At 68.7% G+C, this 115,343-nt stretch carries 100 protein-coding genes, 6 tRNA genes and 2 pseudogenes (2 of these 108 cut by a window edge); 76 read left to right on the top strand and 32 right to left on the bottom strand.

What is annotated here, in order from left to right; translation table 11 throughout:
• Both AC1RIF_RS06280 and AC1RIF_RS06275 read right to left on the bottom strand, forming a co-directional pair.
• Positions 1-75 carry the start of a sugar porter family MFS transporter gene (locus AC1RIF_RS06280; protein WP_492600504.1) on the bottom strand. It extends 1,362 nt beyond the left edge of the window, so only the first 75 of its 1,437 coding nucleotides appear in the window; it begins with the start codon at positions 73-75; its stop codon lies beyond the left edge, outside the window.
• 136 nt (positions 76-211) lie between these two features.
• On the bottom strand, positions 212-1,597 hold the full coding sequence (locus AC1RIF_RS06275; RefSeq protein ID WP_492600503.1) for a sulfatase-like hydrolase/transferase: 1,386 nt from the start codon (positions 1,595-1,597) through the stop codon (positions 212-214).
• Positions 1,598-2,213: 616 nt separating this feature from the next.
• Here AC1RIF_RS06275 and AC1RIF_RS06270 point away from each other — a divergent pair.
• Positions 2,214-3,497 (top strand): hypothetical protein, encoded by a 1,284-nt coding sequence (locus AC1RIF_RS06270; protein WP_492600502.1) that lies wholly within the window; start codon positions 2,214-2,216, stop codon positions 3,495-3,497.
• Positions 3,497-4,918 (top strand): lipase family protein, encoded by a 1,422-nt coding sequence (locus tag AC1RIF_RS06265; RefSeq protein WP_492600501.1) that lies wholly within the window; start codon positions 3,497-3,499, stop codon positions 4,916-4,918. Before AC1RIF_RS06270 ends, AC1RIF_RS06265 begins: the two co-directional genes overlap by 1 nt.
• A gap of 245 nt (positions 4,919-5,163) precedes the next feature.
• Here the strand turns inward: AC1RIF_RS06265 and AC1RIF_RS06260 are convergent, their stop codons facing one another.
• On the bottom strand, positions 5,164-6,180 hold the full coding sequence (locus tag AC1RIF_RS06260) for an iron-siderophore ABC transporter substrate-binding protein (protein ID WP_492600500.1): 1,017 nt from the start codon (positions 6,178-6,180) through the stop codon (positions 5,164-5,166).
• A 230-nt stretch (positions 6,181-6,410) separates the two neighbouring features.
• On the opposite strand from AC1RIF_RS06260, the pseudogene AC1RIF_RS06255 reads away from it, so the two are divergent.
• Positions 6,411-8,606 (top strand): annotated as a pseudogene (locus AC1RIF_RS06255) (MMPL family transporter); the annotation flags it as partial.
• Positions 8,607-8,696: 90 nt separating this feature from the next.
• On the opposite strand, the gene AC1RIF_RS06250 reads toward AC1RIF_RS06255, so the two are convergent.
• The 3 genes from AC1RIF_RS06250 to AC1RIF_RS06240 form a co-directional block, all read right to left on the bottom strand.
• Positions 8,697-10,835: a 3-hydroxyacyl-CoA dehydrogenase NAD-binding domain-containing protein gene (locus AC1RIF_RS06250; RefSeq protein WP_492600499.1), complete on the bottom strand. Its 2,139-nt coding sequence runs from the start codon at positions 10,833-10,835 to the stop codon at positions 8,697-8,699.
• Complete coding sequence (locus tag AC1RIF_RS06245; RefSeq protein WP_492600498.1) at positions 10,836-12,062, bottom strand: thiolase family protein; 1,227 nt, start codon at positions 12,060-12,062, stop codon at positions 10,836-10,838.
• Between the two features lie 120 nt (positions 12,063-12,182).
• Entirely contained in the window at positions 12,183-13,415 is a 1,233-nt protein-coding gene (locus AC1RIF_RS06240) for an HRDC domain-containing protein (protein ID WP_492600497.1), read from the bottom strand.
• Positions 13,416-13,680: 265 nt separating this feature from the next.
• On the opposite strand from AC1RIF_RS06240, the gene AC1RIF_RS06235 reads away from it, so the two are divergent.
• Positions 13,681-14,532 (top strand): alpha/beta fold hydrolase, encoded by an 852-nt coding sequence (locus AC1RIF_RS06235; protein WP_492600496.1) that lies wholly within the window; start codon positions 13,681-13,683, stop codon positions 14,530-14,532.
• On the opposite strand, the gene AC1RIF_RS06230 is transcribed toward AC1RIF_RS06235, so the two are convergent.
• Positions 14,477-15,904 (bottom strand): WS/DGAT/MGAT family O-acyltransferase, encoded by a 1,428-nt coding sequence (locus tag AC1RIF_RS06230; protein WP_492600495.1) that lies wholly within the window; start codon positions 15,902-15,904, stop codon positions 14,477-14,479. The genes AC1RIF_RS06235 and AC1RIF_RS06230 overlap by 56 nt on opposite strands.
• 102 nt (positions 15,905-16,006) lie before the next feature.
• Between AC1RIF_RS06230 and AC1RIF_RS06225 the strand changes: the two genes are divergently transcribed.
• Positions 16,007-17,278, top strand: a complete 1,272-nt coding sequence (locus AC1RIF_RS06225) for an alpha/beta hydrolase fold domain-containing protein (protein WP_492600494.1) — start codon at positions 16,007-16,009, stop codon at positions 17,276-17,278.
• Positions 17,279-17,315: 37 nt separating this feature from the next.
• Here AC1RIF_RS06225 and AC1RIF_RS06220 read toward each other — a convergent pair whose 3' ends face one another.
• Positions 17,316-17,903, bottom strand: coding sequence for a DUF3000 domain-containing protein (locus AC1RIF_RS06220; RefSeq protein WP_492600493.1), 588 nt, complete (start codon positions 17,901-17,903; stop codon positions 17,316-17,318).
• A gap of 118 nt (positions 17,904-18,021) precedes the next feature.
• Between AC1RIF_RS06220 and hemE the strand changes: the two genes are divergently transcribed.
• The 7 genes from hemE (at position 18,022) to AC1RIF_RS06185 (ending at position 25,383) form a co-directional block, all read left to right on the top strand.
• Complete coding sequence (hemE, locus tag AC1RIF_RS06215; protein WP_492600788.1) at positions 18,022-19,089, top strand: uroporphyrinogen decarboxylase; 1,068 nt, start codon at positions 18,022-18,024, stop codon at positions 19,087-19,089.
• The gene (locus AC1RIF_RS06210) at positions 19,086-20,450 is read left to right on the top strand and encodes a protoporphyrinogen oxidase (RefSeq protein WP_492600492.1); all 1,365 of its coding nucleotides are present in this window, start codon (positions 19,086-19,088) and stop codon (positions 20,448-20,450) included. The genes hemE and AC1RIF_RS06210 overlap by 4 nt, the downstream gene beginning before the upstream one ends.
• Before the next feature lie 5 nt (positions 20,451-20,455).
• Complete coding sequence (gene hemQ / locus AC1RIF_RS06205; RefSeq protein ID WP_492600491.1) at positions 20,456-21,151, top strand: hydrogen peroxide-dependent heme synthase; 696 nt, start codon at positions 20,456-20,458, stop codon at positions 21,149-21,151.
• A gap of 118 nt (positions 21,152-21,269) precedes the next feature.
• Complete coding sequence (locus AC1RIF_RS06200) at positions 21,270-21,686, top strand: hypothetical protein (RefSeq protein WP_492600490.1); 417 nt, start codon at positions 21,270-21,272, stop codon at positions 21,684-21,686.
• 50 nt (positions 21,687-21,736) lie between these two features.
• Positions 21,737-24,007 carry a molybdopterin guanine dinucleotide-containing S/N-oxide reductase gene (locus AC1RIF_RS06195; RefSeq protein ID WP_492600787.1) on the top strand — a complete coding sequence of 757 codons (2,271 nt, stop codon included), beginning with the start codon at positions 21,737-21,739 and terminating at the stop codon, positions 24,005-24,007.
• A 36-nt stretch (positions 24,008-24,043) separates the two neighbouring features.
• On the top strand, positions 24,044-24,394 hold the full coding sequence (locus AC1RIF_RS06190; RefSeq protein WP_492600489.1) for a GntR family transcriptional regulator: 351 nt from the start codon (positions 24,044-24,046) through the stop codon (positions 24,392-24,394).
• Positions 24,391-25,383 carry an SdpI family protein gene (locus tag AC1RIF_RS06185; protein WP_492600488.1) on the top strand — a complete coding sequence of 331 codons (993 nt, stop codon included), beginning with the start codon at positions 24,391-24,393 and terminating at the stop codon, positions 25,381-25,383. Before AC1RIF_RS06190 ends, AC1RIF_RS06185 begins: the two co-directional genes overlap by 4 nt.
• 54 nt (positions 25,384-25,437) lie before the next feature.
• Here AC1RIF_RS06185 and msrB read toward each other — a convergent pair whose 3' ends face one another.
• Genes msrB through AC1RIF_RS06165 form a run of 4 tightly spaced genes read right to left on the bottom strand, consistent with a single transcriptional unit; the run spans position 25,438 to position 29,598 of the window.
• On the bottom strand, positions 25,438-25,875 hold the full coding sequence (gene msrB / locus AC1RIF_RS06180) for a peptide-methionine (R)-S-oxide reductase MsrB (RefSeq protein ID WP_492600487.1): 438 nt from the start codon (positions 25,873-25,875) through the stop codon (positions 25,438-25,440).
• Positions 25,876-25,909: 34 nt separating this feature from the next.
• On the bottom strand, positions 25,910-27,160 hold the full coding sequence (locus AC1RIF_RS06175) for a glycosyltransferase family 87 protein (RefSeq protein WP_492600486.1): 1,251 nt from the start codon (positions 27,158-27,160) through the stop codon (positions 25,910-25,912).
• A gap of 52 nt (positions 27,161-27,212) precedes the next feature.
• Positions 27,213-28,778: an alpha/beta fold hydrolase gene (locus AC1RIF_RS06170; RefSeq protein ID WP_492600485.1), complete on the bottom strand. Its 1,566-nt coding sequence runs from the start codon at positions 28,776-28,778 to the stop codon at positions 27,213-27,215.
• Positions 28,779-28,800: 22 nt separating this feature from the next.
• Positions 28,801-29,598, bottom strand: coding sequence for a pyrimidine reductase family protein (locus tag AC1RIF_RS06165; protein WP_492600484.1), 798 nt, complete (start codon positions 29,596-29,598; stop codon positions 28,801-28,803).
• Positions 29,599-29,620: 22 nt separating this feature from the next.
• Here AC1RIF_RS06165 and zapE point away from each other — a divergent pair, with 22 nt between their 5' ends.
• Positions 29,621-30,634 (top strand): cell division protein ZapE, encoded by a 1,014-nt coding sequence (gene zapE, locus AC1RIF_RS06160; RefSeq protein WP_492600483.1) that lies wholly within the window; start codon positions 29,621-29,623, stop codon positions 30,632-30,634.
• Between the two features lie 27 nt (positions 30,635-30,661).
• Here zapE and AC1RIF_RS06155 read toward each other — a convergent pair whose 3' ends face one another.
• Entirely contained in the window at positions 30,662-31,192 is a 531-nt protein-coding gene (locus tag AC1RIF_RS06155) for a GNAT family N-acetyltransferase (protein WP_492600482.1), read from the bottom strand.
• Between the two features lie 112 nt (positions 31,193-31,304).
• Positions 31,305-32,507 carry an MFS transporter gene (locus AC1RIF_RS06150; protein WP_492600481.1) on the bottom strand — a complete coding sequence of 401 codons (1,203 nt, stop codon included), beginning with the start codon at positions 32,505-32,507 and terminating at the stop codon, positions 31,305-31,307.
• A 58-nt stretch (positions 32,508-32,565) separates the two neighbouring features.
• Between AC1RIF_RS06150 and AC1RIF_RS06145 the strand changes: the two genes are divergently transcribed.
• Complete coding sequence (locus AC1RIF_RS06145) at positions 32,566-33,951, top strand: GH1 family beta-glucosidase (RefSeq protein ID WP_492600786.1); 1,386 nt, start codon at positions 32,566-32,568, stop codon at positions 33,949-33,951.
• Between the two features lie 216 nt (positions 33,952-34,167).
• On the opposite strand, the gene AC1RIF_RS06140 is transcribed toward AC1RIF_RS06145, so the two are convergent.
• The 5 genes from AC1RIF_RS06140 to AC1RIF_RS06120 form a co-directional block, all read right to left on the bottom strand.
• Positions 34,168-34,242: transfer RNA gene (locus tag AC1RIF_RS06140), tRNA-Val, on the bottom strand.
• 59 nt (positions 34,243-34,301) lie between these two features.
• Positions 34,302-34,377, bottom strand: a tRNA-Gly gene (locus tag AC1RIF_RS06135).
• A gap of 53 nt (positions 34,378-34,430) precedes the next feature.
• Positions 34,431-34,505: transfer RNA gene (locus AC1RIF_RS06130), tRNA-Val, on the bottom strand.
• A 1-nt stretch (position 34,506) separates the two neighbouring features.
• Positions 34,507-34,577 (bottom strand) — tRNA-Cys (locus AC1RIF_RS06125).
• A gap of 25 nt (positions 34,578-34,602) precedes the next feature.
• Positions 34,603-34,675 (bottom strand) — tRNA-Gly (locus tag AC1RIF_RS06120).
• Positions 34,676-35,154: 479 nt separating this feature from the next.
• On the opposite strand from AC1RIF_RS06120, the gene AC1RIF_RS06115 reads away from it, so the two are divergent.
• Positions 35,155-35,226, top strand: a tRNA-Val gene (locus AC1RIF_RS06115).
• 76 nt (positions 35,227-35,302) lie between these two features.
• Here the strand turns inward: AC1RIF_RS06115 and AC1RIF_RS06110 are convergent.
• Positions 35,303-36,043, bottom strand: a complete 741-nt coding sequence (locus tag AC1RIF_RS06110) for an SIMPL domain-containing protein (RefSeq protein WP_492600480.1) — start codon at positions 36,041-36,043, stop codon at positions 35,303-35,305.
• 238 nt (positions 36,044-36,281) lie between these two features.
• Between AC1RIF_RS06110 and AC1RIF_RS06105 the strand changes: the two genes are divergently transcribed.
• From AC1RIF_RS06105 to pdxT, 10 genes are all read left to right on the top strand, one after another.
• On the top strand, positions 36,282-36,692 hold the full coding sequence (locus tag AC1RIF_RS06105; RefSeq protein ID WP_492600785.1) for a TIGR02611 family protein: 411 nt from the start codon (positions 36,282-36,284) through the stop codon (positions 36,690-36,692).
• A gap of 110 nt (positions 36,693-36,802) precedes the next feature.
• Complete coding sequence (gene thrS, locus AC1RIF_RS06100) at positions 36,803-38,854, top strand: threonine--tRNA ligase (RefSeq protein ID WP_492600479.1); 2,052 nt, start codon at positions 36,803-36,805, stop codon at positions 38,852-38,854.
• A complete protein-coding gene (locus AC1RIF_RS06095) occupies positions 38,851-39,411 on the top strand; it encodes an ATP adenylyltransferase (RefSeq protein ID WP_492600478.1) in 561 nt (186 codons plus the stop codon). The genes thrS and AC1RIF_RS06095 overlap by 4 nt, the downstream gene beginning before the upstream one ends.
• A gap of 103 nt (positions 39,412-39,514) precedes the next feature.
• Positions 39,515-40,207, top strand: a complete 693-nt coding sequence (pgsA, locus tag AC1RIF_RS06090) for a phosphatidylinositol phosphate synthase (protein WP_492600477.1) — start codon at positions 39,515-39,517, stop codon at positions 40,205-40,207.
• Positions 40,204-41,109, top strand: coding sequence for a phosphatidylinositol mannoside acyltransferase (locus tag AC1RIF_RS06085; protein WP_492600476.1), 906 nt, complete (start codon positions 40,204-40,206; stop codon positions 41,107-41,109). Before pgsA ends, AC1RIF_RS06085 begins: the two co-directional genes overlap by 4 nt.
• Positions 41,106-42,233 (top strand): glycosyltransferase family 4 protein, encoded by a 1,128-nt coding sequence (locus AC1RIF_RS06080; protein ID WP_492600475.1) that lies wholly within the window; start codon positions 41,106-41,108, stop codon positions 42,231-42,233. Before AC1RIF_RS06085 ends, AC1RIF_RS06080 begins: the two co-directional genes overlap by 4 nt.
• On the top strand, positions 42,230-43,246 hold the full coding sequence (locus tag AC1RIF_RS06075; protein ID WP_492600474.1) for an NUDIX hydrolase: 1,017 nt from the start codon (positions 42,230-42,232) through the stop codon (positions 43,244-43,246). The genes AC1RIF_RS06080 and AC1RIF_RS06075 overlap by 4 nt, the downstream gene beginning before the upstream one ends.
• A gap of 160 nt (positions 43,247-43,406) precedes the next feature.
• Complete coding sequence (gene pdxS, locus AC1RIF_RS06070) at positions 43,407-44,309, top strand: pyridoxal 5'-phosphate synthase lyase subunit PdxS (protein WP_174909860.1); 903 nt, start codon at positions 43,407-43,409, stop codon at positions 44,307-44,309.
• 108 nt (positions 44,310-44,417) lie between these two features.
• A complete protein-coding gene (locus tag AC1RIF_RS06065) occupies positions 44,418-45,239 on the top strand; it encodes an acyl-CoA thioesterase (RefSeq protein WP_492600473.1) in 822 nt (273 codons plus the stop codon).
• Positions 45,240-45,330: 91 nt separating this feature from the next.
• Positions 45,331-45,936, top strand: coding sequence for a pyridoxal 5'-phosphate synthase glutaminase subunit PdxT (gene pdxT, locus AC1RIF_RS06060; RefSeq protein WP_492600472.1), 606 nt, complete (start codon positions 45,331-45,333; stop codon positions 45,934-45,936).
• Positions 45,937-45,966: 30 nt separating this feature from the next.
• Here pdxT and AC1RIF_RS06055 read toward each other — a convergent pair whose 3' ends face one another.
• On the bottom strand, positions 45,967-47,001 hold the full coding sequence (locus AC1RIF_RS06055; protein ID WP_492600471.1) for an alpha/beta hydrolase: 1,035 nt from the start codon (positions 46,999-47,001) through the stop codon (positions 45,967-45,969).
• A 292-nt stretch (positions 47,002-47,293) separates the two neighbouring features.
• Between AC1RIF_RS06055 and AC1RIF_RS06050 the strand changes: the two genes are divergently transcribed.
• From AC1RIF_RS06050 to AC1RIF_RS06005, 10 genes are all read left to right on the top strand, one after another.
• Positions 47,294-48,046 (top strand): YebC/PmpR family DNA-binding transcriptional regulator, encoded by a 753-nt coding sequence (locus tag AC1RIF_RS06050; protein WP_492600470.1) that lies wholly within the window; start codon positions 47,294-47,296, stop codon positions 48,044-48,046.
• A 112-nt stretch (positions 48,047-48,158) separates the two neighbouring features.
• Positions 48,159-48,734 carry a crossover junction endodeoxyribonuclease RuvC gene (gene ruvC, locus AC1RIF_RS06045; protein ID WP_492600469.1) on the top strand — a complete coding sequence of 192 codons (576 nt, stop codon included), beginning with the start codon at positions 48,159-48,161 and terminating at the stop codon, positions 48,732-48,734.
• The gene (gene ruvA / locus AC1RIF_RS06040; protein ID WP_492600468.1) at positions 48,731-49,336 is read left to right on the top strand and encodes a Holliday junction branch migration protein RuvA; all 606 of its coding nucleotides are present in this window, start codon (positions 48,731-48,733) and stop codon (positions 49,334-49,336) included. The genes ruvC and ruvA overlap by 4 nt, the downstream gene beginning before the upstream one ends.
• Positions 49,333-50,472: a Holliday junction branch migration DNA helicase RuvB gene (ruvB, locus tag AC1RIF_RS06035; RefSeq protein ID WP_492600467.1), complete on the top strand. Its 1,140-nt coding sequence runs from the start codon at positions 49,333-49,335 to the stop codon at positions 50,470-50,472. Before ruvA ends, ruvB begins: the two co-directional genes overlap by 4 nt.
• Before the next feature lie 166 nt (positions 50,473-50,638).
• Entirely contained in the window at positions 50,639-50,977 is a 339-nt protein-coding gene (gene yajC, locus AC1RIF_RS06030; RefSeq protein ID WP_492600466.1) for a preprotein translocase subunit YajC, read from the top strand.
• A 140-nt stretch (positions 50,978-51,117) separates the two neighbouring features.
• A complete protein-coding gene (secD, locus tag AC1RIF_RS06025) occupies positions 51,118-52,824 on the top strand; it encodes a protein translocase subunit SecD (RefSeq protein WP_492600465.1) in 1,707 nt (568 codons plus the stop codon).
• Between the two features lie 4 nt (positions 52,825-52,828).
• Positions 52,829-54,010 carry a protein translocase subunit SecF gene (gene secF / locus AC1RIF_RS06020; RefSeq protein WP_492600464.1) on the top strand — a complete coding sequence of 394 codons (1,182 nt, stop codon included), beginning with the start codon at positions 52,829-52,831 and terminating at the stop codon, positions 54,008-54,010.
• A gap of 1 nt (position 54,011) precedes the next feature.
• Positions 54,012-55,766 (top strand): ABC transporter substrate-binding protein, encoded by a 1,755-nt coding sequence (locus tag AC1RIF_RS06015; protein ID WP_492600463.1) that lies wholly within the window; start codon positions 54,012-54,014, stop codon positions 55,764-55,766.
• A gap of 8 nt (positions 55,767-55,774) precedes the next feature.
• Entirely contained in the window at positions 55,775-56,341 is a 567-nt protein-coding gene (locus AC1RIF_RS06010) for an adenine phosphoribosyltransferase (protein WP_492600462.1), read from the top strand.
• Positions 56,342-56,423: 82 nt separating this feature from the next.
• Positions 56,424-58,766: a RelA/SpoT family protein gene (locus AC1RIF_RS06005; protein ID WP_492600461.1), complete on the top strand. Its 2,343-nt coding sequence runs from the start codon at positions 56,424-56,426 to the stop codon at positions 58,764-58,766.
• Positions 58,767-58,887: 121 nt separating this feature from the next.
• Here the strand turns inward: AC1RIF_RS06005 and AC1RIF_RS06000 are convergent, their stop codons facing one another.
• Positions 58,888-59,676, bottom strand: coding sequence for a peptidylprolyl isomerase (locus AC1RIF_RS06000; RefSeq protein WP_492600460.1), 789 nt, complete (start codon positions 59,674-59,676; stop codon positions 58,888-58,890).
• A complete protein-coding gene (locus tag AC1RIF_RS05995; RefSeq protein ID WP_492600459.1) occupies positions 59,676-60,545 on the bottom strand; it encodes a peptidylprolyl isomerase in 870 nt (289 codons plus the stop codon). The genes AC1RIF_RS06000 and AC1RIF_RS05995 overlap by 1 nt, the downstream gene beginning before the upstream one ends.
• Before the next feature lie 185 nt (positions 60,546-60,730).
• Here AC1RIF_RS05995 and AC1RIF_RS05990 point away from each other — a divergent pair, with 185 nt between their 5' ends.
• The 5 genes from AC1RIF_RS05990 to AC1RIF_RS05970 all read left to right on the top strand — a co-directional run bounded on the left by AC1RIF_RS05990 (position 60,731) and on the right by AC1RIF_RS05970 (position 67,141).
• Positions 60,731-61,411, top strand: coding sequence for an MBL fold metallo-hydrolase (locus AC1RIF_RS05990; protein WP_492600458.1), 681 nt, complete (start codon positions 60,731-60,733; stop codon positions 61,409-61,411).
• A 15-nt stretch (positions 61,412-61,426) separates the two neighbouring features.
• Positions 61,427-62,701, top strand: a complete 1,275-nt coding sequence (gene hisS / locus AC1RIF_RS05985) for a histidine--tRNA ligase (protein ID WP_492600457.1) — start codon at positions 61,427-61,429, stop codon at positions 62,699-62,701.
• 46 nt (positions 62,702-62,747) lie between these two features.
• Positions 62,748-63,329: a hypothetical protein gene (locus AC1RIF_RS05980; RefSeq protein WP_492600784.1), complete on the top strand. Its 582-nt coding sequence runs from the start codon at positions 62,748-62,750 to the stop codon at positions 63,327-63,329.
• Positions 63,330-63,428: 99 nt separating this feature from the next.
• Positions 63,429-66,032 carry a helix-turn-helix transcriptional regulator gene (locus AC1RIF_RS05975; RefSeq protein WP_492600456.1) on the top strand — a complete coding sequence of 868 codons (2,604 nt, stop codon included), beginning with the start codon at positions 63,429-63,431 and terminating at the stop codon, positions 66,030-66,032.
• 104 nt (positions 66,033-66,136) lie between these two features.
• The gene (locus AC1RIF_RS05970) at positions 66,137-67,141 is read left to right on the top strand and encodes a malate dehydrogenase (RefSeq protein ID WP_492600455.1); all 1,005 of its coding nucleotides are present in this window, start codon (positions 66,137-66,139) and stop codon (positions 67,139-67,141) included.
• Between the two features lie 26 nt (positions 67,142-67,167).
• Here AC1RIF_RS05970 and AC1RIF_RS05965 read toward each other — a convergent pair whose 3' ends face one another.
• The 3 genes from AC1RIF_RS05965 to AC1RIF_RS05955 all read right to left on the bottom strand — a co-directional run bounded on the left by AC1RIF_RS05965 (position 67,168) and on the right by AC1RIF_RS05955 (position 69,628).
• On the bottom strand, positions 67,168-68,526 hold the full coding sequence (locus AC1RIF_RS05965) for a hypothetical protein (RefSeq protein WP_492600454.1): 1,359 nt from the start codon (positions 68,524-68,526) through the stop codon (positions 67,168-67,170).
• Positions 68,523-68,852 carry a type VII secretion target gene (locus AC1RIF_RS05960; protein WP_492600453.1) on the bottom strand — a complete coding sequence of 110 codons (330 nt, stop codon included), beginning with the start codon at positions 68,850-68,852 and terminating at the stop codon, positions 68,523-68,525. The genes AC1RIF_RS05965 and AC1RIF_RS05960 overlap by 4 nt, the downstream gene beginning before the upstream one ends.
• 95 nt (positions 68,853-68,947) lie before the next feature.
• Positions 68,948-69,628 (bottom strand): TetR/AcrR family transcriptional regulator, encoded by a 681-nt coding sequence (locus tag AC1RIF_RS05955; RefSeq protein WP_492600452.1) that lies wholly within the window; start codon positions 69,626-69,628, stop codon positions 68,948-68,950.
• Positions 69,629-69,890: 262 nt separating this feature from the next.
• On the opposite strand from AC1RIF_RS05955, the gene AC1RIF_RS05950 reads away from it, so the two are divergent.
• The 7 genes and pseudogenes from AC1RIF_RS05950 to AC1RIF_RS05920 form a co-directional block, all read left to right on the top strand.
• Positions 69,891-70,751 (top strand): urea amidolyase associated protein UAAP1, encoded by an 861-nt coding sequence (locus tag AC1RIF_RS05950; RefSeq protein WP_492600451.1) that lies wholly within the window; start codon positions 69,891-69,893, stop codon positions 70,749-70,751.
• Positions 70,748-71,413 (top strand): urea amidolyase associated protein UAAP2, encoded by a 666-nt coding sequence (locus AC1RIF_RS05945; RefSeq protein WP_492600450.1) that lies wholly within the window; start codon positions 70,748-70,750, stop codon positions 71,411-71,413. The genes AC1RIF_RS05950 and AC1RIF_RS05945 overlap by 4 nt, the downstream gene beginning before the upstream one ends.
• Positions 71,410-73,392, top strand: a complete 1,983-nt coding sequence (locus tag AC1RIF_RS05940) for a 5-oxoprolinase/urea amidolyase family protein (RefSeq protein ID WP_492600449.1) — start codon at positions 71,410-71,412, stop codon at positions 73,390-73,392. Before AC1RIF_RS05945 ends, AC1RIF_RS05940 begins: the two co-directional genes overlap by 4 nt.
• Positions 73,393-73,502: 110 nt before the next feature.
• Entirely contained in the window at positions 73,503-74,987 is a 1,485-nt protein-coding gene (locus tag AC1RIF_RS05935; protein ID WP_492600448.1) for an MFS transporter, read from the top strand.
• 14 nt (positions 74,988-75,001) lie between these two features.
• On the top strand, positions 75,002-75,559 hold the full coding sequence (locus tag AC1RIF_RS05930) for a TetR/AcrR family transcriptional regulator (protein WP_492600447.1): 558 nt from the start codon (positions 75,002-75,004) through the stop codon (positions 75,557-75,559).
• Between the two features lie 214 nt (positions 75,560-75,773).
• The gene (locus AC1RIF_RS05925; protein WP_492600446.1) at positions 75,774-76,820 is read left to right on the top strand and encodes an alpha/beta hydrolase; all 1,047 of its coding nucleotides are present in this window, start codon (positions 75,774-75,776) and stop codon (positions 76,818-76,820) included.
• 515 nt (positions 76,821-77,335) lie between these two features.
• Positions 77,336-77,743 (top strand): annotated as a pseudogene (locus AC1RIF_RS05920) (M23 family metallopeptidase); the annotation flags it as partial.
• 103 nt (positions 77,744-77,846) lie between these two features.
• Here the strand turns inward: AC1RIF_RS05920 and AC1RIF_RS05915 are convergent.
• On the bottom strand, positions 77,847-78,212 hold the full coding sequence (locus tag AC1RIF_RS05915; protein WP_492600445.1) for a RidA family protein: 366 nt from the start codon (positions 78,210-78,212) through the stop codon (positions 77,847-77,849).
• A 120-nt stretch (positions 78,213-78,332) separates the two neighbouring features.
• Here AC1RIF_RS05915 and AC1RIF_RS05910 point away from each other — a divergent pair, with 120 nt between their 5' ends.
• Entirely contained in the window at positions 78,333-79,358 is a 1,026-nt protein-coding gene (locus AC1RIF_RS05910; RefSeq protein WP_492600444.1) for an Rv2578c family radical SAM protein, read from the top strand.
• Positions 79,359-79,399: 41 nt separating this feature from the next.
• On the opposite strand, the gene AC1RIF_RS05905 is transcribed toward AC1RIF_RS05910, so the two are convergent.
• From AC1RIF_RS05905 to ypfJ, 3 genes are all read right to left on the bottom strand, one after another.
• Positions 79,400-80,551, bottom strand: coding sequence for an acetyl-CoA C-acetyltransferase (locus tag AC1RIF_RS05905; protein WP_492600443.1), 1,152 nt, complete (start codon positions 80,549-80,551; stop codon positions 79,400-79,402).
• Between the two features lie 112 nt (positions 80,552-80,663).
• Positions 80,664-82,202 (bottom strand): AMP-binding protein, encoded by a 1,539-nt coding sequence (locus AC1RIF_RS05900; protein WP_492600442.1) that lies wholly within the window; start codon positions 82,200-82,202, stop codon positions 80,664-80,666.
• Positions 82,203-82,260: 58 nt separating this feature from the next.
• On the bottom strand, positions 82,261-83,202 hold the full coding sequence (ypfJ, locus tag AC1RIF_RS05895; RefSeq protein ID WP_492600441.1) for a KPN_02809 family neutral zinc metallopeptidase: 942 nt from the start codon (positions 83,200-83,202) through the stop codon (positions 82,261-82,263).
• Positions 83,203-83,369: 167 nt separating this feature from the next.
• Between ypfJ and aspS the strand changes: the two genes are divergently transcribed.
• Both aspS and AC1RIF_RS05885 read left to right on the top strand, forming a co-directional pair.
• Complete coding sequence (aspS, locus tag AC1RIF_RS05890) at positions 83,370-85,151, top strand: aspartate--tRNA ligase (protein ID WP_492600440.1); 1,782 nt, start codon at positions 83,370-83,372, stop codon at positions 85,149-85,151.
• 193 nt (positions 85,152-85,344) lie between these two features.
• Entirely contained in the window at positions 85,345-86,523 is a 1,179-nt protein-coding gene (locus tag AC1RIF_RS05885; protein ID WP_492600439.1) for a kinase, read from the top strand.
• Positions 86,524-86,529: 6 nt separating this feature from the next.
• On the opposite strand, the gene AC1RIF_RS05880 is transcribed toward AC1RIF_RS05885, so the two are convergent.
• Positions 86,530-87,291 (bottom strand): TetR/AcrR family transcriptional regulator, encoded by a 762-nt coding sequence (locus AC1RIF_RS05880; protein ID WP_492600438.1) that lies wholly within the window; start codon positions 87,289-87,291, stop codon positions 86,530-86,532.
• 195 nt (positions 87,292-87,486) lie between these two features.
• On the opposite strand from AC1RIF_RS05880, the gene AC1RIF_RS05875 reads away from it, so the two are divergent.
• The 11 genes from AC1RIF_RS05875 to aroQ all read left to right on the top strand — a co-directional run bounded on the left by AC1RIF_RS05875 (position 87,487) and on the right by aroQ (position 98,915).
• Complete coding sequence (locus AC1RIF_RS05875) at positions 87,487-87,645, top strand: DUF8730 family Cys-rich protein (RefSeq protein WP_492600437.1); 159 nt, start codon at positions 87,487-87,489, stop codon at positions 87,643-87,645.
• Positions 87,646-87,698: 53 nt separating this feature from the next.
• Positions 87,699-89,114 (top strand): replication-associated recombination protein A, encoded by a 1,416-nt coding sequence (locus tag AC1RIF_RS05870; protein WP_492600436.1) that lies wholly within the window; start codon positions 87,699-87,701, stop codon positions 89,112-89,114.
• 203 nt (positions 89,115-89,317) lie between these two features.
• Positions 89,318-92,002 (top strand): alanine--tRNA ligase, encoded by a 2,685-nt coding sequence (gene alaS, locus AC1RIF_RS05865; RefSeq protein ID WP_492600435.1) that lies wholly within the window; start codon positions 89,318-89,320, stop codon positions 92,000-92,002.
• A gap of 2 nt (positions 92,003-92,004) precedes the next feature.
• On the top strand, positions 92,005-92,565 hold the full coding sequence (ruvX, locus tag AC1RIF_RS05860) for a Holliday junction resolvase RuvX (RefSeq protein ID WP_492600434.1): 561 nt from the start codon (positions 92,005-92,007) through the stop codon (positions 92,563-92,565).
• Entirely contained in the window at positions 92,562-94,040 is a 1,479-nt protein-coding gene (mltG, locus tag AC1RIF_RS05855; RefSeq protein WP_492600433.1) for an endolytic transglycosylase MltG, read from the top strand. Before ruvX ends, mltG begins: the two co-directional genes overlap by 4 nt.
• A gap of 5 nt (positions 94,041-94,045) precedes the next feature.
• Positions 94,046-94,861: a shikimate dehydrogenase gene (locus AC1RIF_RS05850; protein WP_492600432.1), complete on the top strand. Its 816-nt coding sequence runs from the start codon at positions 94,046-94,048 to the stop codon at positions 94,859-94,861.
• Positions 94,862-94,972: 111 nt separating this feature from the next.
• Entirely contained in the window at positions 94,973-95,554 is a 582-nt protein-coding gene (locus AC1RIF_RS05845; RefSeq protein WP_492600431.1) for a prepilin peptidase, read from the top strand.
• Positions 95,555-95,614: 60 nt separating this feature from the next.
• Positions 95,615-96,802 carry a chorismate synthase gene (gene aroC / locus AC1RIF_RS05840; protein ID WP_492600783.1) on the top strand — a complete coding sequence of 396 codons (1,188 nt, stop codon included), beginning with the start codon at positions 95,615-95,617 and terminating at the stop codon, positions 96,800-96,802.
• A gap of 4 nt (positions 96,803-96,806) precedes the next feature.
• A complete protein-coding gene (locus AC1RIF_RS05835; protein WP_492600430.1) occupies positions 96,807-97,376 on the top strand; it encodes a shikimate kinase in 570 nt (189 codons plus the stop codon).
• A 4-nt stretch (positions 97,377-97,380) separates the two neighbouring features.
• Positions 97,381-98,490 carry a 3-dehydroquinate synthase gene (aroB, locus tag AC1RIF_RS05830; RefSeq protein WP_492600429.1) on the top strand — a complete coding sequence of 370 codons (1,110 nt, stop codon included), beginning with the start codon at positions 97,381-97,383 and terminating at the stop codon, positions 98,488-98,490.
• A complete protein-coding gene (aroQ, locus tag AC1RIF_RS05825; RefSeq protein ID WP_492600428.1) occupies positions 98,487-98,915 on the top strand; it encodes a type II 3-dehydroquinate dehydratase in 429 nt (142 codons plus the stop codon). The genes aroB and aroQ overlap by 4 nt, the downstream gene beginning before the upstream one ends.
• A 104-nt stretch (positions 98,916-99,019) precedes the next feature.
• Here aroQ and AC1RIF_RS05820 read toward each other — a convergent pair whose 3' ends face one another.
• The gene (locus AC1RIF_RS05820; RefSeq protein ID WP_492600427.1) at positions 99,020-99,715 is read right to left on the bottom strand and encodes a B-4DMT family transporter; all 696 of its coding nucleotides are present in this window, start codon (positions 99,713-99,715) and stop codon (positions 99,020-99,022) included.
• 123 nt (positions 99,716-99,838) lie between these two features.
• On the opposite strand from AC1RIF_RS05820, the gene AC1RIF_RS05815 reads away from it, so the two are divergent.
• From AC1RIF_RS05815 to metK, 15 genes are all read left to right on the top strand, one after another.
• The gene (locus tag AC1RIF_RS05815) at positions 99,839-100,957 is read left to right on the top strand and encodes a M24 family metallopeptidase (RefSeq protein WP_492600426.1); all 1,119 of its coding nucleotides are present in this window, start codon (positions 99,839-99,841) and stop codon (positions 100,955-100,957) included.
• Positions 100,958-100,974: 17 nt separating this feature from the next.
• The gene (gene efp / locus AC1RIF_RS05810) at positions 100,975-101,538 is read left to right on the top strand and encodes an elongation factor P (protein WP_492600425.1); all 564 of its coding nucleotides are present in this window, start codon (positions 100,975-100,977) and stop codon (positions 101,536-101,538) included.
• Entirely contained in the window at positions 101,539-102,078 is a 540-nt protein-coding gene (gene nusB / locus AC1RIF_RS05805) for a transcription antitermination factor NusB (RefSeq protein ID WP_492600424.1), read from the top strand.
• A 170-nt stretch (positions 102,079-102,248) separates the two neighbouring features.
• The gene (gene pyrR / locus AC1RIF_RS05800) at positions 102,249-102,860 is read left to right on the top strand and encodes a bifunctional pyr operon transcriptional regulator/uracil phosphoribosyltransferase PyrR (RefSeq protein WP_492600423.1); all 612 of its coding nucleotides are present in this window, start codon (positions 102,249-102,251) and stop codon (positions 102,858-102,860) included.
• Complete coding sequence (locus tag AC1RIF_RS05795) at positions 102,857-103,798, top strand: aspartate carbamoyltransferase catalytic subunit (RefSeq protein ID WP_492600422.1); 942 nt, start codon at positions 102,857-102,859, stop codon at positions 103,796-103,798. Before pyrR ends, AC1RIF_RS05795 begins: the two co-directional genes overlap by 4 nt.
• A gap of 41 nt (positions 103,799-103,839) precedes the next feature.
• The gene (locus AC1RIF_RS05790) at positions 103,840-105,159 is read left to right on the top strand and encodes a dihydroorotase (RefSeq protein WP_492600782.1); all 1,320 of its coding nucleotides are present in this window, start codon (positions 103,840-103,842) and stop codon (positions 105,157-105,159) included.
• Complete coding sequence (locus AC1RIF_RS05785) at positions 105,159-105,701, top strand: PH-like domain-containing protein (RefSeq protein ID WP_492600421.1); 543 nt, start codon at positions 105,159-105,161, stop codon at positions 105,699-105,701. Before AC1RIF_RS05790 ends, AC1RIF_RS05785 begins: the two co-directional genes overlap by 1 nt.
• Positions 105,698-106,858 carry a glutamine-hydrolyzing carbamoyl-phosphate synthase small subunit gene (carA, locus tag AC1RIF_RS05780; protein ID WP_492600420.1) on the top strand — a complete coding sequence of 387 codons (1,161 nt, stop codon included), beginning with the start codon at positions 105,698-105,700 and terminating at the stop codon, positions 106,856-106,858. Before AC1RIF_RS05785 ends, carA begins: the two co-directional genes overlap by 4 nt.
• The gene (gene carB, locus AC1RIF_RS05775) at positions 106,858-110,208 is read left to right on the top strand and encodes a carbamoyl-phosphate synthase large subunit (protein ID WP_492600419.1); all 3,351 of its coding nucleotides are present in this window, start codon (positions 106,858-106,860) and stop codon (positions 110,206-110,208) included. The genes carA and carB overlap by 1 nt, the downstream gene beginning before the upstream one ends.
• Positions 110,208-111,053, top strand: coding sequence for an orotidine-5'-phosphate decarboxylase (pyrF, locus tag AC1RIF_RS05770; RefSeq protein WP_492600418.1), 846 nt, complete (start codon positions 110,208-110,210; stop codon positions 111,051-111,053). The genes carB and pyrF overlap by 1 nt, the downstream gene beginning before the upstream one ends.
• Positions 111,054-111,528: 475 nt before the next feature.
• Complete coding sequence (gene mihF, locus AC1RIF_RS05765; protein WP_007535578.1) at positions 111,529-111,849, top strand: integration host factor, actinobacterial type; 321 nt, start codon at positions 111,529-111,531, stop codon at positions 111,847-111,849.
• 78 nt (positions 111,850-111,927) lie between these two features.
• The gene (gene gmk / locus AC1RIF_RS05760; RefSeq protein ID WP_492600781.1) at positions 111,928-112,494 is read left to right on the top strand and encodes a guanylate kinase; all 567 of its coding nucleotides are present in this window, start codon (positions 111,928-111,930) and stop codon (positions 112,492-112,494) included.
• Positions 112,495-112,599: 105 nt separating this feature from the next.
• Positions 112,600-112,881, top strand: a complete 282-nt coding sequence (rpoZ, locus tag AC1RIF_RS05755; RefSeq protein ID WP_114722678.1) for a DNA-directed RNA polymerase subunit omega — start codon at positions 112,600-112,602, stop codon at positions 112,879-112,881.
• 14 nt (positions 112,882-112,895) lie between these two features.
• A complete protein-coding gene (gene coaBC, locus AC1RIF_RS05750) occupies positions 112,896-114,161 on the top strand; it encodes a bifunctional phosphopantothenoylcysteine decarboxylase/phosphopantothenate--cysteine ligase CoaBC (protein ID WP_492600417.1) in 1,266 nt (421 codons plus the stop codon).
• 171 nt (positions 114,162-114,332) lie between these two features.
• Positions 114,333-115,343, top strand: the 5' portion of a protein-coding gene (gene metK, locus AC1RIF_RS05745; protein ID WP_492600416.1) for a methionine adenosyltransferase. 201 nt of this gene lie beyond the right edge of the window; 1,011 of the gene's 1,212 nt are visible here — the first part of the coding sequence; the start codon lies at positions 114,333-114,335; its stop codon lies off the right edge, out of view.

Here is a 115,343-nt window from a genome sequence, read left to right as displayed (position 1 = left end):
GGCGGAGAACATCACGGCCAGCCCGACCGATGCCCGGGCCGGAGCGGGCCGATCGCCGGAGTCCGTGTCGGTCATTCGTGCGTCCTCCCGTCCGAACGACATCTGCAGCCCGGACGCTACGCCGAATTCACGTGGTTCGGTGGGAACGTCGCCCGCGCACCAGCGCTGAGTACCGCGGTGTCGGTCGCAAGACTGTGCGCCATTGCGGGATTCAGCGATGCTGGGGCAGGTAATCGATCGGAGCGCCGGGGGGAATGGGTGCTTCGCGGGCAATGCTGGCCTTGTAGTCGCCGAGGATGCGCCCCGCGTGGACGGCGACCCAGCTGTGAAGGTGGCGATAGTTGAAGGGTTCGCGTTCCTGCGGGTCGGTGATCAGATTGACGATGTGCGGCGCGGCGAGTGTGCCCACCGGGTCGGTGGAGAACTTCTGGGTCTTCATCACAACCTTGAAGTCCTGCCATTTCACCCCGTAGAGCTCGGCACCCATCCAGTACGGGTAGCCGTCGCGAGCGGATGTCTCCTGCCAACCGGTGAGCCAGGGCAGCTGATCGATGCCGTCGATCACACGATCGGACGGAACATTCGCGCCGGCTGCCGACAAGAGCGTCGTGAACCAGTCGGTGACGTGCATGATGTCGTTCGAAACGCGATCCGGCCCGATGCGGCCGGGCCACCTGACAATGCACGGTGTTCGGAGATTTCCTTCTCCTCCGGCGAAGTACGACCCCTCCCAGTATCCAGGCGAGCCACGCCAGGGCAGCATCTCTTCGGGCCCGTTGTCGCCGGCGAAGACGACCATGGTGTCGTCGCCGATTCCCAGTTCGTCGAGGAGGTCGAGCACTGTCCCGAAATCTGAGTCGAGCTCGAGCAAGCTGTCCGCCCATTCGCCCTTGCCCGACTTGCCGGCGAACTCGCGCCGGGGGAGAACGGGCATGTGCATCATCGAGTGGTTGAAGTACAGGAAGAACGGTCTCGCGTCGGTGACGGACTTCCGGATGAACGCGTCGGCTCGCGTGAGGTAGTCGAGATCGACGTCGCGGCGCACATCCAGCGTCATCTGTTCGCCTTCTGTGACGTCGTCATCGCCGGCCGCGATGGTGACCATCCGGCTGACCGGGTCGCGGGTGGGGTCGTACCAAGGATCATCGGGCCACAGAGCTTCATCGTAGGTGCGCGGTGGCCCGCTCCACTCGAGGAAGCCGTGGTCGGTCGGCCAACGACCGGGCCCTTCCCCGACATGCCACTTGCCGTAGACCGCACATCGATACCCGGCCTCCGACAACTGGTCTCCCAATGTCCGTTCCCATGCCACCAACCCCCAGCCGTCCTCGACGCCGATCGGAACCGAATGGGTGCCCGAACGAACCGCGTATCGCCCGGTGAGCAGTGCGGAGCGGGTGGGCGTGCACTGAGCTTCCGGGGCATAGTTCGTCAGCCGAATGCCCTGTTCGGCGAAGGCGTCGATCCGACGAGTCCAGGCACCCCGGAACGGGCCGCCGCTGTAGCAGCTGATCTCCCCGCAGCCGAGGTTGTCGACGTGGAAGTACACGATGTTGGGCGGGTTCGAAGCCCCGGTGTCGTCGCTGCCGACCGCCATTGGTTCCTCCCGATCATGGTTGCCGAATCTCCGGCGTCGCCCGAGTGATCGAAGTGGACGGTCGAAGTGTCGGCTGTCGAATCCGCAGCATCGCGCCGCTGTGCCTGCACCGCATCACCCATCCCAGGTGAATCGAGGCCGCCGACGGTATTCCAGTGGATTATCGAACGAACAATCAATTGGTGAACAGCCCCGGGGAATGCGCGAGCAGGCGGCTGCCGGCCGATTCGGTGGATCACACTCGGGGCGCAAATCCGGTGGCCATCCGTATGGCTGGCCGGGGATCGAAAATTGCGCTCGCAACCGTTCACCGTCCGTCGTCGTTCGCGCGTCGTTCGCGCCGCATGGATCTGCGATGACGTCACGAGATGCTGTTCTGTTCTCGCCCCGCCGTCGACGGTCGTTTCTGGTTCGGTTGTTCCGGTGCGGCGATCGAGAATTACGGTTAATGCGAAATCGAACGCTAATTTGTCTCTATTGTCGCGATTCGGTGGTGGGAGTGCGGGAATATCGACGATTTCTGACGATTTCCAGCGATTCGAAACGGCCGGTAAGTATTGTCCTCCTGGATCGAGCGTGTCGGGGTGGCCATTTCAGGCGAGCCATGGGGAGCGACATGAATGCTGGATTCGAGCATCGTCGGGCTGTGCGTGCATCCGTCACGCGTGTGGTCGCGGCGTTGGCTGCGACGACCGTGGCGATCGGGGGTGCCGTGTCGGCACCTGCGATCGCGTCCGAGACGACGTCCGACCACTATCTCAATCTGCCGATGAGCAACCGGGACGCGGCGCACGGCCCCGGCGGGGTCAATCCGGCGCTGCCCACCGACAGCGCCACGCTCACCCGACTTCTGGGCGACGCCCGTGCGAGCGGTGCGGCACCACAGGAGTATCAGGCATTGCTCTTCCAGTACTGGCTGGTGGAGGCCACCGACACCGCGGGGATCGACCTGGCCGCGTGGGATCCGCGTGCGGGGGTGGCGGTGAACCGGGACAACCTGATCAAGTCGTACCGCCTCTACGAGGACCTGCAATTGGCGCATCGTGAACTGCAGTGGGCGGGCATGGGCGGCATGGTCGGCGCCGACTTCGGCGGCGGGCTGATCGACTTCGAACTCATGACGAACGCCTACGACCTCCCGCCGATTCAACAGTCCGCCCGGGCCGTGGTCGCGACCGCCACCGACGTCGCCGGCCCGGACATCGTCGACTCGCTCCCGGACGGACTGCGGGCGCTGGCCGAGGCCGGAAGCGAAATCACCAGCGAGGACCTGCATTTCATCCTCGGAATGATCATGGTGATGCAGAAGAACATCTTCTCCGACCTGATGCCCATGCACCGCGCCTATGTCACCGGTGGGCTCCCCGCCCTCGAGGAGATGCAACGCGCCGGGCTGTTCGGTGACGACATCATGACCGCGTGGCGCGATGTCGCGTCGCAGGACCCGGACCGGATCGCGCGCGGCAACGGTGCACTGTTGCAGCGCGAGCAGGGCTTGATCATCCGGGAACAGTGGGACACCGTTCGCAACTACAAGGACACCGTCGGTCAGGCGATCACCTACCTGTCCACCGTGGCGGGGTCACCGTCGGTTGCCGGGGTGCTGCCGCCCCGCTCGTTCCGCCCCATCGAAGTGAGCTCGCGCCTGCCCGATGGGCGCACAGCGACCCTGACGAGTCCACTGCCGGCGTGGAACTGGTCCGTCTACGACGAACGATGGGACTACATCACCACTCAGCTCCTCCCGAAGTACAAGGACATGGTCGAGAACAACTGGCCGCAGCTCGAATCCGAGTTGCGTGTGCCCTACGAGACGCAACTCGAAACGCATCGACCGCTGCTCAACATTCCCCAGATCATGCAGGCCGCCCTGCAGAACACGGAAGTGACGGTGTCGTGATGACAGTCGACGAGATTCGTGGCAGCAGGCTCTCCGCAGCCACACGATTCCTGTCCTGCGCAGCGGTGGCCACCGCAGCGATGATGGTCGTTCCTGTCGCCGCGTCCGCCGAATCATCGGCTGGGTCGTCGTCGGAATCGTCGGGCGGGTCGTCATCGGAGCAGGGCCCGTCCCCGGTGCGGACACCGAGCCTGAGCGAGGTGTTCAACGGGTTCGTCGTCGGAGCGCTCGACGCCGGGACGTCCGCGTCCCGGGCCGAGTCGTTCAGGGCGCTGACGGCGCGCGACCCGTTCTACGACGAACCCCCACTGACCGGGGCGGAGCGCCCGGGCACCGTGCTGAAGATCAAGCCGGTCGACGTGATGTTCCTCGGTTACAAGCCGGGCAAGATCGACGCCTACAAGATGATGTACGTGACGACCGGCCTCGACGGGGCCACGCCCGAGGTCAGCACCGGCATCGTGATGATCCCCGTCGACGGCACGCCCGCAGCGGCGAAGAAGGTGATCAGCTACCAGCAGGCCAACGACAGTGTCGGCGCCTACTGCCACCCGAGCACCCAGTGGACGGGCGGGAACCCACTCGACGGCTCCGCGTGGTCTGCACTGGGACCGCTGGCACTGCTGTTCGGCAAAGGTTACGCGGTGGTCATCTCCGACGTCGGCAACGACGGCGACCCCGACCCGCACGCTGTCTTCGCCGGAAGATTCGCCGGTCACGCCCAACTCGACGCGGTGCGCGCCGCCGTGTCAGCCCCGAGCACGGGACTGAGCGCACTTGCCCCGATCTCGCTGTTCGGCATCGCTGGAGGAGGTGTCGGCGCCGGGTTCGCGGCCGAAGCGCAGGCGCAGTACGCCCCCGAGTTGAACATCCGGTCCACGGTCCTCGAGGGCATGGTGGTGAACCAGAGGAACTTCATGCGCACCGCCGACGGTTCCATCGGTTCCGGCTTCGCCTTCGCGACGCTGCTCGGTCTGGAACCGAAGTATCCCGAGATGCGGATCGACGAGAAGCTGAACCCCGTCGGGAAGGCGCTGGCCCGCGCGTATCGAACGCAGTGTCAGACCCCCGCGTACTTCACGGCGCCGTTCGTCCCACTCGAGACGCTGTTCGTCGGTGGGCAGAGCCCGGCCGACATCCCCGCGTTCCAACACGTCTACGACGACAATCTCCTCGGCACACAGGCCCCGAAGTCGAAGGTCCTCGTCACGTCGTGCGCGAAGGACGACTCGCCGATGTCACTTGTCCCGGCGAAGGATTCGCGGGATCTCGTGGATCGGTACCGGGCCGGTGGAACCGATGTGACGTACGCGCCGAGCGACTGCAGCATGGTGCGTATGCTCACGGACCTCTACGGATGGGGCACCGACCTGTTCGGAATGCAGACCGTCGACTGGATCGAACGGAGCTTCGCCGAATGAACCACACGCGCCGCGCGACGGGGAGGAGGTGACCGCGATGGTCGACGCCATGTTCACCGGAAGCAGCTACATGTTCTCCCTGGGACCCGTTGCCTTCCTCGAAGCCTTCGGACGCGTCTTCGCGTCCTGACCGGTGGCCGACGAGCCCGGCCCCGAAGCGAGAGGAGCGGGCCCCCCCCCCGGTGCACACCCCCCCCCCCCCCCCCCCCCGCTCCTCTCGGAACGACGCGACGCTGACGAGGTCGTCACGCAACCCGCTTCGCGGCCTCCGACAGCTGCGGGGCGATCCGGTCGATCACCCACGGTGTCGCGAGGACGCCGGTGCGGCTGAGGCCGGCGATCACCTGTGTGTCGGACAGGGGCACGGCGCTGCCGCGCTGGACGGCTCCGAGCGAGTTGTAGGTGGGGTTCTTCGCGGTCTCGCCCTCGTCCGGCACGAACACGATCACGACGTCGGCGTCGACCTCGGTGATGCGTTCGGCGGAGATGCTCGCGAAGAAGCTGTCCGGATCGGTCTCAGCCGCGAGCTTCTCGACACCCGGGGAGTTCACGAACCCGAGCTGGGTGAGGACCTGCACGCGGGGGTCGGTCGGCTTGTAGACGTTGACCTGACCGTTGGTGGTGTCGAGGTTGATCACCGACAGGGTCTTGCCGGCGAACTCGGGGTGCTCGGCGGCGGTGTCGGCGAGCATCGTGTTCATGCCGTCGATAAGCTTCGTCGCCTCGTCGGACTTGCCCATTGCCTCACCGATCAGCGTGGTCTGGTCCTGCCACGTCGTCTGCCACGCCTTGCCGGGATAAGCGACCGTCGGTGCGAGGGACGACAGTTGGCCGTAGGTGGCCTCGTCGAAGCCTTCGTACGGTGCCATGATCGCGTCGGGAGCCAGGGCGGCGATCGCCTCGATGGGTGTGGAGGTCGCCGCGTCGAGCAGGGTGGTCGCGCTGGGGTCGAACTTGTCCGACAGCCATGGCATGACGCCGTTCTCGTCGGCGCCGTAGGAGTTCTTCGGCATACCGACGGGGGTTCCGCCGAGCGCGTAGACGACATCCTCGGCATTCCAGCCGAGCGTGACGATCCGCTCGGGGTTCGACTCGATCGTGGTCTCGCCGAACGTGTTCGCGATCGTGACGGGGTAGGCGCCGTCGGAGGTCGCGGCGGTGGAATCACTGTCGGTCGACGACGAGCACGACGCGAGCAGCGCCGTCGCGCTCAGCGCGGCGACGGCCGTCGCAACCTTGCGGCGGGTGGTGAGAGCGAGCACCGGGGAACTCCTTCGGGGTCGACGAGAGTGGAGGAGGTGAGCCTAACCTGTGCATAGGTGGTGGTGCGGTGGGGTCCGGTCGGCCCGGCCGGGGCGATCGCGTCGCGGACGAAGTCGATCATGAACGTGCGTGTCGGCCCGTACTGTGAAGGCCCGTGCTTCACGGCGGCTGGTCCCAGCCGCCGCCGTCCACTATCCGCGCTGCTCGTCGGGGGCTGAGGAGTCCATACGTGTTTGCTCGCTGGGGGGATCTGGTCTACCGCGCCCGTTTCACTGTCATCGCGGTGATGGTGGCCGGACTGTTGGCGCTGGGCGCCTACGGTTCCGGTCTCGGTGCGCACCTCAGTCAGAGTGGTCTGGACGATCCCGGCTCCGAGTCCGTCGCCGCGGCGAAGCTCGCGGACGGGACGTTCGGCCGGGATGCCACGGGTGATGTCGTCGCGATGTACACCGCTCCCGATGGGACGACGGTGGACGATCCGGCCTTCAGCGCGCAGGTCACCGACAGTTTGCAGCGACTGCTGCAGGACCATCCGAACCAGGTCGCGAAGATCAACGGCAGCTACTTTCCTGTGCCGAACACGCCGCGGCTGCCGGCTTTTGCGACGGCGGACCGCGTGCATGCGATCGCGAGTATCGCGCTGAAGGGCGACAACGACACCGCGATCACCAACAACTTCCGCGAGATCCGGGACTCGTTCGCCATCGACGGCGTCGAGGTCCAACTCGCCGGCATGCAGCCGGTCGCGAGCGCGATCAACGACACCATCGCCAACGACATCAAACGCATGGAGATCCTCGCGATCCCGGCGGTCGCGGTGTTGTTGTTCTTCGTGTTCGGCGGCGTGGTCGCGGCGGCGCTGCCACTGATCGTCGGCGGCCTGACGATCATCGGCGCCACCGGCATCGTGCGGGTGATCACGCACTTCACCGAGGTCAACGCGTTTGTCGCATCGGTCGTGTCGTTGATCGGTCTGGGTCTGGCGATCGACTACGGCCTGTTCATCGTCAGCCGGTTCCGTGAGGAACTCGGCGACGGCCGCAACACCCGAGACGCCGTGCGCCGCACCGTCATGACGGCGGGCCGGACCGTCATCTTCTCGGCGACGATGATCATCGCGAGTCTCGGTGGCCTGCTGCTGTTCCCGCAGGGCTTCCTGAAGTCGATGGCCTACGGCGCGATCGCGACGGTGCTGTTGGCGGCGTTCACCTCGGTCACGGTGCTGCCGGCGATCCTGAGCATCCTGGGCCGGCGGATCGACAAGTTCGGTCTCGAACGGTTCGGCCAGATCAAATCGACCGAGGAGATCGAGTCCAGCATCTGGGGCCGTCTCACGCGCTGGGTGATGCGCAATCCGCTCAAGGTCACGATCCCCATCGTGGTCGGTCTGCTGCTGCTCATGGTGCCGCTGACCGGCATCAAGTTCGGCGGCATCAACGAGGAGTACCTGCCGACCGACAATCCGACGCGGATCGCGCAGGAGCAGTTCGACGAACTGTTCCCCGGCAACCGCACCGAACCGGTGAAACTGGTGATCACCGGCGCCGAAGGCGCGGAAGTCGGCCAGATCCTCAAGACCGCGAGCGGCGCGCCCGGCCTGGTCGAGAAGTTCTCGATCACCGGACCGGCGAAGGACGGTGTCCAGGTCCTCAAGGCCGGCCTGGTCGACCGCAACGACTCCGCCCCCACGATCGATTTCCTGCGTGCGATGGACGTGCCGGACGGTGTGCAGGTGTTGGTGGGGGGCACCCCGGCGATCGAGCAGGACAGCATCAGCGCGTTGCTGGACAACCTGCCGCTGATGGTGGCGACCGTGCTGCTCCTGACGACGGTGCTGATGTTCCTGGCATTCGGGTCGCTCGTGCTGCCCATCAAGGCGGTGCTGATGAGCGCGCTCGGTCTCGGCGCGACCCTCGGCATCCTCACCTGGATCTTCGTCGACGGCCACGGTTCGGGTGTGCTGGGCTTCACACCCGGCCCGATCACGTCGCCGATGCTGGTGCTGATCGTCGCGATCGTCTACGGCCTGTCCATCGACTACGAGGTGTTCCTGCTCTCCCGCATGGTCGAGGCCAGATCGCAGGGCGCGAGCACCACCGAAGCGATCCGCATCGGCACCGCCCACACCGGCCGGATCATCACCGCGGCCGCGCTGATCCTCATCGTCGTCACCGGCGCGTTCGGCTTCTCCGAACTGGTGATGATGAAGTACATCGCCTACGGCATGATCTCCGCGCTCGTCATCGATGCGACGCTGATCCGCATGTTCCTGGTGCCGGCAGTGATGAAGATGCTCGGCGACGACTGCTGGTGGGCACCGGCGTGGATGAAGCGCATCCAGGAGAGGATCGGGCTCGGCGAGCCGATCCTGGACGACGAATTGTGCGGAAGTGACGTGCCGGACCTCGAGACCACCGATGCCGTGACCGCCGATGTCGCTGCGACCGAGGCGGATTCATCCGACGAGGAGCGCGCCCCCAGTGCCGGGGACGCGCTCCTCTCGTGACGGATCGGGTCAGACGCTCGCGACGCCCTTGGCCAGGAACGGCTTGCCGTTCACGGCCTCCGACGTGCCGGTGCGGTCCAGGTACGGCGTGATGCCACCGTTCCAGAAACCGAAGCCGCCGCCCAGGATCAGGCACAGATCGATGTCCTCGGGAGCGGCGACGACGCCCTCCTCGAGCATGATCCGGATCTCCTCGGCGAACGCCCGGCGGGTGCGCTCGAGCACCTCCTGCGACGTGGACGGCTTGTCACCCTGCTGCCACAGCGCCGCGACCTCGGGGTCGACGACCTGGCCCTTGTCGGTCCAGGACCACACACCGGGCTTGCGGGCCTCGACGATGGCCTCGAGCCCGGGGGACGGCTTGAAGCGCTCCGGGTAGGCAGCGTTGAGGGTCTCGCCGGTGTGCAGCGCGATGGCCGGGCCGACGAGCGCGAGCAGCGTGAACGGCGTCATCGGCATGCCGAGTTCGGCGATCGCGTTGTCGGCGACGTCGAACGGGGTGCCCTCGTCGACCGCGTTCATGACCTCGCCGAGCGCGCGGATGAGTAGGCGGTTGAACACGAAGCCCGGCAGGTCGGCGGATCCGACAGCCGACTTCCGGAGCCCCTTCGCGGTGGCGAATGCCGTTGCGAGGGTCGCATCGTCGGTCTTCTCACCCTTGATGACCTCGAGCAGCGGCAGCACCGCGACGGGGTTGAAGAAGTGGAAGCCGACTACCCGCTCGGGATGCTTCAGGTCGGCCGCCATCTCGGTGATCGACAGCGACGAGGTGTTGGTCGCGAGGACCGTCTCGGGGGAGATGTGCTCCTCGAGCTCGGCGAACACCTTCTTCTTGACATCCATGTTCTCGAAGACGGCCTCGATGACGAAGTCGGTCTTCGCGAACGCGGCCTTGTCGAGCGAGCCGGTCACGAGCGCCTTGAGACGGTTCGCGCCGTCCGGGGACAGCCGGCCCTTGGCGACCAGCTTGTCGATCTCGCCGTGGACGTAGCCGACACCCTTGTCGATGCGCTCCTGGTCGATGTCGGTGAGGATCACCGGGACCTTGAGCTGCTTGACGAACAGCATCGCCAACTGGCTCGCCATCAGGCCGGCGCCGACGATGCCGACACCGGTGACCTTGCGCGCCAACGACTTGTCGGGTGCGCCGGCGGGACGCTTGGCCCGCTTGTTCACCAGGTCGAACGCGTACAGCCCGGCGCGCAGCTCGTCGGTCATGAGCAGATCGGCGAGCGCGTTGTCCTCGGCCGCGAACCCGGCGTCGAGGGACTTCGAGTCGGTGAGGTCGGTGGTGCGGGCCAGCTCGAGCAGCTCGACCGTGCGCACCGCCCCCGGGGCGTTGTTCTTGGTCTTGCCCTCGACGATCGCCTTGGCGCGGGCGATTGCCTCGTCCCAGCCGGCGCCGCGATCGATCTCGGGACGCGCGGGCGTGATGTCACCGGCGAGAACCTGTGCGGCCCACGCGAGGGACTGTTCGATGAAGTCGGCGGACCCGAGCACGGCGTCGGCGATGCCGAGCTCGAGGGCCTTCTTCGAGTTGATGACCTTGCCGTTGTTGAGCGGGTTCTCGATCGCGACGGTGACGGCGTTCGACGGTCCGATCAGGTTGGGCAGCAGCTGCGTTCCGCCCCAGCCGGGAACCAGGCCCAGCATCGCCTCGGGCAGGCCGAGCGCGCCGACGTTGTCGGCGAAGGTGCGGTAGTGGCAGTGCAGACCCACCTCGAGGCCGCCGCCGAGCGCGACACCGTTCACGAACGCGAACGTCGGAACGGACGATTCGCGCAGGCGCCGGAACACGCGGTGGCCCAGCTGCCCGAGCTCGACGCCCTGCTCGCGGGTCGTGATGCTCGGGACACCCTTGAGGTCGGCGCCGGCCGCGAAGATGAACGGTTTACCGGTGACTGCGATCGCGGCCGGGTTGGCGGCGAAGGCCTGGTCGAGCGCCTGGTCGAACGCCAGCAGACCGGCCGGGCCGAACGAGTTCGGCTTGGTGTGGTCGAAGCCGTTGTCGAGCGTGATCAGCGCGACGGGACCCTCGATACCGGGCACCGAGATCAACTTCGTGAAGGCGTTCGTCACGACCTCGTCGGCGAATACTGCGCCGATGTTCCCCGTCGCTTCGCTCGCCCCGTTAGCAATGTCGGTCATTTACTTGGCTCCCGCTTCGTGTGCTGCGTAGTCCTTGTGATTCGGGTTCTCCCAGATGACGGTTCCGCCCATGCCGAGGCCGATGCACATCGTGGTCAGGCCGTAGCGGACGTCGGGGTTCTGCGCGAACTGACGCGACAGCTGCGTCATCAGGCGGACACCGGACGAGGCGAGCGGGTGGCCGCACGCGATGGCGCCGCCCCACTGGTTGACCCGCGGGTCGTCGTCGGCGATACCGAAGTGCTCGAGGAACGCGAGCACCTGCACCGCGAACGCCTCGTTGATCTCGAAGAGACCGATGTCCTCGATCTTCATGCCGGTGCGGGCGAGCAACTTCTCGGTCGCCGGGACCGGGCCGATGCCCATCACGGCGGGGTCGACGCCCTGGAAGGCGAAGCCGACCATGCGCATGCCGACGGGCAGGCCCAGCTCGTGGGCGGTGTCCTCGCCGGCGAGGATCGCGGCGGTGGCGCCGTCGTTGAGGCCTGCGGCGTTACCGGCGGTGATCCGGCCGGCCGGGCGGAACGGGGTCTTGAGCTTGGCGAGATCCTCGAGCGTGGTGCCGGGGCGGGGCGGCTCGTCCTCGGTGGCCAGGCCCCAGCCCGCGGCCGAACGGGTGGCGACCGGCACCAGGGTGTCGGCGATGAAGCCGGCCTTCTTGGCGGCCTCGTATTTGTTCTGCGACGCGACGGCGTAGGCGTCGGTGCGCTCCTTGGTGATGCTCGGGAACCGATCGTGCAGGTTCTCGGCGGTGTTGCCCATCACCAGTGCGCTCGGGTCGACCAGGCGGTCGGCGAGGAAGCGCGGGTTGGGGTCGGCGCCCTCGCCCATCGGGTGGCGGCCCATGTGCTCGACACCGCCGGCGATCACGACGTCGTACTGGCCGAAGCCGATGCCCGACGCGGTGGTGGTGACAGCGGTCATCGCGCCGGCACACATGCGGTCGATCGCGAAGCCGGGGACGGTCTCGGGCAGGCCCGCGAGGATCGCGGACGTGCGGCCGATGGTCAGGCCCTGGTCGCCGGTCTGGGTGGTCGCGGCGATCGCGACCTCGTCGATCCGCGCGGGATCGAGCGCAGGGTTGCGGCGCAGCAGCTCGCGGATGGCCTTGACGACCAGGTCGTCGGCGCGGGTCTCGGCATAGATGCCCTTCGGCCCGGCCTTGCCGAACGGCGTGCGGATGCCGTCGACGAAGACGACGTTTCTCTGGGTAGCGGATGCAGCCACGCTGGATTCCTCCTGGCGGGAGTGGAGCGGTCACGGCGAGTCGAAGACCCGACACGCACCACTGTAGCGCTAATTACCCGCCGGTAACATACGGGGCGTAGTTGACCCCGTCTGCGCAGTTCAGCGCTGTGCCCGCACCGCTTCCGCGAGGATCGGTACGGTCAGTTCCCGCTGCCACGGGCGCGCGCCACCCACCGCGAGAGCTGCGTCGATCGCGCCGGACGGATCCGAGTCGTCGCCCGGCGGTTCCCAGCAGATTCGACGCACCAGATCCGGGCTCAGCAGGTTCTCGACGGGCACCTTCACGCGCTCGCTCAGTTCGGTGATGCCGGCCTTGGCGGCGTTGAGGCGTTCCGCCGCCTCGGGGTCGCGCTTGGCCCAGCGGCTGGGCGGCGGCGGACCGGTGAACGGCTGATTGATCGGGGGCAGTTCCGTCTGCGGCAGCGCGCGGGCGCGCTCGAGAGCGGACAGCCACAGTCGGGACGACCGACGCTGCCGCGGTCCGCCGAAGACGGGCAGGGCACGGAGTGTCTCGATGCTCTTGGGATCGGCGCTCGCTGCGGCGACGATCGCCGAGTCCGGCAGGATCCGACTGGGTGAGATGTCCCGCTTGCGGGCCACCTCGTCGCGTGCGGTCCACAACTCGCGGACGGCGGCGAGCTGGCGGGGGCTCTTGAGGCTGTGGATCTGCGACGTCCGCCGCCACCGTTCGGGCTTGGGCTGCGGTGGTCCGGCCAGCCGGACGTGCTCGAACTCCTGCCTCGCCCATTCCGTCTTGTCCTGGGACGCCAGCTCTTTCGCCATCGCATCCTGGAGTTCGAGCAGCACCTCGACGTCGAGGGCCGCGTAGTTGAGCCATGCGTCGGGGAGCGGCCGCGACGACCAGTCGGCCGCTCCGTGACCCTTGCGGAGTTCGAGCCCGAGCGTGCGTTCGACGATCGCGGCCAGGCCCACGCGTTCGAAGCCGGCGAGTCGTCCGGCCAGTTCGGTGTCGAACAGTGCGGCCGGCTCGAGGCCGAGTTCGGCGAGGCACGGCAGGTCCTGGTCGGCGGAGTGCAGCACCCACTCGAGGTCGTTGATCGCGTCACGAAGTGGCGCCAGGTCCTCGGCGGTCGGAATCGGATCGAGCAGGAAGGTGCCGGCGCCCGCGCGCCGCAACTGCACCAGGTATGCGCGAGACGAGTAGCGGAATCCGGACGCGCGCTCCGCGTCGACGGCGAGCGGGCCGGTGCCCGCGGCGATGCGCTCGGCGGCGTCGCGGACGCCGTCGGCCGTCTCGATCACCGGCGGCACCCCGTCTGCCGGAACCAGTAGTGGCACGGGTGTGGGGGTGGGCTCGGTGGTATCTGGCATAGGGGGCAACTCTACGTGGCGAGGGCGCGATTCCACGTCGAGATCCGCGCGTCGCGCGGCAATTCCGGCAAAAAGTTGAACATGTGACCAATACCACTTCGATCGGCGGCTGCGGCTGGTCCGCGCACCGGCCGGCCCGTCGGTGTCCCCGGGCGGAATGCCGGAATCGGTCGCGGGCGGTGGGGGCATGAGGTAGAACGAGTTCCAGTTTTGTCCGCACGGCCTCTCCCGGCGGATCGAGGACCCCTGATCGGAAGGCAGATCGATGCTCAACCTTGCGGCCGCCGTCGCTCCCGTCGGCGAGGTGCCGGCCGGTTCCATGGTCGAGTTGCCCGGCCGGGGCAGCACCTACGTCATCGATACGGGTGCGACCCCGGGCAACAGCGGCAGGCCGACGCTGGTGTTGCTGCACGCGCTCGCCTGCACCGGCACGTTGACGTGGTACCCCGCCATCGCCAAGCTCGCGGCGAAGTCGCGGGTGGTGGTCCTCGATCAGCGTTGGCACGGTCGCGGTATCCGCTCGGAGCGGTTCACGCTGGAGGACTGCGCCGACGACGTCGTCGCGCTCGCAGACGCACTGGGGATCGACCGCGTCGTGCCGGTCGGGTACTCGATGGGGTCGCTGGTCTCGCAGCTCACGTGGAAGCGACACCGCGACCGGGTGGCCGGTCTGGTGCTGTGCGCGGGCGCGGCGCACTTCAAGCGGAACTCGCGTGAGCGGGTGGCGCTCGAATCGCTCAGTGTGGGGCTCGGCGCGCTCAAGCCGCGTCCCGGTCCGGTCCCGGTCGGCGGGCCGCGGTTCGGCGGGGACCGTGTCTGGGCGTACTCCCAGTTCCGGGAGACCAGCTACGGCGCGATCGGCCGGGCCACCGCCGAGATCGGCAAGTTCGATTCGACGGCGTGGGTCGGTGACATCGACGTGCCCACCGCCGTCGTGGTGCCCACCAGAGACCTGATCATTCCGCCGCGGCGCCAGCGCTGGCTCGCTCGCCAGATCGCCGGCGCCGCCACGTACGAGGTGGATTGCGGTCACTCGTCGTGCGTCATGAACGCCGGGCCGTTCACCGAGGGACTGCTGGCTGCTTCTTCTTCCGTGCTTGCGCGCGTGCGGCCTTGACGAGTTCGGCCAGCGCTGCCGGGAAGGCGTCCGCCAGATCCCACAGGTGCGGCGCGAGTTCCTTGCAGGACACGAGCCCCACGTCCAGTCGGCCTTCGAGTGACATCACCGTCACATTGAGGCCGGCGCCGTGGAAGACCGGTCCGAGCGGGTACATCTGCTTGATGCGTGCGCCCAGGAAGTACAGCGGCATCGGCGGGCCGGGGACGTTCGAGACCACGAGGTTGTGCACCACGGGGTGACGCTCTGCCAGCTTCAGCTTGGAGTACACCCGCATCGCGCTGCCGAACGTGGCCGGCGCCGCGAACTGCGCCCAGTCCTGCAGCAGGGTCGCGCCCAGCGCCTCGTTGTGGTGGTTCTTGTTGATCGCGTTGTGTTCGGCGATGAAGTGCAGCCGCTCGACCGGATCGGCGATGTCCGTCCCGAGCTGGGTGAACATGACCGAGATCTGGTTGGTGCCCGGACGGTCGGATTTGTCGTGGACGGAGACCGGCACCGTCGCGACCAGTGAGCTGTCGGGGAGTTCGTGGCGGTCCTCGAGATACTTGCGCAGCGCGCCGGCGCACATCGTGAGCACGACGTCGTTGACCTTGACGCCGAAGGCGTTCTTGACGAGCTTGACGTCGTCGAGGCTCAGTTCCGTGTACGCGATGGTCCGGCGACCGGTGATCGCACCGTTGAACGAAGTGCGCGGCGCGGTGAACGGTGTCGGCATCGCCTCACCCTTGCGGGCCCGCCCGATCCAGTTCGGCAGCAGCGACACGCTGTCCGGGAGCAGCTTCACCATCTTCAGCGGTCGCGTGGCGAACGACAGCAGGCCGTTGACCGCGATGTCCAGCGAGCTCGCGCGCCCGGCGCCCTCGGGGAGCTGATCGAACTCGGGTCGCGGGGCGTCGGGTTCGAGGCCGCACAGCTGCGACATCAGGTTGGAGCCGGTGACGCCGTCGACGTTGGCGTGGTGCATCTTCGACATCACGGCCACCGAGCCGTCCTCGAGGCCCTCGATGACGAACATCTCCCATAGCGGGCGGGTGCGGTCCATGGGTTGGCTGGCGATCGAGCTGCACATTTCCGACAGTTCGTCGCGGCCGCCCGGCGCGGGCACCGCGATCCGGTGGAAGTGGCGGTCGATGTCGAAATCGGTGTCGTCGACCCACACGGGGTGGTCCAGATTGAAGCGGCTGTCCTTGAGGCGACGCTTGAAGCTCGGCATCGATTTGACGCGAACCGCCAACTCGTCACGCAGCTTTGCGAAAGAATAGCCACCGGGGATGGTGGACCCGTCGAGAATGATGAGGCCGCACACGTGCAGCATCTGGGTCGGGGTTTCGAGATAGAGGAAGCTGGCATCCAATCCACTGAGTCTCTCCATGCAGATAACGGTAGAACCTGTTCCAGTTTGCCGTGGGCGATGTGACAAACGTCATGGTTAAATAGGTTTATGAGTATTGGTAACAGGTTCCTGTTGAGGCAGGTGGCAACTGCCGCGCTGACGGCCAATGCGCTGCGGCCCGTGCCGGGGATGCCGATGTCGGTGCCGACCTTCCTGTCCGGATGGCTGACCGCGGAACTCGCCCCGCAATTGCTTGCTGCGACCGCGGTCGATGCTGCCGTCCACGTCGCGCGCCATGGCATCCGTCGCCGCAGTGACGCCGTCGGACTCGCTGCGGCCGGGGCGTCGATCGCGGGACTCGCGGCCGTCATCGCGACCGGTCGTGGGGCGCGGGCCGAGGTGGAGTCGGCACTGGAATCGGCACTGGGCCCGGACTATCGCTCGGTGGGCGGTGCGGCTCGTCCGGTCCCGCAGACCCCGTGGCGACAGTTGGCGTTCCCGTTCCGAATGCGCCGAGACGACGTCGTGCGGGTGAAGAACCTGGACTACGCGCCCGGCGGGCGACGGTTCCGGATCGACATCTACCACCGTCGGGACACGCCGGCGAACGCGCCTGTCCTGCTTCAGATCCACGGCGGCGGGTGGGTCATCGGCAGCAAGGATCATCAGGGCATCCCGCTGATGCTGGAGATGGCGTCGCGTGGTTGGGTGTGCGCCGCGATCAACTACCCCTTGTCGCCGAGGGCGGTATGGCCGGAGCATCTGATCGCCGTCAAGCGGGCTCTGTCCTGGCTTCGCGGCAACGTAGCCCTGTTCGGTGGCGATCCCGAGTTCATCGCGGTCACCGGTGGTTCGGCCGGCGGCCACCTGGCGGCGATGGCGGCATTGACGGGCGGGGACACCGGCCTGCAACCCGGTTTCGAGGAGGCGGACACCTCGGTCCAGGCGTGTGTTCCGCACTACGGCGTGTACGACTTCGCGGGGGAGACCGGGATCAAGGCGACCCGTCAGCGCGTCGAGTCCGGGCTCTCTCCGATGGTGCTGGGCAAGGAGGCGCAGTTCCCCCGCGACTACCTCGCGGCGTCTCCGCGGGCACACCTGCGTGAGGATGCGCCCCCGTTCTTCGTGGTGCACGGCACCAGCGACTCGTTCATTCCCGTCGCCGAGGCACGCGAGTTCGTCGACCGACTCCGTGAGGTGTCGGCGAATCCGGTGGCGTACGCCGAATTGCGGGGCGCTCAGCACGCGTTCGACATCTTCCCGTCCATCCGGAGTCTCCGAGTGGCGAAAGGCGTCGCCGACTTCCTCGACTGGGCGCGTGCCCGTCAGCTGTCGGAGGACGCCCCGCAGCAGGAGGGCGTCGGGGGCGATTCCGCCGATTCTCTCGGTGCGGCCGCGGAGGGTGTGGGATAGCGTTCGCCGTCCCCCGGAGACCCGACCGGCCGGCGGTTCAGGATCGGCGGCCGAGGGTCGCGATTCCGGCCGGCGGGAGCCCGGCTGCGGAGGCGAGGACCTCGCAGAAGGCCTCGACGTGCGAGGCCAGGGCGGTGGATGTCGCAGTCCACGACGCCCGGAGTTCGAGTTGATGGGCTCGCGGTGGTCCGGCGATGTCGCCGTACCGCACCGAACTCGTCGCTGTCACCGTGCCGCCCAGTGCGACCACTTCGTCGGCCCGCTCGTCGAGGGCGTCGACCAGCCAGCTCCACGCAACCTCGGGGAGGAGCGGATCGGCGGCGAGGGCCGGTTCGAGGTCGGCCTGGATGTAGGCCACCAGCCGCATTGTGCCGCTCCACGCCTCGTCGCCGTCGGGATCGTGCAGCAGGATCAGGCGTCCGAATGCGTCGCCTTCGGAGTGTTCGGCGACGGCCGTGTCGTCGGGGTGGCGGACCTCGGCGCCGATCGCGTAGCTGAACGGCGCGAGGCGCTGCGGCGGGCGGATGGGGCCGAGCTCGATATCCGGGTGAACCTCGGCCGAATTCATCGCGTCGACAGCGGCGCGGAACTGGGCGGGCTCGTTGGGTAATCCCGGGGTCGTCACACCAGCGGACGTTAGACGCCGCACCTGGTAGGGCGTCGGAGGCGCGCCGATTCTGCCCCGGCGCCCGGTCATGGCAGCATGGAGCCCGATGAGCGGCTTGGAAGATACGAATGCAGGTATGACCGGGCGTGCCGAGTACCCGTCTCGACGGGTCCTCGACGACGCACCGTTGTTGGCGGCGGCCACCGGCCGTCCGGTGAAGCATCGACCCGTGTGGTTCATGCGTCAGGCCGGACGCTCGTTGCCGGAGTACCGGGAGATCCGGGCGGGAATCGGGATGCTCGAGTCCTGCTTCGATCCGGAGCTGGTCTGCGAGATCACGATGCAGCCCGTGCGGCGGCACAAGGTGGACGCGGCGATCCTGTTCTCCGACATCGTCGTTCCGCTGAAGGCTGCGGGCATCGACCTCGACATCGTGGCCGGTGTCGGACCCGTCGTGAAGAACCCCGTGCGGACCACCGCCGACGTCGCGGCGCTGCCGCGTCTGGTTCCCGACGAGGTCGGCGCCGTCTCGAAGGCGGTGCGATTGCTCACCTCCGAGCTCGGCGAGACGCCTTTGATCGGTTTCGCCGGTGCCCCGTTCACGCTTGCCTCGTACCTCGTCGAGGGCGGCCCGAGTCGCAACCACGAGCGCACCAAGGCGCTCATGCACGCCGACCCCAAGACGTGGCACGCGCTGCTCGGAACTATCGCGGACACCACCATCGCGTTCCTGCAGGCCCAGCTCCACGCGGGTGTCGATGCCATCCAGCTGTTCGACTCGTGGGCGGGCGCGCTGTCGCTCGCCGAGTACCGCGAGTTCGTGCTGCCGCACTCCGAGCGGGTGTTCGCCGAGGTCGAGTCGGCCCAGGTGCCACGCATCCACTTCGGTGTCGGTACCGGTGAGCTCCTCGGCGCGATGGGTGAGGCCGGCGCCGACGTCGTCGGCGTCGACTGGCGGATTCCGCTGGACGTCGCCGCCCGCCGCGTCGGACCCGGCAAGGCCCTGCAGGGCAACCTCGACCCCGCGGTGCTGTTCGCGGGATGGCCCGCGGTCGAGAAGCAGGTTCGGCGCATCGCCGCGGAGGCGGACGCCGCGCTCGCGGCCGGCGCCACCGGACACATCTTCAACCTCGGCCACGGCGTGCTGCCGGACACCGATCCGGCCGTGCTCACCGACGTCGTGGAGCTGGTGCACTCGTTGTGACCGGTCGGCGCGTCTCGGTAGCGGTCGTCGGTGGCGGCGTCACCGGGCTCGTCGCGGCCTATCGGCTGCGGCAACACCTCGGTGACGGCGCCCGGATCACCGTTGTCGAGGCGGGGCCTCGGACCGGCGGCAAGCTGCGGACCGTGGATCTGGCCGGCGATCCCGTCGACGTGGGTGCCGAGGCGTTCATCGCCCGTCGCCCCGAGGTCGCGGACCTGATCGTCGAACTGGGCCTGCAGGACCAGTTGGTCCATCCGGCGGGACGCTCGCCGCTGATCTGGTCGGAGGGCTCTCTCCACCCGTTGCCGACGCGGACACTGATGGGCATCCCGTCGGATCCACGGTCGGTGGCCGGACTGGTCGACGCGGACACGCTCGCGCGCATCGTCGCCGAGCCGACCGTGCCGTTCGAGTGGGATCCGGCGGCCGACGTCGACGTCGCGGCCCTCGTCGGCGGCCGCTTCGGTGAGCAGGTGGTACGCAGGTCGGTCGACCCGCTCCTCGGTGGCGTCTACTCGGGGCTGTCGGACTCGATCGGGGTGCGGGCCGCGCTGCCGACACTGGCCGCCGCGCTCGACTCCGGCGCACCGAGCCTCACCGCGGCGGTCCAGGCGGCGCTGCCGACGCCGTCGCCGGGCCCGGTGTTCGGCACCCTGCGCGACGGTTACGGCGTCCTGCTCGACGCGCTGCGCGTCGCGGCCGCACCCGAGACGGTCCTGGGCGAGCCGGCCACCGGACTGCGCCGGGACGAGGACGGCTGGTGGGTCGATCCCGTGGGTCATGTGGACGGGATCGTCCTCGCGCTGCCGGCGCCGAACATGGTCGACCTCGTCGCCGCCGCGGCACCCCGTCTCGCCGAGGCGGGCCGCGGCATCGAGCTCGCATCGTCGGCGGTCGTCGCGCTCGCCCTGCCCACCGACGCCGGTGTCCCGGAGAACTCCGGGATCCTGGTCGCGACCGGGGAGTCGTTGGGCGCCAAGGCGTTCACGCTGTCGAGCCGCAAGTGGCCGCACCTGGCCGACCGGGACGTCACGCTGGTGCGGGCGTCGTACGGACGGTTCGGGGACGCCGGCGTCGTCGATTCGACCGACGCACAGCTGATCGCGAAGGCTCGTGCCGACTTCGAGACAGTCACGGGGGTGCGGGCCGATCCGGTCGACGCGATCGTCGCGCGCTGGCACGGCGGGCTGCCGCAGTATGCGCCCGGTCACTTGGATCGGGTGGCCGCGATCGAGGCCGCGGCGGCCGATGTGGACGGGCTCGAGGTCGCGGGTGCGTACCTGCACGGAGTCGGCGTCCCGGCGTGCGTGGCGTCCGCGACGACGGCGGCGACACGGCTCGCAGCGCGAGTGGCAGGATGAGCGGCATGGCACGCCTCGATTTCGACAAGCTCAATTCCACCCTTCGCTACGCGATGTTCTCCGTCTTCCAGGTGCAGCCCGGCGTCCTCGGTGACGACCGTGCCGCAGCCGTGAAGCAGGCGCAGGCGTTCTTCGACTCGTACGAGGACACCGACGTCGTCTTGCGCGGTATCTACGACGTCGCCGGCGTCCGCGCCGACGCCGACTTCATGATCTGGACGCACGCGGAGCGTCTCGAGGATCTGCAGAAGCTGTACAAGGACTTCCGTCGCACCACCGACCTCGGTCAGGTGAGCGATCCGGTGTGGTCCAACGTCGCGCTGCACCGTCCGGCCGAGTTCAACAAGAGCCACGTCCCGTCGTTCATCGCCGGCGAGGACCCGGGCGACTACATCTGCGTGTACCCGTTCGTCCGCTCGTACGAGTGGTACCTGCTGCCCGACGCCGACCGTCGCAAGATGCTCGCCGATCACGGCATGGCCGGCCGCACCTACCCGGACGTCCGCGCCAACACGATCCCCGCGTTCGCGCTCGGCGACTACGAGTGGATCCTCGCGTTCGAGGCCCCGGAACTGGACCGCATCGTCGACCTGATGCGTGACCTGCGCGCCACCGAGGCACGCATGCACGTGCGCGAGGAGACCCCGTTCTTCACGGGCCCCCGCGTGAGCGTCGAGCAACTGGTCAACTCCCTGCCCTGACCCCGATACGAAACACCCCGCACCTGACAGGTGCGGGGTGTTTCGTGTGTACCGCGGCCCGAGGTGGCTCGGCTCTCGTACCCTGAGCGCACATGCGGGCCCACGAGAGGGGCATGCGATGCGGAGTCCACGACGGTTCCTCGGTGCGGGAGTTCTGGCGACCGGCGTCGTGGCCGGTCTCGCGGTGTCGCCGATGCCGCAGGCGTCGGCCGCGCCCACGGTGAACACCTTCCAGATTCCACTCGTCGGGATCTGCAGCACCTTGTACGTCATCTGCTCGTTCACCGCTGCGGCGATCACGGGTGAGCCCGGGACGGTGACGTTCCCCGCCCTGTATCCGCCGCAGCCGGGACAGCCGACAGTCAAAGGCGGCTACCACATGCACTGGCGGAACCTCGCCACCGGCGCATTCGGGGTGCTGCCCATCCCGTACAGCGAGGCGGTCAGTGTGTATACCGGGGCGGGACCGGTGACCGCGTCGATGACGACGGGCGGCGAGTTCATCGCCGGAACAGGCGTCTTTCTCGTGCCGTGAGTCCCGCTGGCAGACTGAGGGCCGTGAGTTCGGCGACGCGGTACCAGCACATGGCGCACTGGGGCATGTTCGAGGTCGAGTCCGCCTGCGGCGACGTGAGTGCCGTGCACCCCTACGCGGGAGACTCCGATCCGTCCCCGATCCTCGGGAACCTGCCCGGGTCGGTGCGCCACCGCGCTCGGATCAGCGGGCCCGCAGTCCGGCGGGGCTGGCTCGAATCCGGTCCCGGCCCGTCCGAGAAGCGCGGAGCCGACGAGTTCGTCCCCGTGACGTGGGACGAATTGCTGGACCTGTTGGCGCGGGAGTTGCGCCGCGTAGTCGACGAGCACGGTAACCGCGCGATCTTCGGCGGCTCCTACGGCTGGGCGAGTGCCGGGAGGTTCCACCACGCGCAGAGTCAGGTGCACCGGTTCCTCAACATGCTCGGCGGCTACACCCGCTCGGTGCACACCTATTCGCTGGGCGCGACCGGCGTCATCATGCCGCGGGTGGTCGGCACGCACTGGAAGCTGTTCGCGCGCTCCACCAACTGGGACGTCATCGCCGCCCACACCGATCTGATGGTGTGCTTCGGCGGGGTGCCGCTCAAGAACACCGCCGTCAACGGCGGTGGCACCAGCGAACATCCGACCCGCAGCGGTCTCGACCGGCTCCGGGAGCGGGGCGGCGAGGTGGTCTCGATCAGCCCCCTGCGTGACGACCTGCACGGCCGGTGCGAGTGGATCGCGCCGGTCCCGGGATCCGACGTCGCGATCATGCTCGGCCTGGCACACGTGCTGGCGTCGGAGGGACTGCACGACAGGGATTTTCTCGCGCGGTACTGCGTGGGCTACGACCGGTTCGAGCGCTACCTGCTCGGGATCGACGACGGCGTCCCCAAGACGCCGGAATGGGCGTCGGCGATGTCGGGGGTGCCGGCCGAGCAGATCACCGCGTTGGCCCGCCGGATGGCGGCGGGCCGGACGATGCTGACGGTGACATGGTCGCTCCAGCGCGTCCGCCACGGGGAGCAGGCGCCGTGGATGGGTGTGACGCTCGCCGCGATGCTCGGTCAGATCGGGCTTCCCGGAGGCGGTTTCGGCCACGGCTACGGGTCGATGAACGAGCCCGGGCTGGCCCCGGTGCCGTACCCGTTGCCGACGCTGTTCCAGGGCAGCAACCCGGTGCCGGATCTCATCCCGGTGGCCGCGATCGCGGATCTGCTGTTGCACCCGGGGGAGGAGTTCGACTTCGACGGCCGCCGGCTCACCTTCCCCGACACCCGCCTGGTGTACTGGGCCGGCGGCAACCCGTTCCACCACCATCAGGATCTCGCAAGGCTGCGCCGCGCGTTGGCCCGGCCGGACACGATCGTCGTGCACGAACCGTACTGGACGCCGATGGCCCGGCACGCCGATATCGTGATCCCGTCGACCACGTCGCTCGAACGCGACGATCTCGCGTGCACCCGCAACGATCCGTTGCTGGTCGCGATGCACCGGGCGGTGCCCCGCTACGCCGACGCGCGCGACGACTACGACACGTTCGCCGCGCTCGCGCACCGTCTCGGGTTCGGGGAACGCTTCACCGAGGGCCGCACGGCGCAGCAGTGGATCGAGCACCTGTACGAGCAGTGGCGGGGGTTCGTGCTGGCGGACCCGGCGCACCTCGAGGCGCCCGAGTTCGGCGAGTTCTGGCGACGCGGGCACGTGCGGATGCGCACCGAGGACGGGCTTTCGCTGTTCTCCGAGTTCCGGGACGATCCACGCAGGAATCCGCTGACCACGCCGAGTGGGCGTATAGAGATCTTCTCCGCCGACATCGACGGTTTCGGCTACGACGACTGCGCCGGACACCCGCGCTGGTACGAGCCCGACGAGTGGCTCGGCGGCGAACGCGCGCAGCAGTTTCCGCTCCACCTGATTGCGAATCAGCCCCGAACCCGCCTGCACGGCCAACTCGACCACGGTGCGGCCAGTCAGGCGTCGAAGGTCCAGGGGCGTGAACCGATCCGGCTGCACCCCGACGATGCCGCCGACCGCGGTCTCGCGGCCGGCGACGTGGTCCGGGTGTTCAACGACCGGGGATCCTGCCTCGCCGGTGTCGTGCTCGACGACGGCGTCCTGCGCGGGGTGGTGCAACTGTCGACCGGCGCCTGGTACGACCCGCTCGACCCGGCGGACCCCGGCTCGATGTGCGTGCACGGAAACCCCAACGTGCTGACCGCCGACGTGGGCGCCTCGCGCCTGTCGCACGGCTGCACCGGCCAGCACGTGCTGGTCCAGATCGAGCGCTTCGACGGCGATCTGCCTCCGATCAAGGCGTTCGACCCTCCGCTCTGACTTGTTCTATTTGAACTAGAACAATATGGTGGGTGTGTGCTCATCCGTATCGATCAGTCTTCCGCCGTACCGCTGTACGAGCAGTTCGCCGCGTCGGTGCGCGGCGCGATCGCCGACGGCTCCGTGGTCACGGGGGAGCGGCTGCCCTCGGCGCGCGACCTCGCGACGTCGCTGGACGTCAACATCCACACCGTGCTCCGCGGATACCAGCTGCTGCGCGACGAGGGGCTCATCGAGCTCCGACGCGGACGTGGTGCGGTGGTCGCGGAGGACGCCACGACCCGTGGACGCTTACAGGAAGCGGTTCGCGGTCTCGTCGCGGAGGCGAAGCGTCACGGCATGAGTGCGGCAGACCTGCTCGATCTGGTGAAGAAGGAGATGGCATGACCGACTCGACTGCGGTACAGAATGTTTCGGGGTTCCGCGGCCCTGTGGGGGCGTTGTTGCTGCCGGTCGTCGCGGCCGTGATCGGTTGCGCGGTGCTCGCCGGGTGGTCGGCCGAGCTGCCCGATCCGGTCGCCGTCCACTTCGGGCCGGGTGGCGTGGCCGACGGCTTCGCGGGGCACGGGTCCGTGCTCTGGTGGCCGCTGCTGGGCCCGGCGTTCGCGTTGCTGCTCGCCGGTGTCGTGGCGGCGTTCACTCGCCGGGACGTACGGGCCGGCCGGATGGGGGCCGCGGTGGCGTCGGGCACCGGGACCGCGCTCGCGGTTCTGCCGGTGGTTCTGCTCGCCCCGCAGCGCGGCCTGGCGGATGCTACCGACGCGACGATCGCTCTCTGGTGGCTCGTCCCGATCGCACTCCTCGGGATCGTCGCCGGGTGCGTCGCCCTGCCGATGGTGGGCCGGGCCGTCGCGGTGCCGGTCGCAGCGGTGCCGCCGACCGATGCGCCGCGACTCGAACTCGCCGACACCGAATCCGTGGTGTGGACCGGGTCGGCGGCGTTGCCCCGTTGGGCCGCCACCGGGCTCGGGCTGCTGCCGGTCGCGCTCGCACTCGTGGTGTCCCGGACCGTGGGTCCGGAACTGCTGGTCACCGGGCTCGTCAGCGCGCTGCTGCTCGGCGTGACTCTGGCGCCGGTGCGCGTCGTCGTCGACGGGCGCGGACTCGAGACGCGCTACGTCCTCACCGGCGGCCGTCGCCGGATCCCGCTCGACGAGATCGCCCGCGCCGACGTCGTGAAGATCGGACTGATCAACCGCTATGGCGGCATCGGCTACCGCGTCGGCCCCGACGGTGTGGGGCTGCTCGTGCGACCGGGCGAGGCGCTGCGCGTCACCCGCGGCGACGGCTCCAAATTCACCGTCACCGTCGACGGCGCCGACCAGGCCGCGGCCGTGCTGAACTCGCTCGCGACGCGCGGGCGCGTGGCCAGGTAGCGGACAGTACGGGAAACGCCCCGACGACCGGACCGGTCGTCGGGGCTCCTCACGTCAGGCCTCGTCCGCCGGCTGCAGCCGCAACGAGATGCTGTTGATGCAGTACCGCTGGTCGGTCGGGGTGGGGTAGCCCTCGCCCTCGAAGACGTGCCCGAGGTGGCTGTGGCAGTTGCTGCACAGCACCTCGACGCGGTGCATGCCGAGTGAGTTGTCGGCGCGCAGGATGACCGCATCCGACTCCGCGGGGTCGAAGAACGACGGCCAACCGCAGTGCGACTCGAACTTCTCGGTGCTGCGGAACAGTTCGGCACCGCACGCGCGGCACGAGTACACGCCCTCGGTGGTCGTGTCGGTGTACTCGCCGACGTGTGGACGCTCCGTCCCGGCCTGTCGGAGCACCTGGTACTCCTCGGGCGTGAGGTGTGCGCGCCACTCGGCGTCGCTGCGCTGGAACTTGGGTGCGGGAAGGCCGGAATCCTGTGTGGAACTCATGGCCTCACGCTAATACGATCCACGAACGCGTGCGTCAGACCTTCGCCGGCACGGGGGCGGTGGCGGTTCGGTCGGCCACGAGGAAGTCCGGATCGATTCCCGAGTCCAGTCGGCCCTCCCGCTTCGCGGTGAGGTACCGGTTCACCAGCACCGCGAAGATCACGATGAGCAGCAGGCTCCAGCCGAGCGTCCCCTTGAGATACTCGGCGGCGCGGCCCTCCTCGAGGAACCGGTTCGACATCCAGGAGTCGGCGCTGAACACGCCGTAGAGCGCGAGCCAGGCCGGCCAGTTGCGCAGCACCGAGTTGCGGAGCAGGACGGTCATCACGAGCGGGAACAGCAGCATCGAGTAGTACAGCTGGCCCAGCGAGCCGAGCAGGAACGACGCCGTCAGCAGCACACCGGACGTGGTCGCGACGAAGAACACCTCGTCCTGGCGGTAGTACCGGTACAGCAGCCACAGCGACACCGCCACCATCGCGGCGAAGGCAATGCGCAGTCCCCAGATCATGGCGACGGGCAGGCCGTAGTAGGTGCCGTTGCCGACGATCGCGCTGTTGAAGTAGTCCCGCGACTGCGACAGGTACGGGATCGTGTGGTTGATGTACTCCATCGGGTCGACGGCGAGCGGCCAGGCGATCGCCATCAGCACCAACGGCACACCGACCGCGGTGACGAACACCTTCCACTGACCGCGCACGAGCGGCAGCAACAACAGCGGCGCGAGAATCGGTTTGATGGCGAAGGTCAGGCCGATCGCGGCACCGGCCCACATGTCCCTGCGGCGCAGCAGCAACGTCAGGAAGGCCATCTCGGCGAGCAGGATCAGCCCGTTGATGTTGGAGAAGATCAGCGTGTTCGACACCGTCTCGGTGGAGAAGGCTGCGAAGAGCAGGATCGGCGCGGCGATCGAGCTCAGGGCGAGGTCGAACATCTTCAGCAGCAGGTACAGCGCGATGATGACCGCGATCGCGTTGGCCAGGATGAACAGCCAACGGGACTTCTCGGGATCGAGGAGCGCGATAGGCGCCAGCAGCATGGTGCCGCTCGGCGGGTAGAGGTAGTGCGGGTCGACCGAGTTGAAGTTCGCGATGTAGACCTCGCGACGATTGAGGAAGGCCAACGCTGCCTGATAGACGGGCGCGTAGTCGTCGGTGACCGATCCGTTGACCGCCCTGACGACGATCCGGTGGATCACCGTCATCACGGCAATCGGCCACAGGGCGAAGTTGACGACCTCGGCGGTGGTGCGGCCGGTACGCGGCTCGAATCGTCGAAGGAACACTACGGCACGGTACACCGCCGCGGCCTGGGGCAGGCGCGGCAACCCCGGCGCGTCACGCCGGGCAGGCGCTGCCCTCGGTCGGGAGTTCGGCCGTCGCGAGGTAGCGGGTGAGGGATTGACGGGCGCAATCCGAATGCGTGGTCACCGGGTGGCCGTAGCCCTCCCATGTCATGCTCGACCACTTGGTGCCCGCGCTCGCCAGAGACCCGGTAACGGTGGCCAGGCCGGCGTTGCCGACCACGGGGTCGGCGGCGCCGCTGAGGACCAGCACCGGCACGTCGAGGCCGCCGGGCAGCGGCGGCGGTGGCATCGTCGGCCAGGCCGAGCAGCGCATCAGACCGACAGCGGCGTCGGCACCGAACATCGGATACGTCACACCCCACGCCTCCTGCAGTTCGCGGGCTCGTCCCGGCCCCGGCCACTGCTGACCGTCGCTGCACCGCGCGACGAACTGGCCGTCGGAGCCGACCGCGGCCTCGGTCGTGCCGATCAGCCCGAGCAGCGGGCCGGTGTCGCCGCGTCCCGCCGCCGACAGCACGTCGGCGAGCTCGCGCACACGGGCGGTCTGGTCGCCACGTGGCGACCCCAGGAACGCGGAGATCGTCGCCAGCAGTGCGCTCGACGACACCGTCGCCAGTTCACCGGCGGCGGCGCGGTCCCGCAACGCCGCGATCGCGGCGGTCGGATCCGGCCCGAGCGAGCAGTTCAGGGCGGCGCATCGCCGGCTGAAGTCGGCGAGTGCCGCCTCCTGGCCCTGCACCCGGTGCTCGGCCGCGGTCGCGGCGTCGGCGGTCGTTGCGGCCGGCGCGTCGAGCACCAGCCGGCCCACCGCGTCGGGGTGCCTCGCCGCGTACGCCAGCGCGACCGCCGCGCCGTTGCCGGTACCGAGAATGCCCAGGCGATCGACCTGCCAGATGCGCCGCAGTTGCTCGAGGTCGTCGGCGGCGTGGGTGGTGTCGTACCAGAGTTCGGAAGGCTGCAGCGCATCCGTGCAGGCCACGGTCGCGTCCCGGGCCAGGGCCGCCACCTCGTCGACGCCCTGCGTGGCCGAGGGGGTGAACTGGCCCAGGTCGGCGATCGCGCGTCGATCCAGGGACCGACCGCAGTCGATCGGCGTCGACGATCCGATGCCGCGTCGATCGATCGCGACGATCGGCTGACGCTCGAGCAGCGTGGCACTCGGTCCGGTTGCGAGCGCCGCGAGGGTGGCCGAGGACGCGATGTCGGACCCGGACGTCACCACGAGGGGGGCGGCATCCGCGGGGGTCTGCGGCAGGCGTGCGCGGAGGGCGCCCACCTCGATCGGGCCCAGCGCGGACCCGGTGGCGTCCAGCGGTGCGGTGAAGCCGGCACATTCCAGCGTCAACCCGGCCGGTCCCGGCCCGAGCCCGGCAGCGGCGAGGGTGGTGCCCGTGCAGTCGGCCCAGTTCAGATCCGTCACCGGCGTCTGCAGCGCCGGGGCCTGAGCGGCGGCCTCGGTGGTGGTCGAGGCGGCGCCACCCTCCTCGACCACTGCGACGTCGGGCCGCACCGACGGGCCCGCGCCGCACGCAGTACCGACGGCGAGAACGGCCCCGGCGATCGCGGCGACCCCGATCCTGCTCACAAGCGACTGCATGCCGGACAGCCTGCCAGGCGCGTCACACACCGCGGGCGCATACCCATCGGGTGAGCAGGGTGCCGTCGTCGTCGCCGAGCACGTGCGCCCGGGTCATCGGCGTGGGGCTCGCGGTCGGCGACACCGCGATGCGGCCGGCGCCGCCGGCGACGAGTTGCGGCGACGTCGTCAGGCACACCTCGTCGACGACACCGTCGGTGACGAGGGTGCCGAACAGTCCGGGTCCGCCCTCGCACAGCACCCGCCGCAGCCCACGACGATCCAGGGCGGCGACGACGGCGGGCCCGGCGACGTCCCGATCGGCGACGGTCTCGATCTCGGCTCCGGCGTCGCGGAGCCGGGCCAGGCGGTCGGGGGCCGCGGCGGCGGACGTCAGGACGAGCGGTGGCACGAAGGTGTCGGTGAACAGGCGCGACTCGGGATCCAGGTTCGCGCTCGCGGTGACCACCGCGATTCGGGCCACCGCGGCCAGGCCGCTGTCCATCCGACGCTCGGCCAGTTCGGGGGAGGTGCGGGCGCCGCCGTAGTTCTCCGCGCGGACGGTGCCGGCGCCGACGACGATCACGTCGGCCAGTTCGCGCAGGACGGCGAACACCCGCTTGTCCGCAGGGGACCCGAGTCCCGCGCTGGCGCCGTCGACGGTCACGGCGCCGTCGATGCTGGCAACGAAGTTGACGCGAACCCACGGTCTGCCGAGAGCCACCGGATATCCGTACAGTGAACGGAGGTCGTCGTCGCTCAGCGCGGACGGCCGGTCATCGGCGTCTGTTTCTCGTGTGAGGTAGGTCGCAATATCCAGACGGTGCACGTGCTCGATCACAGCACGTCGATACGCTCAGTGCATGCATGCACGTCTTGTCGATCGCAATCCGGTGGTGCCGGCCGATCAATTGGTTGCTCAAATGGTGCCCCCGGCGATGTTCGACGAGGTCAGTTTCGCTTCCTACATTCCCGATCCCAAGGAGCCCAGCCAGGCCGCCGCGGTCGCCAAGGCCGAGGAGTTCTCGGGCAAGGTCGCGAAGATCCGCGGCGGTGGACGCCGCGGACTGTTCGGCAAGAAGGCCCCGTCCACGGGCGCCGGTCTGTACCTCGACGGCGGCTTCGGTGTCGGCAAGACGCACCTGCTCGCGTCGATCTTCCACAGCTCGCCGTCGCCCAAGGCCTTCGGCACGTTCGTTGAGCTCACCCACGTCGTCGGCGCGCTGGGCTTCAACCGGGCGGTCGAGGAGCTGTCGTCGCACAGCGTGCTCTGCATCGACGAGTTCGAGCTCGACGACCCGGGCGACACCATGCTCGTCTCGCGGCTGCTGACCGAGCTGTCGGCGCGTGGCGTCTCCATCGTCGCGACGTCCAACACGCTGCCCGGCCAACTCGGCGAGGGACGCTTCGCCGCGCAGGACTTCCTGCGTGAGATCAAGAAGCTCGGCTCGATCTTCGAGACCATCCGGGTCGACGGACCCGACTACCGCCACCGGGACCTGCCGCCCGCCCCCGAGCCCACCGACGACGCCGATCTGTTCGAGCGCGCCGACGCGATCGAAGGCGCCACGCTCGACGACTTCGACGAGCTGTGCGCGCACCTGAGCACGCTGCATCCGTCGCGCTACGGCAAGCTCGTCGCGGGCGTCCCGGCCGTGTTCATCAGGGGCGTCCACCCGGCCGCGGACCAGTCCGTCGCCCTGCGCCTGGTGGTACTCGCCGACCGCCTCTACGACGCCAGCATCCCGGTCACCGTGTCGGGTGCGAAGCTCGACGAGATCTTCACCCCGGAGATGGTGGCCGGTGGCTACCGCAAGAAGTACCTGCGTGCCACGTCGCGTCTGCTCGCGCTGTCGCGGTTCGAGGTCGCTGCCTGATCCACGCCGCGTGGTGCGGCGCGATGATCAGACGCTGCGCTGCATCACGAAGTCGTGGTGGGTCTGGGCACCCACCCGGAACGTCTTGGTGCCGACCTTCTCGAAACCGTTCTTGACGTAGAACCGCTGTGCCCGCTCGTTCTCCTGATTGACGCCGAGCCATACGCCGGCACAGTTCGCGTTCCGGGCATGATCGACGGCCGCATCCATCAGCGCGGCCGACACCCCGGTGCCGTGCCGTCCGGGCAGCACGTACAGCTTGCTGATCTCGGTGGTGGGGTGCAGCGACACCGCCGACCGCACCGCGTCGTCGTCGGGCGTGCCGTCGATCAGCATCACGTAGCCGACGATCTCCCCGTTGCTGGTGGCCTTGAGTACCGTGCGTGTCGAGTCGGTGAGGTACTCACTGAACTTCTCCGCGGAGAGCACGTTGTCGATGAACGCCGCGATGTCCTCGCGCGTCGCGTGCGGCGGGCACGCCAGCGGGAATGTCACCGCGGCGACGTCGGCCAACGCCTCGGCATCCCAGAGTCCGGCCCGGTCCACGGAAATCGTCACTGCTCCACCTCGTATACGTCGTGTGCGTCCCGGGTAAGTACATCACTGTCCGGGGCGGACTCGCAGACTCGGTCCGGAACGGGCCGGACGACTCGGCCCGGGACACACACGGTCAGGCGCCGGTGGGCGCGGATTCGCTCGGGGCGGTGCCGGACGATACGCGGCGCGGCGCGAATGCGGGCGCGAGCAGGAACAACACCACCGCGAACAGCAGCGGCGCGACGAATCCGATCCGCAGATCCGATACCGCCGCGATACCGCCGATGACGGCGCCGGCGATCACCGTTCCGGCGTAGTTGAACAGATTGATCCGGGCGACGACGACGTCGGTCTGGTCGGGGGGAGCGAGCCGGCCGGCGGCGCTGAAGCTCAGGGGCGCGATGACGGGGGCGCCCAGTCCGACGACGAAGAATCCGACGATCGCGAACACCGGCGCCTGCGCGAGAACCACCATCAGCAGACCGATCACGCTGATGACCGCCCCGACCCGCACCACGGCGATCTCGCCGTACTTCCCGACCCACATGTCGCCGGTCAGCCGCGAGATCAGTGCGGTCACCTGGTAGGCCGCCATCGCAAGGGCGGCGGTGCCGGCATCGGACAGCAGCACCTCCTTGAGATACAGAGGGGAGTACGTACCGACACCGAAGTCGATCGCGTAGAACAGCATCATCGCGATGCCGAGGGCGAGGAACGGTCGCAGCGGAATCGCGACCGGAACGGCCGGAGAGGACGCGGACCTCTGATGGCCGGTGTGCAGCAGTCGCGGCCCGATCCATGCGCAGACCAGCGCGACCAGGACGGCCGCGACGAGAACGGACACCATGACCGACAGGTCGAGTGTCGAGAACACCGCGACGAACCCGGCACCGAGGATCGCTCCGACGCTCCACGACGCATGGAACGAGGAGAGGATGACGCGGCCGTACGCGTGCTGAATCGACACCGCTTGCATGTTGGCCGAGGCGTCGACGATGCCGAGTCCGATCCCGTAGAACGCGAACGCGGCGAGGAACGCCGGTGTCGAGGTCGCGAGCGCGATCACCACCGCACCGGCCGCAATGACGAACAGGCCCACCCGCAGCGTCGTGCGACTGGAGGTGGCCTTCGCGAGTTGTTCGGCGACGACGCTGCCGACGCCCGCGACGACCGAGACCCCCACGACCGTCACGGCCACCAGGGTGTCGCTGAACCCGAGGTTCTCCTTGAACTGAGGCAGCTGGGTCAGCAGTACGGCAAGCATGAACCCCTGCAGGCCGAAGGCGACGGCGGCCGAGACGCGCGCGCCGCTAAGGGTTTTCGTGTTTCGAATCACTGGACGAGTGTCCAATATTCCGCTCCGTTTCGTGGGGTTCTCTGCTTCACTGCTCATCATGGCGGTACAGCGAACAGTTCCCGAGTTCCCCGACGGTTTCGTCTTCGGTGTCGCGGCGGCGGCGTATCAGATCGAGGGGGCGGTGACCGAGGGCGGACGCGGACGTTCGATCTGGGACGAATTCTGTTCCGTCCCTGGCGTAATCGCGCGCGGTGAGACCGGCGACGTCGCGATCGACCACTATCACCGGTACCGCGACGACGTGCGTTTGATGCGTGAGCTCGGCATCGACTCCTACCGGCTGTCCGTGTCGTGGCCGCGGATCCAGCCCGACGGCAAGGGCGCCGTCAACGCCGCGGGTCTCGACTTCTACGACCGACTGGTCGACGAATTGTGTGCCGCCGGTATCACGCCGGCGGTCACGTTGTTCCATTGGGATCTGCCGCAGGCCCTCCAGGACGACGGGGGATGGCTGAACCGGGCGACGGCGCAGCGGCTCGCCGAGTACGCCGCGATCGTGGGGGAGCGACTCGGTGACCGGGTCGGCATGTGGATGCCACTCAACGAGCCCGTCGTGCACACGCTCTACGGTCACGCCCTCGGTGTCCACGCGCCCGGGCTGTCGCTCGGCTTCGGCGCACTGCAGGCCGCGCATCATCAGCTGCTCGGCCACGGTCTGTCTGTCCAGGCGCTGCGTTCGGCGGGCTGCGGCAACATCGGAATCGCGTCCAACCACGCGCCTGTTCATCCTGCCGGCGACTCCGAGGCCGATGTCGAGGCCGCCGACATCTACGACCACATCGTCAACTGGACGTTCGCCGACCCGGTCCTGCTCGGCAAGTATCCGGCCGACGAGCTCGCGGCGCTGCTCACCGGACCGGTCGACGACGACCTGGCTGTCATCGCCCAGCCCCTCGACTGGTTCGGAATCAACTACTACGAGCCCACGATCATCGCCGCTCCACGAGAGGGCGAGGGGACGGAGGGGGTGCTCGAGGTCGATCTGCCGCCGGGAATGCCGTTCGCGCCAGTGCCGCTGGAAGGTTGCGAGAAGACCGATTTCGGCTGGCCGATCGTCCCGGACGGCCTGCGGGAGATCCTCACGATCTTCCGCGACCGATTCGGAGCGGCCCTCCCGCCGGTGTTCATCACCGAGAGCGGGTGCTCGTTCCACGACCCGGATCCCGACTCGTCGGGTCGGGTGCGAGACGACCGCAGGATCGCCTATCACGCAGACCACCTGGCTGCGGTCCGGGAGGCGATGGACGCCGGCGTGGATGTCCGCGGCTACTTCGTGTGGTCGATCCTCGACAACTTCGAATGGGCAGCCGGCTACCTCGAACGGTTCGGGCTCGTGCACGTGGACTACGACACGCTGGAGCGGACGCCCAAGGATTCGTACCACTGGTTCCGCGATCTGCTCGCGAAGCGGAACGGAGGATAGGCACGTCGGGCGGGTGGCTGAGGCTGCCCGCCCGAAGGAAATGAGTGAGCCCCAGCCGTGGATGGGGGGTCAGGGCTGGGGCTCCGCACCATCGGGGGGGATGGCACGCCCGACGATACATGAGGAATCCCTCAGGTTCGAATCGGGCGGGCTCCCTGGAACTCGACAGGGGGTCCAACGCAAGAAGGGCACCTCCGGTGGAGGTGCCCTTCTCGGTGGTGCGCGATACTGGGATTGAACCAGTGACCTCTTCCGTGTCAGGGAAGCGCTCTCCCGCTGAGCTAATCGCGCGGGTTCAAGATCGGAAGCCCGGGAAACCGGGCTTCCTGGTCGACCTCGGGGGCCGGCCGTGGAGCGGATGACGGGATTCGAACCCGCGACCCTCACCTTGGCAAGGTGATGCGCTACCAGCTGCGCTACATCCGCATGTCTGACAAACATCAAGAATCTCGGCATGTAGAGCATATAGCCTCGAAACTTGGTGCGCGATACTGGGATTGAACCAGTGACCTCTTCCGTGTCAGGGAAGCGCTCTCCCGCTGAGCTAATCGCGCGAGGTGGAGACGGGAATCGAACCCGTGTGCACGGCTTTGCAGGCCGTTGCCTCACCACTCGGCCACTCCACCATAAAAGGTCGAGTCCAACCTCTCGAGCGGATGACGGGATTCGAACCCGCGACCCTCACCTTGGCAAGGTGATGCGCTACCAGCTGCGCTACATCCGCATTCGCACCGGCGGGGCGTTTCCGCTTCCCCGGTGCGGTGAGAACATTAGCGGACCATTCGAGAAAGGCACAAATCAGCAGGTCAACGAGGAAATCTGACACTGCTGTCGAGCGATTTCCCTGGTGAACGTCCGGTGAATACCGAACCGACGGGCACGGACGATTCGTTCCGGCGTCACGGGCGGGTCGGACGCGTGGCGGTGCGGGGGCCGGCGGGTGCGGCGTGGGCGCCCTCCTGGAAGTGACTCACCCGCATGCGCTCGCGCGCGTGTGCGCACACCCGGCGAGGTCGGCGCGGATGTCCGATGCTGACGATGGTCGCGGGGGCGGTGGGGTCGCGAGCGGCGTGGACCGGCGTGCTCTGGCCGCGCGGCACGGCGTTGCCGGTTCGAAAACGAATGACAACCAGGGGATTCGTGTTCGCCGAGAGTGCGTGTTAATGTTTCGTCTCGTTCGACCGCGAGTGATCAGCGCGGTTCGGTCCCGTGGCTCAGTGGAAGAGCGTCCCGTTCACACCGGGAAGGTCGCTGGTTCGATCCCAGCCGGGACCACAGAAGAAAGGCCCCGCCCGATTGCAATCGAGCGGGGCCTTTCTCGTTCCCGGGTCGTCGGCTCCGGTCGGCGGGCTCAGCCGATGTCGTAGGTGATCTGGACGTTCACGGTCAGTTCCTGACTGCCGGCCTCGATCGGAACCGCACTAGCCGCAGCCTGGTCGAACGCCATCGGGGATCGCATCAGCGGGTTCTCCGACGACGCCGGCGGCACCTCGACGATCGAGCGCACCTTGCCCAGATCGACACCGGCGGCCCGGGCGATCTGCTCGGCCTGGTCCTGTGCCTGCCCGACTGCGCGGGCCCGGGCCTCGGCCCGCAGGTCGCTGTCGTCGGATATCGAGAAGGTGGTCTGTTCCACCCGGATCGCATCGCCCGCGGCGGCCGCAGCCGCGTCGATGAGGTTCCCGGCCGTGGCGAGATCGTGCAGCGTCGCGGTCACCCGGTTGGTCACCTGGTAGCCGTTGATCCGTCCGGACCCGCTCTCGTACGTCGGGCTCACCGACAACCCGCTGGTCTGGATGTCCTCGGCGGGCACACCCTTGCCCTTCAGCGTGTCGATCAGTGCCGTGGACCTCTGTGCGTTGGCGTCCAGTGCCGCCGATGCCTCGCCGGCCTGGGTCTGGACCCCGAGCGCCACCGTCAGCGTGTCGGGTGTGCCGGTCGCGGTTCCGGTGCCGCGGGTGTTGATTCCCGCCGGATCCCCCGTCGAACCCGGGTTCGCGTTGTCGCTCGCGCATCCGGCGAGAGCGACCGCGCAGACGGCGGACGCTCCGAACGCGACGACGATTCGATGTAATCGCTGTGTCCTGTGCATCGGGCCACTATCCGGCAGTCGACGACCGGCCGCGCCCGAATCGTCCGAACTGCTCGGGTCCGTGCCGGATTGCGCACGGTCGGGTGATCTACGTCGTCGGTAGTCTTGAGCTGTCGGTGCGCGGGCCGGCAGGGACTCGAGGCGACGGTGGGTGCGGACGTTGGGTGATCGAACTGTGAACGACCGAACGGCCGACGGCAACACCGGCGCCGCCGCGGGAAAAGACGGGTTCCATCCGATCGAAGCACTCGAAGAGGTCGAGAGCCGGTGGCTCCGCCGGCGCCGGCGGATTGCCGCCAACACCTCGCTGAACCTCGCCTACCGGATCGGTGTCGGGATCGTCGGCGCCGTGGTCCTCGCGGCAGGCATCGTGGCCATTCCGTACCCCGGCCCGGGTTGGCTGATCGTCTTCGCAGGCCTCGGCATCCTGGCCTCCGAGTTCGCGTGGGCGTACCGACTGCTGCACTGGGTGCGCGCCCGCTACGACCGGTTCATGATCTGGTTCTCCCGTCAGTCAGCCGTCGTCAAGGCGCTCGGGGTGCTCGTCACCACGATCGTCGTCGTCGCGACCCTCTGGGTGCTCGGCATGTTCGGGATGATCGGATCGTGGGTGGGGCTCGAACAGTCATGGTTGGAGAGTCCCCTCTAGGTCTCCGTCGGCGTGACGGCGGGACGGTTCCACTGATGGCGACGCGGTGCCGATAACATGGGGTCGCCCCTCATCCCGGGGCACACCCTCATACCTAGGAGCGCATCGCCGTGACCACGCCCGCATCCGCCACCCCAGCCGCACGCGTCCGAGTGCCCGCCGGGACGACCGCGGGCACGGCGGTGCGCGACGCCGGACTTCCCGGGAAGGGCTCCGACGCGATCGTCGTCGTCCGCGATGCCGAGGGGCAGCTCAAGGATCTGTCCTGGACTCCCGACGTCGACGTCGAGGTCGAGGCGGTCGCCGCCGACACCGAGGACGGCCGCAGCGTGATCCGGCACTCGGCCGCGCACGTGCTCGCGCAGGCCGTGCAGCAGGAGTTCCCCGAAGCCAAGCTGGGGATCGGCCCGCCCATCAAGGACGGCTTCTACTACGACTTCCAGGTGGACCGCCCGTTCACGCCGGAGGATCTGGCGAAGCTCGAGAAGCGGATGAAGAAGATCGTCAAGGACGCGCAGCGGTTCTCCCGCCGTGTCGTCGACGACATCGAGGACGCCCGCACCGAACTCGCGAACGAGCCGTTCAAGCTCGAGCTCATCAGCGACAAGTCGGGTATCGACGACCCCGAGGTCATGGAGGTCGGTGGCAACGAGCTGACGATCTACGACAACCTCAACCCGCGCACCGGCGAGGTGATCTGGAAGGACCTGTGCCGCGGTCCGCACATTCCGACGACGAAGTACATCCCGGCGTTCAAGATCACCCGCAGCTCGGCCGCGTACTGGCGCGGCGATCAGAGCCGCGAGGACCTGCAGCGCGTCTACGGCACGGCATGGGAGTCGACCGAAGCGCTCGACAAGCACCTCGAACTGCTCGCCGAGGCCGAGCGACGCGACCACCGCAAGCTCGGTGCCGAGCTGGACCTGTTCTCATTCCCCGACGAGCTGGGCTCCGGACTGCCGGTGTTCCACCCCAAGGGCGGCATCATCCGTCAGGAGATGGAGAACTACTCCCGCCAGCGTCACGTGCAGGAGGGCTACGAGTTCGTCTACTCGCCGCACATCACCAAGGGGCATCTGTACGAGGTCTCCGGCCACCTCGACTGGTACCGAGACGGCATGTTCCCGGCGATGCACATCGACGAGGAACTCAACGAGGACGGCACGGTGCGCAAGCCGGGCCAGGACTACTACCTCAAGCCGATGAACTGCCCGATGCACAACCTGGTCTTCGGATCGCGTGGCCGTTCGTACCGTGAGCTGCCGCTGCGGCTGTTCGAGTTCGGTTCGGTATACCGCTACGAGAAGTCCGGCGTCGTGCACGGACTGACCCGTGTCCGCGGCATGACGCAGGACGACGCGCACATCTACTGCACCAAGGAGCAGATGCGCGACGAGCTGACCACCACGCTGAAGTTCGTGCTGGGTCTGCTCGAGGACTACGGCCTCGACGACTTCTATCTCGAGCTGTCGACCAAGAACCCCGACAAGTTCGTCGGCGACGACGCACTGTGGGACGAGGCGACCGATACGCTGCGTGAGGTCGGCGAGGCGTCCGGACTGAACCTGGTGCCGGATCCGGGCGGAGCCGCGTTCTACGGCCCCAAGATCTCCGTGCAGGTGCAGGACGCGCTGGGCCGCAGCTGGCAGATGTCGACCATTCAGCTCGACTTCAATCTGCCCGAGCGGTTCGACCTCGAGTTCACCGGCTCGGATGGCGCCAAGCAGCGTCCGGTGATGATCCACCGCGCGCTGTTCGGTTCCATCGAGCGGTTCTTCGGCGTCCTCACCGAGCACTACGCGGGCGCGTTCCCGGCGTGGCTCGCGCCCGTCCAGGTGGTCGGCATCCCGGTCGCCGAGGCGTTCGAGGATCACCTGTTTGACGTCGTCAAGCAGCTCAAGGCCGCCGGTGTTCGGGCCGAGGTGGACGTCAGTGACGACCGTATGCAGAAGAAGATCCGAAACCACACCACCCAGAAGGTGCCGTTCATGTTGCTCGCCGGTGAGCGGGACGTCGAGGCGGGCGCGGTCAGCTTCCGCTTCCGTGACGGCACCCAGGTCAACGGCGTGCCGGTCGCGGATGCGGTCGATACGATCGTGTCGTGGATCGGCCGTCGCGAGAACGCTTCGCCCACAGCCGAACTCGTGGGCGGTGCCCAGTGACCGAGCAGTCGAACGGCACCAACGAGGCCGGCGCGCTCGTCGACACGGGCCCGGGTGACCCGGACCAGCTGCAGCGGCTGTGGTCGCCGCACCGCATGTCGTACATCGCGGAAGCGCCCAAGACGTCCAGCTCGAGTGAGGGTCCGTTCACCGAGATCCCGAAGATGAGCGACGAGGAGGGGCTCATCGTCGCTCGCGGCGAGGCGGTGTACGCGGTACTCAACCTGTACCCGTACAACCCCGGGCATCTGATGGTGGTGCCGTACCGGCGGGTCGCGGCTATCGAGGACTTGACGCCGGAGGAGAGCGCCGAATTGATGGCGTTCACCCAGCAGGCGATCCGGGTCATCAAGCGGGTGTCGAACCCGGACGGCTTCAACGTCGGACTCAATCTCGGGGCGGCGGCCGGCGGTTCGCTGGCCGAGCACCTGCACCAGCACATCGTTCCGCGCTGGGGTGGGGACGCGAACTTCATCACCATCCTCGGGGGTGCGAAGGTGATGCCGCAGTTGCTGCGTGAGACGCGCGCGCTGCTCGCGGGGGCCTGGAACGAGTGATCGGCAGAGTCGGCCGGGTTCGTCGAGGATTCGGAATGGCAGGATCGGAAGCAGGGTCCGGCGGGACCCGGCACCTCTACCGGTGGCGAGAGGGGGGAGCGGAATGCTGAGTTTCTTCGGCCGTGCGTCGGTGTCGAAGGTGACGGCGCCGATGGGGCAGGCGCTGGTGAAGACCGGGTTGACGCCCGACACTGTCACGGTGATCGGCACCGTCGCGAGCATCGGGGGCGCGCTCACCCTCTTCCCGTCCGGCCATTTGTTCTGGGGCACCATCTTCATCTGGTTCTTCGTGATGTTCGACATGCTCGACGGCGCGATGGCCCGCGCCCGAGGTGGTGGCACGCGCTACGGGGCCGTGCTCGACGCCACGTGCGACCGGATCGCCGACGGCGCGATCTTCGCTGGTCTGGCGTGGTGGGCCGTCTATCACGAGAACAGCAAGAGTCTGCTGGTCGCGACGCTCATCTGTCTCGTGAGTTCGCAGGTCATCTCGTACGCGAAGGCGCGGGCGGAGGCCAGCGGCCTGTCGGCCGACGGCGGCCTCATCGAGCGTCCGGACCGTCTGATCATCGTTCTCGTCGGTGCCGGGCTCACCGGTATCGCCGGGCACTTCGACATCGGCTGGTTGCACTGGGCGGTCTACGTCGCGATGTGGATCCTCGCGGCCGCGAGCATCGTCACGGTGTTCCAGCGCGTCCTCGCGGTCCGCAATTCGGCGGGCGCGCGCGATCTGCTGCCGATCGCTCCGAAGAGTGTCGACGAGAAGCCCGGTGGCGGAGAGGCGTCCGCGTCGTGAGTTTCTCGGAACGGGTCGCCGATCTCGGCTACGCGACCGGCTGGCGCGTCGTCCGGGCCCTGCCAGAGCGGGTGGCGACCGCACTGTTCGACGCGGGTGCCGACTTCGCGGCCCGGCGGAACGGGGGCCCGCAGCAGTTGCGCCGCAACCTCGCTCGCGTGCTGGGTGTGCCGGCCACGGACGTGCCGGACGAGCTGATCCGCGATTCCCTCCGGTCGTACGCCCGCTACTGGCGGGAGGCGTTCCGGCTGCCGTCGATGGATCTGGTCGCGACTGCCGCCGCGATCGATTCGAGTGTCGAGGGGCAGCAACACCTGGAACAGGCGATGGCCGACGGCCGCGGCGCGGTCCTGGCGCTGCCGCACAGCGGGAACTGGGACATGGCCGGCGTGTGGTGCGCGCAGAACTGGGGTGGCCTGTCGACTGTTGCCGAACGGCTGAAGCCGGAGTCTCTGTACCAGCGCTTCGTCGAATACCGAGAGGGTCTCGGATTCGAGATCTTCCCGCTCAGCGGCGGCGAAACCCCGCCGTTCGGTGAACTCGCGGTGCGCCTGCGCGACAACAAGATCGTGTGTCTGCTCGGTGAGCGGGACCTGGCCGCCCGGGGGGTGCCGGTCACGTTCTTCGGTGAACCGACCCGGATGCCGGCCGGACCGGCCAAGCTCGCGATCGAGACCGGCGCGGCCCTGCTGCCCGTGCACTGCTGGTTCACGAACGACGGGTGGGGCTTCTCGATCGACCCGCCGATCGACGTCTCCGGCGGGCTGGAGGCCGCCACCCAGGCCTTGGCGTCACGTTTCGAGGCCAACATCGCGGCGCACCCGGAGGACTGGCACATGCTGCAGCCGTTGTGGTGGGGCGACCTGTCGGAGTCCCGCCGCGCACGTATGGAGCCGCGATGAAGATCGGCATGGTCTGCCCTTACTCGTTCGACGTTCCGGGTGGTGTCCAGGCGCACGTCGTGGAACTGGCCCAGGTGCTGATCGAGCGCGGTCACAAGGTGAGCGTCCTCGCACCGGCGTCCGAGGGCACGGAACTCCCGGACTTCGTGGTCTCGGCCGGCCGCGCCGTCGCGATTCCCTACAACGGTTCGGTGGCCCGGCTGACGTTCGGCCCCGTCTCGTATGCGCGGGTGCGGCGGTGGATCGCCGACAACGATTTCGACGTCCTCCACATCCACGAACCCAACGCGCCGAGCCTGTCGATGCTCGCGATGAAGATCGCCGAGGGGCCGATCGTCGCGACGTTCCACACGTCCACCACGAAGTCGTTGGTGCTCAGCACTTTCCAGGGCGTCCTGCAGCCCTATCTGGAGAAGATCAGCGGGCGGATCGCGGTGTCGGAACTGGCACGTCGCTGGCAGGTCGAGTCGCTCGGCTCCGATGCGGTCGAGATCCCGAACGGCGTCGACGTGCAGGCATTCGCGAATGCGGAACCGCTGCCCGGCTATCCGCGTCCCGGTAAGACGGTCCTGTTCCTCGGACGCTACGACGAACCCCGCAAGGGCATGGCGGTCCTACTCGGGGCGCTGCCCGCACTGGCCGAGAAGTACCCGGACCTCGAGATCCTCGTGGTCGGTCGCGGAGACGAGGACAAACTCCGCAAGGAAGCCGGTCGCTACGCCCGGCACCTGCGATTACTCGGACAGGTGAGCGACGCGGAGAAGGCGTCGGCGCTGCGCAGCGCCGACGTGTACTGCGCGCCCAATCTCGGGGGCGAGAGCTTCGGCATCGTGCTGGTGGAGGCGATGGCCGCCGGGACCCCGGTCGTGGCCAGCGAACTCGACGCGTTCCGTCGGGTGCTGCGCGACGGGACCGCCGGCCTGCTGGTGCCGGTCGGCGACTCGGCATCGCTCGCCGCCGCGATCGACGGCGTCCTCGGGGACGACGATCGCCGCCGGACACTCGCGGCCGCGGCGAGTGTGGTGGTGGCCGAGTACGACTGGCCGGTGGTCGCGGAGCAGATCCTGCGGGTCTACGAAACGGTCACCATCGGTAGCAGCGGCGTCCGCGAGGTTCGCTCGTGACATTTTCCGCGATGACCATCCTGATCCTCGCGCTGGTTGCTGCGGTGATCGTGACGATCGGGGCCTGGGCCTACGCGACCGCCAACCGGCTCGATCGATTGCACGTGCGCTCGGATCTGTCCTGGCAGGCCCTCGACGCCGCGCTCGCCCGCCGGGCCGTCGTGGTCCGCGCGATCGCGTCGGCGATGACGTCCACCTCGATCGAGGGCAAGCGCCTGTCGACGTTGGCGGACCAGGCCGAGCGGTCCGACCGGGCGCATCGTGAGGTCGCCGAGAATGCACTGTCCGGCGCTCTGACTGCGCTCGACACCCATCGCCTCCGACCTCAACTCGTCGCCGAACTGGCCGATGCCGAGGCCCGGGTGCTGATCGCACGGCGCTTCCACAACGACGCGGTGCGCGACACCCTCGCCCTGCGCACCCGCCGACCCGTGCGATGGCTCCACCTGGGCGGTACCGCACCGCTGCCGACGTACTTCGAGATCGCCGAGCGGGCCGAGCCGTCGGGGCTCGAACTCGCGGAGGTCCGGACCTCGGCACGCGTGGTGATGCTCGATCGCAACGGCCGGGTTCTGCTCGTGCGGGGCCACGATCCCGCGACCCCCGAGGTGTCGTTCTGGTTCACGATCGGTGGCGCCGTGGAGACGGGCGAGACGCTCCGCGCGGCGGCAGTGCGCGAGGTCGAGGAAGAGACCGGTCGAGTGGTCCCGCCGGACGCGTTGCGCGGTCCGTTGTGGCGGCGCGTCGCGATCTTCCCGTTCGCGGGTGAACTGATCCGGTCCGAGGAACTGTTCTTCGCCCTGCAGACCGACGAGTTCGTCCCGCACCGAGGCGGATTCACCGAACTGGAGCAGCGCACGATCACCGAGCACCGGTGGTGCACCGGGACCGAGATCCGTGCGATCCAGGACGGCGGGGAGGCGGTGTATCCGCAGGATCTGCCCGATCTGCTGGAAGAGGCGAACATGGCGGTGATCCGGATCGACGAACCCGAGGTTCGCGCGATCCGGTGATATGACCGAGACCACAGCAAGCCAGCTTTCGGGCACTGGATATGGGTGGTTCGGTGACGTCGTCCTAGAATTGCCCATGCGCTGCAGTGCCGAGACGGCCTGTCGGCGTGAAGAAGTGTCAGACCTTCATCCGAAGCCGGCGAGAACCCAGGAGTTTGCTGTGAGCACCCCCGACACCACCCCCACTACCGGCACTGCACGCGTCAAGCGGGGCATGGCCGAGATGCTCAAGGGCGGCGTCATCATGGACGTGGTCACCGCCGAGCAGGCCAAGATCGCCGAGGACGCCGGCGCTGTCGCGGTCATGGCGCTCGAGCGTGTGCCCGCCGACATCCGCGCGCAGGGCGGCGTCTCGCGCATGTCGGATCCGGACATGATCGACGGCATCATCGAGGCCGTCTCGATCCCGGTCATGGCCAAGGCCCGGATCGGCCACTTCGTCGAGGCGCAGATCCTGCAGTCCCTCGGTGTGGACTACATCGACGAGTCCGAGGTCCTCACCCCGGCCGACTACGAGAACCACATCGACAAGTTCTCGTTCACCGTCCCGTTCGTCTGTGGCGCCACCAACCTCGGTGAGGCCCTGCGCCGCATCAACGAGGGCGCGGCGATGATCCGTTCCAAGGGCGAGGCCGGCACCGGCGACGTCTCCAACGCCACCACCCACATGCGCAAGATCCGCCAGGAGATCCGCCGCCTGACCTCGCTGCCCGAGGACGAGCTGTACGTCGCCGCCAAGGAGCTGCAGGCCCCGTACGACCTCGTGGTCGAGGTCGCCAAGGCCGGCAAGCTGCCCGTCACCCTGTTCACCGCCGGTGGCATCGCGACCCCCGCGGACGCGGCGATGATGATGCAGCTCGGCGCCGAGGGCGTGTTCGTCGGCTCCGGCATCTTCAAGTCGGGCAACCCCGCCGAGCGCGCCGCCGCGATCGTCAAGGCCACCACGTTCCACGACGACCCCGACGTCCTGGCCAAGGTCTCCCGCGGCCTGGGCGAGGCGATGGTCGGCATCAACGTCGACGACATCCCGCAGCCGCACCGCCTCGCCGAGCGCGGCTGGTGATCTGACTCCGGTCGATCGAGATCTCTGACGCGGTGAGGGCCCGAGGCGGCCCTCACCGCGTTTCTTTTCGCGCGTTGCTAGCCTGAGCCATCGGCGAAAGGTACTGCGATGGCGAAGATCGAACAGATCCTGGAACTCGAGCGACTCGAGAAGGACATCTTCCGCGGGATCGCGACCGAGACGATGCTCCCGCGGACTTTCGGTGGCCAGGTGGCCGGCCAGGCGCTGGTGTCGGCGGTGCGCACCGTCGACGAACAGTTCCACGTCCACTCGCTGCACGGGTACTTCCTGCGCCCGGGTAACCCGGTGATGCCGATCGTCTATCTGGTGGACCGCATCCGGGACGGCCGTTCGTTCGTGACACGGAGGGTCACGGCGGTTCAGGACGGGCAGGCGATCTTCACGATGTCCGCGTCGTTCCACGTCCTCGACGAGGGGATCGAGCATCGGGACGAGATGCCACCGGTGCCCGACCCGGAGGACCTGCCCGACGCGTCCACCCTCACCTCGGAGGAGCAGTCGTGGGAGTTCCGCGAGTGGGCCGACTGGGATCTGCGGTACGTGCCTGCCGACAGGATCCAGCGTCGTCGCGGGGTGCCGGTGCAGCAGCAGGTCTGGTTCCGGTCCCGGGAGGCGCTGCCGGACGACCCGGTCTTCCACATCTGCACCCTCGCGTACATGAGTGACATGACGCTGCTGGCGTCGGCCAGCACCACCCATCCGGACGCGCAGACCCAGAGCGCGTCACTCGACCACGCACTGTGGTTCATGCGGCCGTTCCGGGCCGACGACTGGCTGCTCTACGACCAGTCGTCGCCGTCGGCGGGCTTCGGGCGCGCGCTCACCCAAGGCCGCATCTTCAACCGCGAGGGAGTTCTGGTGGCCGCGGTGGTTCAGGAAGGGCTCACTCGGTTCCTGCGGCGGGACTGAGCACGGGCATGCGCCGCGTGCGTCGTCGTGTGCACGCGGCTGATAGCGTTTCCGGGGTCAAACAGCCTCGAACAGTGCAGGAACTTCACTCGTGACGAATCAACCGACGATCGGCGTGCTCGCACTACAGGGCGACGTTCGCGAACACCTCGCGGCACTCGAGTCCAGCGGGGCAAGAGCGATCGGCGTGCGCCGGCTCTCGGAACTCGAATCCGTGGACGGACTGGTCATTCCGGGCGGTGAGTCGACGACCATGAGCCGGTTGCTGACAGTCTTCGAACTGCTCGAGCCGCTCCGCGCCCGCCTCAAGGCCGGGATGCCGGCCTACGGTTCGTGCGCGGGCATGATCCTGCTCGCCAGTGAAGTCCTCGACACGCGACCCGACGCCGAGCACCTCAACGGTCTCGATATGACGGTGCGGCGCAATGCTTTCGGTCGCCAGGTGGACTCGTTCGAGGCCGATCTCGATTTCGACGGTATCGACGGTGACCCGGTGCGCGCGGTGTTCATCCGCGCGCCGTGGGTGGAGCGGGTCGGCCCCGGCGTCGACGTGCTGGCGCGGGTGCCGGAAGGCCCTGCCGCCGGACACATCGTCGCGGTGCGGCAGGGCGCTGTCCTGGCCACGTCGTTCCATCCCGAGGTCACCGGCGATCGCCGGGTGCACGGGCTGTTCGTGGACATGGTGCGGGGGAACTGACCCCCGCACCGGGTCACCGGCCGGGAACCGTCACCACGCGTTCAGGGCGTCGAGGATCTGGGGACGGGACTTCCACAGTTCCTCCGACCAGTACCCCCACGCGTGGGTGCCGCGGGGCGTGAAGTCGTACGTTGCGGGAATGCCCAGGCTGTCCAGCCGGAGCTGGAAAGCCCGTGTGTTCGCCAGTGCGATCGTCTCGAGCCCCATCGCGTTGGACGTGTTGAACGAGGTCACCGAGCCGGAGGAACCCAGCGAGCCCGACAGGTCCGACGAGCCCAGCGAGCCGAGCAGCGCGCCCGGGGCGTCGTACTGGCCGGGCAGTCCGTTGCCCGACGCGATGTACAGCGACAGGCCGCGCAACTGCGGTGCGAACACGAACGGATCGTTCCGCATCCAGGCCCCGTCCCACGGCGGACCCCACATCGAATCGGAGTTGAAGCCACCGGAGTCGAGCATCGCGATGCGGATCAACTCGCGCATGCCGGGCGCCGAGAGGTTGAGGTAGCCGGAGTAGGAGCCGGCGAACTTGAACTGGTCGCGGTGATATGCGGCGAGTGTCAGTGCGGCCGAGCCGCCCATCGACAGACCGGTCACCGCGTTGTTGCTGCGTGAGACGCCGCGGGTCTCGAGATACGCGGGCAGATCCCGGGTGAGGAAGGTCTCCCACTTGTAGGTGACCTTCTGCCCGTTGAAGTTACTGGGCGCATACCAGTCCGAATAGAAGCTGGACTGGCCGCCGACCGGTAACACCAGGGTGACGTTGTCGACGCGGAACTGGTCGAACGCATTGGTCTCGAAACTCCACGCGTTGGCGTCGTCGCGCGCACGCATCCCGTCGAGCAGGTACAGGGCCGCGTTCCCGCCGCGGGCCGCCCACTGGATCTGGACCTTGATCGGGCCCATCTCCGAATTGACGAACACTTCCTCGTAGCCACCCGCCGGCGCGGCCGAGGCAACCGGTGCTCCGGCTGGAGCCGCGAAAAGCGGAAGCGCCAGTGCCGCTGCCGCGACACCGAGTAGACGCTCCTTCAGTCTCTTCGAAAGACCCGCTCGGTCAGTGCGCATTCGTTCGCCTTTCCCCCAACGAACGGCATGAGTCGTGTGCGCCCCCGCGCGAATTGCCGTTCCGTCGTCATCGATGTCCAGTCGCGGATGTCCCTGGAAGGCTTCCAACGAACCGGACGGACTGTCCACCGAAATCCTCAAGAGGTATCGGATCGTGACCTTCGCCGGGAGGCGGTGTATTCGGCGTGGAAAGGCGGGCAGGTAGCATCGAACATCCGACAAATGTGCAGTCGATTTCGTCGTGGGATTTGTCGCATCTGCCACGGCGCACTGCAGGAAGGGGCTCCCACGAATGAGCGGCCACTCCAAATGGGCCACCACCAAGCACAAGAAGGCCGTGATCGACGCCAAGCGCGGCAAAGCCTTCGCGAAGCTGATCAAGAACATCGAGGTGGCGGCTCGTACCGGTGGCGGTGACCCGGCGGGCAACCCGACGCTGTACGACGCCATCCAGAAGGCCAAGAAGACCTCGGTCCCCAACGACAACATCGAACGCGCGCGCAAGCGCGGTGCCGGTGAAGAAGCGGGCGGCGCGGACTGGCAGACCATCATGTACGAGGGCTACGGCCCCAATGGTGTCGCGGTGCTCATCGAATGTCTCACCGACAACCGCAACCGCGCTGCCGGTGAGGTTCGTACCGCGATGACCCGCAACGGCGGCAACATGGCCGATCCGGGCTCGGTGTCCTACCTGTTCACCCGCAAGGGCGTCGTGGTGCTCGAGAAGAACGGACGGACCGAGGACGATCTCCTGGAGATCGTGCTCGAGGCCGGCGCCGAGGAGATCAACGATCTCGGCGACTCGTTCGAGATCGTGTGCGACGCCGGAGACCTCATCCCCGTGCGCACCGCGCTCGTCGAGGCCGGTGTCGACTACGAAGCGGCCGACCCCGACTTCCGTGCGTCCGTCGAGGTCCCCGTGGACGTCGAGGGCGCCCGCAAGGTGTTCAAGCTGGTCGATGCCCTCGAGGAGTCGGACGACGTCCAGAACGTCTACACCAACGTGGACGTCTCCGACGAGGTTCTCGCCGAACTCGACGCGTAGTTCCACCTCGCCCGGTCGGCGCCCCGGCGCCGGCCGCGTGTTGGTGCATCCACCCGCGCCCACCTCCCGCTATGCTCGAACAACTGTTCGGGGATTTGCGAGAGGTGGGCGTGTGCGTGTTCTGGGAGTCGACCCCGGCCTGACCCGGTGCGGGTTCGGTGTCGTGGACTCCGGTCGAGGTCGAGCGGTGATACCCGTCGCGGTCGACGTCGTGCGCACGCCGCCCGACATGGAACTGGCCCAGCGTCTGCTGGGGATCTCGAATGCTGCGGACGAGTGGCTCGACACGTACAAGCCCACCGTCGTCGCTGTCGAGCGGGTGTTCTCGCAGCACAATGTGCGGACCGCGATGGCGACCGCGCAGGCGGGTGGCGTCGTGGCGCTGGCCGCAGCCAAGCGGGGGATCGATGTGTGCTTCCACACCCCCAGCCAGGTCAAGGCGGCCGTCACCGGCAGCGGTGCCGCCGACAAGAAGCAGGTGACCGCGATGATCACGCGCATCCTGGGGCTCGAGACCGCGCCCAAGCCGGCCGACGCGGCCGACGCGCTCGCACTCGCGATCTGCCATTGTTGGCGCGCGCCGATGCTCGATCGGATGGCCGCGGCCGAGGCCGCCGCCGCCGAACAGAAGCGACGGTACGAATTGCGGCTGAAGGAAGTCGCCGCGGGGAAGGCAGGGAAACGATGATCGCTTCGGTGCGGGGTGAGGTCCTCGAGATCGGGTTGGACCACGCGGTGATCGAGGCCGCGGGTGTCGGCTATCGCGTCAACGCCACTCCCGCCACGTTGGCGACGCTGCGCCGCGGCGACGACGCCCGACTGCTGACCGCGATGATCGTCCGCGAGGACTCGATGACGCTGTACGGCTTCGCCGATGCGGAGTCGCGGGATCTGTTCGGCCTTCTGCAGACGGTGTCCGGTGTCGGCCCGCGCCTGGCGATGGCGATCCTCGCTGTCCTCGAGCCCGAGGCCCTGCGCAAGGCGCTCGCCGAGGGCAACGTCACAGCCCTGACCCGGGTGCCGGGGATCGGCAAGCGCGGCGCCGAGCGGATGGTCGTCGAGTTGCGGGACAAGGTCGAGGCGGTCCCGGCTACCGGGGACGTGCCGGGCGCGGCGGCGGGCGGCTCCCCGAGTGTGGTCCGCGACCATGTCGTGGAGGCGCTCACCGGGCTGGGATTCCGGCTCGATCAGGCCGAGAAGGCAACCGACACGGTCGTGGCCGCCGATCCCGCCGCCACGACGTCGGTGGTGCTGCGCTCCGCGTTGGCGTTGCTCGGTAAGACGCGATGAACTTCGACACCGGGCACGGGAACGAGCCAGCGGACATCCGCGCCGACGGGTCGGCCGATTCCGAGGTCACCGCGAACTTCGTCGCGTCGGACGGTGAGATCGAAGCGAGCCTGCGGCCCAAGACCCTCACCGATTTCATCGGCCAGCCCCGGGTGCGTGAACAGCTCCAACTGGTTCTCACCGGAGCGAAGATGCGTGGTGGGACGCCGGACCACATTCTGCTGTCCGGTCCGCCCGGACTCGGCAAGACCAGCATGGCGATGATCATCGCGGCCGAGCTCGGCACCTCGCTCCGTCTCACGTCCGGACCGGCGCTCGAGCGGGCCGGTGATCTCGCGGCGATGTTGAGCAATCTCGTCGAGGGCGATGTGTTGTTCATCGACGAGATCCATCGGATCGCGCGGCCCGCGGAGGAGATGTTGTACCTGGCGATGGAGGATTTCCGTGTCGACGTCGTCGTCGGCAAGGGGCCGGGCGCGACCTCGATTCCTCTCGAGGTGGCGCCGTTCACCCTGGTCGGAGCCACGACGCGGTCCGGTTCGCTCACCGGTCCGCTGCGCGACCGGTTCGGTTTCACCGCGCACATGGACTTCTACGAGCCCGTGGAGTTGGAGCAGATCCTGCTGCGCTCGGCCGGCATTCTCGGCGTCGATCTCGGGCCCGACGCGAGCGCGGAGATCGCCGGCCGTTCGCGGGGCACGCCCCGTATCGCGAACCGCCTGCTGCGGCGTGTGCGCGACTACGCCGAGGTCCGCGCCGACGGCGTCGTCACCCGGGAGGTGGCACAGGCGGCGCTCGCGGTGTACGACGTCGATGCTCTCGGTCTCGACCGTCTCGACCGGGCGGTGCTCGGTGCGCTGGTCCGCAGCTTCAACGGTGGACCGGTCGGTGTCTCGACGCTCGCTGTCGCTGTGGGGGAGGAGCCGGCGACGGTCGAGGAGGTGTGCGAGCCGTTCCTGGTGCGGGCAGGCATGATCGCCCGGACCCCGCGCGGTCGGGTCGCGACCGCGGCGGCGTGGGCGCAACTGGGTCTGACCCCGCCGCCCGATGCGGCCGTCGGCGGGATCGAGGTGCGGGCGCGGGAGCCTCAGCTGGGGTTGTTCGACCCGGGGGAGCCCGAATCCGAGGAACTCTGAGCGGGCTCGCCGGACGTCCCGGCGACGTGTGTTCGATATGAGCGAAATGGGATCGGTGCCGAATTCCCTTTCGACGGGCCTGCTAATGGCACACTGGTGAGTGGCGCGGCACCGACCCGGATCCGTGCCGTAGACGTGTGTGACAACCCTGAGGACTGACTTTCCGATGCTCGAGTTGCTGTTTCCCATTCTGATTCTTGCTCTGCTGGTGCCGATGTTCCTCGGCATCCGGCGCCAGAAGAAGGAGATGGCCAAGACCGCCGAACTGCAGGATTCCCTGCAGATCGGTGACCGGGTGATGACGACGGCCGGGCTGCACGCCACCGTCGCCGGCCTCGCAGACGGGACCGTCGACCTCGAGATCGCTCCCGGTGTCGTCACGACCTGGTCGCGCATGGTCATCCGTGAGCACCTCGTCGACGACGAGGACACCGCGGACGACGACGTGGTCGACCACTCCGACGAGACTCCCGACGACACGCAGCGTCGCCTGAACGGCGAGTAATGCGTCGGCCGCCCCCGTCGGCAGGATTCGAAGCCTGCCGGCGGGGGCGTGTTCGCGCTCGGCTCGCCCAGGGGCAGTGAGAATCTGCGACCCCTTGCGTCATTCACCTGAACCGCACGTACCGAGGAGACAGACAGACCGTGGCACCTTCGACAGGATCGGTGCATCCAGTACGCGCGCTCGCCGTTTTCACGACGATCGTCGCCGCGCTGTATGCGTTGGTCTTCTTCACCGGAGACAAGTCCCCGACCCCCGAACTGGGGATCGACCTGCAGGGTGGGACACGAGTCACACTCACCGCCCGAACGCCTGACGGCAGCACTCCGAGCCAGGAGAGCCTCCGGCAGGCGCAGCAGATCATCGAGACCCGCGTCAACGGTCTGGGCGTCTCGGGCTCCGAGGTCGTGATCGACGGTGACAACCTCGTCATCACGGTTCCCGGCGACGACAGCTCGCAGGCCCGTTCGCTGGGACAGACGGCGCGTCTGTACATCCGTCCGGTGGTCGGCTCGCAGGCCGCTGCCGCACCCGGTGCGCCGGTCCAGGCGCCGACCACGCAGGCGCCCGCTCCGACGGAGCCGAACACCACTCCGGAGGCTGAGCAGCCGGCCGTGCAGGAGCGTCCGTTCCCGGCACAGGATCCGACCCCCACCGAGTCCGCTCCGGCGCCGACTCCGGCACCCGGGGCCCCTGCCGCGGAGACGCCGGAACCCGGTTCGCCGGAGGCCGCGGCGGCCGAGATCGCGCAGGCCAAGGCGACCCGTCAGAGCGAGGACCCCACGGTCCAGCAGCAGGCGATGGCCACGCTCGACTGCTCGGCACCCGACCCGCTCCAGGGCAACGATGACCCGGCGCTGCCGCTGGTGGCGTGCTCCACCGACGGCACCACCGTCTATCTGCTCGCGCCCAGCATCATCGACGGCCAGGAGATCTCCGACGCGTCGTCCGGCTTCAACACCCAGCAGTCGCGCTACGAGGTGAGCCTGAGCTTCAAGTCCAGCGGCAGCACCACGTGGGCGCAGTTCACGTCGGCGAACATCGGTAAGCAGGCCGCCTTCACGCTCGACTCGAAGGTCGTCAGCGCACCGGTCGTGCAGGGTGCGACCCCGGTCGGCAGCTCCACGTCGATCACCGGCCAGTTCAACCAGACCCAGGCTCAGGAGCTTGCGAACACGCTCAAGTACGGGTCGCTGCCGCTGTCGTTCGAGGCGTCGGAGGCGGAGACCGTGTCCGCGACCCTCGGCCTCCAGTCGCTCGAAGCGGGTCTGATCGCGGGCGCGGTCGGTCTCGTGCTGGTGCTGATCTACTGCCTCGTCTACTACCGCATGCTCGGGGTGCTCACGGCGCTCTCGCTCGTGCTGTCGGGCCTCGTCGTCTACGCGGTGATGGTGCTGTTGGGCCGGTACATCGGCTTCACACTGGACCTCGCCGGTATTGCCGGTCTGATCATCGGTATCGGCATGACCGCGGACTCGTTCGTGGTGTTCTTCGAACGCATCAAGGACGAGATGCGTGAGGGCCGCAGCTTCCGCTCCGCGGTGCCCCGCGGTTGGGCGCGCGCCCGTCGGACGATCCTGTCCGGTAACGCCGTGAGCTTCATCGCTGCCGCCGTGCTGTACGTCCTCGCGGTGGGTCAGGTGCGCGGCTTCGCGTTCACGCTCGGCCTGACGACGATCCTCGACGTGGTCGTGGTGTTCCTGGTGACGTGGCCGCTGGTCTACATGGCCTCGAAGTCGCGCTTCTGGTCCAAGCCGAGCGTCAACGGACTCGGTGCCGTCCAGCAGGTCGCCCGCGAACGCAAGAAGGTCGCCGCGTCGACCTCCGCATCGTCCGACATGGAGGCATGAACCAATGAGTGAGTCGAACACCTCCGCCGTCGATGCGGCCGTCACCGACAGCGGTGTGAACCAGGCGCTGCTGCCGCACCACACCTGGTTGCAGCGGCTGTACACCGGTACAGGCGGTTTCGAGGTCATCGGTCGCCGCAAGTTCTACTACTTGCTCACCGGCGCGATCGTGGGACTGTCGCTGCTGAGCATCGTCTTCCGCGGTTTCACGCTCGGGATCGAGTTCGAGGGTGGTACCCGAATCCAGTTCCCGACGCCTGCCGGTGTCACGACCGAGCAGGTCGAGACGGTCTACTCCGACAGCTTGGGCACCGAGCCGGTATCGGTGCAGACGGTGGGATCCGGCGCCAGTTCGTCGGTCGAGATCCGCTCCGAGGCGCTCGACGCCGGGCAGGTGAACGCGCTGCAGAACGCGCTGTTCGATGCGTTCCAGCCCCAGGACAGCAGTGGCAATCCGTCGAAGAACGCGATCAGTGTCGCGGACGTCAGTGAGACCTGGGGTGGTCAGATCACCCAGAAGGCGCTGATCGCGCTGGTGGTGTTCCTGGTGATCGTCAGCATCTACATCGCGGTCAGGTTCGAACGGGACATGGCGATCGCCGCGATCGTCTCGCTGTTCTTCGACATGATCGTCACGGCGGGTGTGTACTCGCTCGTCGGGTTCGAGGTGTCGCCCGCGACGGTGATCGGTCTGCTCACGATCCTCGGCTTCTCGCTGTACGACACGGTGGTGGTGTTCGACAAGGTCGAGGAGAACACGCGGGGAATCCTGCACCTCAACCGCCGAACGTACGCCGAGCAGGCGAACCTGGCAGTCAACCAGACCCTGATGCGGTCGATCAACACCACGGTGATCTCGGTTCTGCCGGTGATCGCGCTGATGGTGATCGCGGTGTGGCTGCTCGGGGTCGGAACGCTCAAGGACCTGGCGCTGGTGCAGCTCGTCGGTATCGTCGTCGGCGCGTACTCGTCGGTCTTCACCGCGACCCCGATGCTGGTCAGCATCAAGGAGCGGTGGGGCCCGGTTGCCGCGCACACCAAGAAGGTGCTGGCCAAGCGGGAGGCGGCGTCCGGTGTGCAGGGCGCGGCGGCCGCGCAGCCGGAGCCGCGCGTGCGTTCCACCGCAGGCCGTGCACCGAGCCCGGGCGCCACACCTACCGGAAAGCGCAACAAGAAGAGGCACTGACATGCCGGATGTGAACCCTCCCCGTAGTGCCCCCCGTTCCACCCGCCGCGTCGTCAGGTCGCTGGTCGCCCTGACGGCCGCGGCGGCGGTGGGCGCGACCGCTGCGTGCGGGGAGCCTGCCGACCAGGTGCCGTCGCTGGGTTTCGCCATCGACAACGTGGTGACGACCTACAACGGCAACACCGTCGAGGGCTCGGCCACGGGTGCGCGACAGGCACTCGGCCGGGTCCTCACGGGCATGAGCTACACCGGCCCCACCGGTGGGCCGGTGGCGGACACGGATTTCGGCACGGCCAGCGTGCTGCCGGGCGACTCGCTCACCGTGCAGTACCGGCTCAATCCGGCATCGGTGTACTCCGACGGTGTCCCCGTCTCGTGCGACGACTTCGTGTTGGCGTGGGCGGCGGGCAGCGGGCGGTTCACCCGCACCGGTGACGGCGGCACCGGACCGATGTTCGCGTCGGCCACGCGGGCGGGCTACTCCGAAATCGACCGCGTCGAGTGCCAGCCCGGATCGAAGGACGCGACCGTCGTCTTCAAGCCCGGGCGCGGCTACCTGGACTGGCGTTCGCTGTTCGGGGCCACCGAGTTGATGCCGGCGCACGTGGCTGCACGGGCTGCCGGTGTGCCCGACGTGGTCGGCGCGGTCCAGTCGGGTGATGCGGACGCGATCGGTCGCATCGCCGACTTCTGGAATACGGGTTGGACACTCACCCCCGGCGAACTGGACACGACGGCACTGCCGTCGTCGGGCCCGTATCGCATCGACTCCTACACCGCCGACGGCGGGCTGGTGCTCGTCGAGAACGAGCGCTGGTGGGGCAACAAGCCGGCCACTTCTCGAATCGTGGTGTGGCCCAAGGGCTCAGACGTTCAGTCCCGAATCGACGACGGCGAGATCGAGGTCGTCGACATCGGTTCCGGCTCGATCGAGGGTCTGAACCTGGGCGACGGCTTCGACGTCGTGAACCAGCCGTCGCGCAGCGTCGAGCAGTTGGTGCTGGCTACCCACGGGAGCCTCGGCTCGGTCGACGCGCGGCGCGCGTTGGCGTTGTGTCTGCCGCGTCAACAGTTGTTCGACAAGCTCGGGCATCCCGGTTTCGACGCGCCGACCGGCCTGGGCTCGGGTGTCGTCGATTCCCGGATCACGGCGCCCGACACCCTGTTCTACTCGGCGGCGGTCGCGGCCGAGGGTGGGATCTACACCGATCCCGATGTTCCCGGCGCGACGGCGGCGCGCGCGGACACGGGCCAACCGAACCTCACGGTGCGTATCGGCTACCTCGGACCCGACGAGCGGCGGGCGCAGACCGTCCAGGAGATCGCGGCGTCGTGTGCGGGTGCCGGGATCACGGTCGAGGACGCGGGTTCGCCCGACTTCCAGCCGACGGCGCTGGGCGCAGGGCAGGTGGACGCCGTCCTGGCCGGAACCGGGTCAGCGGCGGGCGCGGCCGGCGTCAGCGCGACGACCGCTGCGGCCTTCGCGTTGCACTCCGGCAACGGAGACAACTTCGGCGGATTCTCGAACGTTCGTTTCGACCAGATCGCGGATCAGTTGGCGGTCGACGGTTCGCTGTCGGCGCGGATGTCGCTTGCGGGGGAGGCGGAGGCGATCCTGTGGAACGAGATGCCGACGATTCCGCTGTTCGACCAGCCTCGGACCACAGCACATTCGAAGGGGATGCACGCGGTGGTGCCGAACCCGACGAGGTCCGGTGCGGGTTGGAACATGGACCGGTGGATACTTCTCAGGTGATTTCTCAGATGGATGCGCCCGAAGCGGCCACGCCGAACCTCCCGACTGCGCTGGAGAAGGCTGCCGGCGCGGTGTCGCGTCTGACGCGCTGGTGTGACGACTTCCCGACGCCGGGCGTCCGGTTCGCTGATCTGACTCCGGTGTTCGCGGACGGTCCCGGATACCGTGCGGTGATCGACGGTCTCGCGGCGGCGGGCGCCGGCGCCGACCTCGTCGCCGGGGTCGACGCTCGCGGCTTCCTGCTCGGTGGCGGCGCCGCACTCGAATTGGGCTGTGGTGTGCTGGCGGTGCGCAAGGCGGGCAAGCTGCCGCCGCCGGTGCATGCGGAGAGCTACGCCCTCGAGTACGGCGCGGCGACGCTGGAGATCCCGTGCGACGCGCCCGACTTGTCGGGGCGCCGGGTGTTCGTGATCGACGACGTCCTCGCCACCGGCGGAACACTGTTGGCGGCCGCCGAACTGCTGTCCCGGGCCGGTGCGGAGGTGGTCGGTGTCGCGGTGGTTCTGGAGATCGAGGAACTGGGCGGCCGGGAGCGGTTCGAGCGGTACCCGCTGACGTCGCTCGTACGGGTCTGAGGACTACAGTTGTGCCTGGTGGTGTTGCAGTGCCGCCGGGTCCCGAGGGACCGCCCGCAGTGTGGTGGCAGGAGGTGACGGCATGACCCAGCATCTTGACCGGTCTCAGAACACAGGTGCGCCCGGTACGGGGTCGACGCCGCCTGTCGAGAAGTCCGCTCCCGCGCCCGTGCCGACCTCCGCGTCACGGCGCGTGCGTGCCCGGTTGGCCCGGCGTATCACCGGTCAGCGCAACGCCCCGGTCCGCCCGGTGCTCGAGCCGTTGGTGACGCTGCATCGCGAGCTGTACCCCAAGGCGGACTTCTCGCTGCTGCAGCGGGCCTACGACGTCGCCGAGCAGCGCCATGCGACGCAGTTCCGCAAGTCCGGTGACCCGTACATCACCCATCCGCTCGCGGTCGCGAACATCCTGGCCGAACTCGGCATGGACACCACCACTCTCGTGGCGGCGCTGCTTCACGACACGGTCGAGGACACCGGGTACTCGCTCGAGGAGTTGACCGCCGAGTTCGGGGACGAGGTGGCCCACCTCGTCGACGGCGTCACCAAGCTCGACAAGGTGGTTCTGGGCTCGGCCGCCGAGGGCGAGACCATCCGGAAGATGATCATCGCGATGGCGCGGGATCCGCGTGTGCTGGTCATCAAGGTCGCCGACCGGCTCCACAACATGCGCACGATGCGGTTCCTGCCGCCGGAGAAGCAGGCGCGCAAGGCCCGTGAGACGCTGGAAGTGATTGCGCCGCTGGCGCATCGACTCGGCATGGCGACCGTGAAGTGGGAGCTCGAGGACCTGGCGTTCGCGATCCTGCATCCGAAGAAGTACGAGGAGATCGTCCGGCTGGTCGCGGACCGCGCGCCGTCGCGAGACACGTATCTGGCGAAGGTTCGGGCGGAGATCAACGCGACGCTGTCGGCGTCGCGGATCAGCGCGGTCGTCGAGGGTCGGCCCAAGCACTACTGGTCGATCTACCAGAAGATGATCGTCAAGGGCCGCGATTTCGACGACATCCACGACCTGGTGGGCGTGCGGATCCTGTGCGACGAGATCCGTGACTGTTACGCCGCCGTCGGCGTCGTGCATTCGCTGTGGCAGCCGATGGCGGGCCGGTTCAAGGACTACATCGCGCAGCCGCGGTACGGGGTGTACCAGTCGTTGCACACGACGGTGATCGGCCCCGAGGGCAAGCCGCTCGAGGTGCAGATCCGCACGCGGGACATGCACCGCACGGCGGAGTTCGGTATCGCCGCACACTGGCGCTACAAGGAGACCAAGGGGCGGCATTCCAGCGATGTCGCCGAGGTCGACGACATGGCGTGGATGCGTCAGCTGCTCGACTGGCAGCGGGAGGCCGCCGACCCGGGCGAGTTCCTCGAGTCGCTCCGGTACGACCTCGCGGTCAAGGAGATCTTCGTCTTCACGCCGAAGGGCGATGTGGTGACGTTGCCGGCCGGTTCGACGCCGGTCGACTTCGCGTATGCGGTGCACACCGAGGTCGGGCACCGCTGTATCGGTGCCCGCGTCAACGGTCGGCTGGTCGCGCTCGAGCGCACGCTCGAGAACGGCGAGGTCGTCGAGGTCTTCACGTCGAAGGCGGCCAACGCCGGGCCGAGTCGGGACTGGCAGTCGTTCGTGGTGTCGCCACGCGCCAAGACCAAGATTCGGCAGTGGTTCGCGAAGGAACGCCGCGAGGAGGCGCTCGAGGCGGGCAAGGACGCCATCGCAAAGGAGGTTCGCCGTGGCGGACTTCCCTTGCAGCGCTTGATGAATGCCGAGTCGATGACGGCGATCGCACACGAGTTGCGGTACGCCGACGTCTCGGCGCTCTACACCGCGGTCGGTGAGCACAACGTCTCGGCGCAGCATGTCGTGCAGCGTCTGGTCGCGCATCTCGGCGGCGTCGGCGCCGTCGAGGAGGAGTTGGCGGAGCGGTCGACGCCGTCCACCATCCCCACCCGCACACGCGGGACCGGCGATGTGGGTGTGCTGGTGCCCGGCGCGCCAGGCACCGTCGCCAAGCTCGCGAAGTGCTGCACTCCGGTCCCGGGCGACGAGATCATGGGCTTCGTGACGCGTGGCGGTGCGGTGAGCGTGCATCGCACGGACTGCACCAACGCGGGTTCGCTGCGCCAGCAGTCTGAGCGGATCATCGAGGTCCAGTGGGCGCCGTCGCCGTCGTCGGTGTTCCTGGTGGCCATCCAGATCGAGGCACTCGACCGGCACCGGTTGCTGTCGGACGTGACCAAGGCCCTCGCCGACGAGAAGGTGAACATCCTGTCGGCGTCGGTGACGACGTCGGGGGACCGGGTCGCGATCAGCAAGTTCACCTTCGAGATGGGCGATCCGAAGCATCTGGGTCATGTGCTGAACGTGGTGCGCAACGTCGAGGGCGTCTACGACGTCTACCGCGTCACCTCGGCCGCCTAGGGTTCCAAGCGGTTCCCGGGGCACCCGGACGACGTCCGGAACCTCTCCGGAACGACCTGAAGGGGCCGTTCGAGCGCTGTGAGCGGACGAACGGCCCCTTCAGGTTCGAGCGGGTGGCGTGTCAGCCGACCTTGGCGGTCTCGATGGTGACCGCGTCGGCCGGGGCGCCGTCGCCGGGGCCTGTGGAACCCTTGACGCCGGCCGCGGCGATCTTGTCCAGGGTCGCGAGTCCCTCGTCCGAGATGGTGCCGACCACCGTGTAGTTCGGCTGGAGCAGCGAGTCCTCGAAGACCAGGAAGAACTGACTGCCGTTGGTGTCGGGACCGGCGTTGGCCATCGCGAGCGTGCCGCGGGGGTACACGACCGGGCTGCCGAGGGCGGGATCGTTCGCTGCGAACTGGTTGGTCGGGTACTCGTTCGCGTACTGGTAGCCAGGGCCGCCGCTGCCGCGCCCGGACGGGTCGCCGCACTGCAGCATGCCCAGACCGGGGACGGTGGAGATGCGATGGCAGGGGGTCCCGTCGAAGTACGCCTGCTCGGTCAGGCTGACGAAGCTGTTGACCGTGCAGGGGGCCTTGGCGCGGTCGAGGGTGAGTCCGATGGGTCCGGCATCGGTCGTGAGGGCGACCGGGACGGTGCCCTCGGTCGACACGCCGGTGCCGTTCGGAGCCGTCACGTCCTTCGCGGCGGAGCCGGTCGGGGAGTAGCTGCAGTCGACGGTCGGCCCCGCAGGCGCTGCGGCGGCGGGCAGGGCCGCGTAGCGGGACATGTCGATCGACGGCGCGGCCGGCGTCGTCCAGGCGCTCGATTCGCTCGTGGATGAGTCGGTGGAACTGTCGTTGTCGGAGGAGCACCCGGTCAGGACGAGTGCGGCGCCCAGTCCGACGGCGGCAAATGCTGTGCGCTTCATCAGTCCAGTCTCACACTCGTGATCTCGACGGGCAGGTTCGGCTTGCCGTCACCGGGCTGGTTGGACGAGTCGTTCCCGGCCGCGGCAACCTTGTCGAGCGTGGCGAGACCGGTCTCGTCGATGGTGCCGAACACGGTGTAGTCGGGCGGCAGTTGGGAATCGCCGTAGACCATGAAGAACTGGCTGCCGTTGCTGTTCGGCATGCTGCTGTGTGCCATCGCGAGGGTGCCGCGGGGGTACGTCGCGGGCGTGCTCAGCGCGGGATCACCCTCGGCGTACTGGTCGGTCGGGAACTCGTTGGCGAAGCCGTAGCCGGGCCCACCGGTTCCGGTCCCGGTGGGATCGCCGCACTGCAGGACCTGCAGGCTGTCGCCGGTGGTGAGCCGGTGGCAGCTGGTCGCGTCGAAGTAGCCCTGTGCGGCGAGGCTGACGAAATTGTTGACCGTGCAGGGAGATTCGGCGTTGTTCAGCGTCAGTCCGACGTTGCCCTGCGAGGTCTCCATGCTGGCGCTGACGGTCGCGACGGTGGTGTCGATGCCCTCGGTACGCGGCGGTGTGTTGGGCTTGGACGCCGCGCTGCCGTCGGGCGTGTAGGCGCAGTTCACGAGATTCGGGAGTGCCTCGGCGCGGCCGGCCGGCAGCGCGCCGGCGGTCTGTGTCTCGGAGGCCGCGGTGTTCTCGGCGGACTTGTCGTCGTCCTTGCCGCTCAGCGTCACCACGACGGCTCCGACCGCGACCAGGACGACGACACCGACGATGGAGCCGGCGATCGTCATCTGCTTGCGCTTTCGTGCGCGTTCGGCGCGCCGTTCGAGCTGGCGTTCCAGCTTTCTCTTCGCTGCTTCCCGGCGCTGCTGATTGCTCGGCACTGCGGTAGTCCTCCCGTACGTCTCGTTCGGTTCGTTCCAGAATTTCTCGTGGCGACCGACGCCGCCCGAGGGCTTCGGGCGAGTCTGCCATTGCAACCTGAGAAGATCCCGGCGCGACGACAGCCTAGGCTGTATGCGGTCCGGATTGGACCCTGTAATCGACCCGTACTTTAGGAGCTGCCGCCGTGCTCGTCACCGGATTCCCGGCCGGGATGTTCCAGACCAACTGTTACATCCTCGCGCAGGACGATTCGACGGACTGCGTCGTCGTCGATCCCGGCCAGGACGCGGCCGAACCGTTGGCGCAGTTCCTGGCCCAGTCGGAGCTCGAGCCGCGGGCGGTGCTGTTGACGCACGGCCACCTCGATCACACGTGGTCGGTGCAGCCGGTCTGCGAGCGGTACGGCATCCCGGCGTACATCCACCCCGAGGACCGATACATGCTCAGCGATCCCTCGCGCGGGATCGGACCCACGATGAACCAGTTCATCGCCGGGGTGGAGTTCCGTGAACCCGGCGAGGTGATCGAGCTGGCCGACGGCGACGAGATCTCCGTCGCCGGGATCGACTTCGTGGTCGACCACACGCCGGGCCACACGCAGGGTTCGGTGGTTTTCCGGACCGAACTGTCGACCGACGACGGACCGCTGCAGGTCGCGCTCACCGGCGACACGCTGTTCCAGGGTTCGATCGGTCGCAGCGACCTTCCCGGTGGCAACCACGACCAGTTGCTGCGCTCGATCGCGCGCAAGTTACTCGTGCTCGACGACACCACCGCGATCCTGCCCGGCCACGGCGGATCGAGCTCGATCGGCCAGGAGCGTGCCGCGAACCCGTTCCTCGTTGGACTGACCGCCTCCCAGTAAGGAAAAGTAAGCATCGTGAGTAAGTCCAGCACCTTCTCGGCCCCCAAGGGTATTCCCGACTATGTCCCACCGCAGTCCGCGGAGTTCGTCGCCGTGCGCGACGGGCTGACCCGTGCGGCGAGGCTGGCCGGCTACGGACACATCGAGTTGCCGATCTTCGAGGACACGGGTCTGTTCGCCCGTGGCGTCGGTGAGTCCACCGACGTCGTGTCGAAGGAGATGTACACGTTCGCCGACCGTGGCGACCGCTCGGTGACGCTCCGGCCGGAGGGCACCGCCGGCGTGATGCGCGCGGTGATCGAGCACGGCCTCGATCGTGGCCAGTTGCCGGTCAAACTCAGCTACGCCGGCCCGTTCTTCCGTTACGAGCGCCCCCAGGCGGGTCGCTACCGTCAGCTGCAGCAGGTGGGTGTCGAGGCGATCGGCGTGGACGATCCGGCGCTCGACGCCGAGGTCATCGCGATCGCCGACGCCGGGTTCCGCAGCCTCGGCCTCGAGGGTTTCCGCCTCGAGATCACCTCGCTCGGTGACGAGACGTGCCGCCCGCAGTACCGGGAACGGTTGCAGGAGTTCCTGTTCGCGTTGCCGCTGGACGAGGAGACCCGTCGCCGCGCCGAGATCAACCCGCTGCGCGTGCTCGACGACAAGCGCAAGGAGGTCCGCGAGATGACGGCGGACGCCCCGCTGATGCTCGATCACCTCTCGGAGAGTGCGAAGGCGCATTTCGATCAGGTGCTCGCGCACCTCGATGCGCTCGGTGTGCCCTACGTCGTGAATCCGCGGATGGTGCGCGGCCTCGACTACTACACCAAGACCACGTTCGAGTTCGTCCACGACGGTCTCGGCGCGCAGTCCGGCATCGGCGGCGGCGGCCGCTACGACGGCCTCATGGAACAGCTCGGCGGGCAGCCGTTGTCCGGTATCGGCTTCGGCCTCGGCGTGGACCGCACGGTCCTGGCGCTCGCGGCCGAGGGGAAGACGGCCGGCAACCCGGCCCGCTGCGAGGTGTTCGGGGTGCCGATCGGCGACGCCGCGAAGGCACGGATGGTCACGATCGCGCGCGACCTGCGGACGGCCGGGGTCCGCGTCGACATGGTGTACGGCGACCGGGGGATCAAGGGTTCGATGAAGGCAGCCGACCGTTCGGGTGCGCGGTTCGCGCTGGTGCTCGGCGACGAGGACCTCGCGGCCGGCACGATCGGTGTCAAGAACCTGGCCACCGGCGACCAGACCTCGGTTCCGCTGGAAGGTGTTGTCGCGCAGATCGGTTCGATTCTTGCCGACGCCTGATCCGGCGGGCGGGGAGGAGTTCTCTCTCGACCTGATTTCGGCGTCGATGCTGGCGCCGCGTATGCGCAGGATCGCCGTGGTCTCGATCGTGATCGGGGTCGTGGTGGGCGCCGTGGTGGCGTTCTTCGCTGCGCCGGCGGTCGCGGTCGCGGTCGGTGCGGTGATCGGCCTGCCGACCGCGCTGTCCGCGCTCCTGGCGACGCGCCGCCGAATATGGCTGGGCGGCACCATGATCCATGCATCGAACGGGTTGCGGCACCGGCGGATCGAGGTCAGCGACGCGGTCAGCGTCGAATTCGTGGTGCGGGCCGGGCGAATCAGCCAGGTCGCAGTGCGGATCGGGGACGGCCGGGCCACCCAGACGGTGCCGCTCGCGCTCTACTCCGGGGACGGTGGACGGGAACTCGAGGTGCTCGGGTTGCGCAAGCTCGCCGACGCGCTGTCCGCGAGCGAACTGGCGCCGGCGGCCGCCGCCGCGTCGCTGCTCATCGAGCAGCTGCGGGCGGAGGCCCGGGGAGCCGGCCTGGAGGAGCGGCCGCTGTACCGGGCGGTCGCATTGGTCCGTGATGCCGGGCGGGTGCCGCAGACCGTGCTCACCGACCAGGAAGTTGCGGCTCTGTCGAGCTGACGCCCGCGAACGGACACGGACTGACCGGGCGGTAACTCCCTGGTTGCGGGTTCGGTCGTTCGCTTCGCTGCGCCGTCCGACAGGATTATCGTTCGAAGCATGGTCGGACTCTGGCCCGTCCTCGATCGCACGGCGGTTTTCGAGGGCGCAGAGGAACTGCTCCGCAACGGGACGACGTGCGGAGTGGTGCTGGTCGGTACCGCCGGTGTGGGCAAGACGACGATGGCGCGTGAGCTGGTCGGTTCACTCACCGGCGACGCCCGCTGGATCGTCGGCACCGAGTCCACCCAGACCATTCCCCTCGGGGCTTTCGCGCCGCACCTGGCCCGCACCACGTCCCGCGACCCGGTCGTCGCGCTGCGCGCGGTGCGTGATCTGCTCGCCGAGGACGGCTCGGCTCCCGACAGCGGGGTGGGCATCATCGGGGTGGACGACGCACACCTGCTCGACGAGTTCTCGGCGGGGCTGGTCCACCAGTTGGCGGTCGGCCACGACGCCCGGTTGGTGGTCACCGTCCGCAGCGGTGCCCCGGTGCCCGGGGCGATCGAGGCGCTGTGGAAGGACGGGTTGCTCACCCCGTTCGTGGTGCCGCCGTTCACGCGGCAGGAGATGGACGCGGAACTCCACGCGGTTCTAGGCGCCCCGGTCGAACGGTTCAGCGCGGACGAGATCTGGGAGGCATCGGAGGGCAATCCGCTGTTCCTGCGGCATCTCGTGGAGGGTGCGCTCGACGGTGGCACGCTCCGCAAATCGGGAGGTGTGTGGCAGTTGCGGGGACGGCCCGGGGTGTCCGCGGCTCTCGCGTCGCTGCTCGAATCGCGCTTCGCGCGGACGCCGCGCGACGCACTGGACGTGGTCGACTACCTCGCGTTCTGCGAGCCACTCGAACTCGAAGTGCTCAGCGAACTGGTGAGCCGACGGTCGATCGAGGAGGCCGAACGCCTGGACCTGGTGCGGATTCGTGACGTGGGAAACGCCCACGTCGTGCGGCTGGCCCATCCGCTGTTCGGCGAGGTGATCCGCGATCGCGCCGGAGTCCTCGCCGCGCAGCGCATCAAGCGGCGACTCGTCGAGGTGCTGCGCGCGTCGCCCGACCCGGGCATGGTGACCTCGATGCGTATCGCCGAGTTGGCGATGGAGTCCGGGATGGACCCGGACCCGGACCTGCTGGTGCGCGGCGCGGAGGATGCGATCGCGATGGCCAGTCTCGAACTGGGTGCGCGTCTCGCGGGTGCCGCGGTCCGGCGCGGAGCCGGCTTCGACGCGTCGTTCGCGCTGGGCCGAGCCCTGATGTGGCAGGGCCAGGGCGACGACGCCGAGGAAGTGTTCGCGGCCGTCGACCCGGACGTGCTGAGCGAGTACGACGTGGCCCGCTGGCTGCTGACTCGTGTCGCGAGCCTGTATCTGGAGGCCGGCCGGCCGCAGGAGGCGGTCGCGTTGTTCGAGCGCGAGCGTGGCCGGATCACCGACCCCATGCTTGCGGTGTCGGTGGTGGCACTGGACGCGGTCCTGCATCTGTACGACCGTCGGCCCGGAGAGGCGATCGCGCTGGCCCGGCAGGTGGGGGCGGCGCCGGAGGCCCACCCGTGGGCACGTGCGAGCGCCGTGTTCGCCGGTGTCGCGGCACTGACGGTGTCGGGCCGCGGCTTCGAGGTGGGCGCGCTGGCCTCGTCCGCATGGGAGGCGATCTCGCACGGTGACGGCCTGCTGCGATTCCATATCGGCTACTTCGAGGTCCAGGCTCTCACGCTCGTCGGACGGTTGTCGGCTGCGAAGCAGACCGCCGCCCGGTACCGCGATCTGGCGGCCGGACAGCCGAACAGTGCCGCGCTGGCCGACGTGGCGTCCGGCGTCGTGGAATTGACCAGCGGCCGGCTCAACGATGCCGCCGAGCACCTGACGGAGGCCCTCGCGGTGCTCGACCGCGAGACACGATCGGAATGGATGCTGCTCGCGGCCGTGAGCTTGTGCCAGGTGCGGGCAGCGCAGGGCCGCCCCGACGACGCCGCCGCGGCGCTCGCGATCGCGGAACGCCACTCCGGGCCCGAGCTGGCCTTCTTCGACCCGCTCATCGACATCGCCCGGGCGTGGGTCGCGGGAGCGGCGGGGGAGGTGTCGGCCGCGGTCCATGCGGCGCGCCGAGGCGCGGAGCTGGCGGCGCAGTCCGGGCAGTTCGCGGTGGAGGCGATCGCGCTCGACGTCGCCACGACGTTCGGCGACTACTCCACCGTCGCGCGGCTCACCGAACTGATGTCGGTGGTGGACGGGCCGTTCGCGAAGGTGGCGGCCGCGCGAGCGCGCGCGCTGGCGAAGGCGGACGGACCCGCACTCGACGGGCTCGCGGCAGAGTTCGAGCGCGTCGGCGCCCTGATCGCGGCGGCGGACATGTACGCGCAGGCGGCCACCGCGTACTCGCGGTCGAACAACCGCCGGGGTGAGCTGTCGGCGGCGGCGAAGGCGCACTGGCTGTCGTCGCGGTGCGACGGGGCGACCACGCCCGCCCTCGCGAAGGCGGCCCGCCCGCTGCCGCTTACCGATCGCGAACGTGAAATCGCGGTTCTGGTCGGTCGGGGGTTGTCGAACAAGGACATTGCCGGCCGGTTGGTGCTGTCGGTGCGCACCGTCGAAGGGCACATCTACCGGGCATGCGAGAAGCTGGCGCTGAGCCACCGCAGCGAGCTCGCCAAGCTCGTCCAGGTGTGATCCTCTCCACAGGCCGGTCGCCGCATGGTGTGATCGATCTCCCTCTCCCGCTGTCGGATTCGTGGCTACCGTGGGAAGTGTCGACGACGACGCGAGGAGACGGCATGAGCACTGCACCTGTCGGTAACGCACCGGTCACTGTCACGGTCACCGGGGCCTCGGGGCAGATCGCGTACGGTCTGCTGTTTCGGATCGCGGCCGGCGACATGCTCGGTCCCGAGACCCCGATCCGGTTGAGGTTGCTGGAAATTCCCGCGGCGGTCAGATCCGCGGAGGGCGTCGCGATGGAACTCGAGGACGGCGCGTTCCCGCTGCTCGACGGCATCGAGATCACTGACGACCCGCTCGTCGGCTTCGAGGGTTCCGACATCGCGATGCTGGTCGGGGCGCGACCCCGCACCCAGGGCATGGAGCGCGCGGACCTGTTGTCGGCGAACGGCGCGATCTTCACCGCTCAGGGCCGGGCCATCGAGGCCCGCGCGTCCGACGACGTCAAGGTGCTGGTGGTGGGCAATCCCGCGAACACCAACGCGCTGATCGCGATGAACAATGCACCCGGAGTGCCGCGAACCCGGTTCTCGGCCCTCACCCGACTCGACCACAACCGGGCCATCGCGCAGCTCGCACACAAGACCGGTGAGCCGGCCGCCAGTATTCGCCGGATGACCATCTGGGGAAACCACTCGGCCACGCAGTACCCGGACCTGTTCCACGCCGTCGTGGGCAACAAGTCCGCCGAGGACGCGGTGTCGGATCGGGCCTGGATCGAAAGCGAGTTCGTTCCCACCGTGCAGCAGCGGGGCACGGCCATCATCCAGGCCCGTGGGTCGTCGTCCGCGGCGAGTGCCGCGAGCGCGGCGATCGATCACGTGCGGGACTGGGTTCGCGGAACCGCCGACGGCGACTGGGTCTCGATGGCGGTGTGCTCGGACGGCGCCTACGGTGTCCCGGAGGGGCTGATCAGTTCGTTCCCGGTGACGTGCGCGGACGGTGAGTTCACCATCGTCCCGGACCTGGAGATCGAGGACTTCTCACGCGCGCGGATCGTCCGGTCCGTCGCGGAACTCGAACAGGAACGGGACGCGGTTCGCGCGCTCGGCCTGATCTGAGGACCGACCGAGCGCGCGAACGACGGTCAGCGCGCGCCGAACTCGTCGGCCCCCAGGTCGTCGGGGTCGATGCCCCCGATGACCGCCGGGGCCACCATCGGCAGGTCGCCGACGACGTCGCTGCTCCGTGCGACATCGACGAGGTAGCCCGGTGTGTCGCGATCGACGGAGTCGTCGTAGCCGCCGCGAGCACCGGAGGCCCCGGATGCCCCGGGTGCCATTGCACCGGGTGCGAAGCCGCCCGTTCCGGCGGTGGCGGTCGGCGGCGCCGTTGCGGTCGCACCGGCCGGTCCGGCGCCGGACGTGCCGACCACCGACGGCGCAGCGGAGGGACCGCGCCCCGCAGAGCCGGCGGCCGCCGCGCTGCCGCTTCCGACGCCGCCGAAGAATCCGGATGCGGCCGAACCGAGCGAGCCACCGGAACCTCCGCCGCCGCCCGTCGCCAGGGACGTCGTCGCCGGCGCTGCGGTGGACACGAGGTCCCCGGTGACTCCCGCGGCGAGGGTGGGCGCCGCGCCGGAATCACCGAACTGTCGAGTGATGTTCCCGACGAGGGGCTTTCCGACGGATTCGAGAAGTGAGCCGGCGATCGCGATCGGTGACGGACCGCCTCCGGGTATGAGACCGGCCGCGGGCGTAGGCGCTGCCGGAACCGGGATCTCGGCTCCCAGCGCCGCCATCGCCGACTGATGGCCGGCGAGTTCGGCCCGGGTCTCGGCGACCACCGTCAACGCTCGCTGGAGATGATCGGCAGCGGCCGCGATGAGCATGGTCTGCCCCGGCGGCGTGAGTGCCACCGGCGCAGCGGCCGCGGCGGTCGCGACGAACGATTCGACGACGGCGACGAGCTTCGCGTTGCCGCGGGCCACCGATCCCGTGGCTTCCCGAGTGACGGCGGCGATCTCGTTTCCGCGCAGGCTGAGCTGTTCACCGGCGAGCTGGGCCTGTTGCCCCTGTGACTGGGCGGCGGCCGCGGCCTGGCCCTCCCACACCTGATCGAGGGTCTTCAGTGCCGACAGCCCCACCGACAGTGCGGTGTCGATGGTCGACGACGTCTGCTGCAGCAGCGCCGTCGGATCGAAACCGCCGACCGCCCCGGTGCCGAACGCGCCGGCGAGTTCGGAGATGGGTTGCAGCAGTTGGTCCAGACCCGGCAGTGGCGGCAGTGTGGGTAGCGGCGGCAGAGCGGGAAGCGGCGGTAGTGCGCCGGCCGCGATGTCGGTGAACGGCGTGTCCAACAGGGGCCCGAGCGGCGACGCGGCGAGGGCCTCCATCGGGGTGCGAGGGACCGGCATGTCGAGTACCGGTGCGACCGGTGACGCCTGCAGCAGATCCAGAACCGTCGGCTGGTCGCCCCCCGGCGCCGTGGGATCCGAGGCCGTCATGCGTTCTCCCCCAGAGTGTCTCGTGCAGCGCCGAGGACGGCGCCGGTGGACCGATCGGTGGCGTCGTAGGCCTCGGCGATGGTGTGCGCGACCGAACTCGTGCCCGCATACACGTTCGCCAGGGCTGCAACCGATCTCGCGTGTGTCACCTGCGTCGTGGCGAACGTCGCGAGGAAATCGGCGCCGATCACGCCGAAGACCGGCGTCAGTGCCGCGATGTTGGCGGCGGCGTCGAATGCGCCGGCCGCTCCGATGTGTGCGGCTGTCTCCGCCGCGACGTCCCCGTAAGCCCGAATCTCGTCCGGCGCAGCCGTGAATCCGTCCATGTCGACCCCCCAGTCAATGGTTTCGGTGTCACTGTAGCGGAGGCGCCGACGGGTGCGTGCAGCGTCGGTGCCGGGCTGTGGACAACTCTCGGCAATCAGCTCGAACCGATCCGTTCGAGGAGGGCCGCAGCCCGCGTCGCGATCACGGCCGTCGGTCCCGTCCAGCCCAGCACCCGTAGGGCGGCGTCGGCGACCGTGTCTGGGGTGAGCGGTGACGTGGAGTCGTGGACCGTGGCGTCCGAACGAGAGCTGATCGTCGCCTCGACGAGGCGGAACGGCAGTTCGAGGGGGACGGAATCGCATGCGGGGCCGCCGATCGCCGCGCGGGCGTCGTGGGCGAACGCGGTGTACCGCGCCATCAGGTCCGCTCGCAGTCCACGGAACTCGGCGAACCGCTCCGTCGTCACCTCGGGCAGCAGGTACAGCGCGCCCAGATTCCACCGAGACGCGACGAGTTGGCCGGCATCGAAGAGCGCGAGGGCGTACATACCGACGACGGGATCGTCGCAGTCCCGGCGCAACTGTTCGGCGCACGCGACGGGCGCCGCGACGGTTCCGAGCAGGAGGGCCGCGAGGATGTCGTCCTTGGTGGCGAAATGGTGGTACATCGAGGCCTGCCGGATCCCGACGGCGTCGGCGATCATCCGCGTCGACGTTCCCGTGAAGCCACGCGTGGTGAACAGTTCCGCCGCCGCGTCGAGGATCTCCTCGCGTGCGGTCGCCCCCGGCCGCTTGCGCGTCGACAGTCTCGGCCGGCCGGCACCAGTCGTCGTCATGTCTCCATTCTGGCAGCGACGGCAGGCAATCGAGTGCTGCCGCGCCCGTGACCAGCGCGTGTGAGCGCGTGGACACACCCCCGTCATCGATGACACCGGGTCGCAACCGGAACGGTCCGTCCGGACCCACGTTCGCAACATCTGCGAAATCGGGGGCGTCATTTCGGGCTGAAAACTGTCGGTCGACAGGAACTGACGGCGCCGCCGCCGGGCCGAACCGCATTCCGTTCCCCGGCGCCGCCCCTCACGATTGGAGTCCGACGTGACCACCAGCACCGATCTTCCGGGCGGCACCGCGACCACCGCTGCTGCCCGGGCCCATGCCCGGTCCCAGGCCGGAACCGTCACCGGGTCGATGCCGATCCTGCCGGCGTCGTCCTGGCCCACTCCGCCGCACGGTGTCTCCGCCGACCGCCTCACCTGGGCCGAGACGGTGCCCGGCGGGTGCTACACATCCAAGGTGCTTGCGCGAGGCACCCGGATCCGCCTGCGCGACATCGACGGCGCGGCCTGCGCCACCGTTCTGCTGTATCGGGCCGACGCGCCCTGGGAGCGGCTCAACGTCGCCGACACGGTCAAGGTGCCGTGGCAGGCCTACCTCGGCGTCGGGCACCCGTTGCTGTCCGACGCGGGACGGGTGCTGGCGACCGTCGTCGCGGACACTTCCGGTCGGCACGACGCGCTGTGCGGCACCACCAGTCGCGCCGGGAACACCGCGAAGTACGGGTCCGGGTCGGTGCACTCGCCGTCGCCGGCGGGCCGGGAGTTGCTGACCCTCGCCGCCGCGAAACACGGACTCGGGCCCCGGGACCTGCCGCCGTCGCTGTCGTTCTTCCACGGCGTCCGCGTCGAACCCGACGGCAGGCTGACGAGCACCGGCACCGCCGGCGCCGGGGCGTACGTGGAACTGCTGCTGCATCTTCCGCTGATCGTGCTGATCGCCGACACCGCGCACCCGCTCGACCCCGATCCCGAGTTCTCCACCACCGCGCTCGAGGTTCTCGCGTGGTCGGCGCCCCACGACCTCGATGCCCTCCCGAACGACGACCCCGAGTACCGCCGGGCCGTCCTCAACACCGAGGACGCCTGGACCGCACTGCATTCCGGAAAGGACGCGCGATGACGACCCTCGCTCCCGATGCCCACACCCTGGCCCTCGTTCCCGGAGAGGTCGTCCTCGACGAGACGGTCGAGGCCCGCGGACCCTGGTCTGCGGTGATCGCGGCCGACGACGTGCTCACCATCGTGGATCTGCACGGCAACCAGGCCGTCGACACCCTCGTCTACGCCGCCGACGACCACTCCCGCCGGTACTCGGCGGCGGCGACCGTCGCCGCGCAGCGCAACCTGTTCCTCACCACCGGCAGCGTGCTGCGGGCCGACGACGGCGGCGCACTCGTGACGATCGTGGCCGACGAGGTGGGAAACCACGACACCGTCGGCGGAGCCTGTTCGCAGGAGTCGAACACGCTGCGGTACGGCCATCACACCAAGCACCAGCACGCGTGCGTCGAGAACTTCCTGATCGAGGGAGCACACCGGGGACTCGGCAAACGGGACCTGGTCTCGAACATCAACTTCTTCATGAATGTGCCGGTGGATCCGGACGGCGCACTCGGCATCGTCGACGGGCTGTCGGCGCCGGGCCGACGGCTGGCGCTGCGCGCCGACGTCGACGCGCTGGTGCTGGTGTCGAACTGCCCTCAGATCAACAACCCCTGCAACGGTTTCGACCCCACCGCAGTCCGGATGATCGTCACCCGGCCGCTGGAGGTGCTGCGATGACCGCCAAGTGCACGGTGCTCCGTCCCGGCATGGGCACCACCGTCCAGGACTATCCGGGTCGCGTCGGCTACTGGCAGATCGGGGTGCCGCCGTCGGGTCCGATGGACGACCTGTCGTTCCGTCTCGGCAATGTCGCCCTCGGAAACCCGGAGGGGATCGCGGGATTCGAGGCGGTGATGGCGGGCCCCGCGCTGCGTTTCGACGAGCCCACGCGGGTGTGCGTGACCGGTGCGGCCACCCGGGTGACGGTCGACGGCGTGGTGGTCCCGCAGTGGCGGCCCGTCACGGTGCCGGCCGGGGGAGTGCTCGACGTCGGTGCCGTCTCCGGCCCGGGCCTGCGTATCTACGTCCTCGTCGCGGGCGGGCTCGACGTCCCGGAGTTCCTCGGCAGCGCAGCGACGTTCACACTCGGACGGTTCGGCGGACTCGAGGGCCGCACCCTGCGGGAGGGGGACACCCTGGCGCTGGGCGAGGCCCCTACGGCGCTGCCGAACCCGGTTCCTTCCGATGCGGTGCCGGCGCTGTCGCAGCGCTGGGAGATCGCCGTGACGGAGGGGCCGCACGGCGCACCCGAATTCTTCACTCGCGCCGACATCGACACTCTGTACCGGACCGATTACGAGGTGCACTTCAACTCCGACCGGACCGGCGTGCGACTGATCGGCCCGCAGCCCGACTGGGCTCGGCCGGACGGCGGCGAGGCCGGTCTGCACCCGTCGAACATCCACGACAACGCGTACTCGGTGGGCGCGCTGGACTTCACCGGGGACACCCCGATCCTCCTCGGTCCGGACGGGCCCAGCCTCGGCGGATTCGTCTGCCCGGTCACGGTCGTCGCCGCGGACCGGTGGAAGTTGGGCCAGCTCGCGCCGGGCAACACGGTGCGGTTCGTGCCGGTGCGCGCGGAGCACGCGGCGTCCCGGCGTCATCTGGGGCCGGGGCGTCGGGCGTCGCTGCCCGCCGTGCTGTCCGGGGGACGGGACGGCGACGACGGGGTGATCGCCCGCCGGGACGGCGACACCGCGGTCACCTACCGGCGCTCCGGAGACGACAACGTCCTCGTCGAGTACGGCGACATGACCCTCGATCTCGCGCTGCGGGCCCGGGTGCACGCGCTGCACCAGCACCTCGCGTCGGATCGGACGGCCGGACTGCTCGACCTGACGCCCGGGATCCGGTCGCTGCAGGTCCGGGTCGACCCCGACGTCCTGCCCGTCTCGACGCTGCTCGGCCTGCTTTCCGAGGCCGAGGACGCGATCCCGGCCGCGAACGAACTGGTGGTACCGAGCCGGACGGTGCGGATGCCGCTGTCGTGGGACGACCCGGCCACCCGGGAGGCGATCGCGCGGTACATGCACGGCGTCCGGTCCGACGCGCCGTGGTGCCCGTGGAACATCGAGTTCATCCGCCGGATGAACGGACTCGAGTCGGTGAACGACGTCTTCGACACCGTGTTCGGCGCCGACTACATGGTCCTCGGCCTCGGTGACGTCTACCTCGGCGCCCCCGTCGCGACGCCACTCGATCCGCGACACCGGCTGGTCACCACCAAGTACAACCCGGCGCGTACGTGGACTCCGGAGAACGCGGTCGGTATCGGCGGCGCCTACCTGTGCATCTACGGCATGGAGGGGCCGGGCGGCTACCAGTTCGTGGGCCGCACCACCCAGGTGTGGAACCACCGGCATCCGCAACGGTCCGGCCCGTTCGAGGACGGGACGCCGTGGCTGCTCCGGTTCTTCGACCGGATCTCCTGGTACCCGGTCGAACCCGAGGAACTGCTCGACCTGCGGGCCGACCTCGCGGCGGGACGCGGCGGTGGCATCGAGATCGGTGACGGCAGCTTCTCGCTCGCCGAACACGAGGCCTTTCTCGCCGCCCACTCCGACTCGATCGAGGCATTCCGGGCGAGTCAGGCGGTGGCCTTCGCCGGGGAGCGGCAGCGGTGGGCGGACGCCGGCGAGTTCGCGCGTCGTTGAACCGTCCGGTCGACCTCCCTGGGGGCGGGACGCGATTTGCCTCGAGGTGGTGAATGGGTGTTCACTCGGTGGTGAATGCTCATTCACCACTGCACTTCGGAGATGATCCATTGTCCGCACGTCCCGCGACCGCGCCGCTCTCGGAAGCTCCGTCACCCGCTCGCCGATCCAGCGCGGCCATCACCGCGGTGCTGTGCCTGTGCGGCACGATCGTCTCGCTGCAGCAGACGCTCGTCGTCCCGCTGCTACCCGATCTTCGGGACATCCTCGGAGTGAGCGCAGACGACGCGTTCTGGCTGGTCACGATCACGCTGCTGACGGCGGCCGTGGCAACTCCGATCGTCTCGCGTCTGGCGGACATGGTCGGCAAGCGGCGCATGATGCTGGTCGCGATGGGAATGATGGTGTGTGGGTCGCTCGTCGCCGCGCTCGGTGGCACGTTCGTCGCAGTGCTGATCGGACGCGGCCTGCAGGGATTCGCGTCGTCGCTGATCGCCGTGGGCATCGGAATCATGCGCGACGAACTTCCGCGCGAGAAGGTTCCGGCGGCGACCGCACTGATGAGCGCGACACTGGGGATGGGCAGCGCGCTCGGACTTCCCTTGGCGGGCGTCATCTACGTGAACCTCGGCTGGCACGCAATCTTCTGGACGTCGGCCGCGGCGGGGGCGCTGCTGTTCCTCGCAGTGGTGTTCGTGGTCCCCGAATCGAAGGTGCGGACGCCGGGACGGTTCGACTACCTGGGCGCACTCATCCTGTCTGTCGCGTTGGCATCGCTCCTGCTCGGTATCTCCAAGGGCGGATCGTGGGGCTGGGGAACCGGCCGAACGATCGGCTGCTTCGTGCTCGCGGTGGTGGTGCTCGCGATCTGGATGCCGTATCAGTTGCGGGTGAAGGATCCGATGGTCAATCTGCGGACCTCCGCGCGTCGCCCGGTCCTGCTCACCAACCTGGCATCGATGATCGTCGGGTTCGCGATGTTCGCGAACATGCTCTCGACCACCCAGCAACTCCAGATGCCGGAGGCCACCGGATACGGCTTCGGGCTCAGCGTGTTCGTCGCCGGACTGTGCATGGTGCCGGCGGGGCTGTCGATGGTGGTGTTCTCGCCGCTGTCCGCGAAGATCACCACACGATTCGGCGCTCGGATCACGCTCATCACCGGCGCACTGATCCTCGCGGTCGCCTACGTGGTCCGCGTCCTGTTCAACGGTTCGATCGAGCTGATCATCCTGGGCTCGATGGTGGTCAACATCGGCACGGCAATCACGTACTCGGCGATGCCGATCCTCATCATGCAGTCCGTGCCGATCTCGGAAACCGCCGCCTCCAACGGATTGAACTCGCTGCTCCGCTCGATCGGAACCTCGACCTCGAGTGCCGTGGTCACCGCCCTCCTCACCGCGATGACGCTCGACGTCGCGGGGGTCCCGCTGCCCACGCTCGCCGCCTTCCAGACGGTGTTCGCCGTCGCGTGTGGCATGGCGATCCTGGCGGCCGCCGTCGCCTGGTTCATCCCCCGGACGACACGGAAGGTGCCGATGTCCACGGTCGTGGAGGCGTCCGCCGAGGCGCGGGTCGAGACGGCATCGTGACTAGGGTTGGCCACGTGAGCGGAAAGACCACGCGGGAGAACATCATCGACGCGGCGCGTGCCCTGTTCGCCGACCGTGGCTACACGGCCACCACGATCAAGGACGTCGCCGAACGCGCCGGGTGCTCGCCGGCGATGGTCATGAAACTCATGGGGAGCAAGGCCGAGTTGTACTCGGCCGCGGCGCCGTCGCTGCCGTCCGCCGCAGACGATCCGCACGTCTGCGAGGACGAGTCGGTGGGGTACCGCATGGTGCGGAACATCGTCGAACGGCGCGACGCGGACGAGTCCGAGCCGTGGGTGATGATGCCGCTGCTCATCCACGAGGCGCCCGATCGCGACGCCGCCCAGGCCGAGGCGCGGGAACGCTACGTCGGCGCCATCTCCGCGAAGATCGGTGACACCACTGCGGATCGACTGCCCACCCAGATGGTGGTCGCGGTGCTCCTCGGCCTCGCCACGGGTCTGCGGACGATGGGCCTCATGCCGACGGACACCCTCGACAGCGACGACCTCGTCCGCCGCTACGGGGCGGTGGTCCAGTCGATCATCGACGGGACAGCCCGGGCCTAGGCCCTTCGCTCGGGTCGTCGACCCGGCCACGCCGGTGGTGAAACCGGGGGTGAATCACGGCCCGACGTCGGCGATCGGGACACACTGGACCCTTCGGCCGGTATGGTCCTGCGCTGGTGCCGAGTTGAGGGGGCGACCCGGTTGCCGGTTCGATCATCATCCGTGGGCCCGTTCGGTGGCGCGGTGGATTCGGTTCGCTCGGGAGGAAATTCGCATGGGGAATTCGACGTTCGGGTGTGCCCGGGTCATGGCCGCCGCGGTGGTCGCGTCCGCGTCACTGCTCGCGGTGCCGGCCACGGCATCCGCAGGTGGCGACGCATCGGGTACGAAGGTGACCGCCGCGTCGGACGTCTCGGGGTCCTACCTGGTGAAAACTACGAAGAACTCGGATCGTAAGGTCACCATCGCGGTGTACTCGGCCGCGATGGGCCGCAACATTCCGCTCGAAGTCATTCTCCCCGCCGACCGGAGTCAGCCCCGGCCGACGCTCTATCTCCTGAACGGCGCGGGTGGCGGCGAGGATTCGGCCACCTGGCAGCGCAAGACCGATGTCATGAACTTCTTCCGGGACGAGAACGTCAACGTCGTCACGCCGCTCGAGGGTGCGTTCAGCTACTACGCGGACTGGGTGAACGACGATCCGAAACTCGGGCGCCAGAAGTGGCAGACGTTCATGACGCAGGAACTCCCGCCCGTGATCGACGAGGCCTTCGGTACCAACAAGATCCAGTCCATCGCAGCGATCTCGATGACCGCGACCTCGGTGCTCAACTACGCGATCGCCAGGCCCGGCTTCTACAAGAGTGTCGGCTCCTACAGCGGCTGTGCCGAGACCAGCACGTGGGCCGGCAAGAACGCCATCCAGGTGGTGACCGGTGTCCGTGGCGGCGTCGACGTCACCAACATGTGGGGTCCCCTGGACGGGCCCGGGTGGGTCGCAAACGATCCCGTCGTCAATGCCGAGAAGCTACGGGGAACCGAGCTCTACATCACCACGGGTTCCGGGCTGCCCGGACCGCACGAGACGTTGAACGGACCCGGAATCAACGGGCAGGCGGGGGCGCTCGCCAACCAGATCATCGTCGGCGGCATCATCGAGGCGGCCACCAACTACTGCACCCACAACCTGGCGAATCGTCTCGCTCAGTTGAACATCCCGGCAACCTTCGATTTCAAGCCCGGCGGCACGCACTCGTGGGGCTACTGGCAGGACGACCTGCACAACCACTGGCCCGCGATCGCCCGGTCGATGGGAATCTAGCCCCGTCACTTCGGATGAACTGAAACGAATCGGTCGCCGGATCGCTCAGTCATTGCTACCGTCACCGCACACAAGGAAACCGACAGGACTGGTGCGCGGGGTTGCGCCATCCCAGATGAAAGGCGGACCCGCGCAGATGATGTCGACGTCGTGTCTTCGTTCGGCTCGACGACTGATTCCCGGGATCGTCGGACTCTGTTCCACCCGTGATCGAGCGGGCTCGATTTCTTGTGGTTCCACCGGTCCGATCCGGATCTGATTCGATCTTCGAGAAGGGTGCACGCATGGGAAGCGCGAAGTTGCGGTTGGGATTCCGGCGGTTGGTTGCGGGTGCATTGACAGGTGCAGGGCTGACGGCAGCACTCGTGGTCGGGTCCGCATCGACCGCATCGGCGCAACCCGCGCTTCCACCCTTACCGGGATCGGCCGACGTGGCGCAGTTCCTGAACGACGCAGCGTCGACGCTGAACGACGTTGCCGGAGCGCTCCAGAGCTTCGACCTCGGCTCCAGCTCGGGACTGCCCTTCGGCAGCCTGGGTGGACTCGGCGGCGTCGTCAAGCCGGCGTCCGGTCCGATCACCACCCGATTCGGCGGCGGGCACATGGGTATCGACATCGCCGCCAACATGGGGGCGCCGATCTACGCGGTGGCCGACGGCACCGTCATCAACGCGGGCCCGGCGTCGGGCTTCGGTCTGTGGGTCCGGATCAGGCACAACGACGGCACCATCACCACGTACGGCCACAACGACGCCAACCTCGTCTCGGTCGGTCAGCGTGTGTTCGCCGGCCAGCGCATCGCCAACGTCGGTAACCGCGGCAACTCGACCGGCCCGCACCTGCACTTCGAGGTCGATCTTCCGGGCGGAATCAAGACCGATCCCATTTCCTGGCTGGCGATGCGCGGCGTCCTCCTCTTCTGACGGAGGGACTGCCGGGGCCGCGACACGCCCTTCGGTCGTCGAATGGTTCGGGCCGCACTGCCGAGGAGACCTCGACCGTGCGGCCCGAGACGGCGGCACCTGTTCAGTCGGTGACGACGGCGTCGGCCTCGATCTCGATCAGCAGATCGGAATCGATGAGAGCACTCACTTCGAGAATCGTCGCGGCCGGGCGGATCTCGCCGAACACCTCACCATGGGCGACAGCTGCCTCCTCCCACTTAGACATGTCGCGCAGGTACATGCGGGTGCGGATCACGTCGTCCAGCGACGCCCCGGCCTCGGTCAGGGACGCCGCGATGGTCGCGAGCGCTCCTCGCGTCTGCTCCTCGAGGGTCGCGCCCGGGGAGGTGGTACCGGACACCGCGATCTGGTTCCCGATCCGCACCGCGCGGGAGTAACCGATCTTGGGCTCCCACTCGGAGCCGGAGGAGATGTTCTTTCTGGTCATGGTCGAAGATTGTGGCAGGCCGATGTTTCGGGCATGTGGCCTGCGTCCGCATCCAGATATCTCGAACATTTCTTCGAAGAATCGGTTGACATGGGTTAGTACACATGTTCGACTGGGTTCATGAGGTGGCAGGGTCAGACGCTCGACGCGGACGACGGCGCGCTTCCGGGTCTCGAGCGCGCAGGATTGGTGCGGAGCATCCAGACGCCGGAGTTCGAGGGAATCACCTTTCACGAGGTGCTCTGCAAGAGTGCGCTCAACAAGGTCCCGGAGGGTGCGTCGCTGCCGTTCGGCTTCACCGTCAACGCCTTCCGTGGGTGCAGTCACGCGTGCCGCTACTGTTTCGCCCGGCCGACGCACGAGTATCTGGACCTCGATTCGGGGCACGACTTCGACTCGCAGGTCGTGGTGAAGATGAACATCGCCGCGGTGCTCCGTCGCGAGCTGTCGCGTCGCTCGTGGAAGAGGGACCACGTCGCGCTCGGCACCAACACCGACCCGTACCAGCGCGCCGAGGGACGCTATCGGTTGATGCCCGGGATCATCGGTGCGCTCACCGAATCACGCACGCCCTTCTCGATTCTGACGAAGGGCACGTTGCTGCGCCGGGATCTGCCACTGCTGCGGCACGCAGCCGAGCGGGTGTCGGTCGGTGTGGGCGTGTCGCTGGCGATCCACGACCCGGAATTGCAGAAGGCCGTCGAGCCGGGGACGCCGTCGCCGCGGGCGCGGCTCGAACTCATCCGCGCCGTCACCGACGCCGGGCTGCCGTGCAACGTCATGGTGGCTCCGGTGATCCCGTACCTGACCGACTCGACCGCGCATCTGGACGGGCTGCTGTCGGCCATCGCCGACGCCGGTGCGACCGGGGTGACGATCTTCCCGATGCACTTGCGGGGCAGCACCCGTGGCTGGTTCCTCAACTGGCTCGCGTCCGAACATCCCGCCCTGGTCAGGAGGTACCGGCAGCTCTACGGTCGCGGCGCCTACGTCACTCCCGAGTACAAGGCCTGGCTCAGGGCGCGGGTCGAGCCGATGGTCGAGAGCTACGGCTTGGGTGGGCGTTCGGAACATCGTGACGTCCCCGCGCCCGACCACCGCGAACTGGTCGGTGCCGGCGCGGCGCCCGCGCTGACCCTGTTCTGACCTCGAGGGCGGTGCCTCGGCGTTCCGGATGCGCCGGGGCGTCAACCGAGTCTCTCGACGATCAGCACGTTTGCGGTGCCGCCACCCTCGCACATGGTTTGCAGTCCGTACCGTCCGCCGCGGCGTTCGAGTTCGTTCAGAAGCGTGGTGAACAGCTTGGTTCCGGTGGCGCCGAGGGGGTGACCGAGCGCGATACCGCCGCCGTTGACGTTGACCCGATCGGGGGCGGCTCCGGTCTCGGCGATCCACGACAGCACCACCGACGCGAACGCTTCGTTGACCTCGATCACGTCGAAGTCGTCGATGCTCATCCCGGTCTTGTGCAGGGCGTACTCCGTTGCCGGAATCGGGGCGCTGAGCATGAAGACCGGGTCGGCGCCGCGGGCGCTGAGGTGATGGATCCGGGCGCGGGGGACCAGGTTGTGCGCTGCGACGGCCGCCTCGGAGGCGACCAGTACGGCGCTGGCGCCGTCGGAGATCTGGCTCGCCAGCGCGGCGGTGAGCCGTCCACCCTCACGCAGGGTCGGAAGTGCAGCCATGGCTGCGAGGCTCGTCTCACGGGGGCATTCGTCGACCGCGGCAGGGCCGACCGGAACGATCTCCGAGTCGAACCGTCCCGTGCGGATCGCGTCGCGCGCCCGTGCGTGACTGCGCAGGGCCCACCGCTCCATCTGCTCACGGCTGATGTCCCACTTCTCGGCGATCAGCTCCGCGCCACGGAACTGGGAGATCTCCTCCGTGCCGTAGCGGCGGTCCCATCCGGCCGAACCCGAATACGGATCGTCGAAGCCGTAGTGCTGTCCGACGGTCATCGCCGCGGAGATCGGAATTCGGCTCATGTTCTGTACGCCGCCCGCCACGACCAGATCCGCGGTGCCGCTCAGGACCGCCTGCGCGGCGAAGTGCAGTGCCTGCTGGCTGGATCCGCACTGGCGGTCGACGGTGACACCCGGGACCGTCTCGGGCAGGCCGGCCGCCAGCGCCGCGGTGCGCGCTATGTTGCCGGCCTGGCCGCCGATCGCGTCGACGCAGCCGAAGATGACGTCGTCGAGGGCTGTCGGGTCGACGCCGGTCCGGTTCACGATCGATCGGATCACGCTCGCTCCCAGGTCGATCGGATGGACGGCGGACAGTCCGCCGTTCCGCCGGCCCACTGCGGTGCGAACGGCATCGACGACGTATGCCTCGGCCATCACTCGACCTCCTCGGTCGCCGTCGGCGCGGCGAGTGTCGCTCCGACGGCTAATTGGTTAGATAATTAATCTATACCAAGCGGTGGGGGCGATGTCCACGGTGACCGGGGCGTCACCCCGAATGCGCGGAGCTCCAGTACGGCGCCCGCAGCAGGCGTTTGGCGAGTTTGCCCATGTTGCTGCGCCCCAGCGTCTCCCGGAACTCGATCGTCCGGGGGATCTTGTAGCCCGCGAGCTGATCGCGGCAGTGGGTGAGGAGAGCGTCGGAATCGGGTTGCCGGGCGGCGTCGCGCGGGACGACCAGGGCCCGCACCGACTCACCCATGTCGGTGTCCGGAACGCCGATGACCGCGACGTCCGCGACCTCCGGATGCGCCAGGAGTACCTGCTCGATCTCCGCCGGATAGATGTTGACGCCGCCGGAGATGATCATGTCGGTCTCGCGGTCGGTGATGAAGACGAAGCCCTCGTCGTCGACGTACCCGACGTCGCCCAGGGTGAACAGGCCCGGTCGGACAAGCGCCTCCGACGTCTTGTCCGCCGAGTTCAGGTAGGCGACCGACCGCCCGTCGCGTTCCTCGAACGCGAGTCGGCCCTCGACGCGCGCCGGCAGTTCGTTGCCGTCGGCGTCCACGGCCACCGCCCGCACGAACGGCGGTCGCACCCGCCCGACGCTGCCGGGCCGCTCCAGCCAGTCGGCGCTCGAGATCCCGCACAACGGCCCGGATTCGCTGCCACCGTACGAGTCGTACAGCACCGGCCCGAACCAGTCGATCATCGCGAGCTTGACGTCGCGTGGACACGGCGCGCCGGTATGCGTCACGAGCCGCAGTGAACTCACGTCGTAGTCGGCGCGGACCGCAGTGGGCAGAGACAGCAGACGGTGGAAATGGGTGGGCACCATCAGTGTGGTCGCGATGCGGTGGCGCTGGATGGTCGCGAGCACGGTTTCGGCGTCGAACCTCTCGAGGACCGTGACGGGCAGGCCTGCCGCGACCAGTCGGACGCCGGCGAGGGGGCCGGTGTGGTGCAGCGGACCGACGACGAGATGTCCGGGCCACTGCGCCAGTGGCAGCGTGCCCATCGATCGGACGTACCGGTCGACGCTCGCGCCCGGATCGGGGCTCCCGGCGAGGCTGTTGACGCCCTTCGGTCGGCCGGTGGTGCCCGACGTGTAGCTCAGGAAGGGCAGCGCCGGAACATCAATCGGGGGAGCGGCATCCGACGCCGCGGCGAGCCAGTCGTCCCAGTCGACGACGCCCTGGCCGGCCACGCGCCAGCCCGCGACCAGCGGTACCCCAGCCGCGCGGGCCGCCTCCGCGCCCACCGCCGCCGTCTCGGGGCCGACGAACAGCGCGTCGGCGCGGGAGTCCTCGAGGAGGTAGGCCAGTTCCGGGGCCGTCAGGTGATAGCTCGCCGGTACCGGCGAGCAGCCCGCGTAGATGATGCCGACATGCGCGAGGACCGTCTCCGCCGAGTTACGTGCGAACACCGCGACCCGTCGATCGGGGCCGACGACGTTCTCGCGCAGCGCGTTCGCGACCCGGTTCACGACCGATTCGACGTCGGACCACGACCACTCGGCGCGGCTGTCGCGCAGCGCAACCTCGTCGGGTGCGGCGAGCGCGCGCTCGCGGTGCAGGGTAGCCACGGCGGCCTCCTTCGAACGATCTACTGCGAGTGTCGAAGACAGGCTATGCGGCAGGCCCTCAGCGCAGCGCCGGGGGATTGTCCAGGCTGCGCGCCGAGTAGGTGTCGCACGCGCTCACCTTGCCCGTGTCGTGGCCGGCCAGGAACCAGGCCTGGCGTTGGTCCGACGACCCGTGGGTCCAGCCCTCTGGGTTCACCCTCGCGCCCGCCGACCGCTGGATCCGGTCGTCGCCCACCGCCGACGCGGCTGACAGGGCGTCGCGGATGTCGCTGTCCGAAAGCGGCTTCAGGAAAGGCTGGGGCGCGTTCGGGCCGGGCTGGGTGGACGCGTAGTGCGCCCAGATGCCCGCGTAGCAGTCGGCTTGCAGTTCCGTGCGCACGGCCTGCGACGTCGCACCGCGTGGATCCTGCTGTGCCCGTCCGATGTCGCCGAGCTGGTTCTGGATGTGGTGGCCGAACTCGTGGGCCACCACGTACTCCTGCGCGAGCGGACCGGCATTGGCGCCGAACTGGTCGACGAGGAGCTGGAAGAAGCTGGTGTCGAAGTAGGCCGTGGAGTCGGCCGGGCAATAGAAGGGGCCCACATCGCTGGTCGCGTTGCCGCAGCCGGTACGGATCGCACCGGCGAACAGGACGACCTCCGGCGCAACGTAATTCACCCCGGCCTGCGCCGGCAGCTGGGTACCCCACACCGCGTCGAGGCTCTCGGCGGTGCCCGCCACGCGGCAGTCGACGTCACGGTTCGCGTCGGTGCCGAACTCGCAGTCCTCGAGGGCCGCGCCACTGACCGCGCTGGTGCCGGAGTCCAGGGGCGTCCCGGTCGCGCCGCTGAGACCGCCGAGAATCGAGCCCGGGTCGCCGCCGAGCAGGAGCGCCAGGACCAGCACGATCAGGCCTCCGGCGCCGCCGCCGAGAACGAACTTGCCACCGCGCCCGCCGCCTCCGCCTCCGCCGACGGAGACGCGTCCGGCATTGATGCGGACATCGTCGTTGAACGTCATTGCGCTTGCTCCCTGTCCGAAACGCCTGTGCTGGTCGTTACAGCTTTCCAGTAATCCGGCATGCGTTTGGCGATAACGCGAGGTGCCTCCGTAGGATCGCACCAGACAGGACACCGTGTTGGAAGCACGGATCGACAACTGTGCTGGAAGTTTGTGAAAGGAATCCCGTGCTGCGCACCCACCTGGCCGGCTCGCTACGACCCGAGCACGCTGAGCAGACCGTCACCCTCACCGGTTGGGTGGCGCGGCGGCGCGATCACGGCGGGGTGATCTTCATCGACCTGCGCGACGCGTCGGGTGTGTCCCAGGTCGTGTTCCGCGCGGGCGACGTGCTCGAGCAGGCGCACCGACTGCGCGCCGAGTACTGCGTCAAGGTCACCGGCACCGTCGAGGTGCGCCCCGAGGGCAACCAGAACTTCGAGATCCCCACCGGTGCGATCGAGGTCAACGCGACCGAGCTCGAGGTGCTCAACGAGAGTGCCCCGCTGCCGTTCCAGCTCGACGACCAGGCCGGCGAGGAAGCGCGCCTGAAGTACCGCTACCTCGACCTGCGCCGCGAGGGCCCGGGCCACGCGATCCGACTGCGCTCCAAGGCCAATGCCGCGGCGCGCTCGGTGCTGGCGCACCACGAGTTCGTCGAGGTCGAGACCCCGACCCTGACCCGATCGACGCCTGAGGGCGCCCGCGACTTCCTGGTGCCCGCGCGCCTGCAGCCGGGCAGCTTCTACGCGCTGCCGCAGAGCCCGCAGCTGTTCAAGCAGCTGCTCATGGTCGGCGGCATCGAGCGCTACTACCAGATCGCGCGCTGCTACCGCGACGAGGATTTCCGCGCCGACCGCCAGCCCGAGTTCACGCAGCTCGACATCGAGATGAGCTTCGTGACGCAGGACGACGTCATGCTGCTCGCCGAGGAGATCCTCCACTCGGTGTGGAAGCTGATCGGGCACGAGATCACCACGCCGATCGATCGGATGACGTACGCGGAGGCGATGCGCCGCTTCGGTTCCGACAAGCCCGACCTGCGCTTCGACATCGAACTCGTCGAGTGCATGGACTTCTTCAAGGACACCACGTTCCGCGTCTTCCAGGCCGAATACGTCGGTGCTGTCGTCATGCCGGGCGGTGCGAGCCAGCCCCGCAAGCAGCTCGACGCGTGGCAGGAATGGGCCAAGCAGCGCGGCGCCAAGGGCCTCGCCTACGTCCTCGTCGGCGAGGACGGCACGCTCGGTGGCCCGGTCGCGAAGAACCTCACCGATGCGGAGCGCGAGGGCCTCGCCGCGCACGTCGGCGCGAAGCCGGGCGACTGCATCTTCTTCGCGGCCGGCGCGACGAAGCCGATGCGCGCGCTGCTCGGCGCGGCCCGCGGCGAGATCGCCCGCAAGCAGAACCTGATCGACCCCGACGCCTGGGCGTTCGTGTGGGTCGTCGACGCCCCGATGTTCGAGCCCACCGCCGACGCGACCGCCAGCGGTGACGTGGCCCTCGGCTACAGCGCCTGGACCGCCGTGCACCACGCGTTCACCTCGCCCAAGCCGGAGTCGATGGACACGTTCGACACCGACCCGGGTTCGGCCCTGGCCTACGCCTACGACATCGTCTGCAACGGCAACGAGATCGGCGGCGGCAGCATCCGTATCCACCGCAAGGACATCCAGGAACGTGTCTTCAAGGTGATGGGCATCTCGCACGAGGAGGCCGAGGAGAAGTTCGGCTTCCTGCTCGACGCCTTCGCGTTCGGCGCCCCGCCGCACGGCGGCATCGCGTTCGGCTGGGACCGCATCACCGCGCTCCTCGCGGGCGTCGACTCGATCCGTGAGGTCATCGCGTTCCCGAAGTCCGGCGGCGGCGTCGACCCGCTGACCGACGCGCCCGCCGCGATCACGGCGCTGCAGCGCAAGGAGTCGGGCATCGACTTCAAGCCGGAGCCGCCCGCTGCGGACGACAAGTAACGCCGAGATGGAGCCCCGCGTCACGCACGATGTGGCGCGGGGCTTCGTCGTCCGATCGTTCTCGGCCGACACACGGAAAACCGACCGTAACCGACCTGCAACCCTGCATTCGCCCAGGTCGTCGAGATCTGGGCGGCGGGGCGGGGGATGAATGCCGGGCCGTGAGCGGTGCGGCCGGGTAGGTTGGTGATCGATGACCGCAATATTGGCGGAACCCCTCTCCGAGGTAGTTGCCGCAGCCGAGAAGTTGCTCACTCGTCGGACCGGGGCACCGGTCCGACTCGTCGACCCCGTCGATCTCGGGGGGAGCGGCCGCACCGTCGTCCTTCGCGTCCGGGTCGCCGAGAATCCGTTCTCGCTGCCGCGGACGCTGGTGATCAAGCAGGTCCGCGAGACGTCGCGCAAGGCCGACCCGCGGCGCATCGAGTTCGAGGGCCTGGTGGACAGCACCACAGTCGACGTCGCTTTTCTCCGTGAGGCCGTCTCCTACCAGTTCGCGACCGCACTCGCGACCGAGAGTCGTCCGGGCGCCGAACTGTTGGCCTACGACTTCGAGACCCGACTGCTGGTCCTCGGTGACCTCGGTGACTCCACGCCGTTCGCCACGCTGCTCAAGAACGCCGATCCGGACACCGTCACGAATTCGCTGATGGCGATGGCGCAGGCACTCGGGCGGATGCATGCCGCGACCGTCGGACGTGAGGAGGACTTCACCGCGCTTCTGCGGCGTGCCGAGGTGGCACACTGCGGCGACGTGGTCGCCGACCAGGCGGCCGCCTCGCTCGAGGCGGTGCCGGGGCTGCTCGCCGAGCACCTCGACATCGACGTACCGCCGGAGGTGCTCGCCATCGCGGCGCGCGCCGGCAAACTCTTCGGCGGCGGTCGGTTCCGCGCCTTCAGCCCGTCCGATCTGTGCCCGGACAACATCATCGTCAACGACGAGGGTGTCCGGTTCCTCGACTACGAGTGGGGCGGTTTCCGGGACGCGACACTCGATCTCGCGTACGCACTGGTGTCGTTCCCGGCGTGCCTGTGCAGCATCGACCTGTCGTACGAGCGCGCCAGCGCGATGACCGAGGCGTGGCGGGCCGAGGTGGTCGGGATGTGGCCGGTGCTCGCGGACGACGATTTCCTCACCGAACGGGTGATCGACGCGCAGCTCGTGTGGGTGTGGCTCAGCACCTTCCTGTTCCTGCCCGAGGACTACACACGGATCGCCGCGGTGCGCGGACACCAGCTGTCGGCGCCCCGGACCGAGGCTCTCGCGTCGCGGTGGGAGGGTCTGGCCCGGTTCGCGGAGCGATCCGGAAATGTCGCGATCGCCGAGCATGCGGCGCTGGTGTCGGAGCGCCTGCGCGAGCGTCTGGGCTGACGCCACTCAGTCCCGGTCGGACCCGGCGGCGCCCGCCAGCAGCAGTTCGAGTGCCCGGCGCAGGTTTGCGCGCGCAGCGCGCTCCATGATCGGGACGTCGTCGTCCGGGGGAGCAGCGGCCGCGCCGTCGCCGCCCATCAATCTGCTGGACAGTGGGTAGCGGTCGGCGAAGTCCGGTGCCGCCGCGGCCAGCGCATCCATCCTGTCGGCCCACCACTGCTCGTCGCCCTCGCCGGTCACCGACGGTGCCCGGCGGGCGTCGACGACGGTGCGGGCGGCGGCCGCCGCGAGCGAGAACGCGGACGACGCGATCGCTGTCACGTCGGCGTGGTGGAGTCCGCTCGGCAGCAGGGTTCCGAGAAGCGACTCGAACGCGTCCTGTTGGTGTGGGCCCAGCACCGGACGTGCGTGTGCGAGGTCGAGCATCCAGGGGTGCTCGACGTACAGCTCGAGCAGATACTCGGCCCACTCCGTCACCGATATCGGTCGGGTCGCCGCGAAGCCGGCGTAGGCCCGGTCGTACATGAGGTCGAGCAACTCGGCCTTCCCGCCGACGTAGGTGTAGAGCGCCATCGCAGTGCACCCGAGGCGATCTCCGATCGCGCGCAGGGGGACGGACGCGTCGCCGCGTTCATCGGCGATCGCCGTGGCTGCCGCGACGATCGAGTCGAGTGTGAGTCCCGAGCCGGCGTCGGATCGAGCGGTGGGGGGTTCCCACAGCAGCGACAGTGTCCGTTCGGCACTCCAGTGTCCGGTCGTCGGCTCCACACCGAGTCTCCTATACGTCGTATAGATGCAGTTCAGGCCAACTATACGAGGTAAAGCACCCGGCTGCTGGCAAGTTCGTGCGGGGGTGACGGCTGCCCTCGCCGGCCGTCCGGTGGTGTGGGGATCGGCACAGTGACCTTGATACCCCAGGGGGTATTATTGGTGAATCCTGAACCCACCGCGAGGAGATCCAACGTGTGTTACGCCGTCACCTGCCGGACCTGCAACAAGACCACCTGGGGAGGCTGCGGCCAGCACGTCGACAGCGTCATGCGCACGGTGCCGGCCGCTCAACGCTGCAAGTGCGAGCAGCCGGCCAGGCCAGGGTTCTTCAAGTCACTGTTCGGGCGCTGACCGCGAGGTGAGCGTGGTCGCCGGTCGTCGGTGTCGGCTAGTAGCGTCGAGGCGTGACTGATTTCTTCGGCGACACCGACACCGCGGGTGACGGGGCGGGTCTGTTCGAGGCTCCGGCGGCCGAGCCCGAACCGGAGTCGCGGCCGCTGACCTCGGTGCCGCCGCGGCCCGTGTCGCCGAGTCCGGGGGCACCCCTCGCGGTGCGGATGCGCCCCGCGACCCTCGCCGAGGTCGTCGGCCAGCAGCACCTGCTCGGGCCGGGTGCGCCGCTGCGTCGACTCGTGGAGGGTTCCGGCGCGTCGTCGGTCTTGCTCTACGGGCCGCCCGGCACCGGCAAGACCACGCTCGCATCGCTGATCTCCGGCGCGACGGGCCGAAAGTTCGAGGCGCTGTCCGCGCTCTCCGCGGGCGTCAAGGAGGTGCGCGGCGTCATCGAACTCGCGCGGCGCCGCCTGCTGCAGGGTGAGCAGACGGTGCTGTTCATCGACGAGGTCCACCGCTTCTCCAAGACGCAGCAGGATGCCCTGCTCGCGGCCGTGGAGAACCGGATCGTGCTGCTGGTGGCCGCGACCACCGAGAATCCGTCGTTCTCGGTGGTGTCTCCACTGCTGTCGCGCTCGCTGGTACTGCAACTGCAGTCGTTGACCGCCGACGACATCCGTGTCGTCATCGAGCGCGCCCGCGCCGACGAGCGCGGTCTCGGCGGGTCGGTCGACCTCACCGACGACGCACTCGAGCATCTCGTCCGGCTCGCCGCGGGCGATGCGCGGCGGGCGCTGACGGCGTTGGAGGCCGCCGCGGGCACCGCACTCGACCGCACCGACGCTCGCCCCGCGACGGTGGACCTCGAGACGGTCGAGTCCAGCGTCGACAAGGCCGCCGTCCGCTACGACCGTGACGGCGACCAGCACTACGACGTCATCAGTGCGTTCATCAAGTCGATCCGCGGATCCGATGTCGATGCCGCGCTGCATTACCTCGCGCGGATGATCACGGCGGGGGAGGACCCGCGGTTCATCGCCCGCCGCCTCGTCGTGCACGCCAGCGAGGACATCGGCATGGCCGACCCGACCGCGCTGCAGACCGCGACGGCGGCGGCGCAGGCAGTGCAGCTGATCGGCATGCCGGAGGCGCGGCTCGCCCTCGCGCAGGCCACCATCCACCTCGCAACCGCGCCGAAGTCCGGTGCGGTCATCGCTGCGCTGGGTGCTGCGATGGCCGATGTCGCGGCCGGTAAGTCGGGCCTCGTCCCGCCGCATCTGCGGGACGGCCACTACGCCGGAGCGGCGCAACTCGGCAACGCCGTCGGCTACAAGTACCCGCACGACCACCCGGACGGGGTCCTGCCCCAGCAGTACCCACCGGACGAGCTGGTCGGCGTCGACTACTACGAACCGACCACCCACGGCGCCGAGCGTGAGATCGCCGGGCGGGTCGGCAAGCTCCGCAGGATCGTGCGGGGCCGCTGAGTCGGGTCGTGTCGTCGGCGAGACCGTGGTCCGATGCGTGGCGCTCGTCACTGCGGCGGCGGGATCCGGCGGAGCGTCACGTGCACCGAATAATCGATTGGTCCCGGGGCGTTAAGCTTGCCAATGGCCGATTCGCATCTCGGAGGCGACGTCGGCTGCCGAACACAGTGATACTCGACGGACATACGTAAGGACGAACACAGGTGCAGACCCACGAGATCCGTAGGCGCTTCCTCGACCATTTCGTCAAGGCGGGCCACACCGAGGTGCCCAGCGCCTCGCTGATCTTCGACGATCCGAACCTGCTGTTCGTCAACGCGGGCATGGTGCAGTTCAAGCCGTTCTTCCTCGGCCAGCAGACGCCGCCCTACGACACCGCGACCAGCGTGCAGAAGTGCGTGCGTACCGGTGACATCGAGAACGTCGGCGTCACCACCCGGCACAACACGTTCTTCCAGATGGCCGGCAACTTCAGCTTCGGCGACTACTTCAAGCGCGGTGCGATCAAGCACGCGTGGGCGCTGCTGACGAACAGTGTCGAGGACGGCGGCTACGGCTTCGATCCCGAGCGGCTGTGGGTCACCGTCTATCTCGACGACGACGAGGCCCGCGACATCTGGAAGGAAGAAGCCGGCATCCCGGACGAGCGCATCCAGCGCCGCGGCATGGCCGACAATTACTGGTCGATGGGTGTGCCCGGCCCGTGCGGTCCGTGCTCGGAGATCTACTACGACCGCGGCCCGGAGTTCGGCGCCGAGGGCGGCCCCGAGGCCGACGAGGATCGCTACCTCGAGATCTGGAACCTCGTGTTCATGCAGAACGAGCGCGGCGAGGGCACCGGCAAGGACAGCTTCGAGATCCTCGGCCCGCTGCCCAAGCAGAACATCGACACCGGCATGGGCGTGGAGCGTGTCGCGTTCCTGCTGCAGGGCGTCGACAACGTGTACGAGACCGACCTGGTCCGACCCGTGATCACCAAGGCCGAGGAGCTCTCCGGCCGCACGTACGGCGCCGACGGCCCGGACGGGTCCGCTGCCGATACACGGTTCAGGGTCATCGCCGACCACGCGCGCACCGCCGTGATGCTGATCGCCGACGGCGTCAACCCGGGCAACGAGGGCCGCGGCTACGTGCTGCGTCGCCTGCTGCGCCGCATCATCCGCTCGGCCAAGCTTCTCGGCGCGGACAAGCCCAGCATGCGCGAGTTCGTGACCGTCGTCCGCGACACGATGTCGCCGTCGTATCCGGAACTGACCACCGACTTCGATCGCATCGTCGGCGTCGCGGTGGGCGAGGAGACGGCCTTCCTGCGTACCATCGCGGCCGGTTCGAAGATGTTCGAGGCGGAGGCCGACGAGGTCAAGGCCGCAGGCAAGAAGGTCTTCGGTGGCAACGAGGCGTTCGTGCTGCACGACACCTACGGCTTCCCGATCGACCTCACCCTCGAGATGGCAGCCGAGGCCGGACTGAGCGTCGACGAGGACGGCTTCCGCTCGCTCATGGCCGAGCAGCGCAAGCGTGCCAAGGACGACGCGCAGGCCCGCAAGCACGCGCACGCCGACCTGACGGTCTACAAGGAGTTCGTCGACCGTGGACCCACCGAGTTCACCGGCTTCAACGAGCTGGTGTCCGAGGCGCACGTGCTGGCGCTGATCTCGAACGGTGTCCGGGTGCCCACCGCGACGGCCGGGCAGGACGTCGAGGTCATCCTCGACCGCAGCCCGCTGTACGCGGAGGCCGGCGGCCAGATCGCCGACCTCGGCACCATCACCGCCGCGGGCCTGCGGGTGCAGGTCAACGACGTGCAGAAGATCGCCAAGAAGGTGTGGGTCCACAAGGTCACCGTCAAGGAAGGCCAGATCACCGAGGGTGACGTCGTCCTCGCACAGGTCGACGCCGAATGGCGCAAGGGCGCCACGCAGGGCCACTCGGGCACCCACATGGTGCACGCCGCGCTGCGACAGGTGCTGGGCCCCAACGCCGTTCAGGCCGGCTCGCTCAACAAGCCGGGCTACCTGCGCTTCGACTTCAACTGGCAGGGCCAGCTGTCGGAGTCGCAGAAGCAGGAGATCGAGGTCGTCACCAACGAGGCCGTTGCCGCCAACCACGCGGTCAACACTTTCGTCACCGATCTGGACAAGGCGAAGCAGATGGGCGCGATGGCCCTCTTCGGCGAGAACTACGGCGACGAGGTCCGGGTCGTCGAGATCGGCGGACCGTTCTCGATGGAACTGTGCGGCGGCACGCACGTGCAGACGTCGGCGCAGATCGGTCCGGTCACGCTGCTCGGCGAGTCCTCGGTCGGTTCCGGTGTGCGCCGCGTCGAGGCGTTCGTCGGTCTCGACTCGTACCGCTACCTGGCCAAGGAGCGCGCACTCCTCGCCGGTGTCGCGTCGTCGCTCAAGGTGCCCTCGGAGGAGGTCCCGGCCCGCGTCGAGGCGCTCGTCGATCGTCTGAAGGCGGCCGAGAAGGAACTCGAGGCCACCAAGGCTGCCGCTGTCCTCGCGTCCGCCGGAACGTTCGTCGACAAGGCTCATCGTTTCGGCGAGGTGCTGCTGGTCGCCGAGCAGGCGCCCGACGGTGTCGCCGGCAACGACCTGCGCGGCCTCGTCACCGACATCCGGGGCCGCTTCGGCACCCAGCCGGCGGTTGTCGTGCTGCTCGGCAACGCCGACGGGAAGGTGCCGTTCGTCGTCGCCGCGACCAAGGCTGCCCAGGACCTCGGCATCAAGGCCGGCGAACTGGTGTCGAGCTTCGGCCCGCAGATCGGCGGCCGCGGCGGCGGCAAGGCCGACATGGCGCAGGGCTCCGGCTCCGACGTCTCCGGGATCCCCGCGGCCCTCGACGGCGTGCGCGGCCGGGTCGCCGAGCTGGCAGGAAACTCCTAGCGGTGCCCGCGGCCTCGTCGGGTCCCGACAAATCTGCCCTGTCGGGTCCTGATCGGCCCGGCGTCGACGACCCCGGCCGCGGCCGTCGGATCGCGATCGACGTCGGCAGTGTGCGGATCGGGGTGGCCTCGTGCGACCCCGACTGCATCCTCGCGACACCGGTCGAGACCGTTCCTCGCTCGAAGGATCGGGGCCCCGACGCGCCGGACATCCGGCGGATTGTCGCGCTTGTCGAGGAGTACGAGGCCGTCGAGGTTATCGTCGGTCTGCCGCAGACGCTGCGCGGGGAACGCGGGAAGGCCGCGGGCCTCGCGTCCGCCTTCGCGCAGAGGGTGCGCCGCCGCATCGATCCGATTCCCGTGCGGATGGCCGACGAGCGGCTGACGACGGTCACGGCGTCGCGTGCCCTCCGCGAGAGCGGGGTCAGCGCGAAGGGGCAGCGGCCGATGATCGATCAGGCCGCCGCTGTGGCGATCTTGCAGGGATGGTTGGACGAGCGGAGCAGAGCTGTGAACGAAACGGATCCGGACGGTAGCGGCCGACCCACGGAGGACGGCCTGTGAACGATCATCGGCAGCCGGGGCGTCCCGAGTTCGAGTCGGCTCCCGGCTACGACGATCACCACTACCCCGACGGCGATCAGAACGATCCCGGTCAGGGCTACTATTCCGACCCCGGCTACGACACGGCCGGCTACGGCACGGCCGGCGATTACGGGGACGGCACCGACGGCTACGACCCGCACCGCGGCTATCCGACCGGACAGGACTACGGGTACGAACCCGAGTTCGATCCGTACAACTACGACGACTCGTCCCGGCGGGCACTGCCGACCGCGGTCGGCGCACAACCGCAGAGCCGCGCCGAGATCCGGCGGGAACGGGCGGCGGCGCGGCGCAAGCGTCGGGGCCGGGTCATCGGGGTCCTCGCCGGCGCTGTGCTGCTCGGCGGCATGGGCGCGGCCGCCGTCGCGGTCTACGACCAGGTCAACGGCAGCGATTACGCCGACTACGCCGGACCGGCGGGACCCGAGGTGGTCGTGCAGGTTCACTCCGGCGACACCGCCGACCAGATCGCGCGCGCGATGGCCGACAAGGACGTGGTCGCGAGCCCGTCGGCGTTCTACCGGGCCGCGCTGCGCAACGACGCAATGAGCTCCGTGCAACCGGGCTTCTATGCGGTCGCCACGAAGATCTCGGGCACCGACGCGGTGGCCGCGCTGGTGTCGCCGTCCGCACGCGTCGGTCAGACGGTGATCTCGGAGGGGCGCCAGCTCCACGACACCCGCGACGTGCAGACCGGTGCCGTGAAGAAGGGCATCTACACGCTGATCTCGGAGGCCAGCTGCGTCGGCTCGACCGAGGCACGGAAGTGCATCAGCTACGACGACCTCAACACGGCCGGGGCGAGCTCGGATCTGGCGGCTCTGGGCGTCCCGGACTGGGCACGCACACAGGTGGCGAACGTCCCGGACCGGGATCGCCAGCTCGAGGGACTGATCGCCGCCGGCAGCTGGGACTTCGATCCCACCGAGTCGCCCGTCGAGATTCTCGAGCACCTGGTCAGCTCGAGCGCGGAGAGCTACGAGGCCACAGGCATCAGGACTGCCGGTGGCAATGTCGGCCTCGACCCGTATCAGATGCTGATCGTGGCGTCGCTCGTCGAACGCGAGGCGCTGCCCGCGGACTTCGACAAGGTCGCCCGCGTCGTGGTGAACCGGCTCGCGGTGAACCAGCCGCTGCAGTTCGACTCCACCGTGAACTACGCGCTCGACGAGACCGAGGTCGCCACGACCGACGCCGACCGTGCCCGTGTCACGCCGTGGAACACGTACGCCAGCCCGGGTCTGCCGGCCACACCCATCTCGTCGCCGAGCATCAACGCGCTTCGTGCGGTGGAGAATCCGGCTCCCGGTGACTACCTGTACTTCGTGACGATCGACAAGAAGGGCACCACGCTGTTCACCCGGAGTTACGACGAGCACCTCGCGAACATCGGGTTGGCGCAGCAGAGTGGCATCCTCGACAGTGGAAGGTGATCGCAGTGGCCGCGCGTAAGGCCGCCGTCCTCGGCAGTCCGATCTCGCACTCGAAGTCCCCGGACCTGCACCTGGCCGCGTATCACGCGCTGGGGCTGACGGACTGGACGTACGATCGCATCGAGTGCACCGGTGAGCAGTTGCCCGGTCTCGTCGCGGGCCTGGGCCCGGAGTGGGTCGGACTGTCGGTGACGATGCCCGGCAAGGTCGCCGCCCTCGAGTTCGCGACCGAACGCACCGAGCGGGCGATCACGATCGGCTCGGCCAACACCCTTGTCCGCATCGACGGCGGCTGGCGCGCCGACTGCACCGACGTAGACGGTGTCCGCGGTGCCCTCGTCGAGGGTGGCATCGGAGACCTGGCCGGCTCGTCCGCGGTCGTCGTCGGCGCCGGCGGCACCGCGCGTCCCGCCCTCGTCGCACTGGCCGACCTGGGGGTGCGCTCGGTGACCGTCGTCGCGCGGGACGTCGAGCGGGCCCGCGCGACCCTCGACTGTGCCGAGGCCGTCGGGCTCGGCGTGCGGCACCTGACGTTCGACGACGGCGCACTGGCCGATCGGTGCGCCGAGTCGGCTGTGCTCGTGAGCACCGTTCCTGCGGCGGCCGCCGGACCGTTCGCCGAGGCGATCGGGCGGGCCCCGTTCGTGCTCGACGCGATCTACGACCCGTGGCCCACCCCGCTCGCGGACGCTGTCGAGCGCGCCGGCGGCACAGTGGTCGGCGGTCTGGCGATGCTGCTCAACCAGGCCTACGGGCAGGTCGAGCAGTTCACCGGCAGGCCCGCGCCCCGCGAGGCGATGGCGGCGGCACTGCCGCGCTGAGCCCGCGCCGGTCGTGCGCGGTTTCTCCACAGCCGACCGCGTATCCACAGACCTGTTCGCGGCCCCCGATTCCCGCCGCCGGGTGTCTCGGCGACGCCGCATGCTCTCGAGATGTGGTGGATCGGTGTGGTGGGCATTGCGGTGGGTGCGGTCGCGGGTGCGGGAGCCGGACGTGTCGTGGCACGGTTCGCGCCGGAGTGCCCGGTCGCGCCGGGATGGTGTGAGGGTGCGTGCGCACTCGCCTTCGGTGCGGTCGCACTGCGGTGTGGGCTGGCTCCCGCGCTGGTGCCGGCGCTGCTGTTCGTGTGGTGGACGGTCACGGCCGCGGTCGTCGATCTGCGGGTTCGCCGTCTCCCCAACCTCCTGACGCTGCCCGGTGCGGCGGCAATCGTGGGCTTCGCGGCCGCCACGGGGCAGTGGCGGCCGGCGGTCGTCGGCGGTCTGATGCTGTCGGGGCTGTACCTGCTCGTACACCTGTCCGCGCCCGCGGCGATGGGTGCGGGGGATGTCAAACTGGCGATCGGTCTGGGCGCCGCGGCGAGCCTGGGAGGGGCCCAGACGTGGCTCGTGGCCGCAGCGCTCGCGCCCGTCCTCACCGCCGTGGCGGGGGTGTTGCGGGGGAGAGCAGGCGGCGTCATCGCCCACGGGCCGTCGATGTGCGCGGCGACGGCGTTGGCGATGTGGCCGGTGTGACGGGAGCGGCAGACGGCCCGCTGTCGTACCGACGGCCGTACTCGTGGAAAGATGCTGGATGTGTTGCGCTGGATAACTGCTGGAGAGTCCCATGGTCCCGCCCTCGTTGCCATGCTCGAGGGGATGGTTGCCGGCGTCGAGGTGACGTCCGACGACATCGCGGCGCAGCTTGCGCGCCGTCGCCTCGGCTACGGCCGCGGTGCCCGCATGAAGTTCGAGGCCGACAAGGTCACGATCATCGGTGGCGTGCGGCACGGTCGCACCCTCGGCGGTCCGATCGCGGTCGAGGTGGGTAACACCGAGTGGCCCAAGTGGGAGACGATCATGTCCGCCGACCCGGTGGACGAGGTGGAACTCGCCGGTCAGGCCCGCAACGCTCCACTGACCCGTCCGCGCCCCGGCCACGCCGACTACTCGGGCATGCTCAAGTACGGCTTCGACGACGCCCGTCCCGTCCTCGAGCGCGCCAGTGCCCGGGAGACCGCGGCCCGCGTCGCGGCGGGCACCGTGGCCCGCCAGTTCCTGCGTCAGCTGTTCGGCGTCGAGGTGGTCTCGCACGTCATCTCGATCGGCGCGTCCGAGCCCTACGTCGGCCCCGGTCCTGGCGCCGACGCGCTCGATGCCATCGATGCCAGCCCCGTGCGTGCTTTCGGGGAAGCAGCAGAAACGTCCATGATCGCCGAGATCGAGGCCGCCAAGAAGGACGGCGACACCCTCGGCGGCGTCGTCGAGGTGATCGTCCACGGTCTGCCGGTCGGCCTCGGCTCGTTCATCAGCGGCGCCGACCGTCTCGACTCCAAGCTCGCCGCCGCCCTCATGGGCATCCAGGCGATCAAGGGCGTCGAGGTCGGCGACGGATTCGAGACCGCTCGCCGCCGCGGCAGCGCCGCGCACGACGAGATGCGTCCCGGCCCCGACGGCGTCCTGCGGTCGACCAACCGCGCCGGCGGCCTCGAGGGCGGCATGACCAACGGTGAGGCGCTGCGAGTGCGCGCCGCGATGAAGCCGATCTCCACCGTCCCGCGGGCGCTGTCGACGGTCGACATGTCGACCGGTGAGGAGGCCGTCGCGATCCACCAGCGTTCGGACGTGTGCGCGGTTCCGGCCGCGGGTGTCGTGGCCGAGGCGATGGTCGCGCTCGTGGTGGCCCAGGCCGCGCTCGACAAGTTCGGCGGCGATTCCCTCGAGGAGACCCGTTCGAACTATCAGCGTTACGTCGACGGCATCGCGGCCCGTCTGTCGCGGTGACGCGATGACGCCGCGCGCCGTCCTCATCGGGCCGCCGGGCGCCGGGAAGTCGACCATCGGCCGCCGCCTCGCGCAGGCGCTCGATCTGGAGTTGCTCGACACGGACGCCGAGATCGAGCGTGAGACCGGCCGTACCATCCCGGAGATCTTCGAGGTGGACGGGGAACCGTTCTTCCGGGAGATCGAGGAACGTGTGGTCGGGGAGGCGCTCGAGTCGCACGACGGGATCCTGTCCCTGGGCGGTGGCGCGATCCTGTCCGAACTCACCCGTACCCGATTGGCGGGGCATACCGTGGTGTACCTGGAGATCAGTGTCGCGGAGGGGCTCAAGCGAACCGGGGCGAACACGGGGCGACCGCTGCTTGCCGGCGCCGACCCCAAGTCCAAGTACCACGCCCTGATGCGTCGCCGTCGGCCGCTGTACCGCCAGGTGGCGACCATTCGGGTCCGCACCGACAGCCGAAGTCCCAGCCGGGTGGTCCAGCAGTTGGTGACCAAGTTGACCGGTGGGGCCGCCGCAGGCGACCCGGCACGAGACGACACAGCACGATACGACACAGAAGCGGAGCAGTAGAGAAGTGACCGAACCGGTACGCGTCGAGGTGGCCACTGCCGATCCCTACCCGGTGATCATCGGGCGAGGTCTGCTCGGCGAGCTCGTCGAGGAACTCGAGGGCACCCGCACGGTGGCCATCTTCCATCAGCCGCCGCTCGCGGAGACCGCGGAGGCAGTGCGTGCGGCTCTGGCGGAGAAGGGAATCGACGCCCACCGCATCGAGATTCCCGACGCCGAGGACGGCAAGGATCTCGCGGTCGCGGGATTCTGCTGGGAGGTGCTCGGTCGCATCGGGCTCACGCGCAGCGACGCCGTGGTCAGCCTCGGCGGCGGTGCCGCAACGGATCTCGCGGGCTTCGTGGCCGCGACGTGGATGCGTGGCGTGCGGATCGTGCACGTCCCGACGACGCTGCTGGCGATGGTCGACGCCGCGGTCGGCGGCAAGACCGGCATCAACACCGAGGCCGGCAAGAACCTGGTGGGCGCGTTCCACGAGCCGTCGGCGGTCCTGATCGACCTCGCGACGCTCGAGACCGTGCCGCACAACGAGATCGTCGCGGGCATGGCGGAGGTCATCAAGACCGGCTTCATCGCCGACCCGGTGATCCTCGACCTCATCGAGGCCGACCCTGCCGCGGCGCTGGATCCCACGGGCACGGTGCTGCCCGAGCTGATCCGCCGCTCGGTCGAGGTCAAGGCCAAGGTCGTCGCCGCCGACCTGCGCGAGTCGAGCCTGCGCGAGATTCTCAACTACGGACACACCCTCGGCCACGCGATCGAGCGCCGTGAGCGCTACCGCTGGCGTCACGGCGCCGCCGTGTCCGTCGGCCTCGTGTACGCCGCCGAACTCGGCCGCCTCGCGGGCCGCCTCGACGACGCCACCGCGGACCGGCACCGGTCGATCCTCGAGCTGGTCGGCCTGCCCACCACGTACGACGGCGACGCCTTCCCCCAACTGCTCGAGGGCATGCAGACCGACAAGAAGAACCGCGCCGGTCTGCTCCGCTTCGTGGTGCTCGACGGACTGGCCAAGCCGGGCCGGCTCGAGGGTCCGGATCCGTCGCTGCTCGTCGCCGCCTACGGTGCGATCGCGCGGGACGCGAGCCCCAGTGGCGGGACGGTGCTGCTGTGAGGGTTCAGGTCGTCAACGGTCCCAACCTGGGGCGTCTCGGCAAGCGTCAGCCGGAGGTCTACGGCTCCACCACGCACGACGACCTGGTCGCGCTGTGCCAGCGGACCGCGAAGGAACTCGGGATCGAGGTCGTCGTCCGGCAGTCCGACAGCGAGGGTGAACTACTGGGCTGGATCCACGACGCCGCCGATGCCGGCGACCCGGTGATCCTGAACGCCGGGGGACTGACTCACACGTCGGTCGTCCTGCGCGATGCGTGCGCCGAGCTCACGGCCGGCCTGGTGGAACTGCACATCTCGAATGTTCACGCGCGGGAGGAGTTCCGCCACCACTCGTACCTCAGCGGCGTCGCGACCGGGTCGATCGTCGGTCTGGGTGTCGCGGGCTACGCGTTGGCGCTCCGGTTCCTGGCCGAACGGGGCTGACGCTCGCCAGACGCCACGGGAGTCGGTCGACCGGGCACGACAGAACGGGCCGGGGCGGATGATCCGCCCCGGCCCGTTCGTCTCTCAGTGCGACTGTCGGTGGTCTATGTGTCGGCTCGGTGCGCCCCACCGGGCCGGCCGTCCGGATCGACCGGCGCGAAGACCTCGGTATCGGTGTTGTCGGCCGGCACCGAGCCGTGGCCGGCCCCGTCGCCAGGGTGATCGGCGGCGCCGTCGCCGTAGTCGTAGCCGGTCTCGGTGCCGTGCTCGTACGACCACTCACTGCCGGCATAGTTCTCCGCGGCCGCCTCCTCGACGTCGACATCGGCGTCGTCCGCGTACGGCACCGCGCCGGACGCGGCGGTGCCGCCGGTCCGGGCTTCGCGTCCGACCAGGAACCGGCCGAGGGCGACACCGATGGTCGCGGGAATGAAGATCAGCAGGATCGTGAACGCCGCTCCCGAGGTGACCTCGAAGAACAGCGAGCCGTTGGTGACCGCGATGTCGAAGATCGTTCCGACGATCCAGGACGCGGCTCCGGCGAGGACGCCGGCGATGACGGCGGCCTTGAGCCACATCATCGTCAGGTCCGTGGACTGGTCCGGATCGGGATGGGCGCGACGGTCACGGATGCCGTCGAGTGCGCCCCACAGGAACGCCGCGAGGATCACGAGGATCAACGAGAACCACCTCAGGACGCCGCCCTGCTGGGGCCACTGCGTCACCGCGGCTCCCAGGAAAGTGCGCACCACGACGTGTACCAATGCCAGACCGAGACCGCGTACGACCCACCCATTCATGTGACACAGCGTAACCAGCAGGATTCGGCGCGTGTGCCCTAACCCACACAAACGCCCCGAAGAGGTGTCGGCCACGTCCACGGTGCCCGGGCCGGCAGGTAGTTGCAGGGTAGTTTCGGAGGCATGTCGATCCACCAGGTGACCGCCTCGACCGCAGCGCGCCGCGACCGTCTCCGTGTACTCCTGCGGGAGCGCAGCCTCGATGCGCTGCTGGTGACGGACCTGCTCAACATTCGCTACCTGACCGGATTCACCGGCTCCAACGCAGCGTTGCTCGTGACCGCGGCCGACGAGCCGGGGACGGAGGACCGGACGGTCATCTGCACCGACGGCCGGTACCTGGTGCAGGTTGCCGAGCAGGTGCCGGACTTGCGGGCCGAAATCGCCCGCGCGAGTGCGCCGCGGCTGCTCGAGCTCGCGGTCGCGTCGGGTGCGGGCACGCTCGGCTTCGAGAGTCACGTGGTGACGTTCGATCAACACGGCGCCTGGGTCGAGGCCGCGCCGGAGATCGCTCTCACCCGTGCCCCGCGCCTGGTGGAGCAGCTACGAACCGTCAAGGACGAGGGGGAGATCGAGCTCCTGCGTCGGGCGTGCGCGGCGGCCGACGACGCGCTCGCGGCGTTGATCGAGCATGGGGGACTGCGTCCGGGCCGCACCGAACGCGAAGTGGGGCGCGAACTCGAATCACTGATGCTCGACCACGGTGCGGACGGCATCTCCTTCGAGACGATCGTCGCCGCCGGCCCGAATTCGGCGATCCCGCACCATCGACCCACCGACGCCGTCCTGCGGTCCGGCGACCTCGTGAAGCTGGACTTCGGTGCGCAGATCGGCGGCTACCACTCCGACATGACCAGGACATACGTGCTGGAGAAGGTCTCGCAGTGGCAGCGGGACCTCTACGACCTGGTGCGGGAGGCCCAGGCGGCCGGTCGGGCGGCGCTCGCACCGGGAGTGGAGGTCGGCGCGGTGGACGCCGCGGCCCGCTCGGTGATCGAGAACGCCGGCTACGGCGACCTGTTCCTGCACGGACTCGGCCACGGCGTCGGCCTCGAGATCCACGAAGCGCCCGGGATCGGCAAGCTCGGCACCGGTACACTGCTACGCGGTGCGGTGGTGACCGTCGAGCCGGGTGTGTACTTCTCCGGGCGCGGTGGCGTCAGGATCGAGGACACGCTCGTCGTTCGCGAGCAGGAGCCGGAACTCCTCACTCTCACCAGCAAAGATCTCTCAATCGTCTGAAGGAGACGCGAAACCAAGTGGCAGATACCAGTGATTTCAAGAACGGACTCGTGCTGAAGATCGAGGGTCAGCTGTGGCAGATCCTCGAATTCCAGCACGTCAAGCCCGGTAAGGGTCCGGCCTTCGTTCGCACGAAGATCAAGAACGTGCTCTCCGGCAAGACCGTCGACAAGACCTGGAACGCCGGCGTCAAGGTCGAGACCGCCACGGTCGACCGTCGCGACATGACCTACCTGTACCACGACGGTAGCGACTACATCTTCATGGACGGCGACACCTACGACCAGATCCCGATCGGTGAGGCCACCGTCGGCGACGGTGCACGCTTCCTGCTCGAGAACATGCAGGTCCAGGTCGCCACGCACGAGGATGCGCCGCTGTTCGTCGAGCTCCCGGTCACGGTCGAGCTCGAGGTCAAGCACACCGATCCCGGACTGCAGGGTGACCGTTCGACCGGTGGCACCAAGCCCGCCACCCTCGAGACCGGTGCCGAGATCCAGGTCCCGCTGTTCATCAACACCGGTGACAAGCTCAAGGTCGACTCGCGGGACGGCAACTACCTCGGGCGCGTGAATTCCTGAGTGTCGGGCACGCATAAGAAACTCGGAGCACGTCACAAGGCCCGTAAGCGGGCCGTCGATTTCCTGTTCGAAGCCGAGGCGCGTGACGTCGACCCGGTCGATCTCGCGGACGAGCGGGCGCAGCTCGCTACCCGCGACGATTCCGTCGCCCCGGTGGCCCCGTACACGGTGACCGTGGTGCAGGGCGTCGCGGAGAACCTCGACCGCCTGGACCAGGTGATCGAGTCGCATCTGCAGGACTGGACGCTCGAGCGTCTGCCCGCGGTCGACCGCGCGATCCTGCGGATCGCGGTGTGGGAGCTGTTCCACGCGACGGACGTCCCGCCCGTGGTGGCCGTCGACGAGGCCGTCGAGCTGGCCAAGGAACTGTCCACCGACGACTCGCCCAGCTTCGTGAACGGTGTGCTGGGTCAGGTCGTGCTGGTGGCCCCGCAGGTCCGGGCCGCGGCCTCCGCGACCTCGCAGCGCGCGACGTCGGGCACGGCCGACGACGCTGACGCCACCGCCGGCTCTGCCGGCGGCGAAGATTCCGAGTCCTGAAGTGGACCAGCTGCCGCCCACCCCGGTTTCGGGGTGGGCGGCAGTGCGTTCTGGTCACTTCGAGGACTCGGCCTACCCGGAATCTGGCGCGGTGCTCGCCGCTGATAGGCTGACCCGCGTCAGACATCCTTTAACGATCCGTCCAGAGAGGCGGAGAAGGAGGTCGCTACATGCGTATGCCCGAAGGGCCCTCATCCGGTCTTCCCCCCGCGAACGCGCGCGAACTGCTGTCCCCGGCTGACGTCGGCAGGACCGTCGCCCGTATCGCGCACCAGATCATCGAGAAGACCGCTCTCGACGCCACGGATGGTTCCGCGCCACGCGTCGTCCTGATCGGGATTCCTACCCGCGGCACGACGCTCGCGGCCCGTCTCGCCGACAAGATCGAGGAGTTCGCGGGTGTCCGCCCGCCGGTCGGCTCCCTCGACATCACGCTCTACCGCGACGATCTGCGGACCAAGCCGCACCGCCCGCTCGAGCGGACGTCGGTTCCGGAGGGCGGTGTCGACAACGCGCTCGTCGTGCTCGTCGACGACGTCCTGTTCTCCGGCCGCACGGTCCGTTCGGCGCTCGATGCGCTGCGTGACCTCGGCCGCCCGCGCGCGGTCCAGTTGGCGGTCCTCGTCGACCGCGGGCACCGCGAGCTGCCGTTGCGTGCCGACTATGTAGGCAAGAACGTGCCCACCGCACGCACCGAGGATGTCGCCGTGCTCCTCGCCGATCACGACGGCAAGGACGGCGTCGTGCTGTCGAGTGGGCACGCAGAGGAGAACGAGAAGTGAAGCACCTGCTCTCCATCGCGGACCTGAACCGGGATTCCGCGACCGAGCTACTCGACGAGGCCGAACGGTTCGAGCAGGCCCTGCTCGGACGCGAGGTGAAGAAGCTGCCGACGCTGCGCGGCCGGACCGTGATGACGGTCTTCTTCGAGAACTCCACCCGCACCCGCGTGTCGTTCGAGGTCGCCGGCAAGTGGATGAGCGCCGACGTGATCAACGTCAGTGCGTCCAGTTCGTCGGTGTCGAAGGGCGAGTCGCTGCGCGACACCGCGATGACGTTGCGCGCCGCCGGCGCCGACGCGCTGATCGTCCGGCACCCCGCTTCCGGTGCGGCGCACCAGATCGCGGCCTGGACCGGTGCGGCGGCGGACGGCGGACCGGCGGTCGTCAACGCCGGTGACGGCACGCACGAGCATCCGACTCAGGCACTCCTGGACGCGCTGACGCTGCGTCAGCGCCTCGGTGGGATCGAGGGCCGACGGATCGCGATCGTCGGCGACATCCTGCACAGCCGGGTGGCGCGGTCGAACGCATTGCTGCTGTCGATGCTCGGTGCCGAGGTGGTCCTGGTGGCGCCGCGCACGCTGCTGCCTGCCGGGGTCGAGACATGGCCGGTGCGGGTGTCGCATTCGATCGACGCGGAACTGCCCGGACTCGACGCGGTTCTGATGCTGCGGGTACAGGCCGAGCGGATGAACGGCGGGTTCTTCCCGTCGCCGCGCGAGTACTCGATCACCTACGGCCTCAACGAGAAGCGCCTGGGCGTGCTCGCCGACCACGCGGTGGTGCTGCACCCCGGTCCGATGCTGCGCGGCATGGAGATCGCGTCGTCGGTCGCAGATTCGCCGAAAACGGCTGTGCTGCAGCAGGTCACCAATGGTGTCCACGTCCGGATGGCGGTGCTGTTCCGGCTGTTGGTGGGAACGGAAGAGGTCGCGTGAGCGGCCTGAACAAAACGAGAAACGAGAAGGTGGCGCCGCAGATGTCCGCGAGCGGGAACGTGTTGATCAAGAACGTTCTGGTGTACGGCGAGGGCGATCCGACCGACCTGCTGTTGGGCGACGGCCAGATCCTCGAGATCGGTCCCGGCCTGAACGCCGGCGACGACACCGAGGTGATCGACGGCCAGGGGCAGATACTGCTGCCCGGCTTCGTCGACATGCACACGCACCTGCGTGAGCCGGGCCGCGAGGACACCGAGACGATCGACTCGGGTTCCGCGGCAGCCGCGTTGGGCGGCTACACCGCGGTGTTCGCGATGGCGAACACCAGCCCGGTCGCCGACTCCGCGGTCATCACCGACCACGTGTGGCGCCGCGGCCAGGAAGTCGGGCTCGTCGACGTGCACCCCGTGGGCGCGGTGACGGTCGGACTCGAGGGCAAGCAGCTCGCCGAGATGGCGACCATGGCGGCCGGCGTCGGCCAGGTGAAGGTGTTCTCCGACGACGGTCATTGCGTCGCCGACCCGCTGATCATGCGCCGCGCGCTCGAGTACTCGGCCTCGCTCGGTGTGCTGATCGCGCAGCACGCAGAGGAGCCGCGGCTCACCGAGGGCGCCGTCGCGCACGAGGGCTCGACCGCGGCCCGGCTCGGACTGGCCGGTTGGCCCCGCGCCGCCGAGGAATCGATCGTCGCCCGCGACGCGCTGCTGGCCCGTGACGCCGGCGCCCGCGTGCACATCTGCCACGCCTCGACCGCCGGTTCCGTCGAGCTCGTGAAGTGGGCGCGAGGCCAGGGCATCTCCATCACCGCCGAGGTCACGCCGCACCACCTGCTGCTCGACGACTCGCGTCTCGAGACGTACGACGCGGTCAACAAGGTCAACCCGCCGCTGCGCGAGGCGTCCGACGTCGCGGCGCTGCGCAAGGGTCTGGCCGAGGGGATCATCGACTGCGTGGCCACCGATCACGCGCCGCACGCCGAGCAGGACAAGTGCTGCGAGTTCTCGCAGGCGCGCCCCGGCATGCTCGGGCTCGAGACTGCGCTGTCGATCGTCGTGGAGACGATGGTCCGCCCCGGTCTGCTCGACTGGCGCGGTGTGGCGCGGGTGATGAGCGAGCGGCCGGCCGAGATCGTCGGACTCGACGACCAGGGCCGCCCGATCGAGGTCGGCGAGCCGGCCAACCTGGTGCTCGTCGATCCCGACACCGAGTGGACGGTGCACGGGCCGGAGCTGGCCAGCGTCGCGAACAACACGCCCTACGAGGCGATGACCCTGCCTGCGAAGGTGACGGCGACGGTGCTGCGCGGCCGCGTCACCGCGCTCGACGGCAAGGTCCGGCCGCGCGGTGAGGAGATCTGATGGAACGCATCCTGTGGGTTGTCGGCTGCATAGCGGTCTGGGCACTGGCGGTCTTCCTGATGTACCGCGGCTGGAAGGGCCGGGCCAGGCGCCAGGCCGACCGAATCGGTCAGCCGCCCGCGGTCCCGGCGGACCTCGGCAAGCAGCTGATCGCTCCGAGTACGGGCCTGTACGTCGGTAGCACGATCGCCCCGAGCTGGCAGGACCGGATCGCGGTCGGTGACCTCGGGTTCCGGGCCACCGGTGCGATCAGCCGCTGGACCGGGGGAATCCTCCTCGAGCGCGACGGCGCCTCGGCGATCTGGATCCCGGAGGCGTCGATCCGGGCGATCCGGACCGAACGCGGGCTGGCCGGAAAAGTGATGACGAAGGACGGAGTCCTGGTGGTCCGGTGGGAACTGCCCACCGGCACCGAGATCGATACGGGATTCCGTGGAGACGACAAGACGGTGTACCCGGAATGGGTGCGCGACACAGACAGTGATGACACAGCGAATGCGGCGGGCTCTGGTGAGGTCGAGCAGAACGGAGAAGACGCATGAGCGGCTTTGACAGCAACACGGCGGTCCTGGTTCTCGAGGACGGCCGTGTCTTCCGGGGGACGACCTTCGGCGCCGTGGGTCAGACCCTCGGCGAGGCGGTCTTCAGCACCGGCATGACGGGCTACCAGGAGACTCTCACCGATCCCAGCTACCACCGCCAGATCGTGGTGTCGACGGCACCGCAGATCGGCAACACCGGCTGGAACGACGAGGACAACGAGTCCGTCGGCCCGACCGGCAAGTCGTCGGAGTCGAAGATCTGGGTCGCCGGTTACGTCGTGCGTGACCCCTCGCGTCGCACCTCGAGCTGGCGCGCCACCGGGTCGCTGCAGGACGAGCTCGAGCGTCAGGGCGTCGTCGGCATCGCCGGCATCGACACCCGCGCCCTGGTTCGCCATCTGCGCACCCGCGGCTCGATGCGCGCCGGTGTCTTCTCCGGCGACGCACTCGCGGACGTGGACGTCCTGCTCGAGCGGGTCAAGAGCCAGCCGACGATGCTCGGCGCCGACCTGGCCGGAGAGGTGTCCACCCCGAACGGCTACATCGTCGAGCCGGCCGGTGGCGAGGCCCGCTACACCGTCGCCGCCATCGACCTCGGCATCAAGACCAACACCCCGCGGATGTTCGCCGAGCGCGGCATGCGCGTGCACGTGCTGCCGGCCACCGCGACGCTGCACGACATCCTGGACATCAAGGCCGACGGCGTCTTCCTGTCCAACGGCCCGGGCGACCCGGCCACCGCGGACGGTGCCGTGCACCTCACCAAGGAGATCCTGGGCCAGGGGCTGCCGCTGTTCGGCATCTGCTTCGGCAACCAGATCCTCGGTCGCGCGCTGGGCCTGAACACCTACAAGATGAAGTTCGGCCACCGCGGCATCAACATCCCGGTCGTCGAGCACGAGACCGGCCGTATCGCGATCACCGCGCAGAACCACGGCTTCGCGCTCGAGGGTGAGGCCGGCCAGGAGTTCGACACCCCGTTCGGCCGAGCCGTGGTGAGCCACACGTGCGCCAACGACGGCGCCGTCGAGGGCGTCCGCCTGCTCGACGATTCCGCGTTCTCCGTGCAGTACCACCCCGAGGCCGCGGCCGGCCCACACGACGCCGCGTACCTGTTCGACCGTTTCGCCAACCTGCTCGAGGGAGTCAAGAAGTAATGCCACGTCGTACAGATCTCGAGCACATCCTGGTGATCGGCTCCGGTCCGATCGTCATCGGACAGGCCTGCGAGTTCGACTACTCGGGCACCCAGGCCTGCCGGGTTCTCCGCGAGGAGGGCCTGCGCGTCTCCCTCGTGAACTCGAACCCGGCCACGATCATGACCGACCCCGAGTTCGCCGACTCCACGTACGTCGAGCCGATCACGGCCGAGTTCGTCGAGAAGGTCATCGCCCGCGAGGCGGAGAAGGGCCACAAGATCGACGCCGTGCTGGCGACGCTCGGTGGCCAGACCGCGCTCAACACCGCGGTGGCGCTGCACGACCAGGGGATCCTGGAGAAGTACGACGTCGAGCTGATCGGCGCCGATTTCGACGCCATCCAGCGCGGTGAGGATCGCCAGAAGTTCAAGGACATCGTCGAGAAGGTCGGCGGCGAGTCGGCGCGCTCGCGCGTCTGCTACACGATGGACGAGGTCAAGGCCACGGTCGCTGAGCTCGGCTACCCCGTCGTGGTGCGCCCGTCGTTCACGATGGGTGGCCTGGGCTCCGGCATGGCGTACGACGAGGCGGATCTCGAGCGCATCGCCGGCGGCGGCCTGGCCGCGTCGCCCACCGCGAACGTCCTGATCGAGGAGTCCATCCTCGGTTGGAAGGAGTACGAGCTCGAGCTGATGCGCGACGGTCGCGACAACGTCGTGATCATCTGCTCCATCGAGAACGTCGACCCGGTCGGTGTGCACACCGGCGACTCGGTGACCGTCGCCCCGGCGATGACGCTCACCGACCGCGAGTACCAGAAGATGCGCGACCTCTCGATCGACATCCTGCGCGAGGTCGGCGTCGACACCGGTGGCTGCAACATCCAGTTCGCGATGGACCCGACCGACGGTCGCCTCGTCGTGATCGAGATGAACCCGCGCGTGTCCCGCTCGTCGGCGCTGGCGTCGAAGGCGACCGGTTATCCGATCGCGAAGATGGCCGCCAAGCTGGCCATCGGCTACACGCTCGACGAGATCGTCAACGACATCACCGGCGAGACCCCGGCCTGCTTCGAGCCGACCCTGGACTACGTCGTCGTCAAGGCGCCGCGGTTCGCGTTCGAGAAGTTCCCGGGCGCCGACGGCACGCTGACCACCACGATGAAGTCCGTCGGCGAGGCCATGTCCATCGGCCGCAACTTCACCGAGGCGTTCGGCAAGGTCATGCGTTCGCTCGAGACGAAGCGGGCCGGCTACTGGACGGGCCCCGAGGTGGAGGCGACCGACCTGGAGGCGCTGCTCGAGGAGCTGAAGGTTCCGCACGACGGCCGCATGTACGGCATCGAGAAGGCGTTCGCGCTGGGCGCGACGGTCGAGCAGCTGTTCGACGCGACCGCGATCGACCCGTGGTTCCTGGACCAGATGCAGCAGATTCATGAGCTGGGCGAGCAGATCCGCACGGCGGACAAGTTCGACGAGCGGCTGCTGCGTCAGGCCAAGTACCACGGCCTGTCGGATCGGCAGATCGCGGCACTGCGCCCCGAGTTCGGTGAGGGCCAGGTCGCGGAGGACGCGGTCCGCGCACTGCGCGACGAGCTGAAGGTGCGTCCGGTCTACAAGACCGTCGACACCTGCGCCGCCGAGTTCGAGGCCAAGACGCCGTACCACTACTCGACGTACGAGCTCGATCCCGAGGCGGAGACCGAGGTCGCGCCGCAGACCGAGCGTCCCAAGGTGCTGATCCTCGGCTCGGGCCCGAACCGCATCGGTCAGGGCATCGAGTTCGACTACTCGTGTGTGCACGCCGCGCAGACGCTGTCCGAGGCCGGCTACGAGACCGTCATGGTCAACTGCAACCCGGAGACCGTCTCGACGGATTACGACACCGCCGACCGCCTGTACTTCGAGCCGCTGACGTTCGAGGACGTGCTCGAGGTGTACCGGGCCGAGTCGGAGTCCGGCACCGTCGCGGGCGTCATCGTGCAGCTCGGTGGCCAGACGCCGCTGGGCCTGGCGAAGCGCCTCAAGGAGGCCGGTGTGCCGATCGTGGGCACCAGCCCCGAGGCCATCGACCTCGCGGAGGACCGCGGCGAGTTCGGCCGCGTGCTGACCGAGGCCGGGCTGCCCGCGCCGAAGTTCGGTACCGCCACCACCTTCGAGGGTGCCCGCGACATCGCGTCCGGCATCGGTTACCCGGTGCTGGTGCGCCCGTCGTACGTCCTCGGCGGTCGCGGCATGGAGATCGTCTACGACGAGAAGGCGCTCGAGAGCTACATCTCCCGCGCCACCGAGATCTCCGACGACCGGCCGGTGCTGGTCGACCGCTTCCTGGAGGACGCGGTGGAGATCGACGTCGACGCCCTGTGCGACGGCACCGAGGTATACCTCGGCGGCGTCATGGAGCACATCGAGGAGGCCGGCATCCACTCCGGTGACTCGGCGTGCGCGCTGCCCCCGATCACCCTCGGCCGCGCCGACCTGGAGAACGTCCGTCGGTCCACCGAGGCGCTCGCGAAGGGCATCGGCGTCAAGGGCCTGCTCAACGTGCAGTACGCGCTCAAGGACGACATCCTGTACGTCCTCGAGGCCAACCCGCGCGCGTCCCGCACGGTGCCGTTCGTCTCCAAGGCCACCGCGGTGCAGCTGGCGAAGGCGTGCGCCCGGGTGATGCTCGGCGAGTCGATCGCCGAACTGCGCACCAAGGGACTGCTGCCCGCCGAGGGCGACGGTGGCACGGTCTCGATGGACGCGCCCGTCGCCGTCAAGGAAGCGGTCCTGCCGTTCAACCGGTTCCGTCGTGCCGACGGCACCGGCGTCGACACGCTGCTCAGCCCCGAGATGAAGTCCACCGGTGAGGTCATGGGCATCGACGCGGACTTCGGTACCGCGTTCGCCAAGAGCCAGACCGCCGCGTACGGCTCGCTGCCCACCAGCGGCTCGGTGTTCGTCTCGGTCGCCAACAAGGACAAGCGTTCGCTGATCTTCCCGGTCAAGCGTCTCGCCGACCTCGGCTTCAGGATCCTCGCGACCGAGGGCACCGCCGACGTCCTGCGCCGCAACGGCATCACGTGCGAACAGGTGCACAAGCAGTCCGGTGAGGACCTGCCCGAGGGCGCGCAGACCATCGTCGAGCAGATCAAGGCCGGCGACGTCGACATGGTGATCAACACCCCGTACGGCAACTCCGGCCCGCGCGTCGACGGCTACGAGATCCGCAGCGCCGCAGTGTCTAAGAACATCCCGTGCATCACCACCGTGCAGGGTGCGTCGGCGGCCGTCCAGGGCATCGAGGCCGCCATCCGTGGCGACATCGGCGTCCAGTCGCTGCAGGAACTGCACTCGCGCCTGCGCGAGTCGGCCCAGCAGTGATGTCGGAGCAGACGTCGGGCACGTCCTTCGGGGCGCGGCTCCACGCGGCAACGGGCCGGCACGGCTCGCTGTGCGTCGGCGTGGACCCGCACCCCGAGTTGCTGCAGGCCTGGGGTCTCCCGGACACCGTCGACGGCCTCGAGCAGTTCAGTGAGATCTGCGTCGAGGCGTTCGTCGGGCGGGTCGCTCTCGTCAAGCCGCAGGTGGCGTTCTTCGAGGCGTACGGCTCCGGGGGTATCGCGGTCCTGGAGCGGACCATCACGGTGCTCCGGGAGGCCGGCACGCTGGTCGTGGCCGACGCCAAGCGCGGCGACATCGGCTCGACGATGAGCGCGTACGCGCGGGCCTGGCTGGGGGAGGGCTCGCCCCTCGCCTCCGACGCGGTGACGGTGTCGCCGTATCTCGGTTTCGGATCGCTCGATCCGGTGCTCGAGCTCGCCGAGCGCAACGACGGTGGACTGTTCGTGCTGGCCGCGACGTCCAACCCGGAAGGCGCCCAGGTGCAGCTCTCGACGGCCGCGGACGGGCGCAAGGTCAGCCAGGTGATGGTCGACGAGGCCGCCGCTCGCAATGCCGGTGTGGACGTCCTCGGCTCGGTCGGTGTCGTAGTGGGCGCCACGCTGACCGACGCCCCCGACCTGAGCGCTCTGCACGGGCCGATCCTGATGCCCGGCGTCGGGCATCAGGGCGGCACGGCAGACGACGTTCGGCGGCTCGCGGGCGACAGCCTGCGCGCGGTCGTTCCGAACGTCTCACGGGAGGTGCTGGGGGCCGGCCCGTCGGTGTCGGGGCTTCAGGACGCGGTGGCGCGTTCCGTCGACGCGTTCGCGTTCCTGCAGGACTAGGCGCCGCCGCGCGTCGCGCATTCTCCGGCGAGGCCGGGCTCGGGCACAGCCCGAACCCGGCCTTCGTCGTCGTTGCGGGTCGTTCCGGCCACCCGTCGAGCGCACGACACGCGCTGACCGGCGGAAGTTTTCGTAATCTTTTCCGAATTTTTCCGGCGTCGGCGCCGGTCGCCGGACGAACTGTGGGACATGCCACGTCGTGGGGCCGGTCCTCCGGGCCGCCCGGGCGGCACAAATGCCCGTCGACCTGCGAAAACGGGAAGATGTCGGGGTGGGATCCCGTCGGGGCCGGCCCGCGTGGCTGCTCGGGCGCCGTCCCTTCGAACGCACCGTCGAATGAACACATAACTCACCCGAATCGGGCGCTGACGTCGGGGGGTGGGTTAGCAATCGGGGCCCGGCGTGAGTACGGTCGCTATCGCCCCTGGTTATCCGGGGGTTGTAGACCATTTGCACACGACGAGACGGAGGAACCGTGGCCCTTCCCCAGTTGACCGACGAGCAGCGCGCTGCTGCTTTGGAGAAGGCGGCTGCCGCCCGCAAGGCCCGGGCTGAGCTCAAGGAGCGCCTCAAGCGCGGCGGCACCGACCTGAAGCAGGTCCTGAAGGATGCCGAAGAGGACGAGATCCTCGGCAAGATGAAGGTGTCGGCTCTGCTCGAGGCCCTGCCGAAGGTTGGCAAGGTCAAGGCGCAGGAGATCATGACCGAGCTCGAGATCGCTCCGACCCGTCGCCTCCGTGGCCTCGGTGATCGGCAGCGCAAGGCTCTGCTCGCCAGGTTCGATTTCGAGGCCTGAGCGCGACAAGTGATTGCTGACGCACAACAGGTGTCAGGCAGCAACGCCGCCCCGGCCTCGACCGAGGGTGGCAGCGCAGTGCGGAGGGGCCGGCTGGTAGTACTGGCCGGCCCCTCGGCCGTGGGTAAGTCCAGCGTGGTCCGGTTGCTGCGTGAACGTATGCCCGAGGTCGTCTTCAGCGTCTCGGTGACCACCCGGAACCCGCGGCCGGGCGAAGTGGACGGGCAGGACTACCACTTCATCTCGCGGGAGGAGTTCGACCGCATGGTCGCCGCCGGTGACCTGCTCGAGTGGGCCGAGATCCACGGCGGCCTGCAGCGTTCCGGTACCCCGGCCGAGCCGGTGCGCCAGGCGCTCACGGACGGCAAGCCGGTACTGCTCGAGGTCGACCTGGTGGGAGCTCGCTCCGTGCGGGCATCGATGCCGGAAGCGATCCTGGCGTTCATGGCCCCGCCGAGCTGGGACGTCCTGGTGTCCCGGTTGACGGGTCGCGGGACCGAGCCGGCCGACGTCGTCGAGCGCCGCCTGCAGACAGCGAAGGTCGAATTGGCGGCTCAGGACGAGTTCGACACCGTCATCGTGAACGAGGATGTCAGCCAGGCCTGCGATGAGTTGGTATCCTTGTTGGCTGGACGACAGGTCTAGGTCTTTTCCGGCCCCGACCAGGTCCCGTTGCCCCTAATTCCGACATTCAATTTGGCAGTTTCCAGTCAAGTTCAGGAGAACCGAGTGAGCAGCACCGAAGCAGTAGTGTCCGACACCGCAGGTCGCGCCCTGCCGGCCTACGACACCCCGCTCGGCATCACCAACCCGCCGATCGACGAGCTCCTCGAGCGCACGTCGTCGAAGTACGCGCTGGTCATCTACTCGGCCAAGCGTGCCCGGCAGATCAACGACTACTACAACCAGCTCGGTGACGGCATCCTCGAGTACGTCGGCCCGCTCGTCGAGCCGGGTCTGCAGGAGAAGCCGCTGTCCATCGCGCTGCGCGAGATCCACGCCGACCTGCTCGAGCACACCGAAGGCGAGTGAGCGGAGCAACGCCCGTGCCTGATCGCGAACCCGGCACGGCATCCGAGGGCCCCAAGCGGATCGTCGTCGGTGTCGGCGGCGGGATCGCCGCCTACAAGAGCTGCGCGATCGTGCGCAGCTTCACCGAGAGCGGTCATCACGTCCGGGTGATTCCCACCGAATCTGCGCTGCAGTTCGTCGGTCGGGCCACCTTCGAGGCGCTGTCCGGCAACCCCGTGCACACCGGCGTGTTCGCCGATGTGCCGGAGGTGCCGCACGTGCGTCTGGGGCAGGAGGCCGACCTGGTCGTCATCGCGCCGGCCACCGCCGACCTCATGGCCCGGGCTGTGGCCGGTCGTGCCGACGACCTGTTGACCGCGACGCTGCTCACCGCGCGCTGTCCTGTCGTGTTCGCGCCGGCCATGCACACCGAGATGTGGGAGCACCCCGCGACGGTGTCCAATGTCGCGACCCTGCGCGAGCGGGGCAACACCGTGATCGAACCGGCCTCCGGCCGACTCACCGGCAAGGACACCGGCGCGGGCCGGATGCCCGATCCCGAGGAGATCGTCGCGCTCGCGTCGCTGCTGCTCGAACGCCCGGCCGCGCTGCCCCGCGATCTCGAGGGACGACGTGTCGTGGTGTCGGCCGGCGGCACGCGCGAACCCCTCGATCCGGTGCGGTTCCTGGGGAACCGTAGTTCCGGCAAGCAGGGGTACGCGCTCGCGCGCCTGGCCGCCCAGCGTGGGGCCGAGGTGACGCTCGTGGCAGGTGCCACTGCCCAGCTCGCCGATCCCGCAGCCGTCGACGTCGTCCACGTGCGGACAGCGGAACAGATGCGTGAGGCGGTCATGAAGCATGCCGTCGACGCGGATGCCGTGATCATGTCGGCCGCGGTCGCCGACTTCCGACCCGCCACCGTCGCCACCAGCAAGATCAAGAAGGGTGCCGACGAACCCGATTCGATTCCGCTGATCCGAAACGACGACATTCTCGCGGGCCTCGTGCAGGCTCGACGGGACGGGACGCTCGACGCTGCCACCGCGATCGTCGGTTTCGCGGCCGAGACCGGCGACCAGTCGGGCAGTGTTCTCGATCATGCGCGAACGAAGTTGGCGCGTAAGGGTTGTGATCTTCTCGTCGTCAACGCGGTCGGGGACGGTAAGGCCTTCGAGGTCGATCACAACGACGGTTGGTTGCTCGGCGCCGACGGAACCGAGTCCGCGATCGAGCCCGGGTCGAAGTCGCTCATGGCCAGTCGGGTGCTCGACGCGCTCGCTGTGCTGCTCGCTCCCGAGTAACACACTGCGGCGGGATTACCGCCGGGACCCGCTTTCTGGCACTAGGGTCGAGCGCGGTATTGAATAGAAGTAGAAACGAAAATCAGCTCAGGTGTCGTATCGGGCCAACCGAATTCGCGTCGTCGGATTCGAGGGACACGGACCCTGGACAGAACGTCGAGAGGGAGATCTGTGAGCACGTCCGGCAAGCGGCTATTCACCAGTGAGTCCGTGACCGAAGGGCATCCGGACAAGATCTGTGATGCGATCAGTGACTCCATCCTCGATGCGATGCTCGAGAAGGATCCGCGCAGCCGTGTCGCGGTCGAGACCCTGGTCACGACCGGACAGGTGCACGTTGCCGGCGAGGTGACCACGTCGGCGTACGTCGACATCCCGAAGATCGTTCGCGACAAGGTGCTCGAGATCGGCTACGACTCGTCCGCCAAGGGCTTCGACGGCAACTCGTGCGGCGTCAACATCGCGATCGGCGCGCAGTCGCCGGAGATCGCGCAGGGCGTCGATCATTCGCACGAGGCCCGTGTGGGTGGCGCCACCGACGACGAGATCGACCGTCAGGGCGCCGGTGACCAGGGCCTGATGTTCGGGTACGCCTGCACCGACACCCCGGAGCTGATGCCGTTGCCGATCGCGCTGGCGCACCGTCTGTCGCGTCGCCTCACCGAGGTCCGCAAGACCGGCGTGCTGCCGTACCTGCGTCCGGACGGCAAGACCCAGGTCACCATCGAGTACGACGGCGACCGCCCGGTGCGTCTCGACACCGTCGTCATCTCGACGCAGCACGCGGCCGACATCGACCTCGACAACCTGCTCACCCCGGATCTGCGGGAAAAGGTTCTCGGGTACGTGCTCGGCGAACTCGACATCCCGCTCGACACCTCTGATGTCCGCCTGCTGGTCAACCCCACCGGGAAGTTCGTCCTCGGTGGCCCGATGGGCGACGCCGGCCTGACCGGCCGCAAGATCATCGTCGACACGTACGGCGGCATGTCCCGCCACGGCGGTGGCGCGTTCTCCGGCAAGGATCCGTCGAAGGTCGACCGTTCCGCGGCGTACGCGATGCGCTGGGTCGCCAAGAACGCGGTCGCGGCCGGCCTCGCCGACCGCATCGAGGTCCAGGTCGCGTACGCGATCGGCAAGGCCGCGCCGGTGGGCTTGTTCGTCGAGACGTTCGGCACCGAG

The organism is Prescottella sp. GW823-FHT02E09, from assembly GCF_058797375.1.
The sequence above is the reverse complement of the archived record's forward strand: the minus strand, read 5'-3'. Positions and strand labels throughout refer to the sequence as shown.

Excerpts from the sequence above, each read along its gene's own strand:
- AC1RIF_RS06275 (WP_492600503.1), bottom strand. The coding sequence starts at position 1,597 with ATGGCGGTCGGCAGCGACGACACCGGGGCTTCGAACCCGCCCAACATC.
- AC1RIF_RS06270 (WP_492600502.1), top strand. The coding sequence starts at position 2,214 with ATGAATGCTGGATTCGAGCATCGTCGGGCTGTGCGTGCATCCGTCACG.
- AC1RIF_RS06265 (WP_492600501.1), top strand. The coding sequence starts at position 3,497 with ATGACAGTCGACGAGATTCGTGGCAGCAGGCTCTCCGCAGCCACACGA.
- AC1RIF_RS06250 (WP_492600499.1), bottom strand. The coding sequence starts at position 10,835 with ATGACCGACATTGCTAACGGGGCGAGCGAAGCGACGGGGAACATCGGC.
- AC1RIF_RS06240 (WP_492600497.1), bottom strand. The coding sequence starts at position 13,415 with ATGCCAGATACCACCGAGCCCACCCCCACACCCGTGCCACTACTGGTT.
- AC1RIF_RS06235 (WP_492600496.1), top strand. The coding sequence starts at position 13,681 with ATGCTCAACCTTGCGGCCGCCGTCGCTCCCGTCGGCGAGGTGCCGGCC.
- AC1RIF_RS06230 (WP_492600495.1), bottom strand. The coding sequence starts at position 15,904 with ATGGAGAGACTCAGTGGATTGGATGCCAGCTTCCTCTATCTCGAAACC.
- hemE (WP_492600788.1), top strand. The coding sequence starts at position 18,022 with ATGACCGGGCGTGCCGAGTACCCGTCTCGACGGGTCCTCGACGACGCA.
- hemQ (WP_492600491.1), top strand. The coding sequence starts at position 20,456 with ATGGCACGCCTCGATTTCGACAAGCTCAATTCCACCCTTCGCTACGCG.
- AC1RIF_RS06200 (WP_492600490.1), top strand. The coding sequence starts at position 21,270 with ATGCGGAGTCCACGACGGTTCCTCGGTGCGGGAGTTCTGGCGACCGGC.
- AC1RIF_RS06195 (WP_492600787.1), top strand. The coding sequence starts at position 21,737 with ATGGCGCACTGGGGCATGTTCGAGGTCGAGTCCGCCTGCGGCGACGTG.
- AC1RIF_RS06185 (WP_492600488.1), top strand. The coding sequence starts at position 24,391 with ATGACCGACTCGACTGCGGTACAGAATGTTTCGGGGTTCCGCGGCCCT.
- msrB (WP_492600487.1), bottom strand. The coding sequence starts at position 25,875 with ATGAGTTCCACACAGGATTCCGGCCTTCCCGCACCCAAGTTCCAGCGC.
- AC1RIF_RS06170 (WP_492600485.1), bottom strand. The coding sequence starts at position 28,778 with ATGCAGTCGCTTGTGAGCAGGATCGGGGTCGCCGCGATCGCCGGGGCC.
- zapE (WP_492600483.1), top strand. The coding sequence starts at position 29,621 with ATGCATGCACGTCTTGTCGATCGCAATCCGGTGGTGCCGGCCGATCAA.
- AC1RIF_RS06145 (WP_492600786.1), top strand. The coding sequence starts at position 32,566 with ATGGCGGTACAGCGAACAGTTCCCGAGTTCCCCGACGGTTTCGTCTTC.
- AC1RIF_RS06110 (WP_492600480.1), bottom strand. The coding sequence starts at position 36,043 with ATGCACAGGACACAGCGATTACATCGAATCGTCGTCGCGTTCGGAGCG.
- pgsA (WP_492600477.1), top strand. The coding sequence starts at position 39,515 with ATGCTGAGTTTCTTCGGCCGTGCGTCGGTGTCGAAGGTGACGGCGCCG.
- AC1RIF_RS06080 (WP_492600475.1), top strand. The coding sequence starts at position 41,106 with ATGAAGATCGGCATGGTCTGCCCTTACTCGTTCGACGTTCCGGGTGGT.
- AC1RIF_RS06065 (WP_492600473.1), top strand. The coding sequence starts at position 44,418 with ATGGCGAAGATCGAACAGATCCTGGAACTCGAGCGACTCGAGAAGGAC.
- AC1RIF_RS06055 (WP_492600471.1), bottom strand. The coding sequence starts at position 47,001 with ATGCGCACTGACCGAGCGGGTCTTTCGAAGAGACTGAAGGAGCGTCTA.
- AC1RIF_RS06050 (WP_492600470.1), top strand. The coding sequence starts at position 47,294 with ATGAGCGGCCACTCCAAATGGGCCACCACCAAGCACAAGAAGGCCGTG.
- ruvA (WP_492600468.1), top strand. The coding sequence starts at position 48,731 with ATGATCGCTTCGGTGCGGGGTGAGGTCCTCGAGATCGGGTTGGACCAC.
- ruvB (WP_492600467.1), top strand. The coding sequence starts at position 49,333 with ATGAACTTCGACACCGGGCACGGGAACGAGCCAGCGGACATCCGCGCC.
- yajC (WP_492600466.1), top strand. The coding sequence starts at position 50,639 with ATGCTCGAGTTGCTGTTTCCCATTCTGATTCTTGCTCTGCTGGTGCCG.
- secF (WP_492600464.1), top strand. The coding sequence starts at position 52,829 with ATGAGTGAGTCGAACACCTCCGCCGTCGATGCGGCCGTCACCGACAGC.
- AC1RIF_RS06015 (WP_492600463.1), top strand. The coding sequence starts at position 54,012 with ATGCCGGATGTGAACCCTCCCCGTAGTGCCCCCCGTTCCACCCGCCGC.
- AC1RIF_RS06010 (WP_492600462.1), top strand. The coding sequence starts at position 55,775 with ATGGATGCGCCCGAAGCGGCCACGCCGAACCTCCCGACTGCGCTGGAG.
- AC1RIF_RS06005 (WP_492600461.1), top strand. The coding sequence starts at position 56,424 with ATGACCCAGCATCTTGACCGGTCTCAGAACACAGGTGCGCCCGGTACG.
- AC1RIF_RS06000 (WP_492600460.1), bottom strand. The coding sequence starts at position 59,676 with ATGAAGCGCACAGCATTTGCCGCCGTCGGACTGGGCGCCGCACTCGTC.
- AC1RIF_RS05980 (WP_492600784.1), top strand. The coding sequence starts at position 62,748 with ATGCTGGCGCCGCGTATGCGCAGGATCGCCGTGGTCTCGATCGTGATC.
- AC1RIF_RS05975 (WP_492600456.1), top strand. The coding sequence starts at position 63,429 with ATGGTCGGACTCTGGCCCGTCCTCGATCGCACGGCGGTTTTCGAGGGC.
- AC1RIF_RS05970 (WP_492600455.1), top strand. The coding sequence starts at position 66,137 with ATGAGCACTGCACCTGTCGGTAACGCACCGGTCACTGTCACGGTCACC.
- AC1RIF_RS05965 (WP_492600454.1), bottom strand. The coding sequence starts at position 68,526 with ATGACGGCCTCGGATCCCACGGCGCCGGGGGGCGACCAGCCGACGGTT.
- AC1RIF_RS05960 (WP_492600453.1), bottom strand. The coding sequence starts at position 68,852 with ATGGACGGATTCACGGCTGCGCCGGACGAGATTCGGGCTTACGGGGAC.
- AC1RIF_RS05955 (WP_492600452.1), bottom strand. The coding sequence starts at position 69,628 with ATGACGACGACTGGTGCCGGCCGGCCGAGACTGTCGACGCGCAAGCGG.
- AC1RIF_RS05945 (WP_492600450.1), top strand. The coding sequence starts at position 70,748 with ATGACGACCCTCGCTCCCGATGCCCACACCCTGGCCCTCGTTCCCGGA.
- AC1RIF_RS05940 (WP_492600449.1), top strand. The coding sequence starts at position 71,410 with ATGACCGCCAAGTGCACGGTGCTCCGTCCCGGCATGGGCACCACCGTC.
- AC1RIF_RS05925 (WP_492600446.1), top strand. The coding sequence starts at position 75,774 with ATGGGGAATTCGACGTTCGGGTGTGCCCGGGTCATGGCCGCCGCGGTG.
- AC1RIF_RS05915 (WP_492600445.1), bottom strand. The coding sequence starts at position 78,212 with ATGACCAGAAAGAACATCTCCTCCGGCTCCGAGTGGGAGCCCAAGATC.
- AC1RIF_RS05910 (WP_492600444.1), top strand. The coding sequence starts at position 78,333 with ATGAGGTGGCAGGGTCAGACGCTCGACGCGGACGACGGCGCGCTTCCG.
- AC1RIF_RS05905 (WP_492600443.1), bottom strand. The coding sequence starts at position 80,551 with ATGGCCGAGGCATACGTCGTCGATGCCGTTCGCACCGCAGTGGGCCGG.
- ypfJ (WP_492600441.1), bottom strand. The coding sequence starts at position 83,202 with ATGACGTTCAACGACGATGTCCGCATCAATGCCGGACGCGTCTCCGTC.
- AC1RIF_RS05885 (WP_492600439.1), top strand. The coding sequence starts at position 85,345 with ATGACCGCAATATTGGCGGAACCCCTCTCCGAGGTAGTTGCCGCAGCC.
- AC1RIF_RS05845 (WP_492600431.1), top strand. The coding sequence starts at position 94,973 with ATGTGGTGGATCGGTGTGGTGGGCATTGCGGTGGGTGCGGTCGCGGGT.
- AC1RIF_RS05835 (WP_492600430.1), top strand. The coding sequence starts at position 96,807 with ATGACGCCGCGCGCCGTCCTCATCGGGCCGCCGGGCGCCGGGAAGTCG.
- AC1RIF_RS05820 (WP_492600427.1), bottom strand. The coding sequence starts at position 99,715 with ATGAATGGGTGGGTCGTACGCGGTCTCGGTCTGGCATTGGTACACGTC.
- AC1RIF_RS05815 (WP_492600426.1), top strand. The coding sequence starts at position 99,839 with ATGTCGATCCACCAGGTGACCGCCTCGACCGCAGCGCGCCGCGACCGT.
- pyrR (WP_492600423.1), top strand. The coding sequence starts at position 102,249 with ATGCGTATGCCCGAAGGGCCCTCATCCGGTCTTCCCCCCGCGAACGCG.
- AC1RIF_RS05790 (WP_492600782.1), top strand. The coding sequence starts at position 103,840 with ATGTCCGCGAGCGGGAACGTGTTGATCAAGAACGTTCTGGTGTACGGC.
- AC1RIF_RS05785 (WP_492600421.1), top strand. The coding sequence starts at position 105,159 with ATGGAACGCATCCTGTGGGTTGTCGGCTGCATAGCGGTCTGGGCACTG.
- carA (WP_492600420.1), top strand. The coding sequence starts at position 105,698 with ATGAGCGGCTTTGACAGCAACACGGCGGTCCTGGTTCTCGAGGACGGC.
- carB (WP_492600419.1), top strand. The coding sequence starts at position 106,858 with ATGCCACGTCGTACAGATCTCGAGCACATCCTGGTGATCGGCTCCGGT.
- pyrF (WP_492600418.1), top strand. The coding sequence starts at position 110,208 with ATGTCGGAGCAGACGTCGGGCACGTCCTTCGGGGCGCGGCTCCACGCG.